Source organism: Halosimplex carlsbadense 2-9-1, from assembly GCF_000337455.1.
Classification (GTDB): domain Archaea; phylum Halobacteriota; class Halobacteria; order Halobacteriales; family Haloarculaceae; genus Halosimplex; species Halosimplex carlsbadense.
Window position 1 is genome coordinate 1 of record NZ_AOIU01000036.1, and the last position, 109,111, is coordinate 109,111.

116 protein-coding genes, 2 tRNA genes, 1 other RNA gene and 1 pseudogene (1 of these 120 cut by a window edge) are annotated in these 109,111 nt (G+C 69.8%); 58 read left to right on the forward strand and 62 right to left on the reverse strand.

Features of this window, described 5'->3' with window-relative positions; genetic code table 11:
- The first annotated feature begins 107 nt into the window (after positions 1-107).
- The 7 genes from C475_RS16760 (at position 108) to C475_RS16790 (ending at position 6,297) form a co-directional block, all read left to right on the forward strand.
- On the forward strand, positions 108-857 hold the full coding sequence (locus C475_RS16760; RefSeq protein WP_006885052.1) for an ABC transporter ATP-binding protein: 750 nt from the start codon (positions 108-110) through the stop codon (positions 855-857).
- A complete protein-coding gene (locus C475_RS16765; RefSeq protein WP_006885053.1) occupies positions 854-2,443 on the forward strand; it encodes a hypothetical protein in 1,590 nt (529 codons plus the stop codon). The genes C475_RS16760 and C475_RS16765 overlap by 4 nt, the downstream gene beginning before the upstream one ends.
- A 58-nt stretch (positions 2,444-2,501) precedes the next feature.
- A complete protein-coding gene (locus tag C475_RS16770) occupies positions 2,502-3,269 on the forward strand; it encodes an SDR family NAD(P)-dependent oxidoreductase (RefSeq protein ID WP_006885054.1) in 768 nt (255 codons plus the stop codon).
- 126 nt (positions 3,270-3,395) lie between these two features.
- Positions 3,396-4,022, forward strand: a complete 627-nt coding sequence (locus C475_RS16775; RefSeq protein ID WP_006885055.1) for an RAD23 family protein — start codon at positions 3,396-3,398, stop codon at positions 4,020-4,022.
- Positions 4,023-4,147: 125 nt separating this feature from the next.
- The gene (locus tag C475_RS16780; RefSeq protein ID WP_006885056.1) at positions 4,148-5,248 is read left to right on the forward strand and encodes an SDR family oxidoreductase; all 1,101 of its coding nucleotides are present in this window, start codon (positions 4,148-4,150) and stop codon (positions 5,246-5,248) included.
- A gap of 118 nt (positions 5,249-5,366) precedes the next feature.
- Positions 5,367-5,702 carry a DUF7344 domain-containing protein gene (locus tag C475_RS16785; protein ID WP_152436470.1) on the forward strand — a complete coding sequence of 112 codons (336 nt, stop codon included), beginning with the start codon at positions 5,367-5,369 and terminating at the stop codon, positions 5,700-5,702.
- A gap of 262 nt (positions 5,703-5,964) precedes the next feature.
- Complete coding sequence (locus C475_RS16790; protein WP_006885058.1) at positions 5,965-6,297, forward strand: thioredoxin family protein; 333 nt, start codon at positions 5,965-5,967, stop codon at positions 6,295-6,297.
- Between the two features lie 44 nt (positions 6,298-6,341).
- Here C475_RS16790 and C475_RS16795 read toward each other — a convergent pair whose 3' ends face one another.
- From C475_RS16795 to C475_RS16830, 8 genes are all read right to left on the reverse strand, one after another.
- Positions 6,342-8,378 carry an ATP-binding protein gene (locus tag C475_RS16795; RefSeq protein WP_006885059.1) on the reverse strand — a complete coding sequence of 679 codons (2,037 nt, stop codon included), beginning with the start codon at positions 8,376-8,378 and terminating at the stop codon, positions 6,342-6,344.
- An 84-nt stretch (positions 8,379-8,462) separates the two neighbouring features.
- A complete protein-coding gene (locus tag C475_RS16800) occupies positions 8,463-9,230 on the reverse strand; it encodes a sensor domain-containing protein (RefSeq protein ID WP_006885060.1) in 768 nt (255 codons plus the stop codon).
- Between the two features lie 115 nt (positions 9,231-9,345).
- On the reverse strand, positions 9,346-9,696 hold the full coding sequence (locus C475_RS16805; RefSeq protein WP_006885061.1) for a DUF7521 family protein: 351 nt from the start codon (positions 9,694-9,696) through the stop codon (positions 9,346-9,348).
- A 145-nt stretch (positions 9,697-9,841) separates the two neighbouring features.
- Positions 9,842-10,189: a DUF7521 family protein gene (locus C475_RS16810; protein WP_006885062.1), complete on the reverse strand. Its 348-nt coding sequence runs from the start codon at positions 10,187-10,189 to the stop codon at positions 9,842-9,844.
- Complete coding sequence (locus C475_RS16815) at positions 10,186-10,545, reverse strand: winged helix-turn-helix domain-containing protein (RefSeq protein ID WP_006885063.1); 360 nt, start codon at positions 10,543-10,545, stop codon at positions 10,186-10,188. The genes C475_RS16810 and C475_RS16815 overlap by 4 nt, the downstream gene beginning before the upstream one ends.
- Before the next feature lie 127 nt (positions 10,546-10,672).
- Positions 10,673-10,990, reverse strand: coding sequence for a hypothetical protein (locus C475_RS16820; RefSeq protein WP_006885064.1), 318 nt, complete (start codon positions 10,988-10,990; stop codon positions 10,673-10,675).
- A 101-nt stretch (positions 10,991-11,091) separates the two neighbouring features.
- Positions 11,092-12,126 carry a ferredoxin--NADP reductase gene (locus C475_RS16825; protein ID WP_006885065.1) on the reverse strand — a complete coding sequence of 345 codons (1,035 nt, stop codon included), beginning with the start codon at positions 12,124-12,126 and terminating at the stop codon, positions 11,092-11,094.
- A gap of 89 nt (positions 12,127-12,215) precedes the next feature.
- Positions 12,216-12,869, reverse strand: coding sequence for a DsbA family oxidoreductase (locus C475_RS16830; protein ID WP_006885066.1), 654 nt, complete (start codon positions 12,867-12,869; stop codon positions 12,216-12,218).
- A 122-nt stretch (positions 12,870-12,991) separates the two neighbouring features.
- On the opposite strand from C475_RS16830, the gene C475_RS16835 reads away from it, so the two are divergent.
- From C475_RS16835 to C475_RS16845, 3 genes are all read left to right on the forward strand, one after another.
- Positions 12,992-13,756, forward strand: a complete 765-nt coding sequence (locus C475_RS16835; RefSeq protein ID WP_006885067.1) for a hypothetical protein — start codon at positions 12,992-12,994, stop codon at positions 13,754-13,756.
- 130 nt (positions 13,757-13,886) lie between these two features.
- Entirely contained in the window at positions 13,887-14,246 is a 360-nt protein-coding gene (locus C475_RS16840; RefSeq protein ID WP_006885068.1) for a hypothetical protein, read from the forward strand.
- 105 nt (positions 14,247-14,351) lie between these two features.
- Positions 14,352-15,242: an EamA family transporter gene (locus C475_RS16845; RefSeq protein ID WP_006885069.1), complete on the forward strand. Its 891-nt coding sequence runs from the start codon at positions 14,352-14,354 to the stop codon at positions 15,240-15,242.
- Positions 15,243-15,254: 12 nt separating this feature from the next.
- Here C475_RS16845 and C475_RS24460 read toward each other — a convergent pair whose 3' ends face one another.
- Entirely contained in the window at positions 15,255-15,422 is a 168-nt protein-coding gene (locus C475_RS24460) for a DUF7331 family protein (protein ID WP_193366317.1), read from the reverse strand.
- 180 nt (positions 15,423-15,602) lie between these two features.
- Between C475_RS24460 and C475_RS16850 the strand changes: the two genes are divergently transcribed.
- On the forward strand, positions 15,603-16,526 hold the full coding sequence (locus C475_RS16850) for a phosphotriesterase family protein (protein ID WP_006885070.1): 924 nt from the start codon (positions 15,603-15,605) through the stop codon (positions 16,524-16,526).
- 33 nt (positions 16,527-16,559) lie between these two features.
- Here the strand turns inward: C475_RS16850 and C475_RS16855 are convergent, their stop codons facing one another.
- Positions 16,560-16,811 carry a DUF5789 family protein gene (locus tag C475_RS16855; RefSeq protein WP_006885071.1) on the reverse strand — a complete coding sequence of 84 codons (252 nt, stop codon included), beginning with the start codon at positions 16,809-16,811 and terminating at the stop codon, positions 16,560-16,562.
- Between the two features lie 173 nt (positions 16,812-16,984).
- Here C475_RS16855 and thiD point away from each other — a divergent pair, with 173 nt between their 5' ends.
- Positions 16,985-18,343 (forward strand): bifunctional hydroxymethylpyrimidine kinase/phosphomethylpyrimidine kinase, encoded by a 1,359-nt coding sequence (gene thiD / locus C475_RS16860; protein ID WP_006885072.1) that lies wholly within the window; start codon positions 16,985-16,987, stop codon positions 18,341-18,343.
- Between the two features lie 27 nt (positions 18,344-18,370).
- Here the strand turns inward: thiD and C475_RS16865 are convergent, their stop codons facing one another.
- The 5 genes from C475_RS16865 to C475_RS16885 all read right to left on the reverse strand — a co-directional run bounded on the left by C475_RS16865 (position 18,371) and on the right by C475_RS16885 (position 23,713).
- The gene (locus C475_RS16865) at positions 18,371-20,551 is read right to left on the reverse strand and encodes a PGF-CTERM sorting domain-containing protein (protein WP_006885073.1); all 2,181 of its coding nucleotides are present in this window, start codon (positions 20,549-20,551) and stop codon (positions 18,371-18,373) included.
- Positions 20,552-20,642: 91 nt separating this feature from the next.
- Positions 20,643-21,365 (reverse strand): sugar phosphate isomerase/epimerase family protein, encoded by a 723-nt coding sequence (locus C475_RS16870; protein ID WP_006885074.1) that lies wholly within the window; start codon positions 21,363-21,365, stop codon positions 20,643-20,645.
- Between the two features lie 78 nt (positions 21,366-21,443).
- Positions 21,444-21,740 carry a hypothetical protein gene (locus C475_RS16875; protein ID WP_006885075.1) on the reverse strand — a complete coding sequence of 99 codons (297 nt, stop codon included), beginning with the start codon at positions 21,738-21,740 and terminating at the stop codon, positions 21,444-21,446.
- Between the two features lie 4 nt (positions 21,741-21,744).
- Positions 21,745-22,020: a winged helix-turn-helix domain-containing protein gene (locus C475_RS16880; protein ID WP_006885076.1), complete on the reverse strand. Its 276-nt coding sequence runs from the start codon at positions 22,018-22,020 to the stop codon at positions 21,745-21,747.
- A gap of 82 nt (positions 22,021-22,102) precedes the next feature.
- Positions 22,103-23,713: a molybdopterin-dependent oxidoreductase gene (locus tag C475_RS16885; protein ID WP_006885077.1), complete on the reverse strand. Its 1,611-nt coding sequence runs from the start codon at positions 23,711-23,713 to the stop codon at positions 22,103-22,105.
- A 153-nt stretch (positions 23,714-23,866) separates the two neighbouring features.
- Here C475_RS16885 and C475_RS25270 point away from each other — a divergent pair, with 153 nt between their 5' ends.
- Positions 23,867-23,986, forward strand: coding sequence for an HVO_2523 family zinc finger protein (locus C475_RS25270; RefSeq protein WP_006885078.1), 120 nt, complete (start codon positions 23,867-23,869; stop codon positions 23,984-23,986).
- Here C475_RS25270 and C475_RS16890 read toward each other — a convergent pair.
- The gene (locus tag C475_RS16890) at positions 23,980-24,654 is read right to left on the reverse strand and encodes a TVP38/TMEM64 family protein (protein ID WP_006885079.1); all 675 of its coding nucleotides are present in this window, start codon (positions 24,652-24,654) and stop codon (positions 23,980-23,982) included. The genes C475_RS25270 and C475_RS16890 overlap by 7 nt on opposite strands.
- Positions 24,655-24,779: 125 nt before the next feature.
- Between C475_RS16890 and C475_RS16895 the strand changes: the two genes are divergently transcribed.
- Positions 24,780-25,142, forward strand: coding sequence for a DUF5830 family protein (locus tag C475_RS16895; protein ID WP_006885080.1), 363 nt, complete (start codon positions 24,780-24,782; stop codon positions 25,140-25,142).
- Positions 25,143-25,174: 32 nt separating this feature from the next.
- On the opposite strand, the gene C475_RS16900 is transcribed toward C475_RS16895, so the two are convergent.
- The gene (locus tag C475_RS16900; protein WP_006885081.1) at positions 25,175-26,689 is read right to left on the reverse strand and encodes a DUF7115 domain-containing protein; all 1,515 of its coding nucleotides are present in this window, start codon (positions 26,687-26,689) and stop codon (positions 25,175-25,177) included.
- Between the two features lie 182 nt (positions 26,690-26,871).
- On the opposite strand from C475_RS16900, the gene C475_RS23310 reads away from it, so the two are divergent.
- A tRNA-Met gene (locus C475_RS23310) sits at positions 26,872-27,006 on the forward strand.
- A gap of 134 nt (positions 27,007-27,140) precedes the next feature.
- Here C475_RS23310 and C475_RS16905 read toward each other — a convergent pair.
- Positions 27,141-27,695 carry a response regulator transcription factor gene (locus C475_RS16905; protein WP_006885082.1) on the reverse strand — a complete coding sequence of 185 codons (555 nt, stop codon included), beginning with the start codon at positions 27,693-27,695 and terminating at the stop codon, positions 27,141-27,143.
- 208 nt (positions 27,696-27,903) lie between these two features.
- Between C475_RS16905 and C475_RS16910 the strand changes: the two genes are divergently transcribed.
- Both C475_RS16910 and C475_RS16915 read left to right on the forward strand, forming a co-directional pair.
- The gene (locus tag C475_RS16910) at positions 27,904-28,335 is read left to right on the forward strand and encodes a hypothetical protein (RefSeq protein WP_006885083.1); all 432 of its coding nucleotides are present in this window, start codon (positions 27,904-27,906) and stop codon (positions 28,333-28,335) included.
- Positions 28,336-28,580: 245 nt separating this feature from the next.
- The gene (locus tag C475_RS16915; protein ID WP_006885084.1) at positions 28,581-28,832 is read left to right on the forward strand and encodes a hypothetical protein; all 252 of its coding nucleotides are present in this window, start codon (positions 28,581-28,583) and stop codon (positions 28,830-28,832) included.
- 78 nt (positions 28,833-28,910) lie between these two features.
- Here the strand turns inward: C475_RS16915 and C475_RS16920 are convergent, their stop codons facing one another.
- Entirely contained in the window at positions 28,911-29,840 is a 930-nt protein-coding gene (locus C475_RS16920) for a DMT family transporter (RefSeq protein WP_006885085.1), read from the reverse strand.
- 127 nt (positions 29,841-29,967) lie between these two features.
- Here C475_RS16920 and C475_RS24960 point away from each other — a divergent pair.
- Positions 29,968-30,105: pseudogene (locus C475_RS24960) on the forward strand (metal-dependent transcriptional regulator); the annotation flags it as partial.
- 2 nt (positions 30,106-30,107) lie between these two features.
- On the opposite strand, the gene C475_RS16925 reads toward C475_RS24960, so the two are convergent.
- The gene (locus tag C475_RS16925) at positions 30,108-31,499 is read right to left on the reverse strand and encodes an MFS transporter (protein ID WP_006885086.1); all 1,392 of its coding nucleotides are present in this window, start codon (positions 31,497-31,499) and stop codon (positions 30,108-30,110) included.
- Positions 31,500-31,656: 157 nt separating this feature from the next.
- On the opposite strand from C475_RS16925, the gene C475_RS16930 reads away from it, so the two are divergent.
- Positions 31,657-32,175, forward strand: a complete 519-nt coding sequence (locus tag C475_RS16930) for a CNNM domain-containing protein (RefSeq protein WP_006885087.1) — start codon at positions 31,657-31,659, stop codon at positions 32,173-32,175.
- A 43-nt stretch (positions 32,176-32,218) separates the two neighbouring features.
- On the opposite strand, the gene C475_RS16935 is transcribed toward C475_RS16930, so the two are convergent.
- Positions 32,219-33,367 carry a site-2 protease family protein gene (locus tag C475_RS16935; protein ID WP_006885088.1) on the reverse strand — a complete coding sequence of 383 codons (1,149 nt, stop codon included), beginning with the start codon at positions 33,365-33,367 and terminating at the stop codon, positions 32,219-32,221.
- A 120-nt stretch (positions 33,368-33,487) separates the two neighbouring features.
- On the opposite strand from C475_RS16935, the gene C475_RS16940 reads away from it, so the two are divergent.
- The 4 genes from C475_RS16940 (at position 33,488) to C475_RS16955 (ending at position 36,638) form a co-directional block, all read left to right on the forward strand.
- Positions 33,488-34,141 carry a polysaccharide deacetylase family protein gene (locus C475_RS16940; RefSeq protein ID WP_006885089.1) on the forward strand — a complete coding sequence of 218 codons (654 nt, stop codon included), beginning with the start codon at positions 33,488-33,490 and terminating at the stop codon, positions 34,139-34,141.
- A 56-nt stretch (positions 34,142-34,197) separates the two neighbouring features.
- The gene (locus C475_RS16945; RefSeq protein WP_006885090.1) at positions 34,198-34,884 is read left to right on the forward strand and encodes a CehA/McbA family metallohydrolase; all 687 of its coding nucleotides are present in this window, start codon (positions 34,198-34,200) and stop codon (positions 34,882-34,884) included.
- Positions 34,881-36,017 carry an asparagine synthase C-terminal domain-containing protein gene (locus C475_RS16950; RefSeq protein WP_006885091.1) on the forward strand — a complete coding sequence of 379 codons (1,137 nt, stop codon included), beginning with the start codon at positions 34,881-34,883 and terminating at the stop codon, positions 36,015-36,017. Before C475_RS16945 ends, C475_RS16950 begins: the two co-directional genes overlap by 4 nt.
- 69 nt (positions 36,018-36,086) lie before the next feature.
- Positions 36,087-36,638 carry a hypothetical protein gene (locus C475_RS16955; RefSeq protein ID WP_006885092.1) on the forward strand — a complete coding sequence of 184 codons (552 nt, stop codon included), beginning with the start codon at positions 36,087-36,089 and terminating at the stop codon, positions 36,636-36,638.
- 21 nt (positions 36,639-36,659) lie between these two features.
- On the opposite strand, the gene C475_RS16960 is transcribed toward C475_RS16955, so the two are convergent.
- Together C475_RS16960 and C475_RS16965 are read right to left on the reverse strand one after the other, a co-directional pair.
- Entirely contained in the window at positions 36,660-37,127 is a 468-nt protein-coding gene (locus C475_RS16960; protein WP_006885093.1) for an NUDIX hydrolase, read from the reverse strand.
- Positions 37,128-37,188: 61 nt separating this feature from the next.
- Positions 37,189-38,163: a transcription initiation factor IIB gene (locus C475_RS16965; RefSeq protein WP_006885094.1), complete on the reverse strand. Its 975-nt coding sequence runs from the start codon at positions 38,161-38,163 to the stop codon at positions 37,189-37,191.
- Positions 38,164-38,611: 448 nt separating this feature from the next.
- On the opposite strand from C475_RS16965, the gene gatC reads away from it, so the two are divergent.
- The 3 genes from gatC to C475_RS16980 all read left to right on the forward strand — a co-directional run bounded on the left by gatC (position 38,612) and on the right by C475_RS16980 (position 41,919).
- Positions 38,612-38,896 (forward strand): Asp-tRNA(Asn)/Glu-tRNA(Gln) amidotransferase subunit GatC, encoded by a 285-nt coding sequence (gatC, locus tag C475_RS16970; RefSeq protein WP_006885095.1) that lies wholly within the window; start codon positions 38,612-38,614, stop codon positions 38,894-38,896.
- A 26-nt stretch (positions 38,897-38,922) separates the two neighbouring features.
- Positions 38,923-40,215, forward strand: a complete 1,293-nt coding sequence (gene gatA / locus C475_RS16975) for an Asp-tRNA(Asn)/Glu-tRNA(Gln) amidotransferase subunit GatA (RefSeq protein ID WP_006885096.1) — start codon at positions 38,923-38,925, stop codon at positions 40,213-40,215.
- Between the two features lie 135 nt (positions 40,216-40,350).
- Entirely contained in the window at positions 40,351-41,919 is a 1,569-nt protein-coding gene (locus tag C475_RS16980) for an FAD-binding domain-containing protein (protein ID WP_006885097.1), read from the forward strand.
- Positions 41,920-41,955: 36 nt separating this feature from the next.
- Here C475_RS16980 and C475_RS16985 read toward each other — a convergent pair whose 3' ends face one another.
- A complete protein-coding gene (locus tag C475_RS16985; RefSeq protein ID WP_006885098.1) occupies positions 41,956-42,729 on the reverse strand; it encodes a helix-turn-helix transcriptional regulator in 774 nt (257 codons plus the stop codon).
- 200 nt (positions 42,730-42,929) lie between these two features.
- On the opposite strand from C475_RS16985, the gene C475_RS16990 reads away from it, so the two are divergent.
- The 3 genes from C475_RS16990 to C475_RS24470 all read left to right on the forward strand — a co-directional run bounded on the left by C475_RS16990 (position 42,930) and on the right by C475_RS24470 (position 44,304).
- Positions 42,930-43,751 (forward strand): QcrA and Rieske domain-containing protein, encoded by an 822-nt coding sequence (locus C475_RS16990; RefSeq protein WP_006885099.1) that lies wholly within the window; start codon positions 42,930-42,932, stop codon positions 43,749-43,751.
- A 115-nt stretch (positions 43,752-43,866) separates the two neighbouring features.
- Positions 43,867-44,004, forward strand: a complete 138-nt coding sequence (locus C475_RS24465; protein ID WP_006885100.1) for a hypothetical protein — start codon at positions 43,867-43,869, stop codon at positions 44,002-44,004.
- 159 nt (positions 44,005-44,163) lie between these two features.
- Complete coding sequence (locus C475_RS24470; RefSeq protein WP_193366319.1) at positions 44,164-44,304, forward strand: hypothetical protein; 141 nt, start codon at positions 44,164-44,166, stop codon at positions 44,302-44,304.
- Between the two features lies 1 nt (position 44,305).
- On the opposite strand, the gene C475_RS16995 is transcribed toward C475_RS24470, so the two are convergent.
- On the reverse strand, positions 44,306-45,409 hold the full coding sequence (locus tag C475_RS16995; protein WP_006885101.1) for a glycosyltransferase: 1,104 nt from the start codon (positions 45,407-45,409) through the stop codon (positions 44,306-44,308).
- Positions 45,410-45,559: 150 nt separating this feature from the next.
- Here C475_RS16995 and C475_RS17000 point away from each other — a divergent pair, with 150 nt between their 5' ends.
- From C475_RS17000 to C475_RS17010, 3 genes are all read left to right on the forward strand, one after another.
- Positions 45,560-45,844: a ribonuclease P protein component 4 gene (locus C475_RS17000; RefSeq protein ID WP_006885102.1), complete on the forward strand. Its 285-nt coding sequence runs from the start codon at positions 45,560-45,562 to the stop codon at positions 45,842-45,844.
- A gap of 84 nt (positions 45,845-45,928) precedes the next feature.
- Positions 45,929-46,177 carry a YhbY family RNA-binding protein gene (locus C475_RS17005; protein ID WP_006885103.1) on the forward strand — a complete coding sequence of 83 codons (249 nt, stop codon included), beginning with the start codon at positions 45,929-45,931 and terminating at the stop codon, positions 46,175-46,177.
- Positions 46,174-47,112: a mechanosensitive ion channel family protein gene (locus tag C475_RS17010; protein WP_006885104.1), complete on the forward strand. Its 939-nt coding sequence runs from the start codon at positions 46,174-46,176 to the stop codon at positions 47,110-47,112. Before C475_RS17005 ends, C475_RS17010 begins: the two co-directional genes overlap by 4 nt.
- A gap of 305 nt (positions 47,113-47,417) precedes the next feature.
- Here C475_RS17010 and C475_RS17015 read toward each other — a convergent pair whose 3' ends face one another.
- The 3 genes from C475_RS17015 to C475_RS17020 form a co-directional block, all read right to left on the reverse strand.
- Complete coding sequence (locus tag C475_RS17015) at positions 47,418-48,284, reverse strand: alpha/beta fold hydrolase (protein ID WP_006885105.1); 867 nt, start codon at positions 48,282-48,284, stop codon at positions 47,418-47,420.
- Positions 48,285-48,628: 344 nt separating this feature from the next.
- An RNA gene (gene ffs / locus C475_RS22470) (signal recognition particle sRNA) lies at positions 48,629-48,942 on the reverse strand.
- 80 nt (positions 48,943-49,022) lie between these two features.
- Positions 49,023-49,442: a DUF7548 family protein gene (locus tag C475_RS17020; RefSeq protein WP_006885106.1), complete on the reverse strand. Its 420-nt coding sequence runs from the start codon at positions 49,440-49,442 to the stop codon at positions 49,023-49,025.
- A gap of 135 nt (positions 49,443-49,577) precedes the next feature.
- On the opposite strand from C475_RS17020, the gene C475_RS24965 reads away from it, so the two are divergent.
- Positions 49,578-49,973, forward strand: coding sequence for a DUF5798 family protein (locus tag C475_RS24965; protein WP_006885107.1), 396 nt, complete (start codon positions 49,578-49,580; stop codon positions 49,971-49,973).
- A 38-nt stretch (positions 49,974-50,011) separates the two neighbouring features.
- Here C475_RS24965 and C475_RS17030 read toward each other — a convergent pair whose 3' ends face one another.
- A complete protein-coding gene (locus tag C475_RS17030; RefSeq protein ID WP_006885108.1) occupies positions 50,012-50,422 on the reverse strand; it encodes a CoA-binding protein in 411 nt (136 codons plus the stop codon).
- Between the two features lie 38 nt (positions 50,423-50,460).
- On the reverse strand, positions 50,461-51,096 hold the full coding sequence (locus C475_RS17035; RefSeq protein WP_006885109.1) for an RAD55 family ATPase: 636 nt from the start codon (positions 51,094-51,096) through the stop codon (positions 50,461-50,463).
- Between the two features lie 234 nt (positions 51,097-51,330).
- On the opposite strand from C475_RS17035, the gene C475_RS17040 reads away from it, so the two are divergent.
- Positions 51,331-51,405 (forward strand) — tRNA-Arg (locus tag C475_RS17040).
- 273 nt (positions 51,406-51,678) lie between these two features.
- Here C475_RS17040 and C475_RS17045 read toward each other — a convergent pair.
- Positions 51,679-52,317, reverse strand: coding sequence for a TetR/AcrR family transcriptional regulator (locus C475_RS17045; RefSeq protein ID WP_006885110.1), 639 nt, complete (start codon positions 52,315-52,317; stop codon positions 51,679-51,681).
- A gap of 96 nt (positions 52,318-52,413) precedes the next feature.
- Between C475_RS17045 and C475_RS17050 the strand changes: the two genes are divergently transcribed.
- The 3 genes from C475_RS17050 to C475_RS25185 all read left to right on the forward strand — a co-directional run bounded on the left by C475_RS17050 (position 52,414) and on the right by C475_RS25185 (position 54,659).
- Positions 52,414-53,331, forward strand: coding sequence for an ABC transporter ATP-binding protein (locus tag C475_RS17050; RefSeq protein WP_049930884.1), 918 nt, complete (start codon positions 52,414-52,416; stop codon positions 53,329-53,331).
- Positions 53,324-54,109, forward strand: a complete 786-nt coding sequence (locus tag C475_RS17055; RefSeq protein ID WP_006885113.1) for an ABC transporter permease subunit — start codon at positions 53,324-53,326, stop codon at positions 54,107-54,109. The genes C475_RS17050 and C475_RS17055 overlap by 8 nt, the downstream gene beginning before the upstream one ends.
- A gap of 415 nt (positions 54,110-54,524) precedes the next feature.
- Entirely contained in the window at positions 54,525-54,659 is a 135-nt protein-coding gene (locus C475_RS25185) for a hypothetical protein (RefSeq protein ID WP_268869920.1), read from the forward strand.
- A 41-nt stretch (positions 54,660-54,700) separates the two neighbouring features.
- On the opposite strand, the gene C475_RS17060 is transcribed toward C475_RS25185, so the two are convergent.
- A complete protein-coding gene (locus tag C475_RS17060) occupies positions 54,701-55,783 on the reverse strand; it encodes a glycerol dehydrogenase (RefSeq protein WP_006885114.1) in 1,083 nt (360 codons plus the stop codon).
- A 135-nt stretch (positions 55,784-55,918) separates the two neighbouring features.
- Between C475_RS17060 and C475_RS17065 the strand changes: the two genes are divergently transcribed.
- From C475_RS17065 to C475_RS17070, 3 genes are all read left to right on the forward strand, one after another.
- Positions 55,919-56,899 (forward strand): D-2-hydroxyacid dehydrogenase, encoded by a 981-nt coding sequence (locus C475_RS17065; protein WP_006885115.1) that lies wholly within the window; start codon positions 55,919-55,921, stop codon positions 56,897-56,899.
- 160 nt (positions 56,900-57,059) lie between these two features.
- Positions 57,060-57,233 carry a hypothetical protein gene (locus tag C475_RS23995; protein WP_161625209.1) on the forward strand — a complete coding sequence of 58 codons (174 nt, stop codon included), beginning with the start codon at positions 57,060-57,062 and terminating at the stop codon, positions 57,231-57,233.
- Positions 57,234-57,359: 126 nt separating this feature from the next.
- Positions 57,360-58,694, forward strand: a complete 1,335-nt coding sequence (locus C475_RS17070; RefSeq protein ID WP_006885116.1) for a YncE family protein — start codon at positions 57,360-57,362, stop codon at positions 58,692-58,694.
- 25 nt (positions 58,695-58,719) lie between these two features.
- On the opposite strand, the gene hpt is transcribed toward C475_RS17070, so the two are convergent.
- Together hpt and C475_RS17080 are read right to left on the reverse strand one after the other, a co-directional pair.
- Entirely contained in the window at positions 58,720-59,265 is a 546-nt protein-coding gene (hpt, locus tag C475_RS17075; protein WP_006885117.1) for a hypoxanthine/guanine phosphoribosyltransferase, read from the reverse strand.
- Positions 59,266-59,358: 93 nt separating this feature from the next.
- The gene (locus C475_RS17080; protein WP_006885118.1) at positions 59,359-60,453 is read right to left on the reverse strand and encodes a BMP family ABC transporter substrate-binding protein; all 1,095 of its coding nucleotides are present in this window, start codon (positions 60,451-60,453) and stop codon (positions 59,359-59,361) included.
- Positions 60,454-60,696: 243 nt separating this feature from the next.
- Here C475_RS17080 and C475_RS17085 point away from each other — a divergent pair, with 243 nt between their 5' ends.
- The 3 genes from C475_RS17085 to C475_RS17095 are packed head-to-tail and all read left to right on the forward strand — an operon-like array spanning position 60,697 to position 64,605.
- Positions 60,697-62,466: an ABC transporter ATP-binding protein gene (locus C475_RS17085; RefSeq protein WP_006885119.1), complete on the forward strand. Its 1,770-nt coding sequence runs from the start codon at positions 60,697-60,699 to the stop codon at positions 62,464-62,466.
- A complete protein-coding gene (locus C475_RS17090) occupies positions 62,463-63,563 on the forward strand; it encodes an ABC transporter permease (protein ID WP_006885120.1) in 1,101 nt (366 codons plus the stop codon). Before C475_RS17085 ends, C475_RS17090 begins: the two co-directional genes overlap by 4 nt.
- 49 nt (positions 63,564-63,612) lie before the next feature.
- Positions 63,613-64,605: an ABC transporter permease gene (locus C475_RS17095; RefSeq protein WP_049930886.1), complete on the forward strand. Its 993-nt coding sequence runs from the start codon at positions 63,613-63,615 to the stop codon at positions 64,603-64,605.
- Between the two features lie 30 nt (positions 64,606-64,635).
- Here C475_RS17095 and C475_RS17100 read toward each other — a convergent pair whose 3' ends face one another.
- Both C475_RS17100 and mobA read right to left on the reverse strand, forming a co-directional pair.
- Positions 64,636-65,190, reverse strand: a complete 555-nt coding sequence (locus tag C475_RS17100; RefSeq protein ID WP_006885122.1) for a metal-dependent hydrolase — start codon at positions 65,188-65,190, stop codon at positions 64,636-64,638.
- 83 nt (positions 65,191-65,273) lie between these two features.
- Positions 65,274-65,930, reverse strand: a complete 657-nt coding sequence (mobA, locus tag C475_RS17105) for a molybdenum cofactor guanylyltransferase (RefSeq protein ID WP_161625210.1) — start codon at positions 65,928-65,930, stop codon at positions 65,274-65,276.
- A 140-nt stretch (positions 65,931-66,070) separates the two neighbouring features.
- Between mobA and C475_RS17110 the strand changes: the two genes are divergently transcribed.
- Positions 66,071-66,904, forward strand: a complete 834-nt coding sequence (locus tag C475_RS17110) for a molybdopterin synthase (RefSeq protein WP_006885124.1) — start codon at positions 66,071-66,073, stop codon at positions 66,902-66,904.
- A 5-nt stretch (positions 66,905-66,909) separates the two neighbouring features.
- Here C475_RS17110 and C475_RS17115 read toward each other — a convergent pair whose 3' ends face one another.
- The 17 genes from C475_RS17115 to C475_RS17195 form a co-directional block, all read right to left on the reverse strand.
- Positions 66,910-67,590, reverse strand: coding sequence for a hypothetical protein (locus C475_RS17115; RefSeq protein WP_006885125.1), 681 nt, complete (start codon positions 67,588-67,590; stop codon positions 66,910-66,912).
- A gap of 24 nt (positions 67,591-67,614) precedes the next feature.
- A complete protein-coding gene (locus tag C475_RS17120) occupies positions 67,615-67,941 on the reverse strand; it encodes a hypothetical protein (RefSeq protein WP_006885126.1) in 327 nt (108 codons plus the stop codon).
- 48 nt (positions 67,942-67,989) lie between these two features.
- Positions 67,990-69,183, reverse strand: a complete 1,194-nt coding sequence (locus tag C475_RS17125) for a molybdopterin molybdotransferase MoeA (protein WP_006885127.1) — start codon at positions 69,181-69,183, stop codon at positions 67,990-67,992.
- A gap of 118 nt (positions 69,184-69,301) precedes the next feature.
- The gene (locus tag C475_RS17130; RefSeq protein WP_006885128.1) at positions 69,302-69,538 is read right to left on the reverse strand and encodes a DUF7511 domain-containing protein; all 237 of its coding nucleotides are present in this window, start codon (positions 69,536-69,538) and stop codon (positions 69,302-69,304) included.
- Between the two features lie 117 nt (positions 69,539-69,655).
- Positions 69,656-70,969 carry a P-loop NTPase gene (locus tag C475_RS17135; protein ID WP_006885129.1) on the reverse strand — a complete coding sequence of 438 codons (1,314 nt, stop codon included), beginning with the start codon at positions 70,967-70,969 and terminating at the stop codon, positions 69,656-69,658.
- 24 nt (positions 70,970-70,993) lie between these two features.
- Positions 70,994-71,833 (reverse strand): HEAT repeat domain-containing protein, encoded by an 840-nt coding sequence (locus C475_RS17140; protein WP_049930818.1) that lies wholly within the window; start codon positions 71,831-71,833, stop codon positions 70,994-70,996.
- Positions 71,826-72,788 carry a hypothetical protein gene (locus C475_RS17145; RefSeq protein ID WP_006885131.1) on the reverse strand — a complete coding sequence of 321 codons (963 nt, stop codon included), beginning with the start codon at positions 72,786-72,788 and terminating at the stop codon, positions 71,826-71,828. The genes C475_RS17140 and C475_RS17145 overlap by 8 nt, the downstream gene beginning before the upstream one ends.
- A complete protein-coding gene (locus C475_RS17150) occupies positions 72,785-73,528 on the reverse strand; it encodes a molecular chaperone TorD family protein (protein WP_006885132.1) in 744 nt (247 codons plus the stop codon). Before C475_RS17150 ends, C475_RS17145 begins: the two co-directional genes overlap by 4 nt.
- On the reverse strand, positions 73,525-74,361 hold the full coding sequence (locus tag C475_RS17155) for an ethylbenzene dehydrogenase-related protein (protein WP_006885133.1): 837 nt from the start codon (positions 74,359-74,361) through the stop codon (positions 73,525-73,527). Before C475_RS17155 ends, C475_RS17150 begins: the two co-directional genes overlap by 4 nt.
- Complete coding sequence (narH, locus tag C475_RS17160; protein ID WP_006885134.1) at positions 74,354-75,427, reverse strand: nitrate reductase subunit beta; 1,074 nt, start codon at positions 75,425-75,427, stop codon at positions 74,354-74,356. Before narH ends, C475_RS17155 begins: the two co-directional genes overlap by 8 nt.
- Positions 75,424-78,543: a nitrate reductase subunit alpha gene (locus tag C475_RS17165; RefSeq protein WP_006885135.1), complete on the reverse strand. Its 3,120-nt coding sequence runs from the start codon at positions 78,541-78,543 to the stop codon at positions 75,424-75,426. The genes narH and C475_RS17165 overlap by 4 nt, the downstream gene beginning before the upstream one ends.
- Positions 78,540-78,719: a hypothetical protein gene (locus C475_RS17170; RefSeq protein ID WP_006885136.1), complete on the reverse strand. Its 180-nt coding sequence runs from the start codon at positions 78,717-78,719 to the stop codon at positions 78,540-78,542. Before C475_RS17170 ends, C475_RS17165 begins: the two co-directional genes overlap by 4 nt.
- On the reverse strand, positions 78,716-80,248 hold the full coding sequence (locus C475_RS17175) for a cytochrome b (protein WP_006885137.1): 1,533 nt from the start codon (positions 80,246-80,248) through the stop codon (positions 78,716-78,718). The genes C475_RS17170 and C475_RS17175 overlap by 4 nt, the downstream gene beginning before the upstream one ends.
- Positions 80,248-80,880 carry a QcrA and Rieske domain-containing protein gene (locus C475_RS17180; protein ID WP_006885138.1) on the reverse strand — a complete coding sequence of 211 codons (633 nt, stop codon included), beginning with the start codon at positions 80,878-80,880 and terminating at the stop codon, positions 80,248-80,250. The genes C475_RS17175 and C475_RS17180 overlap by 1 nt, the downstream gene beginning before the upstream one ends.
- A gap of 46 nt (positions 80,881-80,926) precedes the next feature.
- Entirely contained in the window at positions 80,927-81,553 is a 627-nt protein-coding gene (locus C475_RS17185; protein WP_006885139.1) for a hypothetical protein, read from the reverse strand.
- Positions 81,554-81,818: 265 nt separating this feature from the next.
- Positions 81,819-82,472, reverse strand: coding sequence for a helix-turn-helix domain-containing protein (locus tag C475_RS17190; protein WP_006885140.1), 654 nt, complete (start codon positions 82,470-82,472; stop codon positions 81,819-81,821).
- A gap of 92 nt (positions 82,473-82,564) precedes the next feature.
- A complete protein-coding gene (locus tag C475_RS17195) occupies positions 82,565-83,221 on the reverse strand; it encodes a helix-turn-helix domain-containing protein (RefSeq protein ID WP_006885141.1) in 657 nt (218 codons plus the stop codon).
- Positions 83,222-83,389: 168 nt separating this feature from the next.
- On the opposite strand from C475_RS17195, the gene C475_RS17200 reads away from it, so the two are divergent.
- The 3 genes from C475_RS17200 (at position 83,390) to C475_RS17210 (ending at position 86,333) form a co-directional block, all read left to right on the forward strand.
- Entirely contained in the window at positions 83,390-85,198 is a 1,809-nt protein-coding gene (locus tag C475_RS17200) for an LEA type 2 family protein (RefSeq protein ID WP_006885142.1), read from the forward strand.
- A 63-nt stretch (positions 85,199-85,261) separates the two neighbouring features.
- Positions 85,262-85,579 carry a cupin domain-containing protein gene (locus C475_RS17205; protein ID WP_006885143.1) on the forward strand — a complete coding sequence of 106 codons (318 nt, stop codon included), beginning with the start codon at positions 85,262-85,264 and terminating at the stop codon, positions 85,577-85,579.
- 490 nt (positions 85,580-86,069) lie between these two features.
- Positions 86,070-86,333 (forward strand): hypothetical protein, encoded by a 264-nt coding sequence (locus C475_RS17210; protein WP_152436471.1) that lies wholly within the window; start codon positions 86,070-86,072, stop codon positions 86,331-86,333.
- A 21-nt stretch (positions 86,334-86,354) separates the two neighbouring features.
- Here the strand turns inward: C475_RS17210 and C475_RS17215 are convergent, their stop codons facing one another.
- Together C475_RS17215 and rdfA are read right to left on the reverse strand one after the other, a co-directional pair.
- Positions 86,355-88,412, reverse strand: a complete 2,058-nt coding sequence (locus tag C475_RS17215) for an archaea-specific SMC-related protein (protein ID WP_006885145.1) — start codon at positions 88,410-88,412, stop codon at positions 86,355-86,357.
- Positions 88,413-88,452: 40 nt separating this feature from the next.
- Entirely contained in the window at positions 88,453-89,082 is a 630-nt protein-coding gene (gene rdfA, locus C475_RS17220; protein WP_006885146.1) for a rod-determining factor RdfA, read from the reverse strand.
- Between the two features lie 857 nt (positions 89,083-89,939).
- On the opposite strand from rdfA, the gene C475_RS17225 reads away from it, so the two are divergent.
- Together C475_RS17225 and C475_RS17230 are read left to right on the forward strand one after the other, a co-directional pair.
- Positions 89,940-91,109: an alpha-D-ribose 1-methylphosphonate 5-triphosphate diphosphatase gene (locus C475_RS17225; protein WP_006885147.1), complete on the forward strand. Its 1,170-nt coding sequence runs from the start codon at positions 89,940-89,942 to the stop codon at positions 91,107-91,109.
- Positions 91,110-91,281: 172 nt separating this feature from the next.
- Positions 91,282-91,479: a DUF7511 domain-containing protein gene (locus C475_RS17230; protein ID WP_006885148.1), complete on the forward strand. Its 198-nt coding sequence runs from the start codon at positions 91,282-91,284 to the stop codon at positions 91,477-91,479.
- A 106-nt stretch (positions 91,480-91,585) separates the two neighbouring features.
- Here C475_RS17230 and C475_RS17235 read toward each other — a convergent pair whose 3' ends face one another.
- Positions 91,586-92,209, reverse strand: coding sequence for a DUF7344 domain-containing protein (locus C475_RS17235; protein ID WP_006885149.1), 624 nt, complete (start codon positions 92,207-92,209; stop codon positions 91,586-91,588).
- Between the two features lie 716 nt (positions 92,210-92,925).
- On the opposite strand from C475_RS17235, the gene C475_RS17240 reads away from it, so the two are divergent.
- Entirely contained in the window at positions 92,926-93,252 is a 327-nt protein-coding gene (locus tag C475_RS17240) for a HalOD1 output domain-containing protein (RefSeq protein WP_161625211.1), read from the forward strand.
- Here C475_RS17240 and C475_RS17245 read toward each other — a convergent pair.
- Positions 93,249-94,619 (reverse strand): nucleotide sugar dehydrogenase, encoded by a 1,371-nt coding sequence (locus C475_RS17245; protein WP_006885151.1) that lies wholly within the window; start codon positions 94,617-94,619, stop codon positions 93,249-93,251. The genes C475_RS17240 and C475_RS17245 overlap by 4 nt on opposite strands.
- Positions 94,616-95,656: a Gfo/Idh/MocA family protein gene (locus tag C475_RS17250; protein ID WP_006885152.1), complete on the reverse strand. Its 1,041-nt coding sequence runs from the start codon at positions 95,654-95,656 to the stop codon at positions 94,616-94,618. The genes C475_RS17245 and C475_RS17250 overlap by 4 nt, the downstream gene beginning before the upstream one ends.
- Before the next feature lie 379 nt (positions 95,657-96,035).
- Here C475_RS17250 and C475_RS17255 point away from each other — a divergent pair, with 379 nt between their 5' ends.
- On the forward strand, positions 96,036-96,581 hold the full coding sequence (locus tag C475_RS17255) for a DUF7344 domain-containing protein (protein ID WP_006885153.1): 546 nt from the start codon (positions 96,036-96,038) through the stop codon (positions 96,579-96,581).
- 944 nt (positions 96,582-97,525) lie between these two features.
- Here C475_RS17255 and C475_RS17260 read toward each other — a convergent pair.
- Entirely contained in the window at positions 97,526-97,801 is a 276-nt protein-coding gene (locus tag C475_RS17260; RefSeq protein WP_006885155.1) for a winged helix-turn-helix domain-containing protein, read from the reverse strand.
- 367 nt (positions 97,802-98,168) lie between these two features.
- On the opposite strand from C475_RS17260, the gene C475_RS17265 reads away from it, so the two are divergent.
- The 3 genes from C475_RS17265 (at position 98,169) to C475_RS17275 (ending at position 100,478) form a co-directional block, all read left to right on the forward strand.
- A complete protein-coding gene (locus C475_RS17265) occupies positions 98,169-98,654 on the forward strand; it encodes a DUF7344 domain-containing protein (protein ID WP_006885156.1) in 486 nt (161 codons plus the stop codon).
- Between the two features lie 127 nt (positions 98,655-98,781).
- Entirely contained in the window at positions 98,782-99,378 is a 597-nt protein-coding gene (locus tag C475_RS17270) for an acyltransferase (protein ID WP_049930898.1), read from the forward strand.
- Entirely contained in the window at positions 99,375-100,478 is a 1,104-nt protein-coding gene (locus C475_RS17275; RefSeq protein ID WP_006885158.1) for a DegT/DnrJ/EryC1/StrS family aminotransferase, read from the forward strand. Before C475_RS17270 ends, C475_RS17275 begins: the two co-directional genes overlap by 4 nt.
- Positions 100,479-100,499: 21 nt before the next feature.
- Here the strand turns inward: C475_RS17275 and C475_RS17280 are convergent, their stop codons facing one another.
- Positions 100,500-102,281, reverse strand: a complete 1,782-nt coding sequence (locus tag C475_RS17280) for a class II glutamine amidotransferase domain-containing protein (RefSeq protein WP_006885159.1) — start codon at positions 102,279-102,281, stop codon at positions 100,500-100,502.
- A 561-nt stretch (positions 102,282-102,842) separates the two neighbouring features.
- Between C475_RS17280 and C475_RS17285 the strand changes: the two genes are divergently transcribed.
- The 4 genes from C475_RS17285 to C475_RS17300 all read left to right on the forward strand — a co-directional run bounded on the left by C475_RS17285 (position 102,843) and on the right by C475_RS17300 (position 106,615).
- Positions 102,843-103,751, forward strand: coding sequence for a polysaccharide deacetylase family protein (locus tag C475_RS17285; RefSeq protein ID WP_049930822.1), 909 nt, complete (start codon positions 102,843-102,845; stop codon positions 103,749-103,751).
- A gap of 280 nt (positions 103,752-104,031) precedes the next feature.
- Entirely contained in the window at positions 104,032-104,982 is a 951-nt protein-coding gene (locus tag C475_RS17290) for an NAD-dependent epimerase/dehydratase family protein (RefSeq protein ID WP_006885161.1), read from the forward strand.
- Positions 104,983-105,069: 87 nt separating this feature from the next.
- On the forward strand, positions 105,070-106,053 hold the full coding sequence (locus tag C475_RS17295; protein ID WP_006885162.1) for a glycosyltransferase family 2 protein: 984 nt from the start codon (positions 105,070-105,072) through the stop codon (positions 106,051-106,053).
- A gap of 289 nt (positions 106,054-106,342) precedes the next feature.
- The gene (locus C475_RS17300; RefSeq protein ID WP_006885163.1) at positions 106,343-106,615 is read left to right on the forward strand and encodes a hypothetical protein; all 273 of its coding nucleotides are present in this window, start codon (positions 106,343-106,345) and stop codon (positions 106,613-106,615) included.
- A 57-nt stretch (positions 106,616-106,672) separates the two neighbouring features.
- Here the strand turns inward: C475_RS17300 and glmS are convergent, their stop codons facing one another.
- On the reverse strand, positions 106,673-108,481 hold the full coding sequence (glmS, locus tag C475_RS17305) for a glutamine--fructose-6-phosphate transaminase (isomerizing) (RefSeq protein WP_006885164.1): 1,809 nt from the start codon (positions 108,479-108,481) through the stop codon (positions 106,673-106,675).
- A 180-nt stretch (positions 108,482-108,661) separates the two neighbouring features.
- Positions 108,662-109,111, reverse strand: partial view of an HTH domain-containing protein gene (locus C475_RS17310; RefSeq protein ID WP_006885165.1) — the 3' portion only. The gene runs 105 nt beyond the window's last position; the window shows 450 of its 555 coding nt (coding positions 106-555); the start codon falls outside the window, past its right edge; its stop codon occupies positions 108,662-108,664.

Sequence of the window (109,111 nt, forward strand, 5' to 3'; positions counted from 1 at the left end):
CCCGACGCTCCCGGAATCGGCGGTACCCTCGCACTGACGCCGTCCGTTCCCGGCGAGACCCCGACCCACCGGAACACTTACCGCGGCGCTGTCCCCTACACCTGTCAGTGGCAGCCATCGAGACCGACGGGCTCGCGAAGCGCTACGGCTCTGTCGCCGCCGTCGAGGGGTTGAACCTGACCGTCGAGAGCGGGACCGTCTACGGCTTTCTCGGCCCCAACGGCGCCGGCAAGACGACCACGATGCGGCTGCTGACCGGACTCACGCGCCCCAGCGGCGGGACTGCGACCGTCGCCGGCGTCGACGTGCGCGACCGGGACGACCTGGGCGAGCGGATCGGCTACGTCCCCGACACGCCGCCGCTGTACGAGAAACTCACCGCCCGCGAGCAGCTCTCGGCGGTCGCCGACGTGCGCGGGCTCGACCCCGATCGCGCCCACGAGCGGGTCGAGGCGCTGTTCGACCGGTTCGACCTGGCGGCCGCCGACGACCGCATCGAGAGCTACTCGAAGGGGATGAAACAGAAGACCAGCGTGATCCAGGCCATCGTCCACGAGCCCGCGGTACTCTTCCTCGACGAGCCGACGAGCGGGCTCGACCCCAACGCCGCCCGGACGCTCAAGGCGGTCCTCACCGAACTGCGTGACGAGGGCACCGCGGTGTTCCTCTCGACGCACGTGCTCTCGGTGGTCGACGAACTGGCCGACACCGTCGGGCTGCTCTCGGACGGGCGGCTGCTCGCCGAGGATGACCCCGAACGGCTGGTCGCCGACCGCGACGGCGACACGCTGGAGGACGCCTTCGTCGAGCTGACGACCGACACCGACCTCTCGACGCGGCTGCGCGAGTCGCCATGACGGACCCGTCCGTCGTCGTCGCGCGGACCGCACTCCGCCAGACCTACCGGCGGATCCGCGAGTCCAGGCGGATGACCGCCTTCTTCCTGTTGATCCCCGGCTTCTTCGCGCTGCAGGTCTCCGGCCTGGTCGGGCCGGGCGCCTACGACCTCGGACGACGGTTCGCCGCCGGCGAAGTCGCGCCGGTCGTGACCGAGGTCCGGAGGGTAGCGCTGTCGGGCGTCGTCCTGCTCGTCCTGATGGGGACCCTCGGCGCCGCCGGCGGCAACAGCGAGTTCAAGGACCGCTACGTGACCTTCCTGACGGCGACGAGCACCCGCGCGGTCGCCGTCGGGAGCGTCGCCCGCCAGACGGCCGTCTGGACGGCGCTGTTCTGGCCGGTCGCGCTCGCCGGCGCCGTCGGGTTCGCGCTGGGCGCCGAGGCGCCGGTCGCGGCCGTCTCGCTGGTCGGCGGGAGCCTCTGGCTGTTCGTCGTCGCCGGCGTCGCGACGGCGCCCGTCGGCTTCGGCGCCCGCTGGCTGCTCGACGGCTACGGGCTCTCGAAGAACGCCCGGTTCGGCCTCGGCGTCGGCATGCTCGGCCTCTTCTATCTCGTCCTGTTCACCAGGCAAGCTGTCGGTGCCGCGCTGGACGCGACCCCCCTGTCGTGGGCCGGCGACCTGCTGTTGCTGACCGTCCCCGACGCCGGCGCCTCGCCCGCCCTCGCCGTCGGGTTCCTGCTTTCCTCCCTCGGCCTCGTCCTCGCCTCGCTGGTCGCCTCGGTCCGTCTGGCCGGGGCCGTCTGGTACGACGACCGCGCGCTCGCCGACGACGGCGAGGACGCCGACGGCGCGCCGGCGACGGCGACGCCCGTCAGGGACGTGCTCGCGTCGGTCGTTCCGCGGCCGACCGCCGCGCTCGTCGAGACGACCTGGCGTCGCACCAAGCGCACCCCGAAGACGCTGTGGTACGTCTACCCGGCCGTCTTCGTCGGCCTCGTCATGGCCGAGCAACTGGTGTACAGCGGCCCCTTCTCCGCGGCGATGTACGCGCCGGTCGTCGCGTTCACCGGCGCGCTGGCCGCGGGCAGCGGGTTCACGCTCAACCCGCTGGGTACCGAGGGCGACGCGCTGCCCGGCCTGCTCACCGCGGGCGTCTCCAGCGAGACGTTCGTCCGCGCGAAGGCCTACGCCGTCGTCCTCCCGGCGATGCCGCTGCTGGTCGGCGCTGCGCTGGGCACCGCCATCGGCGCCGGCGTCGGCTCCGCGCTCGTCGTCGCCGCGGTGGGCGTGTTCGCCGTCTCCATCGCCGTCCTCGCGCCGCTGTGCTCGCTGGCGCTCGGCGTCCACTACCCGCCCGGCGACGAGGGGCTCCTCGGCGAGGACGTGCAGATCCCGAACAAGTCCGCCTCCGCGGCCTACACGCTGGGGATGGTCGTCGTCGGCGCGCCGGGGTTCGGCGCGCTCGGTGCCTACGCCCTGCCGGGCGCTATCGGCTCCGCGACGGTCGTCGCCGGCGTCGGCCTCACGGTCGTCCTCGCCGCCGTCGTCTCCTGGCTGTCCTACCGCCACGCCGTCGCGAAGGTCGACGCCTACTCGGTGGAGTGACGGCATCGCCCGACTACGAACCGAAACCGACTCCCGTCGAGCATGGGCTCTTGATACCATGACAGAGAACACGGACGGCATCAGCGTCGAGGGACAGAACGCGGTGGTCATCGGCGGCACGAGCGGGATCGGCCTGGAGATCGCCCGGGCGTTCGCCCGCGACGGCGCCGACGTGGTCGCGACCAGCCGCTCGGCGGACTCGGTGGCCGAGGCCGCCGAAGAGCTACGCGACCTGGGCGCCGAGACGGTCGAGGTCACCTGCAACGTGCGCGACCCCGACTCGATCGCGGCCCTCCGCGAGACCGCCGAGGACGCCCTGGGGTCCATCGACACGCTCGTCACCTCGCAGGGCTCGGTCGCGACGACGCCCGTCACCGAGATGAGCGAGGAGGAGTGGGGCCAGGACATCGACGTGCTGCTGACCGGCGCCTTCCGCGCGATCAAGGAGTTCGGCGCCGCGATGGACGAGGGGTCCATCGTCAACATCTCCTCGATGTCCGCCGAGCAGTCTCGCGAAGCCCGCCCGAGCTACGTCTCGGCGAAGGCCGGGCTCAACGGCCTGACCCGGGCGACCGCGGCGGACCTGGGTCCCGAGGTTCGAGTCAACGCCATCGCGCCCGGGTTCGTCAAGACGGAACTGGCCGGGCCGAAGCTCGAAGACGGCTCGGCGTTCCGCGAGGGCGTCGACGAGCGCACGCCGATGGAGCGTGTCGCCTCGCCGGACGAGATCAGCGGCGCCGCGCTGTATCTCGCCAGCGACGCCGCGTCGTTCACCACCGGCGAGATCATCACCATCGACGGCGGCTACGACCGCTCGTCGGTCTGAAACCGGGGTCCTCGACGGCCGACGCGAGACCGCCCTGCGGTCAGCGTCGGACTGTGGCGCTCGCGGGCCGCCGCTCGTCGACCGATCGCACAGAAGACACTTACCGACCGCGACACCGGTCCCGGCATGGCCGACCCTTTCACCCGGCGGGAGTGCGTCGCAGTCGTCGCGACGGTGCTGTCGGCGGGGTGTCTCCCCGGAGACAGCAGCGGTGCCCGGCGGGACGGATCATCACCGGAGACGGGCCAGTCGCCGCGGACGACGGCGGCGACCGCAAGCGACACCGAGAGCGGATCCGTGACCGAGACTGCCGTCCCGACGCCGAGTCCGAGCGCCTGTCCGGCGGAGCCGCGCGTTCCGGAGCCGTCGGCCGACCACGGTGACCTCCCGTCGATTCCGGATCCACCGGACACCCTCGGCGAAACGTCCGCCCGCACGTACGTCGAGACGTACGAGTACGCCTACAAGTACCGCGAGATGGCCGGGTACGGGGAGGGACTCGTAGAGTTCAACCTCGACTTGTCAACGGAGGCATCGAGGGTCGGTCCAAACGCCGTCCTGGTCACGTCGGGGTACGCGATGGACCACGGCCGGTGGACCGATGGGGAGGGGACCCCGTACGGATACTTCGACGGGTATCGATACTCCTTCGCCTATCTGGTGACCCACGAAGCCGTCTGGCGCGCCACGCGTCGGGAGACGGAGAATCCGCCGGACCCACGCGCTGACGGGGCCGTTCTGGAGTGTTTATAGGGGACGCACCGCCGCGCGAATGCCGGCATCGGCCTCAAACCCGTCCTGACCCTCTACAGAGACATGCCACAGCGACCGATAGCCGACGCGCCCGCGACGACTCGACAGCCCTCGGAGGGGTCGCCGTGACCCCCCAGTTGAAACCGCTCGACGAGCAGGTGATGGTGATCACCGGCGCGACCTCGGGGAACGGCCTCGCCACGGCGCGGATGGCGGCCGACCGCGGCGCGTCGCTCGTCCTCGCCGCCCGGAGCGAAGACGCCCTCGACCAGTTGACCGACGAGATCACCGAGGCCGGCGGCGACGCCGTCTACGTCGTCGCCGACGTGAGCGACCGGACCCAGATCGAGGAGATCGCGGCGGTCGCCGAGGACACCTACGGCGGGTTCGACACCTGGGTCAACAACGCCGGGAAGTTCGTCTACGGCCGCCTCGACGAGACGCCGATCGGCGACATGCGCGAACTCTTCGAGGTGAACGTCTGGGGGCTGCTCTACGGGTCGCTCGTCGCCGCCGAACACCTCAAACAGCGGGGGGGAGGCGCCATTATCAACGTCGGCAGCGTGGTCTCCGAGCGCGCACTCGTCCTCCAGGGCGCCTACTCGGCGTCGAAACACGCCGTCAAGGCGCTCACCGACACCCTGCGGATGGAGCTGGAAGAGGAGGGCCCACCGGTGTCCGTGACGCTCGTCAAGCCCGCCTCCATCGATACCCCGTACCCCGAGCACGCCAAGAACTACACCGACAGCGAGGTGACCCTGCCGCCGCCGGTGTACGCACCCGAGACGGTCGCCCGCTCGGTCTGCCACGCCGCGGAACACCCCGAACGGGATATCTACGTCGGCGGCGCCGCCAAGAATACGGCCCAGATGGAGCACTACGCCCCCGGGCTGTTCGACAGGATCATGGAGCGGTTCTTCGTCGGACTCCAGACGCGGGACCGCCCGCCCCGCCCTCGCTCCGACAACGCCTTCGACCAGCCTAGCGGCGAACTGCGCGAGCGCGGCGACCACGAGGGCCACGTCGCCCGGCGCAGTCTCTACACCCGCGCCGCGACGAGCAGTCTGCGGGGAAAGTCGCTCGTCGCCCTCGGCGCCGCCGCCGCGCTCGGCTACGGCGTCTACCGGGCGATGCGAGGGGACGAGGTGGACGTGGCGGCCGTGTCGAGCGCGGAGCGCGCTGTGGAGGACCGCTCGAAACTGCCGTCGGTCCGACTGGGCCCGTAACCGGGTCGCGGCATCGAGCCGCTCTTCTCGCCGGAATCGTCCGGTTTACGTGCCAGCTACGTGCGTCACTATCTGTTTAGGCGCAGGCGCTATACGCCGACGTAGCCGATGGGGTGGTATGAGTCCCATGGATGGGAAGGTACGATACGGCAATCGATCGCTCGTGTACGACGCGCTGGCCGACGAACGGCGGCGTCAAGTGGTCCGCACGCTCACGGACGCCGACGGGGCGCTGACGGTCGAAGACCTCGCCGAACGACTGGTCGGGGGCGACGACGACCGCTCCGGCGACACCGAAGACGAGGCCGCAGTCGAACGCCTCCGAACGTCGCTGTATCACGTCCACGTCCCGAAGCTCTCCGAGGCGGGCATCGTCCGGTTCTCGCCCGAGCGACGGCGCGTCCGACTGACCGGATCGGTCTCGACCGACGCCCTCGACGTCCTCGAATCGTAGGTGAGGCCGTTCGGTGTGCGTGCCCACTTTTTGCGGACGGGGATTTGCTCGCTCGGCCTGCGGCCTCGCTGCGGGAACCCCCGTCCGCAAAAACTTGGGAAAAACTGCCGGACGGCTCGCTCAGTTCGTTCGCTCGCGTCCGGTGAACCGCCTCGCATCATACCTCCATCGCCTGTACTGACCGCACCGATAGCACGTCCCGAGACCGTCCCCCGGCCGTTCCGTCGAGGGGCTTACCCGGCTCGACCACGTCTCTCCGTTCATGACTGGGACACGCGAGCGACCGGTCGCGCTGTCGTCGCGGGCGGACCTCGAAGATCTCGTCGGGAGCCACGACCGGGTCCTCGTCGAGTTCTACACCGACGGCTGCGGGAAGTGCGCGGCGATGGAACCGGTCCTGAGCGGGGTCGCCAGGTCGTCCGAGGCGGTCGTCGCGACGATGAACCCGCGCGACGACCCGGAACTGATCGACGAGTACGACGTGCGGAGCGTCCCGAAACTGTTGCTGTTCGTCGACGGCGAGCTCGTGGAAACCCGGGAGGACGGCGTCCTCGGCGTCGAAGCGGTGCGGGCGTTCGTCGCACGAGAGAACTGACGCGGCCGGTCGACGGAGCGGCGAACCGCTCGTCCGCGTCGAGTTCAGTCGTCCGCGTCGAGTTCCCGCACGGTCACGTCCTCGAAGACGGCCTCACTGGTCTCGTCGGGGCTGTGGCTGCAGACGGCGAGCCCGACGACTACCGGGTCCGCGAGGCCGATCCGTCGTTGGTCGATGGCCTGCCAGTCCTCGCCGTCGGTCGACCACGACAGCGTCACCGTCCCGTCGACCGCGTCGAGCCGGTACCACGGGTAGGCGTCGTAGGGCTCCTCGAGCTGGTCGCTTCCGGCGGCGGCGCCGGCCTCCTCGCGCCACATCGTCTCGGTCCCGTGCTCGCCGGTCGCCCCGACGAACGCGAAGGCGGCGTCCTCGGCGAGGGTGTCCCGGACCATCAACCCCGCCTTGCTGTACTCGTGGACGGCGTCCAGGTCGGCTATCCGTCCCTCGATCCGGACGGGGCCGTGGACCTCCCCGTGGAGGAAGTGGAACTCGTCGATGTCGTGCCAGATGTCCCTGCCGTTGCCGACGACTCGCCAGGACCCGTCCGCGGCGTCGCGTTCCGACGACCCCGGGACCGACACGTCGCCCACGTCGAGGCTCTCCGTGAGTTCGACCGGATCGGCCGGCTCGGCCGGTTCGGGGACCACGACGGGGCATTCGTCGAACTCGAAGCGCGCGCCCGGCGACCCGCCGGTCTCGCTCTCGCGGATATCGATCTCCCAGCCCTGCTGGTCGACGGTCTCGGTGACGATCGCCAGCCCGGTCCCGGTGCCGTCCTCGGTCGTCGTGTACCCGGCCTCGAGGACCTTCTCGCGCTCGGTCTCGGGGATGCCCGGGCCGTCGTCCTCGACGTAGAAGCCCCGATCGGTCGTCCCCACGCGGACGGTCACGTCGGGCCCGGCGTGGTCGAGGGCGTTCTTCAGCAGGTTCTCGACCAGCGGTCGGACGGATTCGGTCTCGGCGATGATCTCCGTCCCCTCGGGAACCGCCACGTCGAGTGTCGCCTCGTCGGTCCCGTGGACGCTCCAGACCTGCTCGACGAGCGGGGCGAGTTCCGTCGACGACACGCCCACGTCGAGCACGTCGAGCACCTCCTCGGAGAGGTCGACCGACCGGTCGCCCTTCGAGAGCGCGCTGAGGTCCTCGAGGATCTCCTCGATGCGGTCGTTGGCCCGCTCGATCCGCTCGAACGCGGTCTCGTGGCCCTCCCGGGCGCGTTCGAGGGCGCCGACGGATATCTGGAGCGGCGTCCGCAGGTCGTGGGAGACGTAGCTGGCGAACTGGTCGAACCGCCGCTGTTGTTCCTCCAGCCGGCGCTGGAACTGCATCCGCTCGGAGACGTCGAGCGCGTAGCCGACCACGCCCAGGACGCGGCCGTCGTCGTCGCGCCAGGGGACCTTCGTCACCTCCGACCAGTGGTCGCCGCCCTGCGTCTCGAAGTGTTCGATCTGGCGACGGATCGGTTCGCCGGTCTCGGCGACGCGCAGGTCGTCCTCGTAGGCCTCCCGGTCGGCGTCCGAGCTATGGTCGAACGCTTCCGGGTCGGTCTTCCCGAGGAACTCCTCGGGGTCGGGCGTGTACGGTACGTCCGCCATCCGGACGTACCGACCCTCGTCGTCCTTGGCGAACATCGTGATCTGTCCCTCGGCCAGAAACGTCCGGAGGATGCTGCTGTCGGTCGCCGTCTGGCGCCGCTCCCGGAAGGTGTCGAGAGCGGCGTCGACGACGCTCGCGAGCGTCTCGGTGGAGGCCGACCGCGGCAGGTATCGGCAGTCGGCGCGGCTCGCGACCGCCACCGCGACCGCCTCGTCGTGGGTGTAGGCGACGACAGGCAAGTGGTCGCTGGCCGCTCTGGCGGCCTCGTAGGCGTCGGCGAACGCGGCTTCGTCGACACCCACAGCGACGACACAGCCCGCGTCGTCCCGTGCGGAGAGCCGTTCGGCCAGGTCGGCGCGGTCCGCGACGACGACGGGGACACCGGAGCCGTCGCCGTCGGCTATCGCGGTGCGGACGCGGTCCCGGTCGTCGGCGGATCCGCCGACGACGAGGGCGACAGTCGGGTCCGCCAGAAGGTGTCTCATCGGGATACTATCCGCACCGTATGCGATGCAGATAAATAAGGCCCGGGGGCCGTCGATCGATTCCGAGACCGGGACTGTCCCGCCCTACACGTCGACGATCCGACGGATCGCCGATCGGTCGGTCCCGCCGACCAGCAGGGACGCGTACCAGCCGGCGGCCCGCGCGGCGACGTTGCAGACGTGCAGCGAGACCAGCGTCGCGACCAGTCCGAACGCCGAGACTGCGAGCGCCTCCGGCAGCGTCGTGACGTACCACGTCGTCAGCCGGAAGGGAATGGTGAGCCCGATCTCCCAGGTCTGGAGCGCGAACTCGACCGACGGCTCGGCGTTCATTTCCCCGGAGACCGGTTGGACCCCTACGTTGACCGACCGGTAGTACAGCGGCACGAGCAACAGGGACAGCGATATCGTCCCCAGCAAGAGCAACAGCGTGAACGCCGCGGTCCCGACGAGGACCTTGCTCAGGAGGAAGACCACCCCCTTCCACGTCGAGAGGGTCGTCAGCGCGTGTTTCAGATGGGCGACCGGGTCGGTGAGTGGCGGCGCCGCGTCGCCAGCGGCCACGTCGACGGCGAGCAATCGGTCGGCGGCGTACCGTTCGAGCGCGGTCAGTTCCCGGACGCCCAGCACCGTCGCGACGAACAGGGGGAGGCCGACGAGTATCACAGACAGGCCGATCCCCAGGCTGAAGCCCAGCGGCAACACCACCGCGTACGTGATCCCCAGCGGGAACAACGCCGAGAGGTACAGCAGGTTCGCGTACGTCTGGAGACGGAAGGGCACGCCGAGGAACCGCCGGAGGAGGGTTCGCGGTCCGGCCGAGAACTGGAGGGCGGAGACCAGTCGGCTCATTGTCGACTCCTCGCCCGCCGGCGTACTAAAAATGATCGTACCGGCGCGAGGGCCGTCCCTGCCGTCGACTGCGGGTCCGGTCTCGGCGAACGACTCCGATGGGGGCAGGGCCGCGTCATGCGCCGGTGAGCGCGTAGAGGATCGACCCGAGGCCGACGATCTCGAACACCGTCCACGAGAGGAGGACCACGGCGTCGCTGACGCCGGAAACCCCGCCCAGTACCGTCGTGACGAGGAAGGGGACGACGGTGACGAGGAAGATCCCCAGGCCGAGGAACAGCATCGGACGGCTGTCGTTGCGCCGGTAGCCGCGGTAGGCCTGGTACGCGACGAACAGTCCGACGGCGGCGGTCAGCAACCCCGCGAGGGTCGCCGGCGAGACCGAAACGGTGATCTGGAGTGGCGCCGGAAGGCCCCCGACCGCCCCGAGGGACGCGGCCGTGCCGCCCACGACCGGGTCGATCATCGCGGACCCTCCGGGGCGCGGCCCGCGCCGGTGGTGGGTCGGCGGCCGACGGTCGCGCGGTAACGAGTGGGCAGACCGCCGACGGGCCCGCTCGGGCGGTCGGCGTCCGTGTCGCGGTCGTCGGGCGGGTGTGGTGTGCGTTCGGTCATGGTCGTCCGTAGATTGCGTAGAGGATGCAGACGAGGCCGAGCAGTTCGCTGGCGGTCGTCGAGAGCAGGCGCACGGACTCGGGCGTGTCGGTCAGCGTCGGGAGGGCGATCCGGAGGGCGATGGGGCCGCCGGTCAGGAGGACGATCCCGACCGCCAGGAACAGCATCGCCCGGTCGCGCGTGCTCCGATAGCCCTTCAGCGCCTCGTAGGCGATCAGCAGGGAGATCCCGGCGGCGACCGCCAGCCCGAGGAGGACGAGCGCCGCGAGCAGGACCGAGCCGCCGGTGGCGGAGGCCTGCAGGGCCGGGGCGAGCGCGGGCGCGGGGTCGGGGGTCGGTGTCATGGTTCTGAGAGTCCCTCGAACAGCCGCGTGAACCGGTCGGCGGCGTCCACCTCGCGCCGGGACACGTCGATCGAGTACTCGCCGTCCTCGATCTCGACGGTGACGCGCTCGACGCGTGTCTGGTACGTCTTGAAGTGGTGGCCGTCGGGGTCCAGCTGCTGCTGTTCGACGATGAGGTCGTACTCGCGGAGCTGTTCGATGCGCCGGTAGATCGTCGGCTCGGAGGCGTCGCAGCGCTCGGCCAGCGCCGACGCCGACAGCGCCTCTCGGCTCGACTCGATCAGGATCGCGCGGGCGTACTCGTCGTCGAGCAACGAGATCACCCCCGATTCCTCGGGGTCCTGACCGGCTGCCATCGCCCGAGGATATTCCCGGCGAGGTTATAAAAGGAGCCACACGCTTTCCGGCTCGGAAACCGTGGCTCGACGCGGCAGTCGCGGCCCGGTCGACGGGCTACGCGACGGCTGCGACCCAGCCGACAGGCTACGCGACGGTTGCCACCCAGCCGACGACCAGCACGAGGGCGGCACCGGTCGAGACGACAGGGAGGACGTACAGGTAGGCGGGGGCGGGTTCGGCCCCGTTGCGGAGGAAGTCGGGGTCGCGGTACATCTGGACGGTTCCGAGGAGCGCGAACCCGCCGAGTGCGGCCATCCCGGCCTCGTAGGCCGTCGGGCTGGCGGCGAGAACCGCCACCGCGAACTCACCGACGTAGACGAGACCCATGAGACCGAAGACGTACGCGAGCACGTCGACGCGGCGGATCCGTTCGCTGGGAGGGCTGGAGAGGGCAGTCGCCATACCGCCACCTCTCGGCTCGACCACACGAACGTTTCGGTGACGGGCAGTCGCGGCGGCCGATCCGGCGGTGCCCGCGGGCCCGTACCGGTCGGCGCGCGGCCCTACCCGAACCCTTCGGCTTCGATGTGCTCGGCGGGAACGCCGACCGATTCTGCGGCGTCGACGAGGCTGTTGACCATCACGTTGATCCCGCAGGCGTACACTTCGGCGTTCTCGGGGTCGATACGCGCGTCGACGCCCGACGCCGGCGCCTCGTCGAGCCACCGCTCCAGTTCGCGACCGAGCGGCGCGCTCACGGCGGACTCGTCGACGTGTTTGACGAAGGCGTGCTGGACGTAGTCCGTCTCGCCGGTCCACTCGCTGAGATACGACTCGCGACTCAGACACGGGACGAAGTGGAAGTGGTCGTGCTCGCGGTCGTATTCGCGAAACGCCTCGCGGTAGGGCAAGTCGTCCTCCCAGGGGGCACCGAGGAATACCCACACGTCGCGGCGCTCGCCGTCGACCTCGTCGGCGCCGGTGTCGAACACGTAGTCGACCATCCCCTTCAGCGGCGCGACGCCGGTGCCGGTCGCCATGAGGACCAGGTCCCGATCGGAGGGCTCGTCGAGGACGAGATCGCCGCGCGGACCGCGCATCGTCACCTCGTCGCCGACGCGGAGGTCGCGACAGAGCCGCGGCGACAGATCCCCGCCGGGGACCCGGCGGACGCAGATCTCGACGGTGTCGCGGGTGGGCGAACTCGAAAGCGAGTAGGCCCGCGACTCCCCGCAGTAGCGCAGTCCGACGTACTGGCCGGCCAGATACTCGAAGTCGTCGTCGGGTTCGAGGGCGATGCGGACGAGCATCGGGTGCGGTCGCTCGAAGCGTTCGAGCAGCGTCGCACAGCGGCGTGCGAACCCCGCGTAGCCGTCGGCCCGGAGTTCCTCGACGAGGGTCCCCCAGTCGTCGTAGTCGGTGACGCTCTCGTAGCGGTCGGCCAACCCTTTCCGATCGAACCAGTGGTCGACGGCTTTCCGGACCTCTTCCGTCCGGTCGCGGTCCATCGCCTCCCGCTCGACGACCGTCGCCGACTCGGTGACCAGCGGCAGCTCGGCGATCCGGTCGTGTTTCGACGCGTGCTCCCTGACGGGCATTACCGCCATCTGCGAGCCCGCGGTAGTAAGTAGTGGCGGGTGGGGCCGGCTCGACCGTCGGCCGCCCCGGCCAGTATCCACGGGCCCGCTCAGTTGCCCTCGACCAGCCGCTGGAGGTGCTCCGGCGGCACCGCGCCGCGGGCGGCGTACTCGCCGTAGGTGAAGGTAGGAACGCCCGTCACGCCCTCCCGCCGGGCCGCGTCGAACCGCTCGGTGACCCGATCGCGCCACTCCTCGCCGTCGACTACGTCGCGGATCTCCTCGGGATCGAGGTCGACGTCGCTCGCCAGGTCCGCGAGCACGTCCGCGTCGCCGATGTCGCGCTCCTCGCGCCACAGCGCGTCGAGGATCGCCTCATCGAAGGCGAGCCACTGCTCGTAGGGGTACGTCTCCTTGACGTAGAACGAGGCGACTTGGGCGGGCAGCGAGTCGACCTCCCGCGAGAGGTCGAGGCTCATCTCGACGTCGTACTCCTCCTGGAGCCGCCTGACGTTCTCTTTGGCCTGCTCGAAGTAGTCCTCGTCCTTGCCGTCGTCGACCGAGTGGTCGATGGACCCGTCCGGGTGGCGCTTGTCCGCCCGCAGGTCGAAGGGGTACCAGTCGATCTCCAGGGGCTCGTCGCGCTCGCTCTGGTACTGCGACAGCGATGCGCGCCCGAGGTAACAGAACGGGCAGACGTAGTCGGAGTAGATCCCGATCGGTCGGGCGTTGGTGTCGTCACCGTCGGATTCGGTGTGGCTCATACCCCTCGATTGCGGCTACGAGCGGATAAGCGACCGGTGACGTCCGCGTCACCCGGCGCCACCACCGGCCGACGTTGCAGCCACGGATAGATTTAACAGGGATATTCGATGTTGTGGGTGATGTGTCGACGACGACGATCAGAGGTACGGTGGGCGGTCTCGGGCGTCGGGCGAACCCGGCGTTCGCGGTCGCGGTCGTCTTCCTCCCGCTCGCCGCCCTCGGGTACGCGCTCACGGTCGCATCGGTCCAGAACCACACCTACGTTCACGTCATGGCGGGCGTGCTGTGGACGGGCACGGACATCTTCATCGGCGCCATCCTCGGGCCCGTCGTCGGCGGCCTCGACGACGAAGAGAGCGCCGCCGTCTTCCGGCGGCTGACGCCAAAGACCGCCTTCTTTCTCCCGTCGCTGGCCACTGTCACCATCGCTTCCGGACTGGCGCTGGCCCAGCGGATCGGCGTGTTCACCCACGCCGAGCCGTGGCTCGCGCTCTTTACCGCCGCGAACCTGATCCCGACGCTGCTTTTGATCGGCAAGCGGCTGAACTGCTACCGCGACTGGCGCTGGCAGGCGATTTTCGCCGTCGCGACCGTCGGCTCGCTGGCCTGGGTCGCGACCACCATCGGCGAGTTCCAGATGACCCAGCCGACGGTCGTGGTCGCGCTGGTCATCGTCACGATCCTCACCGTCCAGGGCTTCGGCTTCCTGATGCCCGGCGAGGTGCGGATGTACACGGAGATGATCTCCGCCGACCCCGACGCCTCGATCATCGCCAGTATCGGCAAACAGAACGCCATGCTCGGCGCCGTCCAGGGCGCCCTCCAGCTGGTGCTCATCCTCGACATGGTGTACATGACCCAGGGCAGTCTGCCGTTCTTCGGGTGAGAATCGACCCGGGTACACGCGGCGGGGTGGGGTGAACGCGTTCGGCTCGCTCTTTCGACCCGCTCGCTCTCCGCCGCTCGAACATCTCCCGACGCTTACCTTTTTCAGCGAGCGGATCGTGTCCTCGCGCATGGGACTGATCACTGGACTGATCACGTTCGTCGTCGGTGTACTGGTCGGCGGAATCGGCATCTACGTCGGCGCGGAACTGGTCGGCGGCGGCAGCAGCTACGAGAAGGCTGTCACGGCGGCGATAGTCGGCTCGCTCGTCTGGGCGCTGGTAGGCACCTTCTTCGGCTGGATCCCGCTGCTGGGGCCGGCGCTGACGTTCGTCGCCTACCTCGGCGTCCTGAACGTGATGTACGACGGCGGCTGGGTCGAAGCGGCGGCCATCGCGGTGGTCGCGTGGCTGACGCTCGTCGTCGTGTTCACGCTCCTCGGGCCGCTCGGAGTCGGGGTCTTCTCCGGGGTCGGCGTCCCCGGCGTGTAGCGGTCGGCGACCCCCACCTTAGAGGGGCTCCGACGGCTTTTCGACTCGCTATCACGAGCGAGGGCGGACGGGAACGCTCTTTAGCGGCCGAACGAACTCTCGTCCGTGTTCGGGCTCGAACCGGGACTGGCCTACGCGGTCGCGGCGTCGCTGATCCTCGGCGTCTATCTCTTCTGCATCAAGCGCTACTTCGACGACTACCCCTCGACGGTGTACGTCGCGGTCACGTTCGCGATGTCGCTGCTGTGGTACCTGCCGATCGCCGCGGTCGCGAGCGACGGCGGCCTCCTCCCGGCCGGCTTCGGCGCGCCGGGCGTCGGGATGTTCGTCCTCACCGTCGGCGGGTCGATCCTGGCCTTCCTCGCCTCGTTCCGGGCGATCGCGGTCGGGGACGTCTCCTACGTCGCGCCGATCAGCAAGATCGTCGCGGTGTTCGTCCTCCCAATCGAACTCGTCTTCCTGAACGAGCAGCTGTCGGCGGTCCAGATCGCGGGCGTCGTCGTCGCGACGGCGGCCGTGTACGTCGCCAACTACGAACCGGGGAAGCTACTGGACCCGTTCGTCCGGGCGGTCCACTCTCGGCCCGCGGGGCTGGCGCTGGCCAGCGCCGCGATATTCGGCGTCGTCGACGTGGGCAAGCGCGTGCTGACCCAGGAGTTGCGCGTGCCGCCTGAGACGTTCAACCTCGTCATGTTCGCGGCGGTCCCGCTGGCGCTCGCGCCGCTCGCCGCGCGGCGCTGGCCCGTGCGGGAAGGCGGCGTCCGCTCGGACCTGCATCTGTTCGCGGGCGTCGGACTGTTGCTGGCCGTCGCGGAACACTTCGTGATGCTGGCGTTCTCGACGCTGTCGGCGAGCCTGGCGTCGCCGGTCGTCAACACGCAGGCGGTCGTCGCCGTCCTGCTCGGCGGGGTCGTCCTCGGCGAGGAGAACTTCCGCGTCCGGCTGGTCGCCGCGGCGTTCGCTATCGGCGGCGTGACGATGATAACGGTCGGCTGAGAAGGAGCGGAGCTACTCGGCCGGTCCGGTGGCGCGCACGTCCTCGAAGTCGATCGCGTAGCTGGTCTGGATCCAGGCGTTGGCGTTCTCCCGGTCGTACATGACCAGGTCGCCGTCGATGGTCTCGAAGGTCCCACACTGTTCCGCACCGCGCTCGGTTGGCCGCTGCGTCTCGGACATCGCTTGCTACGAGAGCAGTCGTTCAGGGAGTTAAACCTTGTCGTGGGTGTGGTACTCATCCTCAATATAGTATAAGGGAACCTAGTGTCGGTCGCGACGGGTCGGCGGGCCGGACCCCGGGTCGTGGCTGGACTCGCCGGTGGGCGAGGGATTAGGACGCTCGCCCTCCTGTCGGGCTGCATGGAACTCCACACGACGCAGGGGCCGCTGGCCCGCGAGGACCTCGGGCTGGTGCTCCCGCACGAACACGTCTTCGTCGACCTCGGGCCGATAGCGGACGCCAACTGGCGCGAGGCCGACCCCGACGACGTGGTGCCGGTGATGGCGCCGGAGATCGACCGGGCGCGTGAGTCGGGCGTCACAGCGCTCGTCGAGGCCACGCCCGAGGGCGTCGGCCGCCGCGTCGATATCGACCTGGCGGTCTCCGAGGCGACGGACTTCCCGATCGTCGTCCCGACCGGGATCTACCAGGAGCCGTCGATCCCCGAGTGGGCCCGCGACGCGAGCGAGGACGAGCTGACGGAGTGGCTCGTCGAGGACCTCACCGACGGGGTCGACGACACGGGCGTCCGCGCCGCGTGGATCAAGGTCAGCACCGACGACGACGACCCGACGGGGCTCTCGTCCGACGAAGCGAAGATCCTGCGGGCCGCGGCCCGCGCGGGCGAGCGGACCGGCGCGGCCATCGGCAGCCACACGCTCCACGGCGAGGTCGTCCACGAGCAGCTCGACGTGATCGAGGCGGCCGGCTACTCGCCCGAGCGGTTCATCTGGATCCACGCCCAGGCCGACGACGAGCGCTACCACCGCGAGGTCGCCGAGCGCGGCGCCTACGTCGAGTTCGACTGGATCGGCGGCGACGACCAGGCCGACGGCGACTACGTCGACCGTATCCGCGACCTGATGGAGGCGGGCTACACCGACCGGGTCCTCCTGAGTCAGGACCGGGGCTGGTACGACCCCTCCGAGCCCGACGGCGGCGAGCAGAAACCGTACACCTATCTCACGGAGACGTTCCTCCCGACGCTCCGCGAGGCGGGCGTCGACGAGGCGACGGTCCGGCGGCTCACCCACGACAATCCCTTCGAAGCGTACGCGCGCTGAGGGCGGTCCCTCACGGGCCGGGGATCCTGCCGACTATCCCTCGCCCTCGGACTGATAGGGTTCGCCGACGGCTTCGCGCGGGAGGTCGTTCTGGACGGCGGTGTAGGCGTCGTCGGCCGACTCGAAGCGGTCCGCGCTCGCGTCGGCCAGCAGATCCCCGAGGTTCCGTTCGCCCTCGGCGAGTTGGACCTCGACGCCCTCGCAGGCGGTCGCCAGTCCGTCGCGCTCGGCGGGGTAGTCGAACTGTTCGAGATACTCCCCCAGCTCGGCCAGTTCCAGTTCCATAGTCGACGCCACGGCCGGCAGGCGTTTGGGCGTAGTTGCCAGGCGCCTGCGGGGAGCGTTCCCCGTCGCCGGTCGCCAGTCGGCAGTCACGCGACCGTCGCCGCCCGGCGGTCGTCACCCGACCCGCGTCGGCTCTCGTCACCCATTTGGTGTCGGCAGGGTAACACCCGGACATGACACGACGCGACGCGCCGGTCTCGCCGCCGGTCGTCCTGGCTATCGCGGGCAGCGACTCCGGCGGCGGCGCCGGCATCCAGGCCGACCTGAAGACGATCGAGGCCGGCGGCGCCTTCGGGACGACCGCGATCACCAGCGTCACCGCCCAGAACACGACCGGCGTCGAGCGCACACACGTCCTGCCGACCGCGGAGATCGACGCCCAGTGCGACGCCGTCCTCTCGGATTTCGACGTGGCCGCGGTCAAGACCGGGATGCTCGCCACCGCCGACGTGGTCGAGTTGGTCGCCGAGCGCGTCCGTGAGACGGCCGCGCCCGCCGTCGTCGACCCGGTGATGGTCGCCGCCTCGGGCGACCGGCTGCTCGCCAGCGAGGCCGAGAGCGCCTACGAGGACCTGATCGCCGAGGCGACGCTGGTCACGCCCAACGCCGACGAGGCCGCCGTCCTGACCGGGATCGACCCCGAGAGCGAAGCCGAGGCGCGCGAGGCCGGCGAACGCCTCGTCGAGACGGGGGCCGACGCCGCGCTCGTCACGGGCGGCCACGTCCCGGCGGGAGAGTCCGACGACGTGGTCGACGTGCTCGTCACGGGCGACAGCGTCGAGACGGTCCGCCACCCGCGGGTCGACACCGACGCGACCCACGGCTCGGGCTGTACGCTCTCGTCGGCGGTCGCGACTCGGCTGGCCCGCGGCGACGACCTCGTCGACGCCGTCACGTCCGGCATCGACCTGCTCGCCCGCGCGGTCCGGTACAACCTCGACGTGGGCGAGGGGCCGGGCGCGGTCCACCACGCGGTCGAGCTGCGCGACCGCGCGGCCCGCGACGACACCGCCGAGGCCGTCGAGGGGGTCGTTCGCGCGTTCGTCGACCGGAATATCGGCCCGCTGGTCCCCGAAGTCGGGACGAACGTCGCCGGCGCGACCCCCTACGCGGAGCGACCGGACGAGACGGCCGCCGTCGAGGGGCGGATCACCCGGACGCTGTCGGGGGCCGAACCCAACCGCGGCGTCCGCTTCGGCGCGTCGACCCACGTCGCTCGCCTCCTCCTGGCCGCCCGCGAGTACGACCCCGACCTCCGGTTCGCGGTGAACATCCGCTACGACGACGCGGTGGCGAGCGCGCTCGCGGACCTCGACCGGCCCGTCGCGGAGTTCGACCCGGCCGACGACCGCACCGATTCGGTCGAGTGGGGTATCGGGGAGGCTTTCGACGCCGTCGACGGGACGCCCGCGGCGGTCGTCGACCGCGGCAGCTACGGCAACGAGCCGATCGCCTTCGTCCTCGCACGGACCCCCGACGCGCTCGTCGACCGGACGCTGGCAGTGCTCGACGCGGTCGAAATCGAGGACTGACGCGGCCCCAGCGCGTCGGCGGGCCCGTCACGCCCGTCGTCGGGCGAGCAGCGCCGCCGCGCCCAGGAGGCCGGCGAGCGCACCGACCGGGCCGAACCCGGGACCGAGCCCGGAACTGCCGCCCTCGTCGCCCTCGGTCCCGGAGTCGTCGCCCTGCTCGCCCACGTCGCCGACGGTCACGATCAGCGGGTCGGCGGTGCCGAGGGTGAAGTTGTACTCGCCGCGTTCGAGACGGGCGACGCCGCTCAGGGTGCGGTTCTCGCCGGCGCCGAGCGCGACCCTGCGGTCGATGATCGCGCCGTCCGGGCCTCGGAGGGTGACGTTCCCGCGCGCCGGCACGCCGTGGGTGCTGGCGACCGTCGCGGCGAACGCTACCGCCCCGGGCCCGGACAGCTCCGTCCGGTTGGCCGAGAGGGCGGTCACGGTCGCCGGCGCGGGCTCGTACACTTCGACGGTCACCCGGTCGCCGCCGACGGCGAGGGTGTAGTCCCCGGCCTCATCGAACGTCCGCTCAAACCCGTAGGTCACTCGTTCGCCGGGCGCGACGGTCCCGGACTCGGTCGCCGCGACCGCACCGTCGACGACGAACCGCGCCTCGTACCCGCCGGCCGAGCCCCCGGCGTTGGTCGCCGCACCGGTCATCCGCAACGTCTCGCCGGTGTAGAGTGTCACCTCCGAGCCCGAACGGGTCACGTTGCGGTAGGGACCGCTCACCGCGAGGGCGTCCGGTTCGGTCGCGATCCCGACCTCGACCAGCGCGGGCGCCGACGCGAACGCCTCGGCGTGGGTGCCGGCGGACCAGAGGTCCGGCGTCCGCTCGGTGCCCGCGTAGGTGACCGTCGCTCGACGGACCTCGGGTCCGCCGACCGCCCCGACCGATTCGAAGACCGCCCGCGCGTCCACCGGGCCCGAGTGGGCGTTCATCGCGGAGAACACCGTCTGAAGCGACTGCGCCCCGTCGGTCGCCTGTCGGATCCGCAAGTCCGTGTCGCCGGCGACGAGGCTCCCTTTCAGGTAGTTGGCGGCGTTGACCCACGACCGCGGTTCGGTCAGGACCGCGTCGGACTGCGGTCGGGCGGTCCCGGGTCGTAGCGTCTCGCGGAACGCCGCGAAGTCGACGCGGTCCTGCTGGAGCGCGAGCAGCGCGGCGTAGTAGGTGGCGAACGCCTCGTTGGTCCACCGCGCCGAGGGCGCCGCCTCGTAGCCCTGGCGGGTGTGGACGTACTCGTGGAGCCAGGTGTTCTCGGCGGTCGACAGCGGTTCGGCGTCCCGGACCCACATGTCGCGGTCGCCGTACTGCAGGCCGCGCACGCCCCAGCGGACCGTCGTCGTCGGCGCGGCGAAGACGTTCACGACGGGGTCGCGGTCGCCGACGCGCATACGGTCGCCGGCCGCCGCCAGCGAGTCGAGGATCGCGTCCGGCGACTCCGTCAGCGACGCTCGCTCGGGGACCACCAGTTCGAACCGCTGGCCGTGAGCCGTCCGCTCGCGCGTCGCGACCGCGCCGAGGTAGGCTATCCACTCCCCGACGTAGCCCTCCCCCGCGGTCCGCGCCTCGCGCGTGATACCGACCGGCGCCGCACCCGACCACGACCAGCTCGTCGGCACCGCCGGCCGCTGGAGGAGCGCCCACTCGCCGGCGTCGACGAAGAGGTACCGCCCCTGCGCGCCCTCCGGACCGGAGAGGTCGGTCGTCTGGTTGACTTCCATCGCGAACGTGACCGACGGATTCGACGCGTTACCGTCCCACTCGTAGACGGTCCCGTTCCCCCGCGAGAAGCCCGTCGTCCCGGTGACGGTCACGCCCTCGGGCAGTTGGGGCTTCAGCGAGGACACTCGGTCGGGCACCCGGTAACGCTGGACGACGGTGATCTCGCCGGGCTCCTCGGGCGTTAGCCGGAGTTCCTGTACCGCGGAGACGTTCGCCGGCGCGCGCTCGAACACCGCGTCGGTGCCGACCGCAGAGGCCGACCCGCCCGACGCCGTGACGGACTTTCTGACCCGTTCGGCTGGCTCACCGGGTCCGGCCGACGGGGCGGTGTCGGCTGCGAACTGCCGTGGTTCGGATTCCGCTCCGTTTTCGGCCGACGAAACGGACCCGTTCTCGCTCGGCGAGGCGGCCGCGAGGCCGCCGCCGGTGACCGCGCTCGTGAGAAGTAACACCGCGACCGCGACGACGGCGACTCGACGACCGCCAACCCGTGCCATACCACCGGTTGGGAAACGCCCGACTTAATGGTTCCCGCCGGCCGACGCGGGCCCGGGAGCGACGACCACGGCCGGCCGGTCTCGACGGGCGCTACAGCCCGGCGAGGAACTCCGCGCCGGTATCGATAGAGGCCGCCGGGTCCTCGGGTTCGTCGTGTTCGTAGACGAGCCACTCGGCGTCGATTTCGCGGGCCGTGTCGGCACACGCCTGCATGTCCACGTCGCCGTCGCCGATCTCGCAGAACTCGCCGTCGTTCATGTCCTTCATGTGGACGATCTCGATCCGGTCGCCGTAGCGGTCGAGGATCTCGACGGGGTCGTGGCCCGCCGTCTCGATCCAGCCCACGTCGGGTTCCAGCAGCGCGTCGGTGTGGTCGGCGAACACCTCGAAGCCCGTCGTGTCGTCGAACTCGACGAACTCGTGGTCGTGGTTGTGATAGTGCAGGTCGAAGCCGTGCTCCTGCATGTCAGCCGCCATCCCGTCGACGCGGTCGGCCGTCTCCAGCGTCGCCTCGCGGGACTCGAACCGTTCGGGACCGAGCCACGGGACGACCGCGCCGTCGGCGCCGACGGTCTCGTGGAACTCGACGACCTCGGCGGGGTCCGATTCCATCTCGTCCACGTCGACGTGGGCCGCCGTCACGTCGAGATCCAGGTCGTCGAGGTGGTCTGCGAGTTCCTCGGCGGACAGGCCGCCGAAACCGCCGGAGAACTGCACGCCGTCGTAGCCGGCCGCCGCGCAGCGGTCGAGGATCTCGGCCATCGGCAGGTCCAGGTCGCGAACCGAATAGAGGTTGATCGCGGTGCGTACCATGGCGGTCGGACGGTCGGGCGGGCTTTCAGTCCACGGGTCGGGGCGCGACTCTCCGGGGAGCGGGGTCGGCCCGGTCGGTCACTGCATCGTGACGTAGGTGAGAAACAGCAGCGCGAGGAACTGCAGGGCGCGGAGGACGACGACGGCTTGCTGAGCGACGGGGTCGCTGGCGTAGAGCATGCCCATGCTGAAGAAGTAGTAGATCGCGACGAGGTTCTCCAGCAGCATGACGCCGGCGAAGGCGAGCAGGCCGAGGATGAGGTTGGTGCCGAACGTTCGGTAGTTACGCAGCCAGACGGCACCGAGCGCCACCAGTAACAGGGCGTTGAGCCCCGCGAGGGCGGTCGCAACGGTGATCCAGGTTCCCATCGCCATGATATCACTCGATTTGGTCGGTTATGGTCTCGAACTCCTCGCGGTGGTGGTCGAACCGGTCCGTGAGGAAGTACATCGCGCCGTAGTCGTCGCCGCCGCGCTCGACCACGTCGTGGTCGAGGAGTACGTCGAGGTGGTGTCGGACGGTGTTGTAGTCCACGTCCAGTTCCTCGGCGAGCTGGTTGGCGTTGCGCGGCCGGTCGTCCAGCAACCGGATGATCCGCGCACGGTTTGCCCCGCCGCGCGTGCCGGCGAGCAGATACCAGAGTGCCTTCTCCATCGACGCTCGTTCCGTCCTGTCCCCCGCCTGCTGTTTAGGCGTGCTGGTTCCTCCCACGAGCCCCGCACTGCCGTCCGACACCTCACTGCACGCTCCCCGGGTCGACCGTCTCGCTCACCCACCCGGTCGCCCCGTTGGGGTAGGCGTCGCGTTCCTCGCTCGGCTGGACTGTCCCCGTCCCGTCCGTGGCGCGGACGACCACGTCGTGGCTCCCCTCGGGCGGGTCGTAGGTGTAGCGCCACTGGCGCCAGGCGTCCTCGGCGTGTTCGGACGGGTTCTCGACCGCCCCGCTCGCGCCGGGTAGCCGCTCGGTGAGTTCCGCCTCGGTCCAGGTGTCGCCGCCATCGGTCGACACCTCGACGCGCTCGATGCCCCGCGTCCCGGCGTAGGCGTGGCCGCCGACCGCGATCGAACCGTCGTCGGTCCGAGTCGTCGCGTGCAGCTTGGCGACCGTCTCGACCGGGCCGGTGCCGTGCCAGCCCTTCTGCTCCCAGTAGCCGTCGGCCTCGCGTTCGAGGAACTCGATCTCGGTGATCCATTTGACGCTGATCTCCCCCCAGTGGCCGGGGACGAGCAGGCGGACGGGCGCGCCGTGGCTCCGCGGGAGCGGCTCGCCGTTCATCCCCAGGGCGAGAAAGCCCGACTCCAGCGCTTCCAGCGGGAACTCCTCGTAGTAGTCGTCGGCCGCCCTGACCATGACGCACTCGCACTTGGAGTTCGGCTTCGCGTCCTCGAGCAGTGGTGCGATGGGGACGCCGCTCCATACGGCGTTGTCCATCTTCTTCCCGTTGAGCGTCTCGCCGACGCAGCGAAGCGAGACGAAGCGATGCTGGAACGCCCGCCCGGCGAGGTCGTCGTAGTCGTAGGACAGCTCCTGGCCGACCTCGCCCGTGACCGACAGCGACCACTCGGCGGCGTCGGGCGTCGGCGAGACCGAGCTGTAGGAGACGTTGAAAAAGCGCTCGCTGACGAGCGGTTCCATCCCGTCGAGGTCGAACTCCCGGTCGGCCGCCGCGGCGATCTGGTCGCCGGCGTCGAAGGTCGGAATCTCGACGTCGCCGTAGATATCGGGGTCGCCGCGCGGGCGGTCGCCGTCTCCGGTGTCGCCACCGCTCGGGTCGCCACCCGCCGCTGCGGTCCCGTCGCGGCCGATGACGTACCCCAGGGCGCTCGCCCCGACCGCAGCGCCGACGGCGGTCAGCACGCGTCGGCGCCCGCCGGACGGCGTCCGTTCGGTCGCAGGGCCGCGAGACGCGGAGACGTCGGTCACGACGAGGACGGCGCCGGCGCCGACCGCCGCGCCGAGCGAGAGGACGGGTCGGCCGGTCAACACGGCCGTCACCGCCCAGACGAGCGCCGGACCGCCCAGCAGCGGGACGGCGCGCTCGTCGAGCCACCGCCCCAGCGTCACCGAGAGGACGACCGCCTGTGCGTACAGTATCACGACGACCGCTCCCGCCATCGCGAGGTTGAGCTGCTGCCCGAGGTCGCCGAGCACCGTGATCGCGAAGGCGATGAGGAAGCCGGGCATCACTCGCGAGAGCGTACTCTCGACGGGTGCGACGACGAACCCGGGCGCGAACCCGACGGCGGCGAACGAGCCGAGCAGCGCGGCGACGCCCGCCGCGACGGCGATAGCGACCGTCCCCGCTCCCGGCGGATATCGCTCGGCCAGTGGCGTGTCTCCTGTCATAGTTTTCACTGGCAACTACCCACGGATAGGCGTTGTTCGAAAACCGCTCGGACTCTCTCTAGAATTCGTTCGGGTTGGCGGGCCGTCGGCCGCGCTCGGCCGTCGGTCTCCCGAGAAACCAAGATTCAAGCGCCATTGGTCCAAGGCGAGGATATGAGCGACGCCGGCGGCCGCCCCTGTCCGATCTGCGAGCGGCCGATGACCCACCGCCACTGCAAGTACGTCTGCCCCGAACACGGCGTCGTCTACGACTGCGCGGACACGTTCTACTGAGCGTCGACCCCGAGGTCGTAGCGCTCGCGGACCAGTCGGTAGGTCGGTCCGGCGAGTAGGAGCCCGGAGACGGCGGTCGCGGCGGCGACCAGGGCGATCCCCTGGTCGAGTCCCTCGACCGAGAGCGTGCGCATGGACGCGCCGGCGACGACGGCGCCGACGATCCACGGCGTCTCGCCGACGAGCGTCCCCGCCAAATACGTCCGCGGCGACAGCTCCGAGAGCCCGGCGGCCGAGGAGGTCACGTCCGAGGGGATCGGCGCGAGGCGCGCGGCCACGAGCCCGCGGAAGCCGCCGGTCGCCGCGACGATCCGGTCGCCGACGCCCGCGGTCCGGCCGAGGACCCCTTCGTCGGTCCGGAAGCGTCGGGCGATCAGGAACGGCGGCGCCGTGGAGACGGCGACCCCCGCCGCGGCGATCGGGATCCCCAGCGCCACGCCGTAGACGTACCCGACCGTCAGCGAGAGCAGGCTGACCGGCCACAGGACGAGCGGCCGGACGACGTAGAGCACGGCGAGCACGGCGAGGAACCGCCAGGGGTCCGCCGAGAGCGCGACCAGCGACTCCAGCACCGCGGCCGGCGAGAAGACCATCGCTCCCGCCGCGAGCGCGAGCGCGAGCGCCCCGAGACCGGCAAGCTGTCGGCGCGTCGCCCGACTGACTGCCATCGTCCGTCGTCTCGCCGCCGTCGGGACAAGTCTTGTGGTCGCCGTGGACCGTCCGGGCCCGGCGGTCGCGACGGGTACCGCCGAACCCGGAAACGCTTAATCCGGGGGCGACCCCACCGCAAAGCGTGGACGACCGCGTCGAACTAGGCGTCGAACTGCTCGCCCACCTCGAACACGCCGAGCTGTCGCTGGCCGACGCCGTCGACCGGATCGAGACGGTGACCAGCGACCCCGCGGTCACTCGTGAAATCCTTGAAACCGCCGAGCGCCGCGGCGTCATCGACCGCGAGGGCGACACCGTCGTCCCGACGACCGGCGACTACGTCGGCTTCGAGGGCGGCGACGTGGTGAGCAAAGAGGGGGAGTTCACCTGCCAGCGCTGCGGCGCCGGCATCTCGACCGGCTACTTCATCGAGTTCGACGCCGGCGATCACGGCCCGTTCGGCTCCTCGTGCATCAGGAAAGTCACCGGCCGCGACGAGGACTGAACGCTCCGGCGGGTCCGCCGTCCGACCCGACGCTACTCCGAGTCGCGCTGCTGGACCAGCTGCTTCAGCGCGCGGTGTTGCCGTTTGAGCAGCTCGTTCTGCCGGTCGACCGCGTCGGTCAGCTCGTCCAGCCGCTCGGCCATCGCCTCGAACTCCTCGCGCGTGACCGGCGCCGGCTCCGACTCGTCGGCCCCAGCGGAACCGGCGGCGGCCGTCGACTCCGTCGGCGCTCCCGATTCCGACGCGTCGTCCGGCGCCGCGGCGGCGTCCGCGGTGTGGTCGGCCGACGCGTCGCCGCGCCGGGCCGACTCACTCGCCCGGTCCGTGGCGTCGGCATCTCTGGAAGCTGTTCGCTGAGAACCGGCTCGCTGGGGTTCCGGCTGCTGGGAACTCGCTCGCTGGGAGTCCGCCTGCTGAGAACGCGCTCGCTGGTCCCTCGGGTCGGCGTCGTCTCGGGAGGTGTCGGCCTCCGCGGGGGCTCCCGTGGCGCCCTCGCTCTGTCGAACGTCGCCGGCACCGGCATCTGGCTCGGGGGTTTCGGTCGGTTCCGACTCCAGTTCCGGTTCCGTGGACGGCTTCTGGGCGCTCTGCTCGGCTCGGTCGCGGGAGTCGCCCGCCGCCGCGCTCTCCGCGTTCGCGTCCGAGCCGCGGGTAGCGGGTTCGGCGCCCTCACCGGCGCTGGCGTCGGCGGGTTGCCCTGCCGCGGGGTCGGTCGACTGCCCGGTCGGCTGTCGCTCCGGCTCTCCCGAGGGCCGGCCCGTCGAAGGGTCGCTCTCGGCGAGTCGGTCGTCGGCGTCGACGGACTCGGCCAGGTTGGCGTCGTCGCTGACGAGCGGGTCGAAGTCGTCGCCGAACGCGAAGTCGTCGCCGCCCGCCTCGTCCGCGGGGTCGACGCCGCCGGCGTCCGTTTCGGGCCCGACGACGCGGTTGAGTTCGTCGACGTTGGCCACGTCGTAGTAGCCGAACAGCGCCTCTTCGAGCGTCTGGCGGACGACGGGCGCCTTGTCGTTCGGTACCTTGACACGCTGGGGGCGGCCGCCGACGGAGAGAGCGATGCTGGTCGCGACGCTCGCGCGCTCGAACTCCAGCCCGGTCACGTCGTCGTAGGCGTACACCTCGTAGTCCTCCGACCAGACCTGGCTGCCGATGTGTTTGATCAGCCGGCCCTCGGCGATGATGAGCGTGAGTTCGCTGAACCGGTAGACGCCGGCGAGCGACTCCCGGGCGTCGATGACGCCGGCGAGTTTGAGGACGCCTTCGAGGAACAGTTCGAGCACCTTGTCGCCGCGGTTGGCCGGGACCGTGAACGACTGCGTGCCGTCGATGTACTGCATGGTGAACTTCGTCTTGCGGCGCCCCTCCGAGACCGCGAGCTGTTCGATGTCGTGGGAGTACTCCTCGACCGCTTCGTCGCTGAGCAGTCCCTCGCCGCGATAGACGAGCGTTCGCGTCGGTGTGAGACAGACCGCGTCCTCGTCGCCGAGCGAGACGCCGGCCTGGATCTCCTCGCCGTCGAGTGCCCCCTTGACGAGGTCCGGGATGTCCATGCGTGAGGTGTACCAGTCCGGGTGTATAAATCCGGGGGTGGAAGCGGTCGTTCGACCCGTCGGCGTCGGCCGGGCGTTCCGGCCCGACGAGTCAGCGAATCGACGCGCCCGCGTGCGAATCGCCGACAGCGCCCGGTCGAGATGAGAAGGTTAAAGACCGATAGCACGGTACGATGGAATGCGCCCGGGTGGCTTAGCTGGACATAGCGCCGCACTCATAGGGTTTCCTTGCGCGGCAGCCGGCATGCGCCCACGGGGCCCGTCAGCCCCGTACCTGGGACATGCGGAGATCGAGGGTTCGGAGCCCTCCCCGGGCATCCTTTCGTCGCTCACGTCGCGGAGTCGTGACTGCGTTCAGGTCGGGGGCCACGAGCCGTCACACACCGGCCAGCCGAGGCTGGTGGTCGAAAGCGACACACGAACGGACCGTCGGGCCGCCGGAGAGCGGCGCTCAGGCGTCGCCGGGGAACTCCTGGAAGAGCGTCTCGAAGTCCTCGGCCTCGCTGAGGTCCGAAACGGTCTGGTCGGCCTCCTCGCGGAGGTGTTCGACTTCGGATTCGAGCTGTTCGTACTCCTCGCTGTCCTGGAGTTCGACGAAGTCCTTCTCGGCTTCGAGGGTCGCTTTCTTCGAGGCGAGCGAGAAAAACTCCTGCATGCGCTCGTCGTAACTCTCGCGGTCGAGCATCCGATCGGCCGCACCGTGAAGGTCGTCGAGCATCACCGGCTTGGTCAGGTAGTCGTCGAACGCCATCTCGACGATGTCGAAATCGGGGTCGACGGCGGTCACCATCACCACGCGACACTCCAGACGTCGCTCGCGGAGCGCTTCGAGGACCTCGTCGCCGTTCATCTCCGGCATCTGTCGGTCGAGAAAGACGATATCGACCGCTTCGTCGGCCTGGTCGAGCGCCTCGTGGGGCCCGTACGCTGTCCTGACCTCGTACTCCTCGGCCAGCCAGGTCGAGTACAGATCCGCGATGTCGCGCTCGTCGTCCACGACGAGCACGGTTTCTCCTCCGGAGTTTCGGTTCGGCGTTGTCATCGTGAGTCCCGTGATTCGGACGGACTGATTATCGACTATCGGGCCAACCAGCGCATAAAACCACCCCATAAATTATCAGGTGTGAAAATTAGGCCGGTCTGACTGGGAGGGTCGACCCGTCCGGTCCGTGCTACCGACGGCGTTATGTCGGCGAGCGCCTTGGTGTCCGTCGATGGATGGAGCGTCTGACGACCCGCGACAGATCCGGACGCTGGCGGTGACTGCCGAAGACGTGGTCGCCGCGCTAGAGGCGCGAGCGCAGCGCGACCAGTCGGTCGTGCTGCGGGCGACACCGCCGTTCAGCGGTCGGATGCGGGCTCGTCTGCACGTGGGAGCCGGCGAGTACGACGAGTCGCCCGCGCCGCTGCACGTCGACCCGGAAGCGCTGCTCGACGACGCGGCGCCGACCTACCCGCGACCGGGCGACACGGAAGACGAACTCCGGGACGACCCCGACGTCGAGTACACCGTCGAGCGCCACCACGACCGCCACGAAGAGGCCGTCGCGGCCTGGCGGGAGACGGTCCTCGACCACGTCCGCGACACCGCTTCCGTCGAGACACCGCAGGGTCCGCACGAGGTCGGGGTATCGCTGCTGGGCTGAGCCGACCGCGCGAACACGTACGTTCGTCACTCTATCTCACGGGACTCCTCAATCGATCGACGCGACCGGCGTTGCGGGCTCGATAAAACGTCTCGCCGTTTCTCCGTCGGCGATGAAACGAAACTCGGGTTCGTAAAACGTCCGCTACGCACGCGTCGCTCGTGTGAAACGTTGTGAAATAACCGGAAGACTCGGACGGTTATAAGGTAATACCGCGCTATCGTGGAAGTACGAGGTTCCCCCGCATGTCAAGTCGCTCGTCCGACCTCACGTCGTCGCTCGACCAGGCCGATGTTGGCGTCTCAGACGTCGGCAGGAGCATCGTCGCACCGATCACCGGCGCCGCCTTCTGGGCGGCCATCGCGCTCCCCTTCCTCCATCTGCCGCTGTTGCTGGCGACGGGGCTGTCCGCCGAGCCCTACACCGACGCGTTCGTCGCCTTGCTGGCGTTGAACGTCGTCGCGCTCCTCGTCGGCCACCCCCACTACCGCGACTGACCCGCCGAGCGACCGCCCGGTTTCCTCCAGCCGGCGGTCGTTCGTCGGATCGCCCTCCCGCGAGACCCCCCGTCGCCGCTACTTTTCGGAACCGGAGAGCGCCGCTTGCAGCCGTGGAATCTCCCGTGCGAGCGCCCGTCGCTTGATCAGGACGAAGCCGGCGAAGATACAGCAAAAGCCCGCCGCGGTCCAGCCGTCGACGACTTCCTCCAGAAACAGGAAGCCGGTGACGGCGGCGAACAGCGGCGCCACGTAGGAGACGAGGTTGATCTCGACGGGGCCGAGTCGCTCCAGCAGGTCGAAGTAGATGAGGAAGCCGACGGCGCTGGCGCCGACAGAGAGGTAGGCCAGCGACCACAGCGCGGTCGACGACCACGTTATCGCCGCGAACGACTCGCCCAGCCCGAGACTGACCACGTGCATCAGGCCGGCGCCGCCGAGCATCGACCACGCCTCCATGGTCTCGATCTCGACGCGAGCGTCGATGTAGGTGGTCACGACGCTCCCGAGCGCGAAGGAGAGCGCCGCGGCGAACACGAGCAATTGGGGCAGCGTCTCCCGGGCCAGAAGCGTCGCCGGGTCGGGCTGGGCGACGGCGACGACACCCACGAGCCCGAGGGCGATGCCCGCGACGCCGACGGCCGACAGCCGCTCCTCGGGGAGCAGGCCGCGGGCGAACACCGTCGTCAGCACCGGCGAGAGGCTGACGATGACCGCCGCGGCGGCGCTGGTCGTGCCCTGTTCACCGACGAACAGGAAGGCGTGGTAGGCGGCGATCAGCAGGACCGCGCCGACGGCGACGGTCGCCCACTCGTCGCGGCCCCGCGGACGCCAGCTGTTGGCCCGCAGGACCGCGTAGCCCAGCATCACGACGCCGGCCACGTCGTAGCGCAGTGCCGCGAACAGGACCGGCGGGAACGCCGACAGCCCCGCCTTGATCGCCACGAACGCGGAGCCCCACAGCGCCGACAGCGCCAGGAACAGCCCGAGGTTCCGGTACGTAGACACGCTCCGTGGTTCGGGCGGACGGGCCTGAACCTTTCGGGTCCGGATTTCGGGGACGAGCCCGTGTCTGGGAGACGGTCCCGGGTCCGAGTGGCGGAGACGACCGCGCCGCCTGGTCTCCCCGCTCTTCGTCTCGCGGTTCTTCCGCGGCGTACTCGACCTCGGGGAGTACGAGACGGAGGCGATGGATCTGGCCGGGCTGGTCAGTCCGACCGTCGCCGAGCGGGTCGCGGCGGCCCTTCCCACCGACGCCGAGGCGGCCGAGTGAGGTCACTCCGTCGGCGGCTCGTCGTTCCCCGGGTCCGCCGCGACTGGGCGGTCGACCGGTCGGTCGTCGCCGGTCGACGCGTCGGCGACCGGTTCTATCGCGCGAGTGCCGCCGGACAGTGCTCGGAGTGACAGCACGAGCCCGGAGCCGGCGAGGACGAGCGCGCCTGCGACGGCGAAGGCCGTGAGGTAGCCCAAGGAGGCCGCCCAACCGCCGAGGACGCCCCCGACGCCGCCGGCGACGGCGCCCAGCGCAGTGTGGACGCCGAGGACCTCGCCGCGGGCGGCCGGCGGGGCGAGCCGCGTCACGATGGCCGTCCCGACGACGGCGATGACCGCCCACGTCGCGCCGATGGCCGCGAGGGCGACCCCGGCGACCGCGAGGTCGACGGAGAGCGCGCCCAGCCCCCCCACCAGCGCGACCGCCGGGAAGAGGACGCCGCGGACCGCCAGCGCGCCCGACTGGAGCAGTCGCACGTCGTAGCGGGCGGCGAACCGACCGACGCCCTCGTAGAGGACCGCCGAGGCGAGACTCGACACCAGGTAGAGGCCGAATATCTGTCCGGAGTCGAACGACGCGTCCGTGAAAAACAGCGGGAGCGGCGCCCAGAACGCGGCGAAGCCGGTGAAAAACAGGGTCGCCGCGACCAGATACGTCGTCAGCGCGGCGTCGAGCCGGCCCCGGAGCCGCCGCGGGTCGAGCCCCCGGGTCGTCCAGTAGAGGCGGTTCGGCGAGAACGGGAACGTCGCCCCTCGCACCGATAGTCGAGTGTTCGTGACGAGGCGAGCGATCCGACGGACCTTCGGCTCGCTCGTGACGTGCGCGTCGGAGGCGGGGCGAGGGAGCGTCCGCGCGGCGCCGACCGCGCTCGCACCGGCGCAGGCTGCGAGCAGCCAGAACAGGGCGCGAGTGGCCGACCCGGCGCCGACGAGCCGCACGCCGACCAGCGGCCAGACGGTCCCGAGGACCAGTCCGCCGGCCCAGCCGTACCCCTGGTACTTGTTCAGCAGGCCGATGCGCTCGCTCCAGGCCGACTCGGGCGCGGCGTCGACGACCAGCATCGTCAGCACCGGCGCGACGGAGCCGACCACCAGCCACAGCGCCGCGTTCGCGACGATAACGGCCGTGACATCGGTCAGGAGCGGGACGGCGGCGAGCGCGAGTGCGACGACCGCCAGCGTGGCCAGGACGAGCGTTCGGCGGCTGTCGACGCGGTTAGCCAGCCGACCGAACAGCACGGCGCCGGGCGCTCCGACGAGCGCCGCGCTGGCCGCGAGGTATCCGAGCTGGACCGGCGAGGCGCCCAGCTGGACGAGATACAGCGGGACCAGCAGCGACGCGCCGCCGAACGCGACCGACCCCAGTGCCCACGAGTAGAGCCAGCGGTCGGTCATCGGTCGGTCGTTGGGAAACCCGAGGTAAATAGCCGGGTGGCCTTCGGACGGTCGGAGCGACGGGCCCCACCGGCAGGGCGAGCGGACCCGGCCGGCGGGACGAGCGAACGTGACCGATCGGCCGGGGCTTCATACGTTCGGTGGCCGACTCCCGACCATGGCCACGCTCCCACTGGTCGTCCCCTCGGTCGCCGCGGTCGTCGTTCTGGTCGCGCTGAGCGCCTTTTTCTCCAGCAGCGAATCGGCGATCTTCTCGCTGCCCGAGGAGTGGATCCGCGAGGCGGCGACGGACGGAGCGGCCGACAGCGCCGTGCTCCTGGACCTTCGCGACGACCCGCATCGCCTGCTCGTGACCATCCTCGTCGGGAACAACGTCGTCAACATGGCCATCTCCAGCATCGTCACGCTGCTGGTCTCGGAGGTCTTCTCACCCGGGCTGGCGGTCGTCGTGGCGACGGCCGGAGCGAGCGCGCTCATCCTCGTGTTCGGCGAGATCGTCCCCAAATCCTACGGCCTCGGCCACGCCCGGACCTGGAGCAGGCGGGTCGCTCGCCCGATCGCCCTGATCGAACGTGCGCTCGGGCCGGTCGTCGTCCTCTTCGACGCGAGCACGCGGCGACTGACGGCGCTCGTCGGCGGCAACCAGGGGATCGAGGAGAACCTGCTCGACGACTGACCGCGACGACATCGCGGGGGCCGGAAGACCGGCGGACCGCGAGTCAGAACGCTTCTCGCGGCCCCATCTCGACGCCATCGCGGCGGAACTGCAACACGTGCGCGAAGTCCTCCGACGAGAGGAGTCCGACGACCTCGCCGCCGTCCTCGACGAGCGCGTACCCCGAGGAGTGGGTGCCCAGTTCGACGAACGCGTCGAAGGCGGGCGTGTCGATCGGGACCCGGGGCAGGTCGTCGACCATGATCTCCCGGACCCGGGTGGTGTCGTGGGCGTTCCGGTCGGTCCGCCGCACGGCGTCGAGGGTGACGACGCCGACCGTCTCGCCGGCGTCGACGACCGGGTAGACGGTCCGGCGGTCGCGGATCATCCGGTCGGTGAACGCCGAGACCGACTCGTCGGCGTCGATGGACTCGGCGTCGAGGCGCGCCACGTCGCGCAGCGTCAGGCCGGTGAGCAGGCCCTGGAGCATCACCGACCGCGACTCCGACGAGGCCGCGCCGTAGATGAACAGGGCGAGCAGGAGCAACATCGGCGCGAAGCTGAGGACGCCGACGACGGCGAACAGCACGGCGAAGCCGGTGCCGAAGCGGGCGGCGGTCGCGGTCGCCGCCTCGTACGGCCGGGTGCGGGCGAGCAGCGCCCGGAGGACCCGCCCGCCGTCCATCGGGAAGGCGGGCAGGAGGTTGAAGACGGCCAGCAGGACGTTCGTGACGACGAGCCAGCCGAAGACGAACCCGACCACGGGGGCCGAGCCGGGGACGGCGAGCAGGAGCGCGTAGCAGGCCACCCCGGTGAGGACGCTCGTGATCGGTCCGGCGATGGCGATCCAGAACTCGCGGTTCCACTCACGTGGCATCTCTTCGAGGGCGGCGATGCCGCCGAGCAACCAGAGGGTGATCGACTGGGTGCCGATGCCGTAGCGGCGGGCCGCCCACGCGTGGCCGAGTTCGTGGACGCCGACGCTGGCGAACAGCCCGACCGCGGCGCCGGCGCCGATCACCCACGGGGTCGACCCCGCGGTGAGCGTCGCCACGTCGAACTGCGTCGGTGAGAAAGTGTTGACGATCCCGGCGTAGACGTCGATCTGGGCGCCGCTCCCGATGATCCACGCGAGGATCGGGAGGAAGACGACCAGGGAGACGTTGATCCGGATGGGGATCCCCCAGACAGACCCGACAGTGAAATCTCGCATCGGTCCCACGGACGGAGTGAACCCTCAAAAGACAGGGGGGCACGGTTCGGCGAACGCGAGCGGACCGGTCGCCGGACCGCCCGGTAGTTTTTCGTGGTTCCTCGGGAGACAGTACGGTCGATGACGACAGCCTATCTCACCGTCGACGACGCCCCATCGGCGACGCTCCCGGAGAAACTCGCCGTCCTCGACGACTACGGCGTGACTGCTCTCTTTCTCTGTGAGGGCCGACGCCTGGCCGACCACGCCGACCACGCCCGCCAGGCGGTCGAAGCGGGTCACCTGCTCGGGAACCACGCCTACGACCACAACCACGCCTCCGACATCGCCGTCGAGGAGTTCGCCGACGAGGTCGACCGCACCGAGGCGGCCATCGACGAGGTGTACGCCGACGCGGGCGTCGAGCGCCCCACGAAGGTGTTCCGCTTCCCGTTCGGCGACAAGGGCGGCGACCGCGCCGCGAAGTTCCAGACCGTGCTGGCCGAACGCGGCTTCCGCCCGCCGAACGCCGAGCTGATCGACTACGACTTCTGGGCCGAGCAGGCGGGCGACCGCGACTGGTTCTGGACCGTCGACGTGGAGGACTACAACGTCGACACGAAGGCGGGGCTGGCGGAGAACGTCGCCGAGGCCGACCGACTCGACGGCGACTCGAACGACATCCTCCTCTTTCACGACGGGGGCAACGCCCCCGAGCAGTTCGAGCACTACCTGCACCTGCTGGACGAGCGCGGCGTGACGTTCGGCGACCCGCTGGAACTCGCGGACGACTGACCGTCAGCGTGGCCGGGACCGAGTCGCTTTTGCCGACACCCGCGCAAACCCCGCTCGTGCTTTCGGTCGAACTCCACGCGCACTCGGCGGCCTCCTACGACGGCCGCGACTCCGTCGACATGCTGCTGGAGCGAGCGGCCGCCGCCGGCCTCGACGCGCTGGCGGTCACCGACCACGACGAAGTGTCGGCCAACGACACGCTCGTCGAGCGCGCTCCGGAGTACGACCTCGTCGGTATCCCCGGCATCGAGGTCTCCAGCGCCGCCGGCCACGTCCTCGGGCTGAACGTCCGCGAGGCGGTCGAGCCCGGGCTGCCCTTCTCGGAGACGATCGAACGGATCCGCGACCAGGGAGGGATCGCCGTCGTCCCGCACCCGTTCCAGGAGATGCGCAGCGGCGTCCTCGCGAACATCTCGAAGGCCGAACTGCGGGAGGCCGACGCCGTCGAGGTGTACAACTCGCGGCTGGTGACCGGCTACTCCAACCGACAGGCCCGCCGGTTCGCCGAGCGCTACGACCTGCCGATCACCGCCGGCAGCGACGCCCACGTCAGCGACATGGTCGGCCGCGCGGTGACGCTCGTCGACGCCGAGGAGCCGACCGCCGAGTCGATCTGCGAGGCGGTCGTCGACGGCCGGACGACGCTCCAGACCCGTCGCACGCCGTGGCTCGTCAGCGCGCGGCAGGCGTACGGGAACACGCGACGGCGCATCCGCATCGCGCTGGACGGGCTGTTCCAATGAGCGACGCTCGCGCGTTCGACACCGGGTCGGACCGCCTCCGCGGCGCCTCGACGGAGACGGTCCGCCGGGCGCTGGCCGACGGCGACCCGCTGTCCGGGACCGCCGGGTTCGCCGGGAGCGTCGACGGCCGGGTCGTCCGCGACGTACTCGGGCGCCAGCCCGTCTTCACCGAGGCCGACGACCCCTCGGCGTGGAGCTTCGACCCCGCGGCCCTCTCGAACCCCGCGACGGTCCCGGCCGGCCACGTTCGCGGCCCGGACGGTGACGAACGGGTCTGGACACTCCCGAACCCAAGACCGGCGACCGACGAGCGCGCGGCCGTGCGGGCCGTCCGGTCGGCGGTCCGCGGGGCGATCGACGACACCGCCACCGAGGGATTGGCGGTCGCCTTCTCCGGTGGCGTCGACTCGGCGGCGCTGGCCGCGCGGCTCGACGCGCCGCTGTACGTCGCCGGCTTCCCCGAGAGTCACGACGTGGAAGCCGCCCGGACCGCCGCCGCGAAGCTCGACCGCGACCTCCGGGTCGTCGAGGTGACCCACGGCGACATCGAGCGAGCGGTCCCCGAAGTCGCGGGCGCGACCCGGCGGGCCAACGCGATGGACGTGAGCATCGCGCTGCCGCTCTACCTGGTCGCCGAGCGGGCCGCGTCCGAGGGGTTCGACCGCCTCGCGGTCGGCCAGGGGGCCGACGAGCTGTTCGGCGGCTACGCGAAGGTCGCTCGGGCGCCCGAGGACGACCGCGTCGCGGCCGACACCGTTCGCGGGGCGCGCCGCGAGGTCGTCGGGACCCTGCCCGACCAGCTGGAACGGGACGTGCTGGCGCTCCGGGGTGCGGGTGTCGAACCCGTCGCGCCGCTGCTCTCCGACCGGGTGGTCGCCGCCGCGCTCGACCTGCCCGGCGGGCTGCTCGTGACCGACCGCGGCGAGCGCAAGTGGGCGCTGCGGCTGGCGGTTCGGGAGTGGGTCCCCGACCCGGTGGCCTTCCGCGAGAAGAAGGCAGTCCAGTACGGCAGCCTCGTCTCGCGGGAACTCGACCGGCTCGCGCGACAGGCCGGGTTCAAACGGCGGATGGACGACCACGTGGGCCAGTACGTCGACTCGCTGCGTCGAGTCGACGGGGCGAACCCGGAGTGAGACCTGTCGGCCGAGTAACGACAGGAGCTAAGACGGTCGACCCGGTAACGACAGGACAACCAGTCGGCGATGAAAGGACGCGTACTCGGGGCCGCCGACCGTGCCGTCTCCCAGGAGGGGATGGCCGCGCTCGGGTTCGGCCTCACGGTGTTGATGATCGCCGTCGCCGGTGGACTGCTGATGCAGTCCGGCGACTCGCTGTCCGACGGGGGACCGATCCTCTCGACCAGTTCCGAGCCGGTCCACGCGACCGGGCCGGACAGCCAGTGGGTCCGTATCACCCACGAGAGCGGCGACGCCGTCGACGTGGCGGATGTCGACCTCGTCGTGAGCCTGCCCGACCACGACAAGCGTGCGCGGTTGCACCGGCTCCCCACCGAGCGGCTCACGCAGGACGACTACAGCGGCAACCACGTCTTCACGCGGGGCCGGGCCGGCATCGACGGCGCCATCGCGGTCGCCGACGGCAGCGACGCGAAACTGGAGGCCAGCGACGAAGTCGCCTTTCGGATCGAGGAGCGACGCGTCGACCTCGAACCCGGCCAGACCGTGACGGTCACGCTCCGCCACACCGAGTCGGACACCCGTCTCGCCAGGGAACGGATCGACGTCGTGGAGTGACCGGTCGGCCGAGCCGGGAGCCTACTCGGCGACCGTCTCGATCGCCCGCCGCCCGATCTCGGCCACGTCCGGGTCGAGCGCGTCCGTCGCTTCGAGGTCGGCGGCCGTGAACCACCGCCAGGCGTCGGCGGACTGTTCGCCCTCGCCGGGGTCGATATCTCGTGTGTCGGCGCGGGCGTAGTAGACGAGGTCGACGTGCTGGTGGCCGACGAAGTCCTCGTGGACGTTCACGTCGGCGAGCTGGAAGTGTCTGGGTTTGGGGAGCGCCTCGACGGTCGCCGAGCCGATGTCGTCGCGCTCGGCGACGAGGTCGGCGTCGAGTCCGGTCTCCTCGCGGACCTCCCGAAGGCCCGCCTCGTGAGGGAGTTCGTCGCGGTCGACGTGGCCGCCCGGAGGCAGCCACTTGCCGAGGCCGTCGTGTTCGTGGAGCGCGACGGCGCCGTCGCTGACGACGTAGACGGTCGCGGTGTCGTGTCGGGTCGTCTCCATAGCGGTCAGAGGACTACCTGGGGCTTCGGTGTTGGGAAACCGTCCGGCGCGAGAAACCGCGTCAGGGAGCGGTGAACTCCTCTTCGGCTTCGAGCAGCTCGTGGTAGCGGTTCCGAATCGTGACTTCGGAGATGTTGGCCACTTCGCTGACCTCGCTCTGGGTGACCTTCTCGTTGGCGAGCAGGGAGGCGGCGTAGACGGCCGCGGCGGCCAGGCCGACCGGGGACTTCCCGGAGTGGACGCCCTGCTCTTTGGCGGTACCGAGCAGCTGGCGCGCGCGGCGCTCGACCTCGTCGGGCAGGTCGAGGTCGGAGACGAACCGCGGCACGTAGCTCTCGGGGTCGGCCGGCTGGATCTCCAGAGACAGCTCGCGGACGACGTAGCGGTAGGTGCGGGCGATCTCGTCCTTGCCGACGCGGGAGACCGCGGCGATCTCGTCGAGGCTGCGCGGCGTGCCGGCCTGCCGGGCGGCGGCGTACAGCGCCGACGTGGCCACGCCCTCGATGGAGCGGCCGGGCAGCAAGTCCTCGTCGAGCGCGCGGCGGTAGATCACCGAGGCGGTCTCGCGGACGCTCTCGGGCAGGCCCAGGGCGGAGGCCATGCGGTCGATCTCGCCGAGCGCCTGCTTGAGGTTGCGCTCCTTGGAGTCGCGCGTCCTGAACCGCTCGTTCCAGGTGCGCAACCGCTGCATCTTCTCTCGCTGACGCGAGGACAGGGAGTTGCCGTAGGCGTCCTTGTCCTGCCAGCCGATGTTGGTCGAGAGGCCCTTGTCGTGCATCATGTTCGTCGTCGGCGCGCCGACGCGCGATTTCTCGTCTTTCTCGCTGGCGTCGAAGGCGCGCCACTCCGGACCGGGGTCGATCTCGTCCTCCTCGACCACCAGCCCGCACTCCTCGCAGACCGTCTCGCCGTGCTCCGCGTCCGACGCGAGGTTCCCCCCACATTCCGGACAGACGAGCGCCTCGGACTCCCCCTCGTCTCGCTCGCGGGCCTCTTCGCGTTCGCTCGTGTGGCGTCTGATAGTGGTGTCGGTCATTGGTTGCAAACTGTGCGGGGCGAACCCCGCCAAAACCGCCTCACCGGATTATGTGTTGCGGTCCAGGCGACTTAAATCTTTCCCAAAATCAGCCCAAGATTATCTGTCTGTGCTGGAGGGTACTTAATCTATCGGTCCGATCGAAAGCCGGAGGCAGACTTCGTCGGGAGAGACGGCGCATGCCGGCAGATTCAGGGATTCTACGCAGTGAATAATGCTCGTGGAAGATTCCGGGCAGCGATGGACAGATCCGGTAGATGATGTCGCTAATTTTCCCGCCATCGGGCGGAATCGGGGGAAACCCCGCGTTTTCGGGGCTGGCGCGCGCCGCCGAAGAGCCGGTCGATAGGGCCGTAGCGTGGGGTGTTCGGTGGGGCGCAGATGCCGGGTCGCGGGACCGGGGTCGGGCATCGAAACCCTTACCGCCGGGCCACGCATCGCGTCGGCCATGAGCGACACGGAGAACGCGGTCGAGCCCGAGGAGGTGCGCCACGTCGCCGACCTCGCGCGCATCGACCTCGACGACGAGGAGGTCGACCGCTTCACCGACAAGTTCGCCGACATCCTGGAGTACTTCGAGACGCTCGACGAGGTGCCCGAGGTCGACGCCGAGGAGGAGTTGGCCAACGTCATGCGCCCCGACGAGGTGCGCGACGGGCTCTCCCAGGAAGAAGCGCTCGACAACGCCCCCGAGTCCGAGGACGGCTACTTCAAGGGCCCGAACGTCTCGTGAGGACCGACCGCCAGCGATAGTTACACATGAGCACGGAGTACAACGGCTACATCACGACGGAGCGAATCGACGGCGCATCGGACGGCCCGCTCGCGGGCAAGACGGTCGCAGTCAAGGACAACATCTCGACCGAGGGCGTCCGCACGACCTGCGGGTCGGCGATGCTCGACGACTACGTCCCGCCGTTCGACGCCACGGTCGTCGAGCGCCTGAAGGAAGCCGGCGCCACCATCCCCGGCAAGACGAACATGGACGAGTTCGGCATGGGCACGACCACCGAAACGTCGGCGTTCGGCCCGACCGAGAACCCCGTCGCCGAGGGGCGCGTCCCTGGGGGATCCTCGGGCGGCTCGGCCGCGGTCGTCGCCGCTGGCGACGCCGACATGGCGCTCGGGACCGACACCGGCGGCTCGGTCCGCGCGCCCGCCGCCTTCTGCGGCGTCGTCGGCATCAAGCCCACCTACGGGCTGGTCTCGCGGTACGGGGTCGTCGCCTACGCCAACTCCCTGGAGCAGGTCGGCCCCATCGCGCCCACGGTCGAGGAGGCCGCCGAACTGCTGGAGGTTATCGCCGGTCCCGACCCGCAGGACGCGACCACGCGCGACGCGAGCGAGGAGGTCGGCGAGGGCGCCTATGACTACGCCGCCGCCGCCGACGGCGACGTGGACGGACTGGACATCGGGGTCCCGACGGAGCTGCTGGACGGCGCCGACGAGCGGGTCACCGACGTGTTCTGGGACGCGATCGACGAGCTGGAATCGCAGGGCGCCAGCTACCACGAGGTCGACCTGGAGAGCCTGCGCCGCGCGGTCGAGGCCTACTACGTCATCGCGATGAGCGAGGCCTCCTCGAATCTCGCCCGCTTCGACGGCGTCCGCTACGGGCAGTCGGGCGGCTACGACGGCAACTGGAACGAGACGTTCGCCCGCGCTCGCGAGGAGGGCTTCGGCGAGGAGGTCAAATCCCGGATCCTGCTCGGCACCTACGCCCTCTCGGCGGGCTACCACGACAAGTACTACAAGAAGGCCCAGGACGCCCGCGCCTGGATCAAGCGGGACATCAACGACGCGCTGGACGACGCGGACGTACTCGCCTCGCCGACGATGCCCGTCCCACCGATGGAGATGGGGGAGAGCCTCTCGGACCCGCTGACGATGTATCTCGCCGACGCCAACACGACGCCGGTGAACCTGGCGAACGTCCCAGCCATCTCAGTGCCCGCCGGCGAGACCGACGGCGGGCTGCCCGTCGGGCTGCAGCTCGTGGGCCCGGCCTTCGAGGAGAAGGCGATCATCCGGGCCGGCAGCGCGCTGGCCTGAGTCGGGCGGAGTAGGGAGAACGACCGTCGGGGCACAAACTTTCGAACGCTTACGGAGCTAACACGATCCACACGAGTGGACATCCACCGCTCCGCCGGCCAGGGCGTTTTTGTCGGTGCCCGCCCTGGCGCAGGTGTGACGCGGTCGATCCTCGTCTGGCACCGCGACGACCTGCGGACCGTCGACAACGCGGCGCTCGCGGCGGCGGTCGCCGACGGCGACCCCGCGCCCGCCTTCGTCTTCGACCCGCGCTACTACGGCGAGCGGTCGCTGGCCTGCGACGCGCGGCTGCGCTTTCTCCACGAGTGTCTCGACGACCTCGACCGCCAGTATCGCGACCGCGGCTCGTCGCTCGCGCTCCGGACGGGCGACCCGCGGGAGGTGTTGTGGTCGCTGCTGGACTCGGGTGTCGTCGACGCGGTCTACTGCAACCGGTCGACCACGGCACGGTACGGCCGCGAGGTCGGCGAGGCGGTCCGCTCGTGGGACGCCGTGACGACGTTCTCCGACGACGGGATCCGGCGGACCGACAGGCGCCACCGCGACGGTACGGTCGCCGTCGATACGCGCGAGGGGTGGGGTAACGGGAGCGAGACCGCCGGCCGCTGGCAGGACCACTGTGAGGCGTACTTCGAGCGTGAGCCGGCCGAGCGGCCCGCGGGGCTCCCGGACAATCCCGTCGAGTCGACGACGAGCGTCGAGGCGGTCGAGGACCGCTACGACGTGACGCCAGAGAAGTCGGACGTGCCGCCCGGCGGGACGGTTGCCGGGAAAGAGCGTCTCTCGGCTTTCTGTGACCGTCTCAGCGAGTATCCGGGCGTCGTCTCGCCGCCGGCGGCCGCCGCGGAGCGGTCCTCGCGGCTCTCGCCCTATCTGGCCTTCGGCCCGCTGTCCGTGCGTCAGGTGTACCGGGCCGTCGAGGAGGCCCCCGAGTGCCGCGGGAGGTCGATGTACCGCTCGCGGCTGTTCTGGAACCGCCACTACTCCCAGAAGCTCGCCGACTGGCCGGGCTGGGCCGACCGCGCGGTCAACCCCGTCTTGCGCGGGCTCTTTCGCGACGAACACGACCCGGAACTCGTCGCGGCCTGGACGGAGGGGCGGACGGGCTTCCCGATGGTCGACGCGGCGATGCGGGCGCTGGTCGAGACCGGATACATCAACTTCCGGACCCGCGCGATGGTCGCCTCGTTCTTCCACTACGTCCTCCGGGAGTGGTGGCGCCGGGGCGCCGACTTCATGTACCGCCACCTGATCGACGCCGACCCCGCGATCAACTACACGCAGTGGCAGTCGCAGTGTAACCTCACCGGCGTCCATCCGGTGCGGATCTACGACCCCGCCAAGCAGGTCCGGGAGTACGACTCCGACGGCGAGTTCGTCCGCGAGTACGTCCCCGAGCTGGCGCCGCTGCCGGACGAACACCTGGCGAAGCCGGGGAAGGCGCCGCTGGCGGTGCAGGAGGAGGCGGGCGTCCGCATCGGGGAGGACTACCCGCGGCCCGTGGTCGACTTCGAGCGCCGGGCGGCCCAGACGCGGGCGCAGTACGCCGACCTGGCCGACCGGGCCGAGGAAGCCCTGTCGGACGCGCGGGTCCGCCGGCGCGGGTCGTTCTCCACCCGTCGTCGCGAGGAGGGAGAGGGTGCCGGCGAGGGCAACACCGGCGAGGCGACGAGCGAGGGGCAGTCGTCGCTCGACGACTTCTGACGGGGGCGGCGGGCCGCCCGGTTCGAGCGGGGGCCGTCAGACCGTCGCGAGATAGTCCTCGACGGGGACCGCCCGCTCCCAGAAGTGGGCGTGGATGTCGCGGCCGAGTTCGACGGCGCCCTCGCCGGAGCCGACGAGGACGGCGTCGAGATCGGAGACGCCGTCCCGGGTCGGCAGCGAGAGCGCGACGAGGTCGGCGGTGACGGTAAAGGAGAAGGGCAGGTCGGCGACGCGCTCGTCGATGCAGGCGGGTGCGCCGTCGGCGTAGCGCTCGATGGCCTCGTCGACGAGGCGGTCGTCGGCGACGACCTGGGCGTCGAGGACGCCTCTGTCGGCGAGCTCGTCGACCATGCGGGCGAAGCGGGGGTAGTACACCTGCGCGCCGACGCGCAGCCAGTCGGCTTCGCGGAACAGTTCGACCGCCCAGCGTTCGAGATACTGGGGGTTCCGGGCGGGGTTGCGGTACAGCTCCCACTCGCCCGCACCGGCGAGGCGCTGTCTGAACCGGCGGGGGAGCGCCGACACGTCGTGGTCGTCCCAGAACTCGTCGTCGAGGAGGTCCTCGACCGAGTCCTGGCGCGCCAGTTCGTCGGCGACGAGCCGGCCGCGGGCGGTTAGCTCCCACCGGTCGGACTCGCGGACGAGCCCGCGGTCGGCGAGTTCGTCCAGCGTCTTGTAGACGCCCGACTGACTCACGTCGAGGTCGGCGTGGAGGGCGGCCGTCGTGCGGGGGTCGCGCTCGACCGCGCGCAGCAGCGCCGAGCGCAACTCGGAACGTGCCACGAAGGTGACCAGGGAATCACCGTTCATACCCACAAAACTGGGGGTGGATCACTTTTAATCCGTCCGGTTCGTTCACGGACATCTCTTCCGGAAAGGGTCGATTTCCCGCCCTTACAGCCTTCACGCGCCGTAGGTCGTTACACAGTCCATAGAACGGTCCAGCGACCGTCCGCAATTCCACAAGAAATTTAATATATTTTATACTTCTGGCCGCGCCACTCCGTGGCATGGACGAGGACAAGTATCCGGCGCCGTCGAGTCGCCGTCGGTTCGTGAAGGGAATAGTCGGCAGCGCGGCGCTGGGGTCGCTCGGTGTCGCCGGCTCCGGGCTGACGACGGTGCCGACCAACCGGAGCGGCGTCGGCGGCGGGAACGTCGAGGCGAAAGTCATCAAGAACACCGCCGGACCGGCGCCCCGCGGGATGTCTCAGATCCCGGTGACCGTCGAGGACGGCTATCTCAAGGGCGTCTGGCCGGCGGCCACGGACGGCGGGGAGGTCGCCGACGGCGCTGCGAAGACGACGCTGGGCGGGACGACGTACTCCAGCAAGTGGTTCCAGTACTGCGGCATCCAGACCCACCCGAAGCTCGTCCCCGACAGCGAGGCGGACAACTTCATCCGCGCGGACCCGGGCGGCCGCTACGAGTGGGAGGCGGACCTGGAGCCGGGGACGAAACTCGCCGTCGAGATGTTCGACGACTACGAGGAGTGGGGCAACGGCGTCGGCGACGCCGGCCTCGGCAAGCCCGCGGCGGCGACCTGGCGCTCGGTCGAGCCCGACTCGACGCTCCCGGTGCAGGTCATCCGCAGCCCCGAGATCGAGCGCCTCGCCGAGGACGACGAGTGGCTCGCCGCGAGCACCGACCAGGGCTTTCTCGCCTGGCTCAACAAGTGTACCCACCTCTGTTGTGTCCCCTCCGGGTTCAAGCAGTCCGCGACCGTCGACGGCGCCGAAAACGCCGTCTACTGCCAGTGTCATCAGTCCGTCTACGACCCCTTCGACGTGGTCTCGAAGGTCGTCACCGCTTTCCCTCGACCCGAGAGCTGACCCGGGCTCCGCCCGCCGTTGTGGGCCCGCCCCGATCCCCCGCTGTCCCGCGAAAACGTTTACTCGTTCGCGACTCACAGGAGGTTTTTCAGTATCTACCGTGTAGGATGGGGTGATGCCCCAGATCGAGGTTTCCGAAGACCTGTACCGCCAGATCGAGACGGAGTCGGTCGAGGGCGACATCGACAAGGCCCTCTGGAAGATGGTCGGCGCCTACCGCCGTGCGAACAACCCCGAAGCCGACAGGACCTGATCGACCAGCCGATTCTCCGGGTCGGCGCGCACCGCTTGCGACAGCGACAGTTATCCCGGCGGTGGTCGTCGTGTCCCCATAGCCGACGACACGAGCGGTGCCGACGAGACCCAGAGCGAAGAACCCGACGACGGCGAGAGCGACGGGTCGGGGATAGCGATGGGGATCGCCGTCGGCTCGGCGATGGGCGTGGCGCTGGGGACGGCGATGGACGACCTCGCGCTCGGGATCGCCATCGGGATGGGGGTCGGTGTCGCCCCCGGCGCCGCGTTCGAACAGTCCGAGTTCGGCGAGAAGTGAGTCAGCGTAGCTGGTCGTAGACGCCCGCGAGGCGGTCGACGGAGTGTTCGACGCTGATGGCGTCGCGTCGGGCGAGACACTCCTCGCTCAGGCGGTCGCGCTCGGCGAGCGTCCGCGCGATCACGTCGCGGAAGGCGGCCACGTCGTCGGGCGGCGCCTTGTAGCCGGTCTCGCCCTGGTCGATAGTGTCGGCCAGGGCGGCGCTGGCGACGCCGGCGACCGGCGTCCCGCAGGCGTTGGCCTCCAGCGCCGCGATCCCCTGGGTCTCGACCGGGCTCGGGAACGCGAACACGTCCAGCGCCGTGTAGAACGAGGGCAACTCTTCGCGGTCGAGCCACCCGAGGAAGTGCGCATCGACGTCCGCATCGGCGGCCGCTCGTTCGATGTCTTCGCGGGCCGGCCCGTCCCCGCTGAACACCAGGGTCACGTCCAGTCCGTCGGCGGCCTCGACGATCGCCGGCAGGTTCTTCTCGTAGCCGTGCCGTCCCGTGTAGCCGACGAGCGGCCCGTCGGGGAGGTCGTGGCGTTCGCGGAACCGCTCGGTCTCGACGGGGCGGAAGAAGTCGGTGTCGACGCCGTTGGAGACGACCTCGACCGGCGTCGTCGTGGCCAGGGTGTCGCGGACGTGGTCTGCGGTCCGCTCGCTGGGCGCGACGACCACGTCGGTCCGGTCGAGAAAGCGCCGCTCGTACTCCTCGGCGCTGCGCTCGACGGCCCGCTCGATGGGGCGGGTGAACGCGAGGTACTCCGCGTACTCGCTGGTCGGCGTGTGGTAGGAGGCGACCATCGGCAGGTCGTGTTTCCGGGCGAGGCGCAGCCCGGCGAGACCGAGGCTGAACGGCGAGTGGGCGTGAACCACCTCGGCGCTGTCGACGGCCTCGGGGACGCCGGGGACGCCGACGCGGAACCCCTCGTAGAAGGGAAAAGGGAGGCTACTGACCGGATACTCCCCTTCGACCGGTTCGTGGTCGCTACCGGGGTAGACCACGTCCATCCGGCCGCCGCGGCGGTGCCAGCGGTCGCGCCAGGTCTGGATCGTGTAGGTGACGCCGTTGTGGGTCGGCAGGTAGGAGTCCGTGAACGCGGCCACCCTCGGCAGGTCCATGGACCCACCGTATGCCGAGTGGGGGTTAATGCGTTACCATCTCGGTTCGGGTCGCCGAGACCTCGAGGACCGGTCCCGACCGCCGGGTCAGGGGCGGCAAGGCGCCGGCCGAACGCAAAGTATACCTGCCGCTCGGCGACATCTCGGAACGTGGACACCGAGGCAATCGCTCGCGAGCGCATCGACCGCCTGCGCGACCTCGCCAGGGAGGCGACCGTCGACGGCGAGGACGACCGCGCACGCCGCTACGTCCGTCGCGCCCGCCGCATCGCCGAGCGCAACCGCCTCGCGCTCCCCCGGGAGTTCACCCGCTTCACCTGCGACCGCTGCGACGCCTACCTCCGCCCCGGGGCGAACGCCCGCGTCCGTCTGCAGGAGGGCCACGTCGTCGTCACCTGCGACTGCGGCGCGCAGGCCCGGTACCCCTACGACTGACCGCACACCAGCGCTCGCGACCGCGAATTTCCGGCCCGACACCACCCGTAACCTTTGAACGGCTTCACTCCTACTGATAGAGACATGAGTGATTCAACACGCGCACAGCGGATCCACGAACTCGATGTGACGGTCTGGGTCGGCAAGAACGGCCTCGACCCCGTCGAGGACGAACTCAACGACCAGCTGGCCGAGCGGGAGTTCGTCAAGGCGAAGTTCCACCGGTCGGCCCGCGGGGGGACCACCACGGAGGAGCTGGCAGACGACCTCGCGGAGCGGGTCAACGCCGAGGTGGTCCGGACCCGCGGCCACACTGCGGTGTTCGAGCGATGACGACGCTCCCGCTGGCCCCGCTTCAGGCGGAGGCGCCGGTCGAACCCGACGGCCCCATCGCGAACTTCCTCGCCGATACGTTCGGCCTCGAAGCCCAGCTCGCCAACGCCGCCGGTTCGGCGATCACCTTCGTCGTCGCGTTCGTCGCGCTGTACGTCCTCGGCCGCGCCCTCATCAGCCCCATCGTCGGCCGTTTCCTCTCCGCGCGGGACCTCGACGAACACGCGCGCAAGCCGCTCCGGAAGCTCACGAACTTCCTCATCGCCTTCGGCGCGCTCGGCGTCGCCTTCGCCTTCGCCGGCTACGGCAACATCCTCACCTCCATCGCCACCGTCGCCGCCGCGGCGACGCTCGCTATCGGCTTCGCGCTGCAGGACGTGCTGAAGAACTTCGTCGCCGGCATCTTCATCTACACGGACAAGCCGTTCCGCATCGGCGACTGGATCGAGTGGGACGGCTACGCCGGCGTCGTCGAGGACATCAGCCTGCGCGTCTCCCGCGTGCGAACCTTCGACAACGAACTGCTCACCGTCCCCAACTCCCAGCTCACCGACGGCGTCATCAAGAACCCCGTCGCCAAGGAGGAGCTGCGCCTGAAGTTCCTGTTCGGCATCGGCTACGACGACGACATCGACACGGCCACCGAGATCATCGTCGAGGAGGCCGACGACCACCCCGACATCCTCGACGACCCGGCCCCCTCGGTGCGACTGACCGAACTCGGCGATTCCTCGGTCGGCCTCCAGTCGCGCATCTGGATCGCCGAGCCCAGTCGCGCCGACTTCGTCAAGACCCGCGGCGAGTACGTCACCGCAGTCAAGGAGCGCTTCGACGAGGAGGACATCAACATCCCCTACCCGAACCGCACCATCGGCGGCGGCATCGAACTCTCGAACGTCGAGGGCATCGTCGAGCCGACGACGGGCGACGACTAGCCACTTTTTCCTGACGGGGGTTTCCTCGGTCGTTCGAAAATCGCGTGGCGATTTTCGCAGCCCATCAGAAGCGCGACGCGCTTCTGAGGGCGCCTTCGGCGACCTGCGGGAACCCCTGCCCGCAAAAACGTGGGGAAAAAGGCCGGATGTCTCGCTCCCTTCGGTCGCTCGCGTCCGGTGAACCGCGCCTGCGGTGCGGATGCTGGGGGCGGACCAGCCCCTCCCCGGGTCGGCCGACGGAGCGGCCTCCCGGCCACCGCCCGGCCACCGCGACCGCTCCGCCACCGCACCACACCGCAACCGCGCTACGTGCCGCTCTCCTCGGTCACTTCCGCCGTCTCCACCGCCTCACTCGGGTACGCTTGTGCCAGCAGTTTCCGGACAGCCTCGGTAACGAACTCGGGATTGTCGAGATTCGAGGCGTGGCCGGCGCCGGGAACTGCGTGGAGGGTCGCACCGCCGATTTCGGTAGCGAGGTGTTCGGCCTGTCGGCGCATGAACGGCGCCTCGTGCTCCCCGTAGAGAACGAGCGTCGGTGCGGAAATCGCGTGAAATCGAACCTCGGTGCGGTGGAAACCCGCGACCGCGCCGATGACCTTCGCGAACTCGTCGGTGGCCATCTTCGGTCCCGTCTCGCGAATGCGCTCGATGTTCCCGTAGTCGCCGCTGACGCCCTCGCCGGAGATCCGCTCCTGTAACCTGACCATCCAGCGCTCGACGCGCTCGTAGCCGAACAGGCGGACGAACGGCACCGTCGCGCGGAGCGCCAGCGACCGCTGGAGGCGCTCGCCGACGGAGAGATATTCGGGTGCGAAGGTGTCGGCCAGCACCAGCCCGGCCACCCGGTCGGGGTGTCGTGCGGCGTACACCTGGGCGATGCAGCCGCCAGTCGAGAGCCCGCAGAGGACGGCTTCGTCGATCTCCAGCGCGTCCAGCAGCGCGTCCAGATCGTCGGCGAACAGGTCGACGGAGTAACGGCCCCGCTGGGACCCGCCGGTGCGGCCGTGACCGCGCACGTCGTAGGCGATGGTGGTGTACTCGTCGCTCAGCGCGTCGAGTTGGGGATCCCACTGGGAGTAGTCGACGATAGCGCCGTGGACGAACACGACCGGCGGCCCCTCGCCCCGGCGCTCGTAGTACGTCTCGATGTCGTTGGTGCGGACGGTGGGCATACCGCTGCGTACGCCCTCCGCGGGGATAAGGTCGTCAGCGGTCGCGGTGTGATGCGGTGCAGTGGCGGAGCGGTCGCGGTGGCCGGGCGGTGCTGTGCGGGGCGGTCGCGGTGGCCGGGCGGTGCTGTGCAGGGCGGTCGCGGTGGCCGGGAGGCCGCTCCGTCGGCCGACCCGGGGAAGGGCAGGCCCGCCCCCAGCACCCGCGCCGCAGGCGCGGTTCACCGGACGCGAGGGAGCGTAGCGACCGAGTCGTCCGGCTTTTTCCCCACGTTTTTGCGGCGGAGGACCCCCGCAGCGAGCCGGAGGCTCGCGAGGAGCTCTCCGACGCAAAAAGCGGTATGAATGGACGGACTCCCGAGGTTGCCCGGTCGTTCGAGCGTGGGGAATCCCGCTTGCCTCCTCCACCCCGCGGCCCTGCGAGCGACGGGTGTCCGAGGGTCCGCTGCTCGCTTCCGCGCCTGACGGAGTGCCCTCGATCAACCGCGGCCGCGCGTCCCTGCAGACGCGACGCCGCGGACCGCCGTCCCCGTAGGACGAGGCTTCTATGTTGGCTTGCGGGGCCCGCGCCCGTCTGACCGGACGCACCCGGTGTTCGGCCCCTGCTAAAGGCCATACCGCAGGTGACGAGCAGGGCCTAGCTGCCCGGCCTAGTCCACTCCAACGTACCCCCGTCCATCATAAGGACCTTTCGGGTCACTCCGACGACACGGCCCCGAGATCGGCCGACCGCGACGGGGCTCAGAGCAAGCCGAGCGTCCGCGACCACCAGATGCTGGCGCCCGGAATCAGCGCGGCGACAGCCGTCGTCGCCCAGCGGTGGGAACTCAACACCGCCGGTGCGTCCATCCCACCGACGACTCCGACGGGGAGAGTCACCGCCCAGACGGCGAGGGCGACGACGACGAAGAAACCGAGCGCGATGCCGACGCCGGCCGCCAGCGGCGGGTCGGTGCGCTCGTCGCGACCCGCGGCGAGGATGATCGCGGCCACCAGCGCGAAGACCCCGCCGACGAGCGGGTTCAGCGCGCCCGCGCCGTAGTAGGTCCCCACGGCCGACCCGACCGCGGTCCTGACCAGCACGTAGGGGAGACCCAGCGACACGAGCACGAGCAGGCACCCGACGACGCCGACCAGCGGCGCGAGCCGCGTCTGCTTCATGTCCCTGACTCCGCACGCTCCGGGTTTAATCGCCCCGGTCTCCGCCCGAGGGGGCCCGTTCCGTCGGTCCGAGACCACTCGGCGACCGGGCGCCGAGCCGAAACACCGACAACGGGGGAGACCGAACGGCCGGGCATGGGATTCGGTGACACCGCGAAGAAGATCCAGCGCGTGACCGACATCGCGGAGAAACTCTACGAACGGCTCAATCAGGTCGTCGAACAGGTCCAGGACCTCAAAGAGCGCGTCGAGTCCACCAGCGACCAGCTCGACTCGATGGACCGGGAACTGGCCGAACAGCGCGCCATCGTCGAGGCGCTGGCCGAACAGCAGGGTATCGACGCCGAGGCCGTCGTCGCCGAGCGCCTCCCCGATCCCGACCCGGGCGAGGAGGCAGACGGGAGCGAGACGGACGGGAGCGACGCCGAGAGCGCCGACGAGACGGCGTCGAGCGCCGGCTCGACCACGGCGGACGCCGCGAGCAGCGCCGACGCCTCCGACTCGACCGACTCCGCCGCGACGAACGACTGAGGCGGTCGGTCGCCTGCGGTGTCGCCACCGCCCCGACGCTATCCGAACAGCCGTTCGTGTTCTACCTTCAGACAGCGGTCCTGCACGAAGTGCCGACCGGCCGCTGTGACGCGTTTGCCGGCGTCGTCGTGGGTGATCCCCAGCTGGAGCCAGACGGTCCCGGCGTCGTCGCGCTCCAGTGTCTCGTCGACGATCCCCGGTACCTCGTCGGTCGGCCTGAACACGTCCACGATATCGACCGTCTCCTCGACCTCGGCGAGCGAGTCGTACGGCTCCCGGCCGAATATCTCGTCGGCGTAGGGGTTGACCGGTATCACCTCGTAGCCCTGCTCGCGCATGTACGCCGGGATGTCGTGGGCGGCCTTCCCCGGCGTGCTCGACAGGCCGACGACGGCGATCGTGTCCCCTTCGAGGATCTCGCGAAGCGTGTCGTCGGAATCGACTGGCATACACGGACAGTGGGCCGAGACGCGCAAAAGACTGCCGGCTACCGCTCCAGCGGGTCCGGCGACGCGTCGGGGATCGTCGTCGACACCGAGCCGTCCACCTCGACGGAGATGGCGTGGTCGAACAGCTGCTGAAGCGTGTTCAGTGTCTCGTCGTCGTGAGCCGTCGACTCGATGATGTGGACGCCCATGGCGTCGGCGTTCTCGATACGGCTGGTGAACACGTGCATGAACCGGAAGACGGTCTGGACGTCCGAGTACATCAACAGCGTCGACAGCGAGTCGACCAGCACGCGGACGTTCTCGACCCCGCGCTCCTGACGGAACTCCTCGACGAACTCGGAGAACTTGATCCCGATACCGGTCATGTCCTCCGGCGAGGAGGCGTACTTGACGATGTCCGTGTCGCGGGCGCTCCGCCCCTGGTGTTTCGTCACGCAGTCGACGATGCCGATGTCGACCGACCCGGGGTCCGAGACCAGCGCCTCGTAGTCGTTGAGGACGCGACTCGCGCTGTCGCGGGTGGTGACCACGATGACCCCCTCGCCGCGCTCGGAACCGTGGGCCAGCACGTCGAGCGCCATGCGGCGCTTGCCCGACAGCGGCGGCCCCGAGACCAGCAGGTTCGTACCCGGGGCAACCGTCGCGTTCCCGAACGTCGATCCGAGGTCGTACATTCCTACGGGAGTCACCACCGTTTCGCCACGAACCGCGACCGGTCCGCTCGATATATGTCGATTAGTCGCGGCGGTCGTTAAAATCTTTATTATGGCTCCGGCATCCAGGGACCGCTCGCACGGCCGACCCGATTCGCCGCCCACCGCTCGATATCGTCGGACCGGATCGCGATCGTCGCTCCTCCGGCACGGATCGGGACGTTTAAACATCGATGCTCGTGTAGAAGTTTGTGAGGGCGCTTAGCTCAGTTTGGACAGAGTGCTTGGCTTCGGACCAAGCTGTCGCGGGTTCAAATCCTGCAGCGCCCATAGATTCTCCGACCAATAATCGCGGGATAGCGTTGGTGTTGTCGGTCGAGCGATCCTGATGTTGCTTTCGTTCGATGTTCGAACGACGGGTGATCTCCACCGGGGTTCACCTACGGCTAAACAGGTGGCAAGTCAGAAAATCAACTGCCGATCGATACACCGCCCTTGGGCTTTGTCAGGATACGCGTGCTGCATACAGAGCCTGAATTTGGCAGGATATTTCCTCGTTTCACATCGAAGTTGCTGATCGAAAAAACCAGTTATACCATCCAATCAGTCTTCTAATATGAGCCCCCTAGCAAGCACCGCCACCATCTTGTCCTGTATATGATTGTATATCCCTTCCTGAATCTCCTCCATATCAGCCGTGTATTCCTCGTATTCGTCTTTATGAAGGATTAAGAGCCCAAGTGATGAACCCATGAGACCTAACACGGTTACTGGCTCCATCTCAGATATGGGCCCCTCACTTTGCGATTGGATGTCTTGGATAGGTGGAATCAGCGCTTCCATCTCTTTGCGCTCTATCTCAGCAATCTGATCGGATGAGATGTCTCCAAGAACGTCTCGATAGTCCTGTCTAAGGAAGACCTGTTGGATGAACTCGTTCTCTTCGCCAAATTCGATGTAACACCGGAAGAACCGCTCGAGGCGTTCCCGTGGATCGTCAACTCCTTCCAGTTCTGATCTCAGCGTCTTCGCAAACTCATCTAATTCTTGTTTGAATATCTCTACATAGAGATCAGATTTCGCGTCGAAGAATTGATAGAACGTGGGTTTAGCGATCCCGACAGGGTCAGTGATGTCCTTTACAGTTGTCTTCGCTGGCCCATACGTCACCAACAGCTCCTGTGCGGTCTGAATTAGCTCTACTTGTATCCGTTCCCGTTCCTCATCACTGAATTTCCGCATGTTCGATAAAGGGACCTGTGAACTCATAACCGAATCGGTTTTCAGTTATTACTACATAACCGGAACGAATATTTAGTCATGAAGGATAGAAGAAGTATGGCTACCATCGAAGTTAATAACCTGACAAAGGATTATGGGGATGTTCGCGGCGTAGACTCGGTCTCGTTTACGGTTGAAAGCGGAGAGATTTTCGGCTTTCTGGGGCCGAACGGAGCCGGCAAGACAACGACGATTCGGACGCTTCTCGGGTTACTTGAACCGACCTCTGGAACTGCGACTGTCCTCGGAGCAGATATCAACGATGGGGATGCACTCATCGATGCCAAGCGACAAATCGGGTATTTGCCTGCACATCTCGGGTTCAACGAAGAGGTGACCGGTGCAGAAGTCCTGGACTATCACGGATCCGTCAAAGGTGATGACCGTCGAGAGGAACTCCTCGATATATTTACGCCCCCGGTCGAACGCCCTATTCGGGAGTATTCTACCGGGAATAAACGCATGCTTGGCATCATCCAAGCCTTCATGCACGATCCTGAGCTCGTCATAATGGACGAACCGACATCTGGCCTCGATCCGCTCAAGCAAGAGGAGTTTAACGAGTTCGTCAGGAAGGAACGCGAGGGAGGGAAGACGCTATTCTTCTCGTCCCACGTACTGAGCGAAGTTCGTCGCATTTGTGATCGGGTCGGAATCCTCCGTGATGGAAAACTCGTCGGATTAGAGGATGTCGAGACGTTGATAGGACAAGGTGGTATGCGCGTCCGGCTTCGGACGACTGATGAGGCCAGGGCTGATCTCACAGCACTCAATGGGGTAATTGATGTCCAGACGTTCGCGGACGGGCTCCAGTTCATTTACACTGGTGAGTACAACGCACTGCTCCGGGAACTTGCGACCCACGACGTGCGTGAGATCAAAATTAGCGAACCGCCGCTCGAAGACATCTTCCTGCACTACTACGGGGCAGATGGGTCAGCAGAATCCAATCAGGAGGTGCACTCGGATGCTTGAGACCACCCGATACGAGACGACCCGTCGGCTCCGAGGAACGGTGATTCTGACGATCGGTGTGAGCCTCTACGTGGCTTTCATCGTCTGGTATTTCTCCCTCGTCGATGCTTCGGCCTACGAGCAGATAGCGGAATCAGTGCCGCCTGCGATGAGGGGGGCGTTCGGCATTCAAACGATCGGAACGATTGAAGGGTGGCTCGGAGGACAGATTTACACGTTCGTCTGGTTGGTGGGTCTTGGGATTTACTTTGCATACTCAGCGGCGGGACGGATCGCAAGTGATATCGAGAACGATCGGATGGATCTGTTGCTCTCGTTCCCGGTTTCTCGGAGCCAATTACTTCTTGAGAAGTTCGCGTCGATGTTGCTTCCACTTATCCTGCTGAACGTAGTTGTGGGCGGTGTCACGTACGGTCTAGTGGTGGCGATTGGCGAGACGGTTGATCCGATGCATCTCGTGTTGGCGCATCTCCTCTCGATCCCGTATCTCCTCGTCTGCGCTGCGATCGGAATAACTCTCTCGGTACTCGTGAATCGGGCGGCGGTTGCAGAGCGGGCTGCCATCGGGCTGATGTTCGTTCTCTGGCTCGTCGAATCAGCAGTTGGCGCGGCGGAGGATTTCTCGTGGATTCAATTCATTAGTCCGACCCATTACTACTCACCGACACCAGTTCTGATCGACGGAACGTATGAGTTGCTGGACTCTGGTATCCTCCTTGCTGGATTTTTGGGATTGCTCATACTGAGTCAGGTTCTGTTCCAGCGGCGAGATATCTAGATAGACCCTCGATCTATTTGTGAAGAGAAATTGTGTGTTCTCTCAGCAACTATTTTAACACGGTTCCAATATCGGATATCAGACCGGTCGCATCTTTACGGGCTACATCATTTGTTTGGGCCAATCGTTTTGTCCACATCTTGTACTGAACGAAAACTCGCTCAAAACCGGAGGAGACCCTGTGTAACAGATGCGCTCTGTTTCTCGCAAGGGGGGTGTAGACCTCTCGTTGGGGAGTCATAACGGAGGGTTTTCAGACGGGCGAATTCGGACGCCCCAGGCCTGAGAGGTCAATTCGTTCGATGGTCGAACCGGAGCCTGCAGCGCCCATACATTTGCGGTGAAATAATCGCCAGATGCGTGGCGATTCCCGGCCGAACGACCGGAGTAGGGTGCTTTCGTTCGATAGTCGGACGTGGGGTGGTTTCCGATCTCGTTCATCCCGGCGGTGCTGGCGGTGACCGGCTGCAGCCTCGCGACCCGCTGGCTGTACGCGTCGCCGCGGAGTCTGCTCGAAGCGGGGCTGGCGTCCGCAGAGGCGGCCGAGTAGCGGCGGAGCGGGTCGGTTGTCACGACGCGACTACGGTACGGTCACCCGCCGCGGCGCTCTCGGATCAGCTCGTCGGCCGTCCGGACGGCGTCGGCGACTCGCCGCGGAGTCGCGTCGACGGGTTCCAGGTCCATGCCGTGCTCGCAGGCGACTTCGCCGACGGTGATCAGGCCGTCCTCGCCGACGCCGAGTTCGGCCAGGGTCACGTCCAGGCCGATATCGAACAGGAGGTCGAGCACCTCCGAAATCGTCCCGGGGCCGGCACCACGACAGACGAGCTCGGCGACGGTGCCGAAGCCGACGAGCAGGCCGTGGGGTTCGCGGACGCCGGCGTCGGTGAGGCCGATCTGGACGGCGTGGGCGCCGGCGGTCCCGCCGCTTTCGAAGCCCAGCCCCGACAGGAGCGTGTTGGCCTCGACGACGCGCTCGACGGCCGGGGTCACGGCGTCGCGGCGGACCGCGGCCAGCGCGTCCGGGCCGTGCTCGCGGACGCGGCCGTAGGCCTCCTCGGCGAGCGCCTGGGCGGCGAAACTCGACTCCCCGTCGGCGTCGGTGCGGCCCCCGGTGGCAGCGACGGCCTCGGCTTCGAAGCGGGTCGCGATGGCGTCGCCCATCCCGTAGGCGAGGAAGCGGGCGGGCGCGGCGGCGACGACGGCGGTGTCGACGAGGACGAGTTCCGGGTTGCGGTCGCGGTAGCGGACCTCGCGGAAGTTCCCGGCGTCGTCGTAGACGACGGCGACGGTGCTCGTGGGCGCGTCGGTGCTGGCGATGGTGGGGACGACCGCCAGTGTCGCGCCGATGCGATCGGCGACGGCGGTGGCCACGTCCATGGCGACGCCGCCGCCGACGCCGACGACGAGGTCCGCGCCGGCGGTCGTGGCGGCGTCGACGTGGTCGTCGAGCGCGGGGTCGGTACAGCGGTCGACGCCCGCGGCGGTGTGAGCGACCTCGATCCCGGCGTCGGCGAGCCCCGTCGAGACGGCGTCGCCGACGGTCGCGAGAGCGGTGTCGCCACCGAGGACGACGGCGCGGTCGGCGTCGAGGCGGTCGAACTCGGTGCCGGCATCGCCGAGGGCGCCGGCGCCCTGAACGTAGGCGCGAGGGGAGACGAAGCGTCGGTGCATGGGCGGCGGTGCGGCGGGAGAGCGCTAAAACGTTCGGGGGACGCGGTCGTCGGGAGATCCGCCGGTCGTCGCGGACGACCCGGCGAGTTCCTCGCTCGCGCGAACGCTTATGCGGGCCACGGACGAGACGGGACCATGGCCGGATCAGACCGGATCGTCGTGTTGAACCAGCCCGCACACGGGGTCCCGGCGAGCGAGTACGCCGCGGAGCTCCGCTCGCGGCTCCCGAGCTACCACGTCCAGCTCCCGCGGACGGAAGGCGAGACCCGGGAGACGATCGGCACGGCGCGGGTCGTCACCGGGATGCACATGGACGAAGAACTGCTCGCGCGCGCCGAGGACCTCGAACTGTTCGCCGGCGGTTCTGCCGGCGTCGGCCACCTGCCGCTGGACGCCTTCCGCGAGCGCGGCGTGGCGGTGACGAACGCCTCGGGCGTCCACGGTCCGAACATCGCCGAGCAGGTGGTCGGCTGGCTGCTGGGCTTCGCCCGGCGACTCGACGAGGGGTGGCGCCGCGAGCGGACCAACACCTGGCAGCACTTCCGCGGCGGCGAGTTCCAGGGCTCGACGGTGACGGTCGTCGGCATGGGCGCCATCGGCGAAGCCGTCGTCGAGCGGCTGGACGGGTTCGGCGTCGAGACGATCGGCGCCCGTTACAGCCCCGGGAAGGGCGGGCCGACCGACGAAGTCGTCGGGTTCACGGACGAAGAGGCGTTCCAGGGAGCGCTCTCGCGCTCGGAGTACGTTGTCGTCGCGGCGCCGCTGACCGACGAGACGCGCGGGCTCGTCGGCGACGGCGAGTTGTCGGCGATGCCGACCGACGCCGTCCTCGTCAACGTCGGCCGCGGACCGATCGTCGACACCGGGGCGCTGGTCGACGCGATCCGCGGGAACAAGCTGGGCGGCGCGGCGCTGGACGTGACCGACCCGGAGCCGCTGCCCGCCGACCACCCGCTCTGGGAGTTCGACAACGTCCGGATCACGCCGCACAACGCCGGGTCGACCCCGAAGTACTGGGAGCGACTGGCCGACATCCTCGTGGAAAACGTCGAACGGATCGAGGACGGACGCACCGACGACCTCCGGAACCAGGTCGTCGTCCCCGACGGCGAGTGACCGCGCTGGCCCGAACGATCCCCGGCAGGCGGCCCTGCCGTCGCCGCGGCATCCCCTGTGGCCCCAGTGCGATCTTCTCTGCTGTGGTGGTTGGTAACACATGTATAAGTGGGTGCCGTCCCAAGCGGGAGGTAAGGGTACTGCACCCGGAGGACAACAGATGTCGAGCAACGCAGACAACGACGGGGAACTGCCAGTGACCGCCGACGACGACGTGACCGTGGGTCGGTATCGGGCCGTGTTCACGGGCGCGGACCTCGTCATCTACGACGACGAGGCCACCGACGGCTGGATCCAGAGCTCGGTTCCGCTGTGGCTCGACCACTGGCGGTAACCCCTCAGGGGCTGCGGTGGAGGGGTATCGCCGGAACCCCCTCGTTCGCGATCGGCCGCACGCCGGTCGCGCGTCGGTCGAACACACCACCAGCAGGTATTTTCCCGGACGGTCCCTGAAACGGGTATGGCCGACGGCGACGAGGCGCGGCTGTATCCGAACCGCGCGCGGCGGGGCGAGGTGGCGGACAGCTCCGATGGTGGGCGGGCGAGCGTCTCCCGGCGGGGGTTGCTCGCGGGCTCGGCGACCGCGGGCGCTGCGCTCACGGCGGGGTGTTCGAGCGGACCCGGCGACGGAACCGACACCGGAACGGCGACCGGGAGCGAGCGCGACGACGACGACACTGTCGTCGTCTTCAACACGGGCGACGCGACTGTGAGCCTGATCGACCCCGCCCGCGACGAGGTGGTCGACACCCAGCACGTCGGCCTGTCCTCGTCGTTCCCGTCGAACCAGTACGCCCCCGACGTGACCACCGCTTTCGAGGACCCGCTGTGGCTCAACGTCGGCCGCGGCGTCCGCGCGGTCGCGGCCGGCTCGCTGTCGGAGGTGGCCCGCGTCGAGACCGGCTCCGGGTCGAACTGGCAGGAGTTGACGCCCGACGGGGCGAACGTGGTCGTCAGCGCCCGCGAGCCCGCCCACCGGAACCTCCTGATCGACGCCGACCGCGACTCGGAGACGTTCGGCGAGATCCTCGCGGAGATTGACCGGGCGGACGAGGGCGGTCGCGGCGACCGCGAGGGGCCGGGCCCCTGCGACGTGACCGTCCACCCCGACGGCGCCGTCGCCTACGTTCCCGACCTGTTCGGCGACACGCTGACCGTCCTCCGACTGGACCCCTTCGAGATCGAACGGCAGATCGACGTTCCCACTCCGAGCGGGGGCGACGGCGGGGGCGGTGACACCGCGTCGGCGCCGTGGATGGGAACGGTCGCGCCGAGCGGCGACCGCCTGATCGTCGAGCACCAGACCGGCACCGAGAGCATCTGGGACACGAGCGACCCCGCGAGTCCCGCCCTCCTGACGCAGTTGACCCCCGACGCGGACGGACTCGGAGCGGGCGCGCTCACCAGCGAGGTCGGCCCCGAGTCGCGCTACGGCTACGTGTTCACGCCGGGGACCGACGACGTTTCGGTCGTCGATATTCAGGCGGGGACGGTGGCGGACCGGATCGATATCGGCGGCTCGGCGTTCGCGGGCACGTGGGACCCCGCTCGCGAAAAACTGTACGTCCCGGTCCAGACGAGCGACGAGGTGGCGGTGATCGACGCGACTTCGCGGGAACTGGTCGAGCGGATATCGGTCGGGTCGGCGCCTTACGGCGCGACGGCGGCGCGGGTCCGCCCCGAGCCCGACGGGTCGGCGAGCCTGCTCGCGGCGATGGCCGCCGTCGGCCTCGACGTGGGCGAGGCCGACACCACCTACTGCATCGGCAACTGCGCCTGCGGCCACCGGGTCTGACCGGTCCGGGTCCGAACGGGGGTCGTCAGTGGACGGTGACTTCGCCGTCCTCGACGGTGATGTCGAGGAGGCTGGTCGCCTCGTAGTCGGTCTCGTCGAGGGCGCTCTCGCCGACCTTGTTGAGGACGACGACGATGTCGGCCACGTCGGCGCCGATGTCATCGAGCGCCTCGGTGATCGCCGCGAGCGTGCCGCCGGTCGAGAGCAGGTCGTCGACGATCAGGACGCGGTCGCCGTCCTCGATGTCGTTGATGTACATCTCCGAGGAGGAGTAGCCCGTCGACTTTTCCAGGGAGACCTCGTCGGGGAGCCCGTACTCGCGTTTGCGGATGACGACGAGCGGGATGTCGGTCTGCAGCGACAGCGCGGTGGCGACGTGGATGCCCATCGCCTCGGGCGCGACGATCTTGTCCACGTCCAGGTCCGCGTTGCGGACGATACCGACGACGACCTCGCGTAGCAGCGCGGGGTCGAGCATCGGGACGCCGTTGCTGATGGGGTGGACGAGATACTCGTAGCCGTCCTTGTCGATGATAGGTGCCTCGTGCAGCGACGCGCGGAGCCGTTCCATGCCCCTCGGTTTCCGAGCGGCGGGAAAAAACTCCTCATTCGCCGGTCGCGGCCATCGGTCGGTCGAGCCGCGAGACCGGCGGGTCGAACCGACTTACTCGGGGACGGAGCCCTCGACGCCCTCGACGTAGCTGCCCATGTCCTGGAACAGCGTCGCGTCGTCGGCGTCGGCGAACTTGCTGTCGGCCCACACGTCCGCGTCGCCGCTCTCGATAGCCGAGTGGGTCTCCTCGACGCTCGACTTCACGTCGTCGGGCACCTCAGGCCCCCATTCGGAGAGGCCGATGATGTCCGACTCGAGGCCCTCGAAGTAGAAGTCCGACTCCCAGGAGCCGTCGCGGACGGCTTCGAGGGTGGGGCCGTAGAACTCCTCCCAGTGCCAGATCGGGGAGGTGACGTAGTTGTCGCCGCCCTGTTCGAGCATCGGGGCGTCGTAGCCGGTCGCCCAGATGTCCGCGTCGGCGGCGGCCTGGACGGCCGCGGCGGAGTCCTGGTGCTGGGCCATCACGTCGACGCCCTGATCGATGAGGGCGTTGGCCGCCTCCTGCTCGGTCGGCGGGTCGTACCACGTGTTCGTCCAGCGTACCTCCGTCGTCGCGTCGGGGTTGACCGAGCGCGCCCCGAGCGTGAAGGCGTTGATACCGCGAATGACCTCCGCGATGGGCAGCGCCGCGACGTAGCCCAGCGAGTCCGCCTCGGTCAGCATCCCCGCCGCGATGCCGGCGAGATAGCGGGCCTGGTACATCCGCCCGAAGTACCGGCCGAGGTTCTCGCTGGTCTGGTAGCCCGAGCAGTGCTCGAAGAGGGTGTCGGGGCTCTCCTCGGCGACCGACACCATCGTGTCCATGTAGCCGAAGGTGTTGCCGAAGACGATGTCGTAGTCGTCCTGGACGTACTGCTCGAAGACGGTCCGCGAGTCGGCCGGCGCGACGGCCTCGGTGTAGCCCGTCTCCAGCCAGTCGTACTGCTCGGCGACCGCCTGCCGGCCCTGGTCGTGCGCCCAGGACCAGCCCTGGTCGCCGACCTCGGAGTTGTAGACGAACGCCGCGCGGACGGTGTCGCTTCCGCCCGACCCGCCGTCGCCGCTCGTGGCCGTGCTGTCGCCACCCGACGAACAGCCAGCCAGTCCGGTCGCGCCCGCGAGTCCCAGTGCCTTGATCGCCCGTCGTCGTGTGATGTCTGTCGCCATTGTGTGTCCCGTGACTGTCGCCGCCGACTTCGGACCCACCGACCGGGCCCGCGGCCGACCGCTCCTGTCCGATAGGGATCGGTGGCGGTCTATAAGGCTGCCTATAGCGGACTACAGAGCCCTATTAGGACTATCGAGACCCTCTAGGGCCGACCGTCTGGGAGGCGCTACCCCGCGAACAACTCCCACGGGGCCGCCGCGGAACGGTATATTCAAGAACGTTCGAAGCCGTCCCGTATCGTAATGGACGAGGACCCGTTCCTCCGGATGTCGGGCGTCCGAAAAGAGTTCCCGGGCGTCGTCGCCAACGACGACGTCGACTTCTCCGTCCGCCGCGGCGAGATCCACGGCCTCCTCGGTGAGAACGGCGCCGGCAAGAGCACCCTGATGAAGGTCCTCTACGGTCTCTACGACGCCGACGCCGGGAGCGTCCACCTCGGCGGCGAACCGCTGGACCTGGACTCGCCCCAGGACGCCATCGACCGGGGCATCGGCATGGTCCACCAGCACTTCAAGCTCATCCCGCGCCTCTCCGTCGCCGAGAACGTCGTCCTCGGCGAGCGCGAACCCGCCGGACCGTTCCGCGAGCGTCGCGGGACCGAGGGCGACGCGGACGGGACCGACGGTGCGGGCGACACCGGCGGCTGGCTCCCCGATGCCGTCCGAACGAATCGCGTCGCCCGCGCGCTCGCCGAGCGGTTCACTATCGGCCTGGACGCCTCCGCGGCGGACATCGAGGCGCTGGCCGACGACTACGGCTTCGACATCGACGTGCGCGCGCCGGTCGCCGAACTCGACGTCGGCGAGCGCCAGCGCGTCGAGATCCTCAAGGCGCTGTATCGCGACGTGGATCTTCTCATCCTCGACGAGCCGACGGCCGTGCTCACGCCCGCGGAGGCCGAGCGGCTGTTCGAGACGTTGCGGACCCTGGCCGACAGCGGTATCTCGGTCATCTTCATCACGCACAAACTCGCCGAGGCGACGGCGATCACCGACCGGGTGACCGTCCTCCGCGAGGGCGAAACCGTCGGCACCGTCGAGACGGGGTCGGTCGACCAGGCGGAACTCGCGCGGCTGATGGTCGGCCGCGAGGTGCTGTTCTCGCTCGACAAGGAGCGCGTCGAACCCGGCGACCCCGTGCTGGACGCGAGCGGACTGCGCGCCGAGGACGACCGCGGGATCGAGGCGCTGTCCGGGATCGACCTCTCCGTGCGAGCCGGCGAGATCGTCGGCATCGCAGGCGTGAGCGGCAACGGCCAGCGCGAGTTGGCCGAGGCGCTCGCGGGCGTTCGCGACCCGACCGCGGGGACCATCGCGGTCGACGGGCGCGACCTGACGGGCGAGCCGGCGCGGTCGTTCGTCGACGGCGGCGTCTCGTTCGTTCCCGAGGACCGCCACGAGTACGGCTGCGCCGAGGAGCTGTCGGTGATGCACAACGCGGCGCTGAAGGAACTGCGCGACGACCGCTTCGACGACGGCCCCTTCCTCGACTACGACGAGCTGGAACGGTACGCCGAGGAGATCGTCGACGAGTTCGACGTGCGCGGCGTCCACGACGTGAGCGAGGTGCCCGCAGGCGATCTGTCCGGCGGCAACCTCCAGAAGCTCATCCTCGGCCGGGAGCTGGTCCGGGACCCGGATCTTCTGGTCGCCCACCAGCCCACTCGCGGGGTCGACGTGGGCGCCATCGAGTTCCTCCGCGAGGCGATCCTCGACCAGCGCGCCGAGGGCACCGGGACCGTCCTCATCTCCGAGGACCTGGACGAACTGTTCGACCTCTCGGACCGCTTGCTCGTGATCTACGAGGGGGAGATCGTCCACGAGACGACGCCCGAGGCGGCCGACCGCGAGCGCGTCGGCATGCGGATGACCGGCGGGGTCGACGACGAGGCGTCGGCGGCGGGCGCGAGCGGCGACGCGGACAGCGACACCGCCGACCGCGCGATGACGGACGGCGGGGGCGTCGGCGCTGATGGCGACGCGACTGAACGGTCCGGAGGTGACCGGCGGTGAACCTCTCGGTCGAGCTGGAGGCCAGGGAGGACGTACCGGCCTGGCTGGTCTACGGGACGCCCGTGTTCACGGTGGTCGGCGCGCTCGCGCTGTCGGCCGTCGCGCTGGTCGCGCTGTCGGTGAACCCGATCGCCGCGTACGGGACGATGTTCGTCGAGACGCTGACCAACCCCTTCGGGCTGCGCCAGACCGCGACGCGGACCGTCCCGCTCGCCCTGGCCGGCCTCGCCGTCTATCTCCCGCTGCGAGCGGGCCTGTGGAACGTCGGCGCCGAGGGGCAACTGTACATGGGTGCGATCGCCGGCACGTGGATCGGCGTCAACGTCTCCCTGCCGATGGTCGCGCTGATCCCGCTGGCGGTCCTCGGCGCGGGCGTCGCCGGCGGCCTCTGGGCGGGCATCCCCGCGTACCTGCGGGCGAAGTGGGACGTCAACGAGATCATCACGACGCTGCTGTTGACGTTCGTCGCCGTCCAGATCGCCAGCTACCTCGTCCGCGGACCGATGCAGGGCGGCCTCGGCAACATCCCGGGGAGCGCGGAGCTACTCGACGCGGCGAAGTACCCGACGATCCCCGTTCTGGAGGTCCACGCGGGCTTTCTCGTCGCCCTGCTGGCGGTCGCGGCGACCGCGATCCTCGTCGCGCGGACACGGATGGGCTTCGAAGTCACCTTCGTCGGGTCGAACCCCCTCGCGGCCGCACAGGCCGGGATGAGCACCGCCAAGGTCTACCTGTTCGTCTTCCTCGTCGGCGGCGCGTTCGCCGGGATCGGCGGCTTCAGCGAGATCTCGGGCGTCCAGGGGCGACTCCGGCCGGCGTTCTCGCCGGACTACGGATTCACGGCGATCCCGATCGCGCTGCTCGGCCGGAACGGCGCCGTTCGCGTCCTGCTGGCCGCGGTCTTTTTCGCCGTGCTGTTCGTCGGCGGGTCGCGACTGGAGGTGTCCTACGGCGTCCCGGCGGCGCTGATCGACGTGATCCAGGCGCTCGTCATCCTCTGTCTGATCACCGCGGAGTTCTTCAAACGCTACAGCGTCGACGTGGAACTCGACGACGAACCGGCGTCGGCCGACGGTGAGCCAGGGGGTGCGGCCTGATGTCGCGCCGACCGTCACGGCCGCCGCGGTCGACGGGAGGTGGGGCCTGATGGTCGGGTTCGCCGCGGGGCTGCTCGACGCGGCCGTCCGCGCGTCGACGGTCTTCATCTTCGCCGCGCTGGGGGAGATCATCAGCGAGCGCGGGGGCGTGCTCAACCTCGGCGTCGAGGGGATGATGCTCGTCGGTGCGCTCGGCGGCTTCGCCACGACGGTCGTCACCGGCAGCTACTGGCTCGGCTTCGCCGCAGGCATGGCGCTGGGCGCGGCGCTCGCGCTGATCCACGCCTTTCTCTGTATCACGCTCAAGTCCAGCCAGGTCATCAGCGGCGTCATGCTGACGCTCCTGGGGACGGGGCTGACCACCTACTTCGGCACCGACTGGGTCAACAGGTCGATCGACGGCTTCCCCCAGATGACCCTGCCCGTGGTCGGCCAGTACCTCGTCGAGATCCCGGTCGTCGGCGAGGCGCTGTTCCGGTCGACCGCGCCCGACTTCATCGCGCTCGCGCTGGTTCCGACGGTGTGGTGGTTCCTCTTCCGGACGAACCTCGGGCTCGAAGTCATCTCGGTCGGCGAGGACCCCGAGACCGCCGACACCATGGGCGTAGACGTGTTCAAGATGCGCTACCTCTGCGTCCTGCTGGGCGGCGCGTTCGCCGGCGCGGCGGGCGCACACCTCTCGCTGGCGTTCTCCCAGCTGTGGGCGACCGGGATGGTCGCCGGCCGCGGGTGGATCGCGGTCGCGCTGGTCATCTTCGCCCAGTGGCGCCCCGAGCGGGCGCTGGTCGGCGCGTACCTCTTCGGCCTGCTCGACGCGCTCCAGTTGCGCTCGCAGGGCATCGACCTGGCGCTCGACGCCGGTTCGCCGCTGGCGGGGGTCGTCAACCCCGCGCTGGAGCTGCTGATGCACCCGACGATCATGTCGACGTACCCCTACCTCGCCACCATCGTCGTGCTGGTCGTGACGGTCGTCCGCTTCGACGACTCGCGGCTGGGCGCGCCGAGCGCGCTGCTGGAACCGTACAGCCGCGAGACGGACTGACAGCGGGGCGGTCGCTCACCGCGGGCTCACTCAGACGTTCTGGATCCGATAGGGGTGGTCGATCTTGAACGCGCTGTAGGCCAGCACGCCGTGAGCGAGCAGCATGACCGCGAGGAAGACCACGTTCCACAGCGGATTGTTGTACCAGATCAGGTCCAGCCCCCACGAGCCGTCGACGACGGGCCACAGCGGCTCGATGGGCGTCGAGATGTCCGGCGCCGAGAGCATGTCGGCGAAGACGTGGCTCAGCCCGCCGACGAGCACCGCGGCGGTAGCGAAGACGAACATGCTGGAACTGTCGAAGTGCTCGTGGTTCACCCACCGGTCGACGCGGTCAGTGAGCAGCCAGGCCGCGAGTGCGCCGAGGACCAGCGCCGCCGCGACGACGAACACGACCGTGTGCGTGACGCCGTGGTGGTGGACCGCGTCCGGGAACACCATCGCGATGTACTTGTCCACGTCGGGTATCGGTGCCATGAACACTGCAAGGGCGACGAACACGACGCTCACGCGGTCGTGCCAGACGAACCACGCCGGGAGCGACCAGAGCAGTCCCATCGCCAGGTGTCCCATCACGTCGACCATCGTGCCCGCGTTTGGGCGTCGAACGGAATATCCCGGCGGCCTGCAGACGCAACCGATCCTCGGTGTATTCTCCCTCAGAAACACTATCGCGTCGGATCGCGCTCCCTGAGCGCCGCCAGCTCTTCGCGCGTGTTGACGTTCGTCGTCGCCTCGGCCAGGGCCGCGCCAGCGTCGTCGTCGGCGTCGCCAGCGACCCGTTCGACGGCCAGCCCGTCGAGCAGCGTCAGCAGCGCGTCGCCCGGGGCGAGGTGATCCAGCGCGTCGTCGAGCGCCGACCGCCGATAGAGAGCGTGCAGCGGCTGGTCGTAGTCGTCGACGACCGGCACGACGGCGTCGACGCACGCGCCGCTCGCGTCGGTCTCCGCGAGTCGCGTCCGCAACGCGTCGATGCCTTCGGGGGAGACCAGCGGCATGTCACAGGCGCAGGCGAACAGCCACTGCGCGTCGGTCGCCGCGGCGGCGGCGGCCAGTCCCGCCAGCGGCCCCGACAGCGAGGGGTCGTCCCGGACCGGTTCGACGTCGCGGCCGTCGAGCGCGTTCCGCAGTCGTTCGGCCTGGTCGTCCGTCGCGACCGAGAGGAGCGGCGGCTCCTCGGTCGCCGCGGCAACTGCGTCGACGACGCTCGCGACGAGCGGCCGCCCCTCGAAGGTCGCGACGGCCTTGTCCGCGTCGCCGAAGCGGGTGCTCCGACCGCCGGCGAGGACGACGCCGCGCACGCGGGGCCGGTCCGGGTCGCTCATACCCGTCGCTGGGACGGCCTCGGGCTTGTGGCTGTCCATCGGGAGTCGGCGGGCCGACGGCGGCCGCGGTCGTACCGAAAGCCGTCGCGACCGAACCGGTGACGCGGAATTTACAAGCCGTCGGGCCGCCCAATTCGGGTATGCAGGTCCTGGGGATCGTCGGACCGTCGGACTCGGGCAAGACGACGCTGGTCGAACGTCTCGCCGAGCGCCTCGTCGACCGGGGGCGCGTCGCGACGGTCAAACACCTCAAAACGGAACCGACCGTCGACACCGAGGGGAAAGACACCGCACGGCACCGCGCCGCCGGCGCGGGGGCGACCTACGGGATCACCGACGACGCGGGCTGGTTCGCCACCGGCGCCGACCGCTCGCTGACGGGGACGCTCGACGAGCTCGCCCCCGACTTCGACTACTGTCTCGTCGAGGGCTACAGCGACCGGCCGCTCCCGACGGTCGCGCTCGCCGGCCGCGACCACGCCGGCGAGACCGTGGCGACCGCCGCCGACGCCGACGCGGTCGACCTCGATTCGCTCGTCGAAGCGGTCGACGACCGCGAACCGTACGAGTCGCTGGCCTCGCTGGTCGCCGACGTGAAGCGGTCGCCCGACGCCCGCTACGCGGGCGCCGTCGCGACGTTCACCGGTCGCGTCCGGGCACAGGAGGGCCCCGACGACGAGCCGACCGAACACCTCGAGTTCGAGAAGTACGACGGCGTCGCCGAGGAGCGGATGGCGGCCATCCGCGAGGAGCTCGAAGCGCGCGAGGGGGTGCAGGAAGTCCGGATGCATCACCGCACCGGCGTCGTCGAGGCCGGCGAGGACATCGTCTTCGTCGTCGTCCTCGCGGGCCACCGCCGGGAGGCCTTCGAGACCGTCGAGGACGGCATCGACCGCCTGAAAGACGAGGTGCCGCTGTTCAAGAAGGAGGTCACCGTCGACGACGCCTTCTGGTCGCACGAGCGGCCGGAGTAGCTCGCTCAGGACCCGACCAGCGGCCGGGTCAACACCCAGTGAGTGGCCGCGAGCCCGCAGAGCGCAGCGACCGTGAACGCGGCCGGCGGGATCTCGACGGTTCGACCGGCGAGTTCGACCGGCGTCGGGCCGAGGAACAGGAGCGGGACCGTCGCGAGCACGAACCAGCCGACGAGATTCTCGAAGACGTGGGTCTGGCGTTTGACCACGCCCTCGGGTGTCGTGAAGGGATGGTCCCTATCGACCGCTGCGCGGCCGCTCTCGGGAGCGTACAGCCATCGCGTCACCGCGACGCCGACCCCGCTCATGAACGTCAGGAAGGCGACCAACGCGATCGGCCCCAGCGCCAGCGAAGCGCGCCCGCCGAGTACGAGCAGGACGGCCAAGCCCAGCGCCGTCGCGACTTCGACGGCGGAGACGCCCCAGTCGTCGTCCCACTCGACGGTCGGAGGCCCCTCGTCCACTTCCAGGTCTTCGTCGTCGAACGACGGGACGTACACCTTGACGAGTACGATACCGGCGAGAACAAATGCTCCCAGATACGCCCCGTAGAACGCGGCCAGCCCGGGGATATCGGTCGGCTCGAAGACCGAACCGAGCACGTACAGCGCTCCCATCAGTCCGACCCCGAGGAGGATCACGAGTACCCGTGGGCGGCGGCGGTCCGAGTCATCACCGGTCGCCATATTCGCACCACAGCGCCGCCTCTCCTAAATCGAACGGTCAGAGTCGGACTCGTGGTCGCCGGTTCCCGGCTGTCGGGAGTCGTCCGCCCGGTCGGCGGGGCCGTCACTGCCGGGACCGTCCCCACGGTCGAGATCGTCGACCCGCGCGAGCCTGTCGTCGACGATCCCTTCGACCTGTTTCAGGAACTGGTAGACGGCGAGGAAGAGCGCGACAAGGATGACGGGGATCCCGAGCGCGCCCCAGGTAATGGCGAGGACGCTGACGACGTAGAGCGCCAGTAGCTGGACGAGTAGCACCGCCGCCCGGCGGAAGATTGACGTGTCGTCGAAGTCCTCCGCGATCGAGGTCATATCGCGAGTGGTGTCGGACGAGTGAAAACTACTGCGGCTCGGTCCCGGTCAGTGGAACGCCTCCCAGCGCTCCACAGTGACCGACTCGCCGGCCGCGACGCCTTCGAGACTCTCCGGGACGACGACCCAGCCGTCCGCGGCCGCCACGGAGGAGAGCACGCCCGCGCCGCCCCGCACGGGCTCGACCGTCCCCTCGTCGGTCTCGCGCACGCGGACGAACGAGCGCACGCCGACCTCGCTGGCGATCTTGCGGTCGAGTGTCGCCTCGAACGCGGGGAACGGTTCGGGCTCGAACCCGCCCGCTTTCGCGACCGCAGGGCGCAACAGTTGGACTGCGGTCACGAGACAGGAGACGGGATAGCCGGGGAGCGTCAGGACGGGCGTGTCGTCGACGACGCCGTAGCCGACCGGGTGGCCCGGTTTGAGCGCGACGCCGTGGCCCAGTACGTCACCGAGATCGGCCACCACGTCGGCGATGAGGTCCCGCTCGCCGACCGAGGAGCCGCCCGTGGTCACCACGATGTCGTGGTCGGTGTCGCGCTCGACGGCCGCTCGGAGCGCGCCCTCGTCGTCGCCGACGATGTCGCGATACGTGGCCTCGCCGCCCCATCGTTCGACCAGTCGCGAGACGGTCAGCCCGTTGGTCTCGGTGGTCTCGCCGTAGCCGGGGTCGAACGCGACCAGTTCCTCGCCCGTCGGGATCACGCTCACCGTCGGTCGCCCGCGGACGGACACCGAGCGGTGGCCGCCGGCCTTCAGCAGTCCCAGATCGGACGGGCGCAGCCGTCGACCGGCATCGAACAGCCGGTCGCCCGACCGCACGTCCTCGCCGGCGGGCGCGACGTTTTCGCCCGGCGGGACGGCGGCGAACACTTCGACCCGGTCGCCCCGCGTATCCGTCTCCTCGACCTTGACGACGGCGTCGGCGCCGTCGGGCATCGGACTCCCCGTGTGGACGTAGCGGGCCAGTCCGGGGGTCACGTCACCCCCGGTCTCGTCGAGGACGGCCGGCGAGCGGTCGCTGGCGTCGTGCGTGTCGGTCGCGCGGACGGCGTAGCCGTCCATCGCCGCGCGGTCGAAGCCCGGCACGTCGCGGGTCGCGGCGACCGAGTCGGCGAGCGTCAGCCCGTCTGCTTCGGCGACGGGCACCGACTCGGCGGCCGCCGGCGGGTTGACGACCGACAGCAGTTCCTCGCGCGCGGCGGCCAGCCGCGTCACCTCGGTGAAGCCCTCGTGTCCCATTGCCGGCGGTTCGGAGGGGAGGACCTAAAGGCGTCCGGGACGGGCGAGGTCGAACGGAGTGAGACCTCGATGCGAACGGCGACCGAAGGGAGCCGTGAGCGCGGTCGAGTCGCAACGGCTACCGCATCGACCCGGCGTCGACCACGAGGCTCCGGTCGACGGAGATCCACGTCGACATGCGCTCGACCCCCGTCGCGTCGGGCGGATGGATCGTACACCGATCGGGCCGGTCGGCGTACTTGACGAGCGCGAGTTCCAGCGTCGGCGGGTCCGCTCGACCGGGCTGGCCGGGGTCGATCGAGGGCGTTCGGGGCTCGGAAGGGGAGTCGTCCGCTGACCGCGTGCGTCCCGACATCGTGATACTCACTCGAACGGTGGCCGCTCGCCCACAAGAGGGCTGCTATGAACTCACAATAGGCCAACGTAGCGGCCCGGAGCCGACCTGAGTGGTGGACGACCGGGGCCGACCGCACTACGGCCGCACGGTCCGCAACACCCACGTCTCGGGATTCAGCTGTTCGACCTCGAAGGGATCCAGGTCGCCGGGGCCGTCGGCCTCGGCCGACAGCGAGGCGATGAACGAGCGCACCGGCGTCGGGTCGCGGTCGGAGACCAGAACCAGCCGTTCGCCCCGTTCGGTCGCGTCGAACCCCTCGCGGACGCGGTCGTGGCGCGCGTCGGCCGCCGCGCCGCGCAGGTCGACCGCCTCGTCGGGCGCGTCGACCGACCACACGTCCTCGACGCGTTCGCGGGCGTCCTCGCCCAGTCGCTGCATCTGTTCCGGGAGGTCGCCGGGGCGGGGCGTCGCCTGGACGCTCGGGTCGAAGTCCAGCTCGGCGAGGACCGGCGCGTCCAGCCCCGAAAGCGGCTCGCCCTCCTCGAACAGGTCGTGCTCGTCGCCGCAGCTCGGACAGGTGAACCCGGCCATGTTGACGGCGACGCCGAGGACGGGCACGTCGTTCTCCTCGAACAGGTCGAGCGAGCGGGCGGTGTCGGTCACGGCGGCGTGGAAGGGGGTCGTGACGAAGACGACGCCGTCGAGGTGGACCTCCTGTAGCGTCGTCAGTACCACGTCCCCGGTGCCCGGGGGGAGGTCGACGACCAGGGTGTCGAGGTCGCCCCAGGCGGTGTCCTCGAACAGCTCCGAGAGGGCGTCGTGGGCCATCGCGCCCCGCCAGGCCAGCGGCGCGCCCGACTCCATCAGCCCGACGCTCATCACGTCCAGCTCGCCGGCCTCGACCGGGAGCGGGTTGCCGTCGTCGTCGGAGTAGACCGGGCCGGAGACTTCCAGCACCTCCGGGACGTTCGGGCCGTGGATGTCGGCGTCGAACAGGCCCACGTCGCGGTCCGAGTCGGCCATCGCGCAGGCGATGTGGGTCGCGACGGTGGTCTTGCCGACGCCGCCTTTCGCGCTGGCGACCGCGATCACGCGGTCCACGTCCGCGAGGCCCGGCGAACGGTCCTCGTCGGCGGCGTGGCCCGTCTCGCGCTCGATGTGGGCGTGTTCGACGCCCGGTACCTCGGAGACGGCGCGGAGCATCGCGCTCGTGACCTGCTCGCCCTCCTGTGGCCGGAAATCGGTCAGGTCGGCGACGACCGTGACCGCGCCCTCGGAGACGGCCATGTCGGAGACGAGGCCGGCCTCGAACACGTCCTTTCCCGCGTCGGGATCCCGGACCTGGCGGAGCGCGGCCTCGATTTCGTCTTGCAGGTCGGCGTCGTTCGGTTCGGAGTCGGTACCGTCGGCGTCGTCGATCGGTCCGTCGTGGTCGGTGTGTTCGGACATGGTGGGGTGGACAGCGAAGGGGGGTCAGAGGTCGGGCTGGCGATTGAGATGGTCCTCGCCGGGGAGCGTGGTGTCGCCGCGGTCGAGCGCACCGGTGAACTGCCGGCGGAAGCGACCGGGGTCGGCCTCCAGGGCGCGGGCGGCCGTGCCGCGGACGATCCTGGGTTCGGACTCGTCGTCGGCGACCTCCCGGAGCGTCTCCCGGGCGCGGTCGTCGTCGACGCCCGCGAGCAGGTGGACCGCCCACTCTCGCACCCGCTCGCTCTCGTCGTCGACGGCGTCGAGCAGCGGTTCGAGCGCGTCCTCGCCGCGGCGCTTGAACACGGAGACGAGGGCGTTGCGCCGAACGGCGTGGTGGTCGGCGTCGAGCGCGTCGTCGATGCGGTCGGCGTAGGTCTCCCGGTCGATGCGGTCGAGCGCGACGAGCGCCTCGGCGCGGACCCAGGGGTCGTCGTCCTCGGCGATCTCGACGGCCGCCGGACCGGCGCGTTCGCCGCCGAGCTTCGCCAGCGCCTCGACGGCGAACTGGCGCACGTCGGCGTCGTCGTCTTCCATCCCGGCGGTGATCAGCGCCTCGACGACGGCCGGGTCGCGGTCCTCCTCGGCCAGCGAGAGCGCCGCCCGCTGGCGCTCGACGGCGTCGCCGGTCGCGAGGCGTTCGAGCTTCTCCGTCGCGCTCTCGCTGGCGATCAGCGACGTGTCGGCCGCCGAGAGTTCCCGCGGCGTGGCCTCGCCGATCTCGACGTCCTCGCGGCTCACCTCGATGTCCTCCAGGCCAGCGTGGTCGACGTCGAACCCGGGGCTCTGTTCGGGGTGAACCCGCGGGTCGGTCGGCCCGTCGGTGGCCTCCTCGGGGTCACGCATCGGCGACACCCCCAGGAGTCCGCTCGGTTTCCGCGCCGGCGGGCGCCCACTCGCGGACGAGGACGACCAGCCCGAGCGCGAACGCGACGGCTCGGGGGAGCGTCCCCGGGACGCCGGCGAACAGCAGCAGCGCCGCGGCGACCGCGGGCCCGAACGCCCGTCGGCGCGCGTCGGCGACGACCGTGGTGAGAGCCCCGCCGATCCCGAGCGCGAGCAGCGCGAGCGGGACCGTCCCGGCGCCGAAGGCGACGAGCGCGACCGCGCCGGCGACGAACGGCGCGCTCGCCGCGGCGACGACCACTGCGAACGCGGCGACCGCCCACAGCCCGAGGTCGAGCGTCCGGTCGACCCCGCGTGCCAGCGGCAGCGCCGCCAGCGTCGCGAAAGCGACGGCGGCGCCCGCCGGCCGGAGCGTCGTCGTTCCGATCCCCGCGGAGGCCGCGAGCGACCACGCGAGCGCGAGCGCACCCAGCGCCGCGACGGCCGCGGGGCGGGCGATCGGTGCGAACGCGGCACGGAGCGAGTCGACAGGACCGACGCGAACGTGCGCTCGCTCGGCGAGTTCGACGACGAGCGCGGCACTGGTCCCGGCGAGGACGGCCGCGGCCGCCGGGAGCCACGCCGCGGCGTCGGCCGCGCCAACGAGTCCGAAAACGCCCGCGGCCGCGAGCGCCACCCGTTCGGCGCGGGCGTCGGCGTCGACCGCCAGCCCCAGGAGCGCGAGCGCCGGGACGACCGCCGCCAGCGTCGTCACCGCCGGGGTCGCGGCGCGACCGGCCGGCGGGAGGCCGACGGGCGCGTTGCGGGCGAGTCGCAGGGCCAGCACGCCGGCGGTCGGAACGAGCGCGGCCGACCCGAGCAGCGTCGCGAGCGACACCGGCAGACCGCTCGCGGGGCGGTCGCGAGACGCCGCTCCCGCGGCTCGCTCGCCGGCGTCCGCTGTCGGCCGGCTCACGGGTCGCCCCCCTCTTCCAGGCGGTCGGCCAGGTCCGCGGTGTCGGCGGCGATCAGCCGCCGGCAGAAGGCCGCGAGTTCGCCGTAGTAGCCGGTCCCCGGTTCGCCGTCGAGGGCGTCGGCGACCCCTTCGGAGAGGACCGCGAGGTGGCGGTCGAGGAAGTCCAGCCGCGCGCGAGCGGCGTCGGGGTCGACCGCCGCCTCGCGCCGACAGAGGTAGCCGGCGAACTCTAACTCCAGCCGGTAGTGGTCGTGGTTCTCCCGGCGGTCGGTGTCGACCTCGACGCCGAAGTAGTCGTAGACCCGCGCCAGGTCGAGGTTCACGTCGTTCCACGACGCCTCCGGCCGGTAGCCGGACTCGTACAGTGACACGCTCGGTCCCTCGGCGTCGATGGTGCCGTCCGTGCGGTCCTCGACGGTCGTGTGCCCGAGGACGAACAGGTCGTTGAACCGCGCACACACCGTCTCGCGGTCGTCGTCGGTGGTCAGGTCCGGGGGATGGACGTCGAGGGTCGTCCGGTCGAGCAGGCGCCGACACTCGCGGTCGAGCGCACCCGAAGCGAGCGCCTCGTGGAGCTGTTCGTCCGGTTCGGTCAGCGCCCGCGCGGCCAGCGCGTACAGCCCGCCCCGGGCGGCGGCGTCGCGGTCGGCGTCCGTCGGCGGTTCGTCGTCGACGGCCCGGCGGTCGCCCTCGGGGGCGTCCTCCGCGGACTGGGAGTCGACCGGTTCGGCGTCGCTCACGCCGCTTCACCCCGCGTTCGGCGGACGCCCTCGATGGTCACGACCGTGACGAACAGGACCGCGAGCCCGGCGGCCGTCCAGAGGATGGTCTCGTAGGGCGGTCCCTGCGGACCGGGCCCCATGGCGAGGTACTGCCACTCGCTGACGGCCTTGCGGCCGGCCCGCTCGCCGTAGGACCCGTTCCAGACCGCGACCGACACGTCCACGTCCTGCTCGCCGGACAGGTCGGTTCGGTTGCCGGCCATGGCGGCCTCCCTGGTGAACGCGACGTGCCACTCGCCGCCCTCGTGGACTGCCTCGGCGTCGACGGCCGACTGGTCGAAGCTCGTGGTCGTCCCGGCACCGCCGGCGAGCAGTTCCTCGGTCGTTCCGCCGGCCCAGTACCAGACGTTGACGTGGTTGCCCGTGCCGCCCATCGCGATGGGCGGGCGCGCGCTCTCGTTCTCCGGGAACTGGACGGCGACGGCGTCGGCGAACTCGCGCAGGTCGGAGGCGTTGCGGTCGGCGGTCGCGTCCGGCCAGGAGACCCGGACGAAGGCGTGCGAGCCGTTGCTCGCGGCGCGGACCTGCGCGTGCGTGGTCGAGACGTTACTCGCTTGCGGCAGCCCGCTCGGCGCGCTGGCCAGCGCGAGTTCCACGCTCGGCACAGCCGTCCACGACTCGGCGGTCGGGTCCGTCGCGTTGGCCCCTACGTCGCCGACCGGCACCTCGTTGGCCGGCCGCGCGCTCGTCAGCGTCGGGAGCACCGCCGCGCCGACGACCGCGAGGACGACCAACGCGGCGACGCCGAGCCAGGAGCGGTCCCGCGCTCTCGTCGCCGAATCGTCAGTCATCGTCGAACACCCCCAGCCGGTACTGCTGTGCGGGGTTCTTGTCCTGGAGCATCTCCATCAGTTCGCTGTCCTCGCCGCGTTCGACCCGGTCGCGGTGGCGCTCGATGGTGTCGAGGGCCCCATTCACGCGGTCGCCGAACAGCTCTTCGAGGTACTCGCGCGGGATGCGGTCGACGCCCTCGATGCTCTCGCCGTCCTCCGAGTGCTGGGGCGGCGCGTAGGGCGGGATGTAGTAGACGTTCGGCACCGTCTCGAACTCCGGATGCAGCGGCAGCGCCACCTCGTACTCCTCGACGAGCTTGTAGATGGGACCGTCCTCGTCGTCGAGGTATCCGACCAGCCGGAGCTGTGGCGGGCACTCCTCCGCGCAGGCGGTCGCGTGGACGGTGTCGTCCGGGCCCTCGCCCTCGATGCGGGGGTAACAGAAGATGCACTTCTCGGATTTCTTCTTGGCGGCGTTGTAGTACACCTTCTTGTAGGGACAGCCCTCGACGCAATAGCGGTAGCCCCGACAGCGCTCCTGGTCGACGAGGACGATGCCGTCCTCCTCGCGCTTGTACAGCGCTTTGCGGGGGCAGGCCTCGACGCAGGAGGGGTGGGTGCAGTGGTTGCAGATCCGCGGGAGGTAGAAGTAGTAGCTGTTGGGGTACTCGCCGGCGCCCTGGTCCTCGTCCCAGTTGGGGCCCCACTCGGGGTCGACGTTCTGGGGCCGAAGCGGCTCGTCGCTGCCGTCGTACATGATATCCGAGTGGTTGAACTCCCAGTCGCCGCCGTAGCGCTCTTTCTCGGGGATCTCGCCGGGCTGGCGCTCGCTGTGGTCTTCCGACTTCCAGCCGCCGCCCGACTCCTCCCAGCCTTTCGGGTACCCCTCGCCGGGCTTGGTCTCGACGTTGTTCCAGTACATGTAGTCGCGGCCGCCGCCCTCCGTCCAGAGGGTCTTGCACGCGACCGTGCAGGTCTGACAGCCGATGCACTTGTTCAGATCCATCACCATCGCGACCTGGTGGTCGATCCCGTCTGCGATGTCGATGTGCGTGTCGTCGCTCTGGGCGTCGTCGGTGCTCACGACTGCTCACCCCCGTCGGCGGCGTCGACGGTACTGCCATCCGGCGGATCGCCGCCGTCGGCCAGCCGCAGATCGGCCGCCGTCTCCTCGCCGTCACCGTCACTCTCGCCCTCGCTCTCGCCCTGCTCGGCCGGTCGCACGTCGACGCGCACGTCGGAGTTGACCCCGGTCGGTCCCCAGTAGTTGGGGAAGAAATAGAGGTGTTCGCCGGTGTCCTCGGGGTACTGGACCAGCTGGGTCGGCTTCATGTACATCGGGACGAGCGTGTTGAAGTTGTCCCGGTCGGGGTACTGGAACTTCTCCCAGGAGAAGAAGTGGCGCACCGTCCCGGGCTCGCTGGATGGGTAGATCTTCGCCTGCACCTCGACGCTGCCCAGGTCGTTGAACACCTCGACCGTGTCGCCGTCCTCGATGCCCCGCTCCTCGGCGTCCTGAGGGTTGAGGAAGACGGTCGGTTCGCCCCGCTGGAGGTTGAGCATCGTCTCGTTGTCGCGCCACGTCGAGTGGATCGACCACCGGCTGTGTGGCGTGCTGTACGAGAGGGGGTAGCTCCCGCCGGTGTTCGCCGGGCCTTCCTTGTGAGTCGGGAGCTCCTCGCCGAGTTCGAGGTACCAGTCGTGGTCGACGTAGTACTGCTGGCGCCCCGTGAAGGTGGGCCAGGGCTCCTTGTCCTGCACGTAGTTCTGCCAGGGCGTGTACGCTTCGCCGTCCTCGATGTCGGAGGTCCAGTGACTGCCCGCTTCGAGCAGCCGCTGGGGCTGGTCGATGGTGTCGTCGAGCGTGATCTGCTCGTCGGTCCCTTCGGGGTTGGACTCCTCGGAGTGTTCGAGGATGTACTCGCAGGCCGCACGATCCTCCGCCAGGGCGCCCTCCTCGTCGGACTCCCAGTCGCGCACGTAGTCGTCGTAGATCGACTGGAGGTCGATCTCGCGGTCGAACTGCCGGTCGTCGATCGGTTCGACGCCACGCTCCTGTGCCACTTCCTGGATCTTCTCCGCGAGGTCGCGGAAGATTTGCCAGTCGGTCTTGGCCTCGCCCAGCGGCTCGACCGCGGGCGTGAACGGATGCACGTAGCTGTGCATGTCCGTCATCGACAGGTCGTACTTCTCATAGTGGCTCGCCGCGGGGAGGACGATATCGGAGTACAGCGCCGTCGAGTCCATCCGGAAGTTGATGTCGACGACGAGGTCGAGTTTCGGCCACAGCTCCTCCTCGACGGCGACGTTGCCCTTGGCCTGGTTGAAGTAGTTGCCCCGCCAGACGAACATCGTCGACGGGTCCGGTCGGGAGCCGTCCTCGCGTTCGGAGGGATAGACCGGCATCCAGTCCTTCTTGATCGACTCGCGGATCTTCGCCGCGGTGTCCTCGTCGGTGTTGTCGAGGATGCCCGCGTGGAAGTAGGTCCACAGCGTCGTCGGGACGCCCCGCACACTGCCGGTCGGGAAGGAAAGGGTCTGCCAGCCGTGGAACGTCCAGATCTTCTCCTGGCCGACGTAGTGGTCGAGGCCGGTGCCCTGCTCGCCGAGGTTGCCGGTGAGGGTGACCAGCAGCTGGATCGCGCGGTTGCCTAGGTCGTTGTGGTACCAGTCGTTGACGCCCTTGCCGTGGATGATCTTCGCCTTGTCGGCCTCGGCGAACTCGCGGGCGACCCGCTGGTAGGTCTCCTCGCCCACCGTGGTCTCGTCGGTCACGAACTCCGGGGTGTACTCCGACAGTTCGTCCCGGAGGTTCTCCCACACGGAGCGCACGGCGACGCTGTCGGCGTCGGCGCCATCGGCCAGATCGACCGAGCGCTCGACCGACAGTCGCGGGTCGAAGTCGAGTTCGATCGACGACTCGGGGTCGTTCTGCCCGTCGCGGTCGCCGAGCGACCCGGGGGCCATCCGGAGGCTCCCCTCGGAATCGACCATCACGAACGTCTTCTCGGGGCGGTCGACGTCGTCGCCGACGCTCGGGACTTCGCTCGCGCGGAGGAACTTCCCGGTGTCCTCGCGGACGAGCAGCGGCATGTCGGTCTGTTCCTTGAGGTGCGCTTCGTCGTGCAGGTCTTCGTCGACGATGGTCTGTGCCATCCCGAGCGCGAGGGCGGTGTCGGTACCGCCCTCCGGCGAGAGCCACTCGTCGGTGTGGATCGCGGTCTGCGAGTAGTCGGTGAAGACGCCGACCCGTTTCGTGCCGTTGTAGGCGGCGTCGAGGAAGAACTTCGCGTCGGGGATGCGGGTGACGTTGATGTTGCTCCCCCACGCGATGATGTAGTCGGCGTTGTACCAGTCGGCGCTCTCGGCGTTGTCCGTCTGGGTACCCCAGGTGATCGGCTGGCCCGGCGGGAGGTCCGAGTACCAGTCGTAGAAGCTGTGGGAGACGCCGCCGAGGAGGTTGACGAGCCGGCTCCCGGAGGCGAAGGAGACGGGGCTCATCGCCGGGATCGGCGTGAACCCGGAGATGGCGTCGTAGCGGCCGGCCTCGACCTCGTCGACGACGTGCTCGGCGATCTCCGTCAGCGCCTCGTCCCAGCTGATCCGCTGCCACTTGCCCTCGCCGCGCTCGCCGGTGCGGCGCATCGGGTACTTGATGCGCTGGTCGGCGTTGACGTAGTCGGTGTAGCAGGCTCCCTTCTGACAGCCCCGCGGGTTCGGGTCGGGCAGGCTCTCGTCGAAGTTCGGGTAGTCGCCGGCCTGCTCCTCGCGCCAGACCTGGCCGTTCTTGACGTAGACGTTCCACGAACACGAGCCGGTGCAGTTGACCGAGTGCGTCGAACGATGTTTGGAGTCCCAGTCCCACTCCTCGCGGTAGAGGTCCTCCCACTCCCGGTAGGGGTAGTCGCCGATCGGGTCGTTGACGACCTGCAGCCGGGTCATCTGGAGGAAGTCCTGCGCGAGGCCGGTCCCCGAGGCGCCCGCGCCGGCGACGCCGGCCGCGCCGACGCCCTTCAGGAAGTCCCGGCGCGACACGTCCACGCCGGCGCCGCCGTCGGAACGGAGTTCCGACGAGCCCCCGCTCGCTCCGCTTGCGGGGACCCCGTCGGTGCTCACGTCCGTGTCGGAGTCGGTCGCTTCGCTGTCGGTGCTGTCGGTCGGCGGGTCGTCGGTCAGATCGGTCGAGTGGTCGTCGGTCATTGTTTGGCAACGAAGATAGTCGCGAGTCCGCAGGCGACGCCGGCGGCCGCGAAGGCGATCCCTGCGGCGGTGTCGCCGCCGGTGTCGAGTCCGATCGCTATCAGCGCGACGCCCAGCAGCTTGCTCAGTCGGTCGATCCAGCGATAGGAGCGCTCGGTGACGGTGACCGCCGTCATCGTTCGCCCTCCGTTTCGGGCCGCTCGTCGCTCCCTGCGTCCGCTCCCCCGTTCGCGGCCTCGGGCTCGTCGGCGTCGTTGCCGCCCAACAGGCCGTAGGTGACCGCCGCACAGAGCGTCGGCCACCCCAGCAGCGCCCACCAAAGGACGGCGTTGACGGCCCCGGTCTCGGTGCCGAGCGCGTCGGCGGCGATGTTGTTCATACCCGCGATGGAGGCGACCATGATGAACGTCACGCCGAAGACGCCGACGGCGGTCTGTTTCGGCCGGTCGAGCGGGTTCAGCGCGAAGTGTTCGGGGTCGCGGTAGTAGTCGACGAAGGGCCAGGCGGCGACCGCCCCGAACACGAGTCCCGGCATGAGGATGCCGCCGACGAACTCGGCGTTGACCTCGCCGAGGATCGGGACGTGGAACGCGAGCCACGACGGCAGCAGCTTCAGGAAGCCGTACACCCACATCAGGAACCAGTCGGGCATGATGAGCGCGGGCGTGCCCGCGGGGTCGTTGGGGCCGTACTCGGCGACGTTGTGGACCGGGAGGAACCCGGCCAGCAGCGCCAGCGTCGCCAGCGTCAGGAAGAAGACGACGGCGCTCACCGCCGCCTGGTTCGGGAACGCCGGCAGCCCGACGATGACGCTGTCGTCGTTGCGATCGACGGCGCCGGCCACTTTCGCCCGGACCGTCCCGGCGACGCCGCCGTCAGTGGCGGCCGGCCCGTCGCCGGCGCCGTCGGTGACCGCGGCCGTCCCGCCGCTCGCGGCCGCGCCCTCCGCCGGCGGCGCCGGCCCGGGCACGTCCTCGTCGCGCTCGGCCTCGGTGTGTTTCTGGCGCATCAGGATCAGCATGTGGACGCCGATCAGCCCCGCGATGGCCAGCGGGATGACGAGGACGTGCAGGAAGTAGAACCTGGGAATGGTGGCCGATGACGGGAACGACCCGCCGAAGACGAGCTTCGAGAGCGCCCCCCCGGCCAGCGGGATCGAGCTGGCGAGGTTGTAGCCGATCCCCGTCGCAGTGCTGGCGAACTCGTCGAACGGCAGGGCGTAGCCGGTGTAGGCGGCGCCCATCGACAGGCCCGCCAGCCCGGTACCGACGAGCCAGTTGGGCTCGCGCGGGTTGCGGTAGGCGCCGGTGAAAAAGACCCTGAGCATGTGCAACGCCATCGAGGCGATGAACAGGTGGGCGGCCCAGTGGTGCATCCGGCGCAGGAGCATGCCGAACGGCACGTCGTAGGTGATGTTGAGGACGCTCGCGAACGCCTCGGGCACGTCCTGGCCCTGGAAGCGCTCGACGCTGCCCTCGTAGGTCACGTCGCTCGTGCTCGGCTCGAAGAAGAAGCCGAGGAACATCCCCGTCAGTACGAGGACGAGGAAACAGAACAGGGCGACCTCGCCGAGCAAAAAGGAGTCCTCGGCGGGGAACGCCTTGCCGAGGACGTCCCTGTCGGAATCGAGGTCGAGGCGGGCGTCGACCCAGCCGTAGGCGCGGCCCAGCCGCCCGCTCCCCTCGCCATCGTCGCTTTCGGCCATCACTCACCTCCCGGGCCGACGGGCCCTTCGAAGTCCCCGGTGGCGACGAGGTGGCCGTCCGAGGAGAGCGTGAGCGGGAGCTGCGGGAGCGCCCGCGGCGGCGGGCCGCCGACGACCGAGGCGCCGCTGGTCGGGTCGAACTTCCCGAAGTGACACGGACAGACCAGCGTCTCGCCCTCGGTGTCCGAAACCATACAGCCCGCGTGCGTGCAGACCTTCGAGTAGGCGGCGTAGCCGCCGACGGTCGACTCCATGGCCGTCTCGCCCCCGTAGGCGTCCTCGGGGTAGCGGACCAGTAGCGTCGGCGCGTCCGCGATGCCCGGCCTGGGCTCGGGGAAGACGGTCAGCTGTTCGCCCTCGGCGAGCGTGTCCTCGGTGACGCGCTCGCCCTCGCCGTCGACCAGGGCGACCCCGTCCGAGTAGACCGGTCCGGAGTATCCCCGCTCGAAGACGCGGGTCAGGCCCATCAGCGGCGCGGCGAGGCTGCCGACGGCGGTCAGGCCGCCGACGGTCGCCAGCACCTTCGCGTAGTCTCGACGTTCCATCTCGGCGCGGGCGTCGGTGTAGATGCTCGGACGGGTCGGTTCCTCGTCGCCGCAGCAGCCGTCGCAGGTGTCACAGTCGTCGCTCATCGGTGGCTCCCTCCGCGGACCGCGGTGGTGTCGGTCGGACGATACATCAGTGGTCCCTCCGTTCGGCGACTTCGATGTGGGGCATGAACCACGCGTAGTAGGCGACCGTCGAGCCGGCCAGCGAGAGGAACATCCCGGCGGCGTAGAGGCCGAAGTACTGGGTGCGCGCCAGCGTCAGGTACTCGCCGGTGAACAGCGCCGCGAAGACGATCGCCAGGACGGTCAGCCCGCCCATCGCGACCAGTCCCTCGATTGCCCCGCTCGCGTCGTGATACTCGACGACCCAGCGCTCCTCGGTCGAGAGCCACGGGAAGCCGACGGTGCCACCGTCGCTCCGGGCGTCGGCCCGGCCGCCGTCGGCGACGGCCGTGTCGTCGGTCGCGGTCCCCCCCGCGGCCGCCGGCTCCTCGGGCCTGACGGCGCGGTTCATGAACCGGTGGGCGGCCGAGAGGACGGCGACCAGCGCCAGCAGCGCCACCCAGACGATGACGCCGACCTGGCTCGGCGAAAGCTTGTTCGGCGTGTCGAGGAAGCCGTCGAGCGGCCGCAGCTCCGAGACGCTCTGGTCGATGGCGATTTCCTCGCTCGGCGGCTCGCCGTGCAACCCGACGTACCACATCGGCAGCAGCGTCATCACGACCAGCAAGACGATCAGGTAGCCGTTGCGCCTCATGGGTCGCCGGCTCCCTCCTGTCGATCGGTGCCCCTGGTCGCCGCCCCGCGAGCGTCCGAACCCGCCGGACGCCGCGGCCCCGGTCGGTCGGTCGGCAGACGAGACATCACACCGGATATGCCCCGCCGTCCCGGATAGCGGTTCACCCAGAATATTTTGGTCGTACTTGTACCCCCGCCGAAAACCGCCTGACAGCGACAGTACCGTTCGTTCTGCGATCGGGGCGACGCTCCGTCGACGAACGCGCCGCGTGCGCTCGGACCCGTCACGCCGCCCCCTCCAGCAGCGAGTCGAGCACCTTCGACTGGGCCGACGCGAGGTGTTCGGCGAACGTCGAGGGGGAGATGTCCAGCCGTTCGGCGACCTCGGTCGCGTTGGCCGAGCGGGGCCGCTCGAAGTAGCCCATCTCCATGGCCGTCTCCAGTACCTCCTGCTGGCGGTCGGTGAGCCGCCCCCGGTCGACGAGAACGAGGTCGTCGTCCTCGCCGTCGCCGGTGCGAGCGAGCCGGTCGATGCGGACCGACCCGAAGGCGGCGTCGAGGTCGTCGACCGCCGCCCGGACGGTCTCCACGTCGGTCGCGTGGAAGCTCAGCCGGAGCGTCCCCCGCGAAGCGCTCACGTCGGTGACGGGGGCGCCCAGCCGCTCGACGGCCTCGCAGATGCAGTCGCCGGTCTCGCGAGTGAACCGCACCCGGTCGGACCGGTCGGTCTCGAAGACGACCGATGCCTCGTCCGGGAGGTCCGCCGCCTCGGCGTCGCCGACGAGGTCGAACTCCTCGACGACCTCGCCCTCCCCGACCGTACTCCACCTGGCCGACCGGGCGATCGTGTCGCCGCCGGTCGCCGCCGCCACCGGACAGGCGTCGGCCGCCTCGACCGCGAGCCTGACCTGGATGCCACGTGCCGATTCGACTCCCATGTGCGGCGGGTGGCGCCCTCTCCAAAAGAACCCCGTTCGGCGCTTTCACTGTCCGGGAACCCCCGGCGAACACGTTCGTCCCGCGTATGCCGTCAGTCGGAGTCGAGGACCATCGACAGGACCGTCCGCTGGGCGGTCGCGAGGTGTTCGCAGGCGGTCGACAGCGCCACGTCGAGTTCCTCGGCGACCTCGCCGGCGTTGGCGCGCTTGGGCGTCTCGAAGTAGCCCATCTCGAAGGCGGTCTCCAGCACCTCGCGCTGGCGGTCGGTCAGTTCCGCTCGGTCGACGGCCACCGGGTCGTGGTCGGTCAGGTCGCAGTCGCGTTCGAGCCCGACCACGGCGACGCCGCCGAACCGCGAGCGCAACACCTCGACGACCTCCTCCAGGCGGTCGGCGTCGGGGGTGTAGAAGGAGAGCCTGAGTCCGTCGTCGGTGGCGGATATCTCGTCGAGCGGGTAGCCGAAGTCGGAGAGGACGCCGCAGACGCAGGTCGACTCGTCGACGCCGCGCTCACGGTAGCGGACGCCCTCGTCCCACTCGAAGACGGGTTCGAGGTCGTCGTCCGGCGCCGCGCACTCGCGTATCTCCGCGGCGTCGCCCCGGAGCGTGAACTCCTGGACCAGCCGCCCGTCGTCGACGGTCCGCGAGACGGCGTCGACGCTCGCGCCCGTCGTCCGCGCGGCGCGAGCGGGCGTGCAGTGGCCGGGATCGGTGATGCGCATCTCGACCCGGAGTCCGTCGGTCGACATGGGACGCCGTCCGCCCGCCGGCTACAAAAATTTGTCCTCGTGCAAACATGTTCGGGGCCCACCCCCGGTTGGATGTTCGCTCGTGTTCGGGCGACCGAGGGCGGCCCGACTATCGGCTTCGAGACTCGGGACTAAACGCTTTTACCGGTCCGAGGGCATGGTGTGCCAATGGTTTCGAAACGCCGCATCGGACGGTTCGTCGCCGGCGCGGCCGGGGGTTGCCTCGCGCTCGCGGTCGTGCTCGCCGTCCTCGTCGGGACGGGCGTCCTCGCGGCGCCCACCGTCGGAAACGTCGAAAGCGAGTGGGGGACGGTGACCGCGAACGCGACGGCCATCGAGACCGCCGCGACCGTCACGAATCCGAACCCCGTCGGCGTCCCGGGCGTCGTCGACGTGGCCTACGAGGCGCGGCTCAACGACGTAGTGCTCGCTCGCGGGGAGCGCTCGGGCGTCGGCTTCCCGGCGGGGACGAGTCAGCTCCGGCTCTCGACGGAGATGGCCAACGACCGGATCGCCGACTGGTGGGTCGCCCACGTCACCGACGGCGAGACCTCGGAGCTGCGCGTCGCGGCGACCGTCTCCGGGCCCGGGTTCTCGCGGCGGATCCCGGCCCAGCGCTCGACGGTCGAGACGGATCTCCTCGGCGGATTCGCGACGGACGGCGACCGGACCGTCCGGTTCCGTGGCGACCCCTTCCTCGTCGTCGGGAACCAGACCGCGGCGTGGGGCGACGCGAACGCGTCCGTGACCCCGCTGTCGGTCACCTCGACGGTCGAGAACGTCCACGACTACCCCGTCGCGCTCGACGGCGTCGACTACGCCGTCGAGATGAACGGCGTCACCCTCGCGGAGGGGCGCCAGCGCTCGGGCGTCGACGTGGCACCGGGCGAGACGGGGACCCTCGACGTTCGGATGGGGCTGGACTCGGCGAGGATGGCCGACTGGTGGGCCACCCACGTTCGGGCGGACGAGCGGAGCACCCTCTCGGTCGAGCTGTACGGCCTCGTCGAGCGCGACGGGGAGTACCAGCGGGTGCCGATCCGGGTGTACGAGCGTTCGCTCGAACTGGAGACCGACGTGCTCGGCGGCGGCGCGGCGTCGGTGAGCGCCCGGAGTCCGCCCGAGCGAGACACCGAGTTCGAGCGCCCGCGGATCGTCGCCGCCGACCGCGAGTGGGGCGCCGTCACCGACGCGACCACCGCGATCCGAACCAGGGCCGCCATCGACAACCCCAACGACGACGAGCGGCTCAACGAGTTGCTCGCGCTCGACACCGCCCAGCGGACGGCGATCAACGATATCACCGTCGCGCGCGGCGGCCACCGGACGGAGGGGCTCGACGCCGGTCGGTCGGCGTTCGCGTTCGTCTCCGAGATGAACAACTCGAAGGTGCCCGCCTGGTGGGCGCGCCACCTCGACGCCGGCGAGCGCTCGACGATCACCACGACGCCCAGCGTCCGCGCGGACCTCGGGTTCACGACGTTCGACGTCGCGGTCCCGAACCGAACGAGCGAGGTCCGGACCGACCTGTTGGTCGGGATGGGCGGCGAGTCCGAGACGGTCGCCGTCAGCGGCGAGCCCGCCCTGGTCGTCAACTCGGAGGCCGCCGAGTGGGGCGACGCCACTCCCGAGACCGCCCCGATCCTCGTGAACGCGACGCTGGCGAACGAGCGGGCGGCCCCCGTGGACGTGACCGCCATCGACTACCGCGTGGCGCTCAACGACGTGGTTCTCGCCGACCGGACGGTTCCCGAGACCTACCGCGTCGCGCCGGGCGAGAGCCGCTCGGTCGGCTTCGAGATGGCGCTCGACAACGGCCGGATGGACGAGTGGTGGGTCACGCACGTCCGCAACGGTGAGTCGACGAATGTCTCGGTCGCCGTCACCGCGACCGTCGAGACGCCACGGGGCACCGAGACGGTCGAACTCGACTCGCTGAGCCGAAACGGGACGATGACGACCGACGTGTTCGGATGACTCGCGTTCCGACCGTCTCGACCGGCACAGCACACTTGCGGCTGGCGAGCGTACGTGGCGGCGATGCCGACGAAAGTGAACTACGAGGACGTGGACGCGGTCGCTGGCGGACTCCACTTTCTCCGCGACGAGCTGGACTGTGAGAACCTCGGGGTCTCCGTGCTGGAGTGCGAACCGGGCTGGACCGGCAAACCCCACGACCACGCCGAGGACGGACAGGAAGAGGTGTACGTCTGCCTCGAAGGCGGGGCCACCGTCACCGTCGCCGACGAGGACGTATCGATGGAACCCGGGGACGCCCTCCGTATCGACCCCGACGAGCGCCGACGGATCGAGAACGGCGACGCCGAGAGCACGTTCGTCCTCGCCGGCGCCCCCTGACCTCGTCGGCGCCTTCTGACTCCGTTGCCCTCGCGTGACACCGGGCAGTTCGGCTCTCGTACCAAAATTCGAGTATTCCAATATGAAATACTGTGCTTGAACAACTGATACTGGAGAAACGCCATTAGAGAAACTTATCTGTCGGTGTACGTCCGATCAGGTGCTTGACAGAGTCGCATTTCGTGAGCGCCGGAAGCGGCGACTAATATCGGTATTCGGCCCCTCGAATCGCGTGTAACCGGAGGAATGGGATCTGTCGGAGTGAAAAATCGAATCCGATACGTTTCCACACTCATTTGATCTATGATATTTCTAATCCGTGGGAAAGAGCGACGACGACCGTTGCGGTAGGCGGGTGTTACCGGTGGGGCGTCGAGCGGGACGGTCGAAACGGTGGGGCGTCGGGAGTGGGACAGGGTTCCGGATTTATGCTCGGGACTCGGCTAGTGGAAGGCGCCTCCCCCTTCGTTCGCGGGTGGCTGAACGACACATGAGACGGAAATTTCAGGGCACCGATAGAGGGAAGCGAGTCGTGGCCGACGACGGGACGGCGGTCGGGACGCTCGTGCGGACCGACGGTGACCGGGCGCGCGTCCTCCTGGACCCCGAGCGATTCGAACCGGGCGATCCGACCGGCGAGCTCGGGTCGCGGACGACGGTCACGATCGACCGGACGGGCGTCGCCGAGAGCACGAACGACCGCGTCCGGCTGGTGGAGGGCGCCGACCCGACCGACGCCCGGCGGCGCGCGTGACGGACACGGACGGAGTACGGTCTAGATCTCCGTGACGCGGTCGTGGACCGTCCCGACGGCCGACGCGTCCGCTTCGAGCAGCGCGACGACGAGGTACGTCGCGTGGTCGGCGAAGTAGTCGACCAGCTCCGCGATCCGCTCGGCGTCGACGGCCTCCAGGGAGTCCAGCAGGAGGAACGGACACCGCTCGTGTACGTCGTGGACGAGGTAGCCGGCGAGCGCGAGGACGAGCCCGACCACCTCCCGCTCGCTCTCGCTGAGGTTCGTCGGTGAGTCCTCGAAGGCGCCCTCGTCGCCCTCGCGGACGACGCGGATGTCGAAGGAGCCCACGTCGGCGCCCGACCGGCCGGTGCCAGCCGTCGCAGTGGTCCGCGTCAGGCGCACGCGGGCGACGTTGCCGTAGTCGAGGGCGTCGACCAGCGCGTCGGCGTGGTCGTTGAACGTCGCGACAGCCTCGGCCGCGGTCCGGTCGAGTCGCGTCCGACGCTCGACGAGGTCGGACTGGAGCTCCTCGCGGCGGGCTTCGAGCCGGTCGCGCTCGTCGAGGCGCTCGTCGAGGGCGGCCAGCTCCGACTCGACGGCCGCCTGGTCCGACCGCCGCTGTTCGAGCTCGACCTGGCGCTCGTTGGCGCGCCGGTGCAGGTCCAGGAGGTCCGCGTAGTCCTCGGTCCGCAGGTCCTCGACGGTCGCCTCCAGGTCCCGGACGTGATCGTTCAGTTCCCGACGCCGCCGTTCGAGGTCGCCGATCCGCTCCTCGCGGCGCGACAGCTCGGACTCGACGCGGTCGCGCTCGGCCCGCAGGTCCGCTCGCCGCTCGCGCCGTCGCTCCAGTCGCTCGCGCCGGGCGTCGAGCCTGTCGATCCGGGCGGTCAGATCGCGACGCCGCGAGAGCCTCCGCTCCCGGAGGTCGCGCAACCGGTCGAGCGTCTCCTCGATCGACCCGCGGTCGACGCTGGACCCGCACGTCCAGCAGGTGACCCGGTCGGTCCCCGCCAGCCGGTCGGTCACGTGTCTCTCGTCGTCCCTCGACGCGGGTCCCGCGAGGTCGTCGCCCGTGAGGCCGTCGTCGTCCGCACGAGCGTCGTCGCCCGTGGGGTCGTCTCCCTTCCGGAGTTCCTCGCCCCGGCCGATCTCGGCGAGGTCAGCGAGGCGCCCCTCCTCGAGCTGGCTCTCGTTGAACCGGACGATCCCCTGGAGGGCGCTCACGTCGCCGTCCAGCTGACGCTTGCGTTCGCGCAGCGCCGCGATGTCCGCACTCAGCGCGTCGAGTTCGGCCTCGTCGACCGGCGACACGGCCGCCAGGTCCCGCTCGATCTCCTCGCGCTCGCGCTCGACCGCCGCGAGCGTGTCCCGCTCGGCGTCCAGGTCCTCGATCACCGATTCGAGGTCCGTCCGCGCCGCCCGGAGTTCGTCGAGTCGCGCCTCCAGGCGTTCGTCGCGCTCGATCCCGTCGTCCAGCGAGGCGTCGGCCGCTTCGATCGCCGCCTCCAGATCGGCGAGGTCGGATTCGAGCCCTTCGATCTCCGCTTCGAGGCGGCGCCGCTCGGCGGCCAGTTCCGTCCGCTCGTCGCCGAGGCCCTCCAGGCCGGACAGGTCCTCGTCGACCCGTCGCTTCTCGGCGGTCAGCCGCTCGATCTCCGCCTCGATGGCGTCCGTGTCGACCGGCCGCATCACCACCTCGGCCAGGTCGTCACCGGCCCTGACCGCCCGCCGAACGTCGTTGTCCTCGAGCAACACGGCGTAGGTTTCGGCCGGTCGCGGGTCGTCGAGGTACGGGTCGCCCGCCGCGACCACGCCGTCGTCGGTCCGCTCGAACCGCCTGGTGTGCGTGTCACCGCCGACGGTCAGTTCGACGCGGCCCGCGTCGGCGCCGCGTCGCAGCGGCGTCGCCTCGCCGCCGAGTACCGCCCGGATCGCTCGCAGGAACGACGTCCTGTTGGTCGCGTTGCGGCCCGCCAGCACCGTCACGCCCGGGTCGAGGTCGACCGTCGTGGCCTCGATACCGCCGACGTTCCGGACCGAGACCGATGCGGTTCCCGCCCCGTCGTCGACCGTCGACTCCGAGCGGTCACCGTCCATGCCCGCTCCAGGGAGCGGCGCGCGTAAATGCGTTCATATCTCAGCGAGCGCCGTCCTCGGACTCGCACGCGCACCCGCCCCGACGGAGCAGCGAGACCGCGTCCCGGTCGGCGCCGCAGTCGTGGCAGATGACGCGTACGTCGAGGAACACGTCGAACTCCCCGAGGGTGATCCGGTCGGCGTCCCGGTGACGGGTGAGCGTCCCCTCGGCGACGGTGGTCGTCCGCCCGACGAGCCGCTGGAGCGTTTCCACGTCGGTGTCGACCGGGTCCGTCGCCGACTCCGGCGGCGCGACCCCTCTGACCTCGGTGAGGTAGGTGTGGACGGCCTGGTGGGAAACGAAGTCCGCCGCGAGCGCGTCCACGTCGACGCCGGCGCGGGCGAGATCGGTGCGCATCTCGGCCTTGCGCCCCTCGCTCGTATCGTCGTCGGTCAGCGTCTCGTAGGCGTCGGCGACCGCGTGTTCGGTCGGGTTGCGGTCGGCGCTGCGCATGGCCGACCGCAGGACGGCCCTGTTGAACTCGTCCGCCAGGTCCCGGAGGCTGGTCCGCGACTCGGTCGGGCCCGTCCAGCGGTCGACCAGCCTGTCACCCATCTCCTCGAGCCCGTACGCCGCGACGAGGCGTTCGACTTTGCTCCGTCTGCCCTCGGGCGCGTCGTCCGACTCCATGAGCGGGGCTCTCGGGGCGCAGTGGTATACCTATCGGTGGTCGAGTAAGTCAGTCGGCGAGAAACGCGGTCGAACCGGACGCGGCCCCGACCCGTCGGGTCACGGGCTGGGCGGGCCGGCGTCGCGTCCGTGGACCGCCGGTAGACGCAGCCGTCTTCCCGCGTAGCGCCCGGGCAGGGACGCCACACCGAAGGAGCGGCCGACCGGTGGGCTGGGAAGCCGACGGGAACGGGCGTCACGTCGGCGATGCACAGGGGTTCGGGCGTGTCAGGTGGTTCCGGTCGATGGGTCGACGGCGTTCGACAGGAGGGGGGTGAGACGGTTAAACCGGGTCAATCGTTCACGCGAGTACGCACCCCGTAAAGCGCCGCTACGAGGGGACTGGCGGCGCTTTCGACCGCGTCGTTCGGGTAGCGACCGGCTTCCGGCCGCCGCGGCCGGGCGACGGACTCGCCCGCACGGAGCGCACGGCGGCCGCCCGGCCGTACCGAGTGGTTCCCGGAGCCACGGGCGCGGTATCAGGTCTGAAAGCGGCCGTACGCGGAGTATAACCAAGTGAGACCCGCCGATGTCTCCACACGGGGGGTCGGGGGAAACCCCACCGCCGTCCATTCGACCGCACGGACGCCCGCCGCCGGGCCGACGCCCGTCCCGGACGACGGCGGGCGCCGCCCTGATACCCTGCTCCATTCTTTGGTGGCCGACCGCGACAGCGGCCGCGTTCGACGGTCGCCACTTCGACCGGCGCCGCGTTCGACAGCGGTCGCAGCGTCGACGGCCACTCGCGCGACACGGCGCCGGCCTCGGTCGTTTAGCCGACCCATTACTATCCGTATCGACCCCCTGACGGACGGACGATGAGCGAACGGACCGAACGCCTGGTCGTCGAAGGCGGGACCGTTGTCACGCCCGAGGCCGTGCTCGACGACGGCCGCGTCGTCGTCGAGGGCGACCGGATCGCCGCCGTCGAGGGGAGCGAACCCGCCGGCGGGAGCGACGACCGAACGACGGCCGAGCGGTGCCTCGACGCCACCGGCCGGGTCGTCCTCCCGGGGTTGATCGACCTCCACGGCGACGAGGTCGAACGCTATCGCTTCCCGCGGTCGGGCGAACGCGTCGACGCGGCGACCGCGCTGGCGACAGCCGACCGGTTGGCGCTCGCGGCCGGGGTCACCACCAAGTTCGACGCCATCGCCTTCGAAGACGCCCCGGAGAAGAACCGGTCGATCGAGGGCGCGACCGAGCTCCTGGAGGCCGTCGACACGGGCGTCGACCTCGTGGCCGACCACCGCGTCCACGCCCGGTGTGAGGTCACCGACCCGGCCTCGGTCGCGGTCGTCGGCGACCTGGTCGAGCGGCCGGTCGTCGACATCGCGTCGCTGATGGCCCACGCGCCCGGTCGCGGCCAGTTCGAGGACGAGGCGGCGTTCGCCAGCCGCTACGCCGACGGCCGCGGCGCCGCCGCCGACGAGGCCGCCCGGGCCGGGGCGGAGCGGCGCGCCATCCCGGAGACGACCGTCAGAGATCGGGTCGCCGACCTGGCCGAGGAGCTGTCGGCGGCGGACGTGCTGGTCGCTTCCCACGACGACGCCGACCCCGCGGCCGTCGAGCACGCGCTGGCCCACGGCGTCGACCTCTGTGAGTATCCGGTGTCGCTCGCCGCCGCCCGGCGGGCGAGCGAGCGCGGCGCCGCGACCGCCATGGGCGCGCCGAACCTCGTCCGCGGCGGGAGCCTCTGGGGCAACCTCGACGCGCGCGAAGCGATCGACGCCGGCGTCGTCGACCTGCTGTGCTCGGACTACCGCCCCCAGGCGCTGCTGGCGTCGGTGTTCGTCGACACCGGCGAACCGCTCGCCCGCCGCGCGGCTCGCGTCACGAGCGAACCCGCCCGCGTCGCCGACCTCGACGACCGGGGCGAACTCGCGCCGGGCGCGCGCGCCGACCTGGTCGTCGTCGACCCCGACCCCGTTCCGACCGTGACTCGCGCCGTCGTCGCCGGACGCGAAGTGTACCGCTGCGGACGGTGACAGCTCCTGGCGATGACCGGCGAGGGATAGCGACCGCCGGAGGGCGGAGGTGTCGTCGAACGTGACGGTTTCGACAGTTGTTCCCAGTTCAGGCGTTTTAACCGTCCTGTACGCGATTATCTGCCGCTGTAGACGACCAATTACAATGAGTCGAGGCCGCCTCCCGTGAGGTATGTCGACGGACACGACGCGCCAGACCGACGGCGAACGCGAGGCGCCGACGTGGGAGCTACGAGCGGTCGTCGAGCGCTACGACGACGCACCGGACGAGTGTACCATCTACCCCGCAGGGGTCGACGACCACAAGCGAATGGCGACGTGGGTCTCCGCGACCGAACCGGCGTTCGTCGAACTCGGCGCGGTCCGCTGAGTCGCGAGGCGGTCTCTTTCTCCGGGCTCGTTCGCTTCGACGGCCGTTGGGGAACACGATGGCCGTCGCTGTCCGAATGCCGAAGAACGGAGAGAAGACGGAGACGCTACTCTTCGTCGCGGCGGTCGAGCGTCTGCGCGGCGGAGACACCGACGAGCCCGACCAGGACGACCGTCGCGACGACGGTCGGCGTCAGGCCGACGGCGGCGGCGCCGAGCTGGCTCGCGACCAGCCCGAGGACGCCGGCACCCGTGAGCGATCCGTAGTAGAGCGGCCACGGTCGGTCGGGGTCGTCGGACTCCTCGAGGTACTCGTAGAGCTGGGTAGCGTTCGGGCCCAACGAGATACGGCCGCGGTTCTGGTTGAACTCGACGATATCCATGTCGTCCATCTTCGGGAGGTGACACTGGTAGAGCCCGACGTAGACGCACTTGCGCTCGTTGGACGTCACCTGTGCGACGGTCGTCCCGTTCTCGACAGCGGCGACGTGCTCCGCGAGCTCCCCGAGCGAGACCGTTCCGCCGTGGTCCTGCAGGTAGTGAAGCACCGTCCGGCGTCGTTCGTTCTTGAGGATCTCGAAGACGTGATCGAGCGGCAGGTCGGCGACCGACTGGGCGTCGGCCTCTTCCGCCGGGACGGATTCGGTCTCCGCGACCTCCTCCGGCTCGGACTCGTCGGCTTCCTCGGCGATGATGTCGCTCTCGCCCGCACGCTGGGGCGTCGACGACATCAGATCGCCACCTCCGGACAGTCGCGGCTCCGATCCCCGGTCACGCTTCGGGCGAGACGTGATCGCGGGCGCTCACTCATGAGTCGCCCGCCGAAACGTGTCCGTGACAGTTAGCGTTCGATTCGCGGTCGGTTCGTGGGATATGTCGGCATTCATGTGTCCGTACCCCCGGCGCTGGAGACCCCTCCACAGAGTGCGTTGCGCCGTCTGTCCGTGATGGCTCATGGCCACTTAATCTTTCTTGATTGAACAATCCGCAACGGGAGCATAACGCGGTGGTTACCCCTCCCCGTCTCGGACGCTCGGAAGTAAGGCCGACGTTACGGACGAACCGACCGCGGTATAGGGACCGTTCCCGTCGTAAGGAGGGGATTTCGCGGCGCGTCAGCCGGCGAACCGCCCGAACGGGAACCGTACCCGGAGTCCCGGCTCCCGCCTCGCCGCCGGCCCCCTCCGCGCCGGTCCCGACCGGTCGACCGTCGCAAGTCCGACCTACCCCGAACGGGCCGTCGCCCCCCGCGAACGTATCCGATCGGCGAGTCGTTTCCCGACGGGCGATTGCCCCATGGGGTCCGAGCGATGCGGTCGGGACGGTGGTCGGTGGTTCGCGACGGACGCGTCGCGATCCCGAAGCTTCTTTATGAGCGGGTCGGATCCCCGAGTTGTACTCGAATGGTATCAAAAACGACTGCTGGTGTACACTGGGTGGTGTGACGATGGCGGAACGAACAGCGGACGGGGACGACCCCGTGGAGATCCGGGAAGGCGGACCGCGCGTGGTTCACTCGCGGGCGGCCGACCGGGACCGGGAGACGGACCTGAGTATCGCCGTGATCGAGGCGATCGCCGAGGCGAAGGCCGTCGAGCCGACCGAGATGGATGCAACGCTGTACGACGCCGTCGACCCGGACGCGCTGGACCGACTGTTCACCGACCGCGAGGGCGAGGCGTTGGCCGGCCGCGTCGTGTTCGAGCTCGGCGCCCACGAGGTGACGGTGCAGTCGAACGGCGACGTCCTGGTCAGACAGATCGACCCCCGCTAGTTCTCTCCCGACCCGTCGCCGAACCGGACGAGCGGATGCCCGATAGCGTCGGCGTCGAGCTGCCGGCGCCCGTCGAGGACGACCGAGTCGTCGAACGCCGTCCAGGGGATCGACTCGAACTCGTCGTGGGCCGTGGCGACCACGGCCAGGTCCAGCTCGCGGGCGCCGATGTCCGCCAGCGAGACGCGTTCGACGCCCGCCGGCGGCGAGTCCGTGGTGACGGGGTCGACCGCGTACACGGTTTCGGCGCGGTCGGCGAGCAGTTCGGCGATGTCGACTCCGGGCGAGGCGCGCGTCTCGTCGACCCCGGGCCGGTAGGCGAGCCCGAACACCGCGGCTGTGGCGTCGGAGAGGTCACGACCACGGTCGGCCAGCGCCTCAGCGGCCCGGTCGACGGTGTACTCGGGCATGTACTCGTTGACGTGGCGGGCCGTCTGCAGCAGCGGCGTCGCGCTCTCGAACTCCGAGATGACGAAGTAGGGGTAGTAGGGGATACAGTGGCCGCCGACGCCCGGACCGGGGTCGTGGATGTCGCAGAAGGGCTGGGTGTTGGCCACCTCGATCGCCTCGGGCACGTCGACGCCGAACTCGCCCGCCAGGGTCGCGAGTTCGTTCGCCAGCGCGATGTTCACGTCGCGGTACAGCCCCTCGAACACCTTCACGCACTCGGCGGTCGTGCAGTCACTCACCGTGTAGACCTCCGCGTCGGTGACCTGTCCGTAGATCAGCTCGGCGACCCTGGCGCTCTCCTCGTCGGCGCCGCCGACGACCTTCGGATGGGCGCCCCGGATGTCTTCGAGCGCTCGACCGCTCATCGTCCGTTCGGGGCAGAAAGCGAGGCCGAACTCCCCGAGTTCGAGCCCGCTCTCGGCTTCGAGCCACGGAGTGACGCGGTCGCGACAGGTCCGCGGCGGGACCGTCGACTCGACGACCACCGTGTCGCCGGGGTCGAGCCCCTCGCCGACCGACCGGACCGCCGCCTCCAGCGCCGAGAGATCCGGCTGGTCGTCGGAGACGAGCGTCGGGACGATGAGGACGTGGACGCTCGCCTCGGCGGCGGCGCCGACCGCGTCGGTCGTCGCCGACAGCGACCCGTCGGCGGTCAGTCGCTCGACCGCCCCGGGGAGGCCGGGTTCGCCCTCGACGGGGCACTCGCCGGCGTCGACCGCCCGAGCGACCTCGGGGTCGATATCGACGCCGGTCACCGCGCCGGACACCTCTGCGTAGACGGCGGCCAGCGGCAGGCCCATCTTGCCGAGTCCGTACACCGCCACCGGGACGGCGCCGCCGGTGAACGCGCGTCGCTGTGTGGGTTCGTCGGCGTCGGCCCCGTAGAGCCCCGTCGGCTCCGAGCGCTGGCTGCTCATGGGCTGGGCACCTCCGTGGGGGCCAGGTCGGCGTCGCGCTCGGTCGCGGCCTCGATCCGCTCGGCGAGTTCGACCGCGCGGATGCCGTCCTCGCCGGTCGTCTCCGGTTCGGTCCGCTCGCGGACCGACTCGGCGAACGAGGAGAGTTCGTTTTTCAGCGGCTCGCCGGTTTCGACGGTCGGCCGCTCGATGACGCTCTCGTGGCGGTAGCGCACGTCGCCGTCCGTGGCGACGTACTCCGGCAGCGAGTGGCGGTGGATCTCGACGGACTGGTCCATGTAGTCGACCTCGACGTGGCAGTCCTCGGCGGTGACCGCCAGGTCGCGGACCCGCTCCTGGGTGACGCGGCTGGCGGTCAGCGACGCGACGCGGCCGTCGGCGAACTCCAGCTGGGCGACGACGTGGCCACCCGCTGCGGCGCCGAACGCCGCCACGTCCGTGACGGGCTCGTCGGTCAGCGAGCAGATGACGTCGATGTCGTGGATCATGAGGTCGAAGACGACGCTGTCGACGCTGTCGCGGTCGACCGGCGGCCCCTGGCGTCGCGCGGCGAAGGCGATGGGGTCGGCGTCGACCATCACGTCCCCCAACGCGCGGACCGCGGGGTTGTACCGCTCGATGTGGCCGACCTGCACGAGACAGTCCGCCTCGCGGGCGGCCGCGAGGAGGTCCCGGCCCACCTCGGGGTCGGCGACGAACGGTTTCTCGACGAGCATGTCGGTGCCGGCGTCGATGGCCGCCCGCGCGACCGCCTCGTGGAACCGCGTGGGGACGACCACCGAGACGGCGTCCGTCCGGGCGAGGAGCGTCTCGCGGTCGCGGGCGGCCGTGTCGAACTCCGCGGCGACCTCGGCGGCGCGGTCGGCGTCGACGTCGGCGACGCCGAGCAGGTCGACTCCGGGGAGCTCGCTGTAGACCCGCGCGTGGTGGCGGCCCATGTTCCCGACGCCGACGACGCCGGTACGGACCTGATCGCTCACGAGCGACCCCCGTCTCCGGCGGCGCCGCAGCGGCGCGCGCTGACCGACTTCGACCATCGCTCGACCCGCCTGAGCGCGTCGTCCGACGCGCTCCGGGCCCGGTTGCGCAACGGGGACGTGACCGCCGGTGTCGACCGTCCGTGCTTCATGAATCACCCGGGGGTAGCGCCGAGCGTCGGCTTTGTTATGCGTTTCCTTTGACTGGTAGCCGGCCGATACGGATCGTCCCGGCCGCCGGGTCGCTCGCAGTCTCCCCGGAGCGGGGCCCAGAGCGCCTATCACGACCGATCCGCCGATACCGGTCGACCGGGGATCGGGTAACCGGTTCGTAACAAAGTGAGACCCGCTGATTTGCCTGTCTGTGTCGAGATACGACAATGGGGTGGCTGACGGTAGTGACAGCCCACCGACAGACCGACGCGAGGGCTGATGGTGGATGTCGACAGACGAGGAGGCGCTCACGCAGGACGTCGTCTTCGACATCCTCAGTAGCGCCAGACGACGCTACGTACTCTATCTGCTCCGCACCGAGGACGCGCCGGTCGAACTGACGGAGCTCGCCGAGGACGTGGCGGCCTGGGAGAACGACACGACTGTCGAAGAGTTGACGAAACAGCAGCGAAAGCGCGTCTACGTCTCGCTGTACCAGACCCACGTCCCCAAGCTCGAGGACGCCGGGCTGGTTCGCTACGACCAGGACACCGGCGACGTCGAGCTAACGCAGGCGGCCAACGACGTCGACCAGTACCTGAACCCGGGCGAGCGGGAGGTGCCCTGGCAGTACCTGTATCTCCCGCTCGCGCTCCTCGGGGTCGCCCTGGTCGCCCTGTCGAACCTGAACGTCTGGATCTTCGCGAACATGACCGAGGTCACGCTCGGCGTCATCATCTTCTCCGGCTTCCTCCTCACCGTCGGCGCACACATCGTCGTGTGGACCATGAACCGCCGTCAGGTCCCCGAAGACCTCCGCAGACACTCCTGAGGCCTCGCGCGGCACCCGCGCCTGGTCGAGTCGCTCACGAGCCATCAGTGTCCGTTCCGGCCCGTTCCGACGAGCCGGCGGCTCGTCGCGATCACCGCGTATCGACTCGGACCCGACGGCCCCGGCTCTCCGCTTCCGGATCGCGCGAGCGCGCCCACGAGCGGCGACATCGACCCGGCGAGACGAGGGCGTCGACCGGGGCTGTCGCTGACCGGACGGAGCGGGGCCGCCAGAACACGGCGGCGCCAGGAGTGACGGGGCCGACGGTGCCGGCGACTACTCCTCTTCGATGTCTTCCGGCAGCAACTGCTCGGGTTCGCGCTCGTAGGCCGGCGTGTCCACGAACTGGGCGATTCGCTCCAGGTCGCTGTCGGAGATGTGTTCCGTCATCGAGTGTGATCCCGTTCCATCGACCGATAGTAATCCGGCCCCTAAAGCCGCTTCGCGCTACGAGACCGTCAGGCGGTGTCTCGGCACGTGACTCGCAAGAATGCGCTGACCACCCGGCCGGAACGACGCGACATCGCGGAGCCGAGTCGCAAGGTGGTCGCTTCCGGCCCGCACGCACCCGACACGCGGCGCGGCGCGCCCGCGCGCGACACCGCCCGTCGCTCCACTGGCTCGTGCCCACAGGGCCGTCCGAACGGTGACCGGACGCCCCGTCACCGTCGCGAATGGGGCGCGTTCCGAGTCGGACGATTCCGTAACGGCCACCCTACTCGGCGGGTACCCATTACAAACCTATGCCTGTAAAGTCGGCCACGGCTCGACGGGCGACCGAGCGCGAGAAGGGGCGGTTCGGAGCGGACGGCGTCGGAGTAAGGGTACCGTACTCGGTGGGTGGGCGATCGTACCCGGTCGTCACGGTGACGGAGCGGAGCAGGGTGTCGCCGACCGACGGCTGGGCCGGCAGCTCGCGAACGGTCGCGGACCGGCGGGATCGTTCACACCATGTTCTCGGCTTCGATCTTGTCCCACACGTCGCGTCCCTGCTCTGTGAGGCCGTAGACCCGGCCTTTCTTTCGGTCGTCGGAGACGAGGAGGTCCACGAGCGACCGTTCTCGGAGGCGCTGAAGCGCCCGCGAGACGTGCGCGATACCCACGTCCTCGTCGGAGGCGATCTGCGACGGCGTCGAGGGGCCGTCTGCGAGTCGCTTGAGAACTGCGACGCGATACCGCGAACTGATGACGAAGCTGACGTCGTCCCAATCTGTGGTCATTGTTGCAATGTAGTGTCGGACGGGTGCATCCTGCTGCCGGTCGGTGACCGGGAACTCACGCGGACATTGTCGTCGGGACCCGCTTGCGTCCCACTTTCCGCTGTACTCACACCGAGTCGGCTACCACGTAAAGAGGTTTCGACGCTCCAGAAATTTCGCGTTGCGTACTGCGATTACGGCGATCTAAACCGCCGTCACGACCCACCGGTCGAGCGCGTAACCTCGGCATAACGATCCCCCTGGCTCGCGCGGAGCCGCACACGCACGCGGCGTCGTTCCGACCCGGACGCTCCGGCCGGCTCGCCCGGCGCGAGTCGATCGTGTTATCGAGGCGAGAATATATAACAGGGGAGTGAGAACAAGTGGTATGGGGTCAGAGCAGCCATCGGAGAGCCGGCCGAGTGACGACGACAGGCGACGAGGCGGTGATCCGAGCGGATCCAGGGGGAAGAGCGACGCGTCCGGCGAGGACGCGACGAACCCGCCGGCGACCGAACGGGGGGGCCGCGGGTCCGTCCGCGAGCGGCCGGTGTCGGTCGACGACCTGTTCGAGTTGTTGGCCCGTCCCGGCAACAGGTATACCCTGGCGTATCTGAGCCGGACCGAGGGGCCGGTGCCCTACGGGGACCTCGTCGAGACCGTCGTCGACGGGGCGGAGACACCAGCGGGCCTCTCGACGGCCGAATTCCGCGACCAGATCGCCACCAGGCTCGTCCACTCGAACCTCCCGAAGCTCGACGACGCCGGCCTCATCGAGTACGACCGCGAGACGCGGACGGTCCGCGCGACCGAGGCGACGGCGGTCGCGGTCCCGTATCTCGAACTCGCGATGGACCAGTTCTCCGCTGAGTGACGCGGTCGCGGCCGATCGCCGCCGCCAGCGCGTAGCCACCGGCGAGACGCGGCCGCCGTGTCGCGACGACGGACCGCCGCAAGCGCTCCATAACAAAGGCCGACCCGTGCCGACCGTCGAGCGACACATGAGCGAACAGGACCTCTCGACCGTCCGGACCGGCGACGGCTGCGACATCGCCGAGACGGCGGTCGTTGGCGAGCCCGGGGGCTCCGACGGCGCATACACCCGAATCGGCGACGACGCCACCGTCCGCGGCGGCACCATCGTCTACACCGGCGTGGAGATCGGCGACGGCTTCTCGACCGGTCACCACGCGCTGGTCCGCGGCGGCACCACCGTCGGCGACGACGTCCTCGTCGGGAGCCACGCCGTCCTCGACGGCGACGTGACCCTCGGGTCGCGCGTCAGCTGCCAGACCGGCGTCTACCTCCCGCCGAAGACGACCGTCGGCGACGACGTGTTCCTCGGTCCCCACGCCGTCGTCACGAACGACCCGTATCCGGTGCGGGAGACGAGCGAACTCGTCGGCGCCGCTCTTGAATCGAACGTCTCCGTGGGCGCGAACGCGACGATCCTCCCCGGCGTCACCGTCGGCGAGGGGTCGTTCGTCGCCGCCGGCGCGGTCGTCACCGAGGACGTGCCGCCGGGGACGCTCGCGATGGGCAACCCCGCGGGCCACGAGCCGCTGCCCGAGGACCTCGTCGGAGGGAACGAGCTGTGAGCCTCGAAGACCACCGGCAGATCCCCATCGCCGAACCCGCCCTGGGCAGCGAGGAGCGCGAGCGGGTCGCCGAGGTGCTCGACAGCGGGATGATCGCCGACGGCGAGGAGGTCCGCGCGTTCGAGCGGGAGTTCGCCACGACCTGTCACGTCGACCACGGCGTCGCCACCTCGAACGGGACGACGGCGCTGCACACCGCCCTGCGGGCCTGCGGGATCGGCGAGGGCGACACCGTCCTCACGACGCCGTTCTCGTTCGTCGCGACGGCCAACGCCGTCCGCTTTTGCGGCGCCGAGCCCGTCTTCGCCGACGTCGACCCCGAGACGTACAACCTCGATCCGGCCGCCGTCCGCGAGGCCATCGAGATCCGCGGCGGCGACGTGGACGCGATCCTCCCGGTCCACCTCTACGGGCTGCCCGCGCCGATGGACGACCTGTGCGGGCTGGCCGAGGAGTACGACGCCGTCGTCGTCGAGGACGCGGCCCAGGCCCACGGCGCCCGCTACCGCGAGGAGCCGGTCGGGTCGCTGGGCGACGCCGCCGCCTTCTCGTTCTACCCGACGAAGAACATGACCACCGGCGAGGGCGGGATGGTCGTCACCGACGACGAGGCGGTCGCCGACCGCGCCGCGCGGTTCGTCAACCACGGCCGGAACGAACAGTACGAGCACGTCGAACTCGGGCACAACTTCCGGATGACGAACATCGCCGCCGCGATCGGTCGCGTCCAGCTCAAGCGCCTGTCGCGGTTCGTCCGCGCCCGCCGGGACAACGCCGCCGCGCTCACCGAGGCGCTGGCCGACGCCCCCGTCGACCCGCCGACGGTCCCCGACGGACTCGACCACGCCTTCCACCAGTACACCGTCCGAACGCCCGACCGGGAGCGACTGGTCGCCCACCTCGACGACAAGGGAGTCGACACCGGGGTTTACTACCCGACGCCGATCCACGAGCAGCCGGCCTACGAGGGCGTCGACGAACGCTTCCCCGTCGCCGAGCGGGCCGCCGAGGAGGTCGTCTCCCTGCCGGTCCACCCCGGCCTCGCGGAGGCCGACCGCGAGGCGATCGCCGACGCGCTCGCGCTGTATCCGACGCAGTAGCGAAGCGTTGCGGTCGGGTTTCTATCGGACTTCGACGGCCGACCGCCCGCGGGCGGCGGTGTCGTCGTCCAGGTGCCGACGCGCCCAGAGCTCCAGCCCCGTCAGCGCCGCGACCGGGGCGAACGTCGACAGCTCGCGCGCCGCGAGGCGCTCGTGCAGGGCCGATACGGCGTCGGCGTCGAGGGGAGCGCGCTCGGCGACGCCGTCGAGGAGGTCGTCGACGAACCGCCGGAAGCGGTCGTCGGTCGCGTACCGGCGGGCGTACGCGTCGCCGGCCGTCGCCCCGGGCTCGTCGCCCGACGCTTCACGCCGTGACGCGGTCGAGTCGGCCCCGCCCGGCCCCGTCGGGATCACCGCCAGGTCGGAGCCGAGCCGTTCGGCGACGGCTCGGCGGATCGGTGGAGTGCCCGCGCCGACCGGGGCCGAGATGGGGCGCGTCCCGACCCGGTGGGCGGCGGGCATGCGCGCGGCCGTGTCCAGCAGCGACCCGCTCGCGAGCGTCCTGGTGCCGACCTGTCCCCGCTGGACCGCGCGCGTCCGCAACTCGGTCGCCGCCCGGACCTGGGCGGCCGCGTCGACCGCCGTCCGCTCGGCCGGCCCGTCGACGCTGTTCGCGACGACCGCGTCGACGGCGTCCAGCGGGTCCGCGTCGGCCGCGAGCAGGTCTCGCACCGTGTCCGCGGGGAGGACGGATTCGTGTTCGTAGAGCGCGCTCGCCGCCGAATCGTCCGCGCCGATGGCGCCGGCCCACGTCGCCGCGTCGAGGGCGGCGTCACCGTGGACGAGCACGTCGGCGTCCTCGTGGAGCCCGTCGGTCACGTAGGGGAGCGCGTCGACGGCCGACCACGCCACCATCGCGTCGGTCGCCGCCACCGCGTCGGCGACGGCGTCGACGAGATGGCGGCCCGGATCGCCGTGGATCCCCGCGTTCGGCGTCTCGAAATTCGTGGCGACCCGCGCCGCCGTCTCCCTGTCGCCGCCGCTGTGGCTGGCGCACGCGAGCGTCCGAATCGGGGACGACTGGTCGGCGAGCACCGCCGCGGCGATCCGGCTGTCGGCGTCGCCCGGGAACCAGAGCGTCCGGTCGCGCGCCGTCGTCGCCACGTCCGCCAGCGCCCGGCGGTAGTCGGCGAGCCACCGGTCCGGATACCCCGACGGCGCCAGCCCCTCGGCGGCCGGTTCCCAGTAGCGTTCGGTCGACAGCCCGTCGTCGACGGTCAGCCGCGTCGCCGGCGGGAGGCTCCCGACCCCCTCGAGGACCGTCCGCTCGCCGACGACGCCGCCGAACAGCAGCAGGTCCCCCACCGCCCGGGGGTCGAGCGTCGGGTCCGCCCGCTCGGCGACCAGCGGACCGAGCTCCGACGCGAACGCGACGCCGTCGACTTCGCCGGGCCCGTCGGCCCCACCGGTATCTCCGACGGGCGCGTAGTAGAGCGGGCGGCTCCCCGCTTTGTCGGTCGCCAGGTGGACCGCGCCCGCGCGGGTGTCGACGCAGGCGAGTGCGAACGGCCCGTCGAGTCGCGCCAGCGTCTCCCGCGAGTCGTCGGCGATCCCTCGGAAGAGGTCGCCCCACGACAGCGCCAGCCGGTCGCGGTTCGAGACGACGCCGTAGACGACCCCCAGAATACCGTCGCCCCGCCAGACGACGTTCGCGTCCGGGTCGCGCGTCCCGTGTTCGAGCACGCCCACGGCCGCCGCGCCCTCGCTCGCGCTCTCCAGTTCGTACCAGTCCTCGCGGACCATCGCGTCAGCCATCTCCTCCGGCTCCGTGTCGCCCGCCGACCGTCCGATCAGTCCCGTCATGTCCCTGACGTGACCGCAGCCAGCTATTGTTATGGGGCCCCTGCGGTCCCTCGTCGGCGACATCGATCTCGATACCGTCGACTCGCCCGGCCCGACACGGTTTCCCGGTTCGGAACCTGCCGATACGTCCGTCGAAACAGAATTTACTGAATCAGATCTAGAAACCAGAACAGACAGATTTTGGTAATGTAACGCCGAACAGAATTCGTTCCGTTGAGACGTTCGCAAGTCGACCCAAATACGCTTTTAGCCGCTAAAAGCACGTTATTTTACTGGTGTGGAAGATACGCTCGGCAGGCCACCGAGCGCCGAATCGATATCTCTATCTACGGTTTATCGGGTTCAGAGCCGGCTTCTCTGCTCCGAGCTGACCTGGCCCGATTTTGACCCGAACTAGTTTATAACTATACACTCATATCTGTATAAATTGTATGACTCCACAAGTTACACTTCGGCGGGTCGGTTCGAGCGCGGGGGCGGCGCGGCGGCGGCCGCGAATAGCCGCGCCATAACAATCCGTGCACGGGGCCTCGGCTACGGTATGAAAGGGGGCGGCGAGTCGTGGGATCGGTAGTGCTCTCGGTCGACGCGGAGCTGGCCTGGGGGTTCGTCGACTACGACGACCCACCGAGCGATCGGGTCGAGAGCGGTCGGGAAGGGTGGCGGACGCTTCGACGGCTCTGCGAGCGCTACGACGTGCCGGCGACCTGGGCGGTCGTCGCGCATCTGCTGCACGAGGACTGCGACGGTCGCCACGCCGACCACCCGATCGGCCCCGGGTGGTTCGCTCGCGAGCGCAACGAGTGGGCCGACCGGCCCGACCTGACGCGGGGGCCCGAGCTCGTCGAAGCGCTGCGGGCGTCGCCCGTCGACCACGATATCGGCTGTCACACGTACTCGCACGTCGAGCTGGGCGCCCCCGGGACCACGCGGGCGATGGCGGCCGCCGAGCTGGAGCGCAGTCGGGTGCTCATGGACGAGTGGGGGATCGACGGGCGGTCGTTCGTCTTCCCCCGTAACAACGTCGGCCACCTCGACCTGCTGCCCGACTACGGCTTCGAGGCCTACCGCGGGCGCCGTCCCGTCGAACGCCGGTCGCTTCCCGCGAAGTTGCGGACCGTCGCCCTCGGGGACGGCCGCCCCCCGCTCGTCCGGCCGACGGTCGCCGACGGCGGCCTCGTGAACCTGCCGGCGTCGCTGTTCCTCTACAGTTTCGAGGGGCTCGCGCTGCGGGCGAGCAAGCCCTTCGTCGGCGACCCCGTCGTCGAACTCGTCGAGCGCGGGCTGGACGCCGCGGCCGAGGGCGAGGGCGTTCTCCACCTCTGGCTGCATCCGAACAACCTGGTCGACGGCGCCGCGGTCGAACGGATCGAGGCGGTCCTCCGGGCCGTCGACGAACGCCGCGCCGCCGTTCCCGTCGAGACGATGGCCGAAGTCGCGGCCCGGCGGCGCCCCCAGCAGGTGCAGTGATCCCCCGCTCGACGGCGGGACACTCGGCGCCTCCCCGGCGAACGCCGCTCCGCGCCCGTCGACCCGAGACCGCCTCAAGCGTCCGTTTCGACGATTGATTCTCGCGAAGTCGGTCGCTACGAACGGTTCAGGCGACACATAACTATGAGTACGGTGCGCCGAATCAAGGCAATGCGTGTCAGCGACCGTCCCGGGTCGCGACTCCCGACCCCGGACAGCGGAGAGCGGTATCGACCCGATCCGTCGACCGAGCGAACGCCCGCTACGGGGGTGACCCGGTGTGGCGACTGACCCCGCGAGCGGTCTCGACGGGCAGTCGGTCCTCGTGACGGGCGGAGCGGGCTTCGTCGGAAGTCACCTCGCGGCCGCGCTGACCGACCGTTGCGAGGTCACCGTGCTGGACGACTGCTCGACGGGCGAGGCCGAGAACGTCCCCGACGGCGCGGAGCTGGTCCGCGGCGACGTGCGCGACCCGGCCGACCTCGAACCGGCGATGGACGGCGTCGATGTCGTCTTCCACCAGGCGGCGCTGGCCGACGTGGGCGCCTCCGTCCGGTCGCCGATCGAGGGACACCGCCGGACCGCGTCGGGGACGGTGAAAGTCCTCGACGCGGCCCGCCGGGCGGACGCGCGGGTCGTCGCGGCGTCCAGCGCCGCGGTGTACGGCCAACCGGACACGCTCCCGATCCGCGAGTCCGACCGGAAGACCCCGCTCACCCCCTACGGGATCGACAAGCTCGCCGCCGACCAGTACACCCGGCGGTTCGCCGACCGCTACGGCATGGAGACGGTCGCGCTGCGGTACTTCAACGTCTACGGCCCGGGAGAGACCGGCCACCGGAGCGGCGTCGACGACGTGGTCGGGACCTTCCTCGAACGGGCGCGCTCCGACAGCGTCCTGCCGGTCGAGGGCGACGGGACGCAGACGCGCGATTTCGTCCACGTCGACGACGTGGTCCGGGCGAACCTCCGCGCGGCGACGACCGACGCGACCGGGCGGGCCTACAACGTCGGCAGCGGCACCGGCGTCTCCGTGCGGGAGGTCGCCGAGCGCGTCATCCGACTGGTCGATTCGGACAGCGAGATCGTCCACGGGGACCCCCGCGAAGGGGACATCAAACACAGCCGTGCGGCGCTCGGACGGGCGCGCAGCCGGCTCGGCTACGAGCCGACCTACGACTTCGAGACGGGACTGGCGACGCTGGTCGACCGAGCGGCCGTCCCGAGCTAACCGTCGGCTCCGGACGTCTCCGCCGCCGTATGAGAGTCATAACAAAACCCGCGCTTCGCCTAGGGCCGACCGACGACCACCACGCATATGTATCAGGACACGACAATCGGCGTCGTCGTGCCGGCGTACAACGAAGCGGGCTTCGTCGGCGACGTCATCGACTCGATCCCGGCGTTCGTCGACCGCATCTACCCCGTCGACGACGCCTCGACCGACGGGACCTGGGACGAGATCCGCGAGCACGCACAGCGACAGAACACGCCGACGCCGGCGCTCGTCGGTGACGGCGGGACCCAGCGACGGGTCGTCCCGATCCAGCACAGCGAGAACCGGGGGGTCGGCGGCGCCATCAAGACCGGCTACCAGCGCGCGGTGGCCGACGGCGTCGAGGTCGTCACCGTCATGGGCGGCGACGGCCAGATGGACCCCGACGTCATCGAGCGCATCATCGACCCGGTCGTCGACGGTCGAGCCGACTACGCCAAGGGCAACCGCCTCCTCACCGACGACCACCACGACTCGATGCCGGCCTTCCGTTACGTCGGCAACGTCATGCTCACGTACCTCACGCGCATCGCCAGCGGCTACTGGGGGATCGGCGACCCCCAGAACGGCTACACCGCCATCTCGACCGACGCCATCGAGGCCGCGGACCTCGACCAGATGTACGAGTTCTACGGGTACTGCAACGACCTGCTCGTCCGACTGAACGTCGCCGACATGCGCGTCGTCGACGTCCCGACGCCCGCCGTCTACGGCGACGAGGAGAGCCACATCGACTACTCGACGTACATCCCCCGGGTCTCCGCGATGTTGCTCGGCAACTTCCTGTGGCGCCTGCGCGCCAAGTACGTCGCCGACCGCCCCCACCCGGTCGCCCTGTGTTACCTGCTCGGCGCCGGCGGCCTCGCGACCGGGGTCGGCGCCGGTCTGCTCCCGTTGCTGACCGGGACAGCTGGCCCCACCGCCGCCGCCATCGGGTTCGGCCTGTGCTTTCTCGTCCTCGCAATGATTCTGGACAAGCGTTCGAACGACCACCTCACGAACGTCATCTCGGCGACACCCAGTTGAGTTTTACCCGAGTTACTCCGAGGTAAGAGGGTCCTACGCCGCCCCACGACACCGTTCGAGCGCGTCTGAACCGCTCGGTTCCGGACGCGCCCATCGGTTCGAGCGAGCAATGGTATCGACTACCACTGTACGTATCCGGTAACCGTCTCGATAGCACCACGCAACCGTCTATCGGACAAGTCATTTCATACGGACAGTAGCGTTATACGAGTAGGTGGGCACTACCGGAAACGTGACCCCGAGTCGTGGCGGGCTGCGGCCGCCGCGCGGGACGAGCCACGGAGCAAGTATGACCGAAGACAACGAGAACGCCGACGTGTGGACGGACGGACAGACAAAGTCGCGGGGGCAACAGACCCTCCCGGCGGACTGGCGCGACCAGCCCGTCGACCCCGACTTAGAAGAGAACCTCGGCTACGAGCTGATCGCGTGGGAGAAGATCAACGTCGTCGACGACCCGGACCAGGTCATCTTCCTGCCGGACTCCGAAGAGCAGTTGCGGGACGACGCCTTCATCGTCTCCGGCGAGAGCGCGGTGTGTGACCTGGCCGACAAGCGATGAGCCGACGGGCGACGATGGCTCGCGGATTCGGTCACGAGCGCGACGAGTAGCGGCGGGTCACTCCACCGTGACGCTCTTGGCCAGGTTGCGCGGTTTGTCGACGGGTCGGTCCAGCAGCGTCGCGGTGTGATAGGACAGCAGCTGGAGCTGGACGTTCGCCAGGACGCCGACGAGCTCGGGATGGGTTTCCGGCACCCACAGCACGTCGTCGGCGACCGCGGCGACGTCTCTCTCCGAGCGCGGGGCGACCGCCACGACCGGCGCTCCCCGCGCGCTCACTTCCTCGATACTCCCGACGAGCTTCTCGGTGTGCTGGCCCGTGCAGATGGCGAACACCGGGGTCGAGGGCGTCACGAGCGCGAGCGGCCCGTGTTTGAGTTCGCCGGCGGGGAACCCCTCGGCGTGCTCGTAGGAGATCTCCTTGAGCTTGAGCGCCCCCTCCAGCGCGACGGGGTGGCCCGTCCCGCGACCGATGAAGAAGTAGGCGTCGCTGTCGTCGTAGCGGGTCGCCAGCGCGCTCGCGGAGGAGTCGGCCAGGATGGTCTCGACGGCGTCGGGCACGTCGTCGAGCGCGGCCGGTAGCCCCGCGGGAGTCGATCCCGACCCGCCCACCTCCCGGGCGATCCGCTCGGCGAGCAGGCCCAGCGTCGCCACCTGCGAGGAGAACGTCTTCGTCGCGGCGACGCCGATCTCCGGCCCGGCCCGGATCAGGACGGTGTCGTCGCACTCGCGGGCGGCCGTCGACCCGACGACGTTCGTCACCGCCAGCGTCCCCAGCCCCTCCGCGGCGCCTCGACGGAGCGCCGCGAGCGTGTCCGCGGTCTCGCCGCTCTGGGTCACCCCCACGAGGACCGTCCCGTCCTCGGTCGGCGGCGCCGTCACCGCGTACTCGCTGGCGAGGTACGCGCGGGCCGGGACGCCCCGGTCGCGCAGCAGTTGCGCGCCGTACAGCGCCGCGTGGTAGGAGGTCCCGCAGGCGACGAAGTGGACCCGCTCCACGTCGGCGAAGGCGCCGGGAGACAGCGACTCGAAGGCGACCTCGTCGCCGTCGGCCCGACCGCGCACGGCCTGGGCGATCGCCGTCGGCTGTTCGTCGATCTCCTTGCGCATGTAGTGGTCGAAGGCCCCTTTCTCCACGTCCTCCGAGGTCCAGTCCACCGTCTCGACGCTCCGCTCGACGGGCGTGCCGTCGATGTCAGTGATGTCGTATCCCTCGGGCGTGACCCGGACCACGTCGCTGTCTTCGAGATACACCACGTCGTCGGTGAACTCCAGAAACGCCGGCACGTCGCTCGCGAGGTAGTACGAGTCGTCGCTGACGCCGAAGACGAGCGGCGACCCCTGGCGGGCGGCGTAGACGGCCTCCTCGTCCTCGTGGACCATGGCGACCGCGTAACTGCCCGAGAGGTCCCCGATCGCCCGCCTGAAGGCGCCCTCGACGCTCTCGCCCTCGTCGACGTACGCCTCGACGAGGTGCGGGACGACTTCCGTGTCCGTGTCGCTGGAGAAGGTGTGTCCCATCTCGGAGAGGCGCTCGCGTAGCTCGCCGTGGTTCTCGATGATACCGTTGTGGACGACGGCGAGGTCACCGTAACAGTCCGTGTGGGGGTGGGCGTTGGCGTTCGTCGGCGGGCCGTGCGTGCTCCAGCGAGTGTGTCCCAGCCCGACCCGTCCGGCCATCGAGCTCCGCGAGAGGAGGTCGGCGAGTTCGTCGACTTTCCCCTCGCGCTTGAGAACCTCGACGCCCCCGCCGTCGGCGACGGCGACGCCCGCCGAGTCGTACCCCCGGTACTCGAGGTTCTGGAGGCCGGTCAGCAGTGTCGACACCGCGTCGTCGGCGCCGACCGCAGCGGTGATGCCGCACATCAGCGCCACCTCCGGCCGGCTCGCACCGCTCCGCCGGTCTCGGTCCGATCGGTTCGTGCGACAGGCGACTCTGTCATGCGTTCGCCTAGCCGAGAACGTGACATTGTTATGTATAGACTTGGCGGGACGAGCGCGGGGTAGGGGTTCGATACGCGCGACGGCCGTCCGCGCCGAACCCGACTACGGCTCGACGACGAGCTGGCGCTCCTCGCAGAAGTGGTCCAGCGCGTCGGCGAAGTCCGCGACCGCGTACTTTCGCCCGTCGATGCGGCAGGGGAACACGCCGGCGAGCGCGTCGTCGCAGTAGAGCGCGGCGGTCACGCGCGGCGGGACGAGCGCCCGCGCCGTCTCCTCGGCCATCGCCGAGTCGAGCTCCCTGGTCTCGAAGAAGGGGCTCGCGGTGGCGTCGTAGTCCCCGCCCCACTCGTCGAGTTCGGCGATGCGCTCCAGAAGCTCGCTCTCGGTATCGGTCCCCGAACAGGTCTCGCAGAGACAGAGCCGGCTCCCGGTGACCGTCACGGAGACGGCGTCGAGCGAGGACTCGTCGGCCAGCTCGTCGAGTCGAGCGATCAGCGCCTCTTGGCTCGACTTGGCGCCCAGCGGCGGCAACATCGAGCGGACGAACACTTC

Bases quoted from the DNA above. Each gene is read 5' to 3' on its own strand.
- C475_RS17050 (WP_049930884.1), top strand. From the start codon at position 52,414: ATGGCTACCATCGAAGTTAATAACCTGACAAAGGATTATGGGGATGTT.
- C475_RS16900 (WP_006885081.1), bottom strand. From the start codon at position 26,689: ATGGACATCCCGGACCTCGTCAAGGGGGCACTCGACGGCGAGGAGATC.
- C475_RS16785 (WP_152436470.1), top strand. From the start codon at position 5,367: ATGAGTCCCATGGATGGGAAGGTACGATACGGCAATCGATCGCTCGTG.
- C475_RS17235 (WP_006885149.1), bottom strand. From the start codon at position 92,209: ATGTCGTCGACGCCCCAGCGTGCGGGCGAGAGCGACATCATCGCCGAG.
- C475_RS17085 (WP_006885119.1), top strand. From the start codon at position 60,697: ATGGACGAGGACCCGTTCCTCCGGATGTCGGGCGTCCGAAAAGAGTTC.
- C475_RS16950 (WP_006885091.1), top strand. From the start codon at position 34,881: ATGAGCGACGCTCGCGCGTTCGACACCGGGTCGGACCGCCTCCGCGGC.
- C475_RS16775 (WP_006885055.1), top strand. From the start codon at position 3,396: ATGGCCGACCCTTTCACCCGGCGGGAGTGCGTCGCAGTCGTCGCGACG.
- C475_RS17170 (WP_006885136.1), bottom strand. From the start codon at position 78,719: ATGACGGCGGTCACCGTCACCGAGCGCTCCTATCGCTGGATCGACCGA.
- C475_RS17125 (WP_006885127.1), bottom strand. From the start codon at position 69,183: ATGGGACACGAGGGCTTCACCGAGGTGACGCGGCTGGCCGCCGCGCGC.
- C475_RS16960 (WP_006885093.1), bottom strand. From the start codon at position 37,127: ATGGAGACGACCCGACACGACACCGCGACCGTCTACGTCGTCAGCGAC.
- C475_RS16855 (WP_006885071.1), bottom strand. From the start codon at position 16,811: ATGGAACTGGAACTGGCCGAGCTGGGGGAGTATCTCGAACAGTTCGAC.
- C475_RS17020 (WP_006885106.1), bottom strand. From the start codon at position 49,442: ATGAAGCAGACGCGGCTCGCGCCGCTGGTCGGCGTCGTCGGGTGCCTG.
- C475_RS16795 (WP_006885059.1), bottom strand. From the start codon at position 8,378: ATGAGACACCTTCTGGCGGACCCGACTGTCGCCCTCGTCGTCGGCGGA.
- C475_RS17245 (WP_006885151.1), bottom strand. From the start codon at position 94,619: ATGAGCAGCCAGCGCTCGGAGCCGACGGGGCTCTACGGGGCCGACGCC.
- C475_RS24465 (WP_006885100.1), top strand. From the start codon at position 43,867: ATGCCCCAGATCGAGGTTTCCGAAGACCTGTACCGCCAGATCGAGACG.
- C475_RS17185 (WP_006885139.1), bottom strand. From the start codon at position 81,553: ATGAGGCGCAACGGCTACCTGATCGTCTTGCTGGTCGTGATGACGCTG.
- C475_RS17120 (WP_006885126.1), bottom strand. From the start codon at position 67,941: ATGACCTCGATCGCGGAGGACTTCGACGACACGTCAATCTTCCGCCGG.
- rdfA (WP_006885146.1), bottom strand. From the start codon at position 89,082: ATGGAGTCGGACGACGCGCCCGAGGGCAGACGGAGCAAAGTCGAACGC.
- C475_RS17295 (WP_006885162.1), top strand. From the start codon at position 105,070: ATGTATCAGGACACGACAATCGGCGTCGTCGTGCCGGCGTACAACGAA.
- C475_RS17095 (WP_049930886.1), top strand. From the start codon at position 63,613: ATGGTCGGGTTCGCCGCGGGGCTGCTCGACGCGGCCGTCCGCGCGTCG.
- C475_RS17215 (WP_006885145.1), bottom strand. From the start codon at position 88,412: ATGGACGGTGACCGCTCGGAGTCGACGGTCGACGACGGGGCGGGAACC.
- C475_RS16875 (WP_006885075.1), bottom strand. From the start codon at position 21,740: ATGGCGATGGGAACCTGGATCACCGTTGCGACCGCCCTCGCGGGGCTC.
- C475_RS17195 (WP_006885141.1), bottom strand. From the start codon at position 83,221: ATGTCGACCGACGGACTCCGGGTCGAGATGCGCATCACCGATCCCGGC.
- C475_RS16770 (WP_006885054.1), top strand. From the start codon at position 2,502: ATGACAGAGAACACGGACGGCATCAGCGTCGAGGGACAGAACGCGGTG.
- thiD (WP_006885072.1), top strand. From the start codon at position 16,985: ATGACACGACGCGACGCGCCGGTCTCGCCGCCGGTCGTCCTGGCTATC.
- C475_RS16995 (WP_006885101.1), bottom strand. From the start codon at position 45,409: ATGGACCTGCCGAGGGTGGCCGCGTTCACGGACTCCTACCTGCCGACC.
- gatA (WP_006885096.1), top strand. From the start codon at position 38,923: ATGAGCACGGAGTACAACGGCTACATCACGACGGAGCGAATCGACGGC.
- C475_RS16790 (WP_006885058.1), top strand. From the start codon at position 5,965: ATGACTGGGACACGCGAGCGACCGGTCGCGCTGTCGTCGCGGGCGGAC.
- C475_RS17190 (WP_006885140.1), bottom strand. From the start codon at position 82,472: ATGGGAGTCGAATCGGCACGTGGCATCCAGGTCAGGCTCGCGGTCGAG.
- C475_RS16955 (WP_006885092.1), top strand. From the start codon at position 36,087: ATGAAAGGACGCGTACTCGGGGCCGCCGACCGTGCCGTCTCCCAGGAG.
- hpt (WP_006885117.1), bottom strand. From the start codon at position 59,265: ATGGAACGGCTCCGCGCGTCGCTGCACGAGGCACCTATCATCGACAAG.
- C475_RS17260 (WP_006885155.1), bottom strand. From the start codon at position 97,801: ATGACCACAGATTGGGACGACGTCAGCTTCGTCATCAGTTCGCGGTAT.
- C475_RS16965 (WP_006885094.1), bottom strand. From the start codon at position 38,163: ATGACCGACACCACTATCAGACGCCACACGAGCGAACGCGAAGAGGCC.
- C475_RS17100 (WP_006885122.1), bottom strand. From the start codon at position 65,190: ATGGTCGACGTGATGGGACACCTGGCGATGGGACTGCTCTGGTCGCTC.
- C475_RS16805 (WP_006885061.1), bottom strand. From the start codon at position 9,696: ATGATCGACCCGGTCGTGGGCGGCACGGCCGCGTCCCTCGGGGCGGTC.
- C475_RS16825 (WP_006885065.1), bottom strand. From the start codon at position 12,126: ATGCCCGTCAGGGAGCACGCGTCGAAACACGACCGGATCGCCGAGCTG.
- C475_RS17180 (WP_006885138.1), bottom strand. From the start codon at position 80,880: ATGAGCGACGACTGTGACACCTGCGACGGCTGCTGCGGCGACGAGGAA.
- C475_RS17225 (WP_006885147.1), top strand. From the start codon at position 89,940: ATGAGCGAACGGACCGAACGCCTGGTCGTCGAAGGCGGGACCGTTGTC.
- C475_RS16840 (WP_006885068.1), top strand. From the start codon at position 13,887: ATGGGACTGATCACTGGACTGATCACGTTCGTCGTCGGTGTACTGGTC.
- C475_RS17115 (WP_006885125.1), bottom strand. From the start codon at position 67,590: ATGGCGACCGGTGATGACTCGGACCGCCGCCGCCCACGGGTACTCGTG.
- C475_RS17080 (WP_006885118.1), bottom strand. From the start codon at position 60,453: ATGGCGACAGACATCACACGACGACGGGCGATCAAGGCACTGGGACTC.
- C475_RS17280 (WP_006885159.1), bottom strand. From the start codon at position 102,281: ATGACGGGACTGATCGGACGGTCGGCGGGCGACACGGAGCCGGAGGAG.
- C475_RS17210 (WP_152436471.1), top strand. From the start codon at position 86,070: ATGAGACGGAAATTTCAGGGCACCGATAGAGGGAAGCGAGTCGTGGCC.
- C475_RS17070 (WP_006885116.1), top strand. From the start codon at position 57,360: ATGGCCGACGGCGACGAGGCGCGGCTGTATCCGAACCGCGCGCGGCGG.
- C475_RS17165 (WP_006885135.1), bottom strand. From the start codon at position 78,543: ATGACCGACGACCACTCGACCGATCTGACCGACGACCCGCCGACCGAC.
- C475_RS16925 (WP_006885086.1), bottom strand. From the start codon at position 31,499: ATGACCGACCGCTGGCTCTACTCGTGGGCACTGGGGTCGGTCGCGTTC.
- C475_RS17265 (WP_006885156.1), top strand. From the start codon at position 98,169: ATGGGGTCAGAGCAGCCATCGGAGAGCCGGCCGAGTGACGACGACAGG.
- C475_RS16850 (WP_006885070.1), top strand. From the start codon at position 15,603: ATGGAACTCCACACGACGCAGGGGCCGCTGGCCCGCGAGGACCTCGGG.
- C475_RS16830 (WP_006885066.1), bottom strand. From the start codon at position 12,869: ATGAGCCACACCGAATCCGACGGTGACGACACCAACGCCCGACCGATC.
- C475_RS24470 (WP_193366319.1), top strand. From the start codon at position 44,164: ATGGGGATCGCCGTCGGCTCGGCGATGGGCGTGGCGCTGGGGACGGCG.
- C475_RS16910 (WP_006885083.1), top strand. From the start codon at position 27,904: ATGGATGGAGCGTCTGACGACCCGCGACAGATCCGGACGCTGGCGGTG.
- mobA (WP_161625210.1), bottom strand. From the start codon at position 65,930: ATGAGCGACCCGGACCGGCCCCGCGTGCGCGGCGTCGTCCTCGCCGGC.
- C475_RS16815 (WP_006885063.1), bottom strand. From the start codon at position 10,545: ATGGCAGCCGGTCAGGACCCCGAGGAATCGGGGGTGATCTCGTTGCTC.
- C475_RS16885 (WP_006885077.1), bottom strand. From the start codon at position 23,713: ATGACAGGAGACACGCCACTGGCCGAGCGATATCCGCCGGGAGCGGGG.
- C475_RS17060 (WP_006885114.1), bottom strand. From the start codon at position 55,783: ATGCACCGACGCTTCGTCTCCCCTCGCGCCTACGTTCAGGGCGCCGGC.
- C475_RS16985 (WP_006885098.1), bottom strand. From the start codon at position 42,729: ATGAACGGTGATTCCCTGGTCACCTTCGTGGCACGTTCCGAGTTGCGC.
- C475_RS16810 (WP_006885062.1), bottom strand. From the start codon at position 10,189: ATGACACCGACCCCCGACCCCGCGCCCGCGCTCGCCCCGGCCCTGCAG.
- C475_RS16865 (WP_006885073.1), bottom strand. From the start codon at position 20,551: ATGGCACGGGTTGGCGGTCGTCGAGTCGCCGTCGTCGCGGTCGCGGTG.
- C475_RS17240 (WP_161625211.1), top strand. From the start codon at position 92,926: ATGGCGGAACGAACAGCGGACGGGGACGACCCCGTGGAGATCCGGGAA.
- C475_RS17045 (WP_006885110.1), bottom strand. From the start codon at position 52,317: ATGCGGAAATTCAGTGATGAGGAACGGGAACGGATACAAGTAGAGCTA.
- C475_RS16890 (WP_006885079.1), bottom strand. From the start codon at position 24,654: ATGGCAGTCAGTCGGGCGACGCGCCGACAGCTTGCCGGTCTCGGGGCG.
- C475_RS16935 (WP_006885088.1), bottom strand. From the start codon at position 33,367: ATGCGAGATTTCACTGTCGGGTCTGTCTGGGGGATCCCCATCCGGATC.
- C475_RS17200 (WP_006885142.1), top strand. From the start codon at position 83,390: ATGGTTTCGAAACGCCGCATCGGACGGTTCGTCGCCGGCGCGGCCGGG.
- C475_RS16880 (WP_006885076.1), bottom strand. From the start codon at position 22,020: ATGGAGAAGGCACTCTGGTATCTGCTCGCCGGCACGCGCGGCGGGGCA.
- C475_RS17030 (WP_006885108.1), bottom strand. From the start codon at position 50,422: ATGCCAGTCGATTCCGACGACACGCTTCGCGAGATCCTCGAAGGGGAC.
- C475_RS17015 (WP_006885105.1), bottom strand. From the start codon at position 48,284: ATGCCCACCGTCCGCACCAACGACATCGAGACGTACTACGAGCGCCGG.
- C475_RS16990 (WP_006885099.1), top strand. From the start codon at position 42,930: ATGGACGAGGACAAGTATCCGGCGCCGTCGAGTCGCCGTCGGTTCGTG.
- C475_RS17270 (WP_049930898.1), top strand. From the start codon at position 98,782: ATGAGCGAACAGGACCTCTCGACCGTCCGGACCGGCGACGGCTGCGAC.
- C475_RS17300 (WP_006885163.1), top strand. From the start codon at position 106,343: ATGACCGAAGACAACGAGAACGCCGACGTGTGGACGGACGGACAGACA.
- C475_RS17250 (WP_006885152.1), bottom strand. From the start codon at position 95,656: ATGGTCGAAGTCGGTCAGCGCGCGCCGCTGCGGCGCCGCCGGAGACGG.
- C475_RS23995 (WP_161625209.1), top strand. From the start codon at position 57,060: ATGTCGAGCAACGCAGACAACGACGGGGAACTGCCAGTGACCGCCGAC.
- C475_RS17035 (WP_006885109.1), bottom strand. From the start codon at position 51,096: ATGTACGACCTCGGATCGACGTTCGGGAACGCGACGGTTGCCCCGGGT.
- C475_RS17175 (WP_006885137.1), bottom strand. From the start codon at position 80,248: ATGGCCGAAAGCGACGATGGCGAGGGGAGCGGGCGGCTGGGCCGCGCC.
- C475_RS16800 (WP_006885060.1), bottom strand. From the start codon at position 9,230: ATGAGCCGACTGGTCTCCGCCCTCCAGTTCTCGGCCGGACCGCGAACC.
- C475_RS24965 (WP_006885107.1), top strand. From the start codon at position 49,578: ATGGGATTCGGTGACACCGCGAAGAAGATCCAGCGCGTGACCGACATC.
- C475_RS16930 (WP_006885087.1), top strand. From the start codon at position 31,657: ATGGCCACGCTCCCACTGGTCGTCCCCTCGGTCGCCGCGGTCGTCGTT.
- C475_RS16870 (WP_006885074.1), bottom strand. From the start codon at position 21,365: ATGGTACGCACCGCGATCAACCTCTATTCGGTTCGCGACCTGGACCTG.
- C475_RS17230 (WP_006885148.1), top strand. From the start codon at position 91,282: ATGTCGACGGACACGACGCGCCAGACCGACGGCGAACGCGAGGCGCCG.
- glmS (WP_006885164.1), bottom strand. From the start codon at position 108,481: ATGTGCGGCATCACCGCTGCGGTCGGCGCCGACGACGCGGTGTCGACA.
- C475_RS17255 (WP_006885153.1), top strand. From the start codon at position 96,036: ATGTCGACAGACGAGGAGGCGCTCACGCAGGACGTCGTCTTCGACATC.
- C475_RS16940 (WP_006885089.1), top strand. From the start codon at position 33,488: ATGACGACAGCCTATCTCACCGTCGACGACGCCCCATCGGCGACGCTC.
- C475_RS17110 (WP_006885124.1), top strand. From the start codon at position 66,071: ATGCAGGTCCTGGGGATCGTCGGACCGTCGGACTCGGGCAAGACGACG.
- C475_RS16820 (WP_006885064.1), bottom strand. From the start codon at position 10,990: ATGGCGACTGCCCTCTCCAGCCCTCCCAGCGAACGGATCCGCCGCGTC.
- C475_RS16915 (WP_006885084.1), top strand. From the start codon at position 28,581: ATGTCAAGTCGCTCGTCCGACCTCACGTCGTCGCTCGACCAGGCCGAT.
- C475_RS17155 (WP_006885133.1), bottom strand. From the start codon at position 74,361: ATGACTGACGATTCGGCGACGAGAGCGCGGGACCGCTCCTGGCTCGGC.
- C475_RS25270 (WP_006885078.1), top strand. From the start codon at position 23,867: ATGAGCGACGCCGGCGGCCGCCCCTGTCCGATCTGCGAGCGGCCGATG.
- C475_RS17055 (WP_006885113.1), top strand. From the start codon at position 53,324: ATGCTTGAGACCACCCGATACGAGACGACCCGTCGGCTCCGAGGAACG.
- C475_RS17010 (WP_006885104.1), top strand. From the start codon at position 46,174: ATGACGACGCTCCCGCTGGCCCCGCTTCAGGCGGAGGCGCCGGTCGAA.
- C475_RS17065 (WP_006885115.1), top strand. From the start codon at position 55,919: ATGGCCGGATCAGACCGGATCGTCGTGTTGAACCAGCCCGCACACGGG.
- C475_RS16765 (WP_006885053.1), top strand. From the start codon at position 854: ATGACGGACCCGTCCGTCGTCGTCGCGCGGACCGCACTCCGCCAGACC.
- C475_RS17130 (WP_006885128.1), bottom strand. From the start codon at position 69,538: ATGTCGGGACGCACGCGGTCAGCGGACGACTCCCCTTCCGAGCCCCGA.
- C475_RS24460 (WP_193366317.1), bottom strand. From the start codon at position 15,422: ATGTCCGAGACGCAGCGGCCAACCGAGCGCGGTGCGGAACAGTGTGGG.
- gatC (WP_006885095.1), top strand. From the start codon at position 38,612: ATGAGCGACACGGAGAACGCGGTCGAGCCCGAGGAGGTGCGCCACGTC.
- C475_RS17135 (WP_006885129.1), bottom strand. From the start codon at position 70,969: ATGTCCGAACACACCGACCACGACGGACCGATCGACGACGCCGACGGT.
- C475_RS17140 (WP_049930818.1), bottom strand. From the start codon at position 71,833: ATGCGTGACCCCGAGGAGGCCACCGACGGGCCGACCGACCCGCGGGTT.
- C475_RS17005 (WP_006885103.1), top strand. From the start codon at position 45,929: ATGAGTGATTCAACACGCGCACAGCGGATCCACGAACTCGATGTGACG.
- C475_RS17205 (WP_006885143.1), top strand. From the start codon at position 85,262: ATGCCGACGAAAGTGAACTACGAGGACGTGGACGCGGTCGCTGGCGGA.